Here is a 114,447-nt window from a genome sequence, read left to right as displayed (position 1 = left end):
GTCCGACGGTGGGCGGGCGCGCCGGCACCCGCCGCGCCGGACGGCGCCGGGGCGCCCGCGGGGGTCGCGACCGTCGGCGCCATGCCGGCCACCGGCCACACCGGGGAAGCGGTTGAGGCGAGGATCGGCGCGGCCGCCACCCCCGCGGCGACCGGCGCGGCCAGCGCCGGAGACGCCGCGGCCGCTATCGCCAGCGCCGGTTGCAGCGTCACCGGAAGGATGAGCCCGAGAAAAGGACTCAGCAACAGCGACGGGTAGGTGATCGAGGCGCCGACCCAGGAGAAAGCCTGGTAGGCGATCGCGAACAACAACGGACCGTAAAGCACCAGCGCCTCGGACGGATTCGTCATGAAGGCCTCGACGATCTTCACCGAGTTCCCGATCGGATCCTGGAAGAACGTGGCGAGCTCCTGGAACATGTTTCCGTAGAAGTTGGTGTAGGTCTGCAGCAGCTGAGAGATCAACGACCCGGGGTCGACGGCGGTCGGGGCGGCGCTCGCCGCGCTGTTCGCCTCGCCGCCACCGGGATTGACGATGTTGGGCGCCGGGGCCGTGCGTGGCGCGGAGGCCAGCGCCGCGCCCGAGGCCGCCTGGTAGGCGCCCATCGTGGTGGCCGCCTGGATCCACATCCGCACGTAGTCGGCCTCGTTCAGGGTGATCGGAATCGTGTTGATGCCAAAGAAATTCGTCGCCACCAGCACGCCGTGGACGATGTGGTTGGCGGCCAGCTCCACCAGCGTCGGCATCGCCGCCAGGGCGGTGGTGTATGCCGTCGCCGCGGCCTCGTGCTGGGCGGCCACCCCGGCGCTGTCGGCGCTGGCCCGCTGCAACCACGCCAGGTACGGCGCGTGGGCCGCGACGTACTGCTCGGCGCTCGGGCCCTGCCACGCCCCCGCCTGTACCGCCCCCAGCAGCCCACCGAGTTCGGCCGCCGCCGAAGCGTATTCGGCGCTGAGCGACGACCAAGCCCCGGCGGCCGCCAGCAGCGACCCCGGTCCCGGACCGGCGCTCAGCATCGCCGAATGCACTTCCGGCGGTGCGGCCATCCAGATGGGCGCCGACACTGCTAGCTGCCCGCCATCCCGTAGCTGGCGGCCGCCGCGGCGTCACCGGCGAGATAGCCCGCGCCGGCCTGGCCGACTCCGACGCCGGCGCGGCCCAGCTGCTCCACGCCCTGGGCGGCGACGGCGGTGTGCTCCTGGCCCTGGGCGCTGAACCCGGCGGCCGTCTGCAGCGACACCGGGTCCGCGGCCGGCGGCACCACCGCGGTGATGGCCGGGGCGGCCGCCGCGTGCGCGGCCGCCAGCCGCGCCGTCAGCGCCTCCACGGCCGCGCTGGTCGCGGCCAGGCCCTCGGGAACCACGCGCAACGTCATGACTAACTCCCCTTCTGTTGCGTATCACCAAACATCGCGGCCTCCCCGACGAGCGGGTTGACCAATTGCACAAAGGTCGGAATGTCGCTGTCGCCCAACAGGATCGCCCTGCCCGCGGGCAACCGGGCGAACCGCTGGCCCCGGATCTTGCCGCTGTCCTGGGGGTTGCCCGAGAGCATCAACGTCCTCGCCTGCAGGTCGTTGAGGCGGCGCAGCAGCGGGCTGGTCATCAGCGAGTGGCCCGATCCGCTGGCGCGCGCGGTGACGATCACCCGCAGCCCCAGGTCGACCGCCTGCGCCAGCAGGCCGATGAGCGGGGTCCAGGGCCGCTGCCCGATGTAGGGGCCGCTCGCCGCCGGGGCGTCCGGGATCTGGTCGACGTCGTCGATGATCAGGTAGTGGGTTTGCCCCCGGTAGGCCCAGCCGGACAGCTCGGCCGCCGACAGGCCCACCGGCGGCCGCCGCGATTCGATCAGGTTGGCCAGCCCCTGCATCGCCGGGATGACCCGGTCGATGTTGGCGGTGTACTCGTTGTCGGAAAACAGCGGCTCGTCGACGAGGTGCAGCCGCCGGTCCAGCACGGTGAACGCCACCTGGTCGGCGCTAAAGTGCTCGCGGACGGTCCGGATGATGTGGCGCAGCAGCGTGGTCTTACCGGACTTGCTGTCGCCGAACACCATCAGCAAGGGGTTCTCGGCGAAGTCCAGGACGACCGGGGCGAGGTCCTCCTCGCGCTGCCCGATGACGACCCTTTCCCCGCCGCGATGCAGCGGGCCCACCGCGTCGGGCGCGAGGTTGGTGGGCAGCAGCCGGACCGGCGGCGCCGACATCCCCGGGTAGCGGGCGTTGATCGCGGGGATCTGGTCCAGTTCGGGGGCCGCGAACAGGAAATGCTCGGCGGCCATGGTCAATCCGCGACCCGGCTGGTCGTGCGGGACGGCCTCGGCCGGGCGGCGCAGCGCGCCGACCACCCGCACGTTGCTGTCGCGCGCGTCGTGCAGCTTGAGCTCGAGGCGTAGCCCGAGGCCGTCGCGCATCGCCAGCGGCACCTCCAGCCAGCTGGGCGTGGTGATGACGACGTGGATGCCGTAGGCCAGGCCGACGTTGACCAGCTCGGTCACCTTGGCCAGCAACGGGTTTCGGGTGTTGAACTGGTCGGTGTTGTCCCGGCCGAACGCGTACAGGTTGTCGATGACCAAAAACACCTCGCCGTAGCCGTCGTCGGGGGCGGCGCCGTGCTTCTCCCGGAACAGCTCCCGCTGCTGGCGGGACAGCAGCAGCTGCTCCAGCTCGCCGAAGGTGCGGCGGATGCGTTCGGGTTCCAGCGGCGACGCGACGCCGCCCACGTGCGCCAAATCCTCGAGCGCCCGCAGCTGGCCGCCGCCGTAGTCCAGGCAGTAGAAGGTCACCTGGCGCGGCGAGTGCAGGCTGGCCGCCGACATGATGAACGTCTGCAGGGCCGTCGATTTCCCGGACTTCGCGCCGCCGTGGATGACCAGGTTCGCGGCCGACGACGTCGCGTCGAACACCAGCGGGTCGCGGCGCATCTCGAAGGGCTTGTCGACCTCGCCGAGCGGCCAGCGCCATTGCCCCTGCGGCACCCCGGCGCGGGCCAGCACCTCCGGCAACGGGATCGGCTCGTCCAGCGGCGGCAGCCACAGCTGCGGCGCGCGCGGCCCGTAGCGCGCCAGCTGCTCGCCGATGGTGGCGATCAGCTTGCGCGGCGGGCCGGCCGCTTCCTCCTCCTCGCCGCCGCTGATCACGGTGCCCGGGTCGGGCTCCACCCGGTCGGCCGTGAACAGCTTGGGCTCCGAATTGGCATGCACCACAAGCGCTTTGGCGGTCTGCGGCGGCTCATAGATGCCGTCGACGTAGGTGCTGCGGAACTTGATCGGGGTCGCGCCCGGGGCGGGCACCAAAAAGCCGACGCCCTTGTGCTCCTTGCCCGATTCGATGTGGTAGGCGTCCTCCACGCCGATGATCTGGCGGGAAACGCTGGGGCTGGCCACCTTCAGCCCGATGCGGTAGGAGGTGTTCTTGTCGATGTCCTTGATCTTGCCCACGTCCAGCGTCTGCGACGCGAACAGGATGTGGATGCGGAACGAGCGGCCCTTGCGCGCGACGTAGTCGAACAGCTCGGCGTATTCCGGGTGATCGGCCAGCATCAGGGTGAACTCGTCGGCGACCACGAAAAGGGTTGGCAGCGGCGGCAGATCGGCGGCGGCCGGCGCCCCGGATTCCCGAGCGTTCTCGTATTCGGTCACCGAGTTGAACGCGCTGCCCTGGACGCGGCGGCCGGCCTCGCGCAGCAGCGTCTCGCGGCGGGCGACCTCGCCGCGCAGCGTGTCGGCGAACCGGTCGGCCAGCGACTTCTTTTCGGCCATGTTCGAGATCACGGCGACGACCTGCGGGAAATTGCGGAAGCTGTCGGCGCCCGCCTCGCCCTTGAAGTCGGCGTAGATCACGATCAGCCGGTCCGCCGAGTGGGTTGTCAACAGCGCCAACAGGATCGACATCAGCGTCTGCGACTTGCCCGAACCGGTCATCCCGATCATCAGGCCGTGCGGACCCATCCCGCCCTCGGCCTCGTCCTTGAGGTCGAAGATCAGCGGCTCGCCGGTCGCCGTGACACCGATCGGGACGCGCAGCTCCTCGTCGCGCGGCCGCGGCGCCCACAGCGCGGGCACGTCGAGCTGCGACGCGTCCGGAATGCCCAGCAGCGTGGTGAAAGTCGCGCCGCGGGTGGCCGCCGAGCGCAGCCCGGCGTGGGTCGGGTTGGAGTCCCACCGCGACAGCTGGCGGGCCAGGTGGGCGGCCTCGGCGGCGCCGAGCCGGTCGGCGTGGTCGATGTAGGGCTGCCAGCCGCCCGTCTGCCAGCGCTCGAGGGCGCCGTGCGCGACGCGCAGGATCGGCTTTTCCGGATCCGAATACTGCTCGCGGTGCGGCGGTGTGGCGCTGCGGTGCACGACGGTGACCCCCGCACGGCCCACGGCCAGCGCCGAGGCGTTCAGGTCGAGGTGGGGGTCGTCGACGACGATGAGCAGGTGCCGCAGCGCGTCGGCGGGCTGCCCGGTGAACGCGGGGCGGTCGGCCAGCGCGGGCCCGAGCATCGCGGCGAGCTCGTCGGCGCTGGTGCACAGGAACCGGGCGGGTCCCACACCGTCCAGCTCGCCGGGAATGTCGACGTGCGGCAACCACTTCAGCCACGACCAGTCCGGGTCCTCCAGGTCGCGGGCGACCAGGGCCACCCCGAGCACCGTCGGGTCGTGCCACGTCACCGCCTGGGCGATCCAGGCGCGCATCGCCGCCCGCGCGTCCGCCGCCTCACCGAGCACGGTGATCCGCGAGACCTTGGTCAGGTCTATTCCGGTCGGGACGTCGCGCACGATGCGCTGGGTGTCCAGCAGGCTGCGTAATGCGCTGTGGCACACCGGCTCCAGGTCGATCTCGTCGGCGGCGTCGTTGACCCGCAGCGGGGTCGCCAGCGGCACCTCGTGCCGGCCGGCCCGCAGCACCAAAAAGTCGGCGTCGTGCGGGTCGCGCTCCCACTGGCGCCGCGACCCCGGCACCGTCGAGAGCGTCGCCGGGTCGGGGTGCGACCACAGCGCGGCCGCGCGCTGCTGGGCGGCCTGGGTGCGGATGTTGTCGCGGACCACCGACAGGTAGCGCAGGTAGTCGGCGCGTTCGGCGTCGACCTCCTCGGTGCGCATCTTGTTGTCGTTGCCCCGATACAGCGCCGTCGCCGCCAGCAACAGCACGAACGGGAAGAACAGCGTCTGCGGCGAGATCACCCGCATCCCGGTGGCCACCAGCGCGACCACCATGCCGACGATCAGGATCACGATCAGGTACGGCATCGCGCGCCGCAGCAGCGACGGCGGAATCACCCGGGGCAGCTCGGGCGGCGCCTCGATGGTGATGGTGCCCTTGCGGGTGGTTGGCGGGGGCAGCCGCCGGCGGGCTTCGAAGATCAGTCGGCTCATCGGGGTCCTCCTTCGGCCGACACGGGCCGGCCCGGCCGGGCGTCGGGTGCCAGCCCGTCGTGGGCCAGCAGCGCGTCGGCGCGCGATAGCGTGGGGCCGGGCGCGAACAGCGTCAGCGCCGACCAGGGGATGGGGACCGGCGGTGCGCTCAGGCCAAGGGCCTCAACGGTTTTCCCCTGCCCGGCGCCGCCGGTCTCGGTGTCGATGCCGTAGCGCACGCCGGTGTCGGAGACCCAGAACATCGATCCGGCGGCCGGCGCGTCCGCCCCGCCGCCGACGGTCTGGGCGAAAAAACCCGTGCCCGGCGCCAGCGCGACGCGGGTGGCCACGCCCGGCGAGCCCCCGACCAGGTCGACGGTGCGTATGCCGTCGGGCACCGGCAGCGCCGAGCCGGACAGGATGGTCAGCGAGCTGGTGGCGGCCCCGGCCGGCTTGCTCCAGTACGCACAGGTGACGGGGTTCTTGGCCGCGTCGACGATGCCGAGCTGCTGGTCGGGGTAGCGGGTGGTGTCCAGCATCCGCGACACCGGCAGCCTGGCCACCTCGTCCGCGGCCAGCCGCGGCGGTTGGTCCAGGCCATAGGAATTGGTGTTGCGCAGGATCGCGGCGAGCACCGGCGACACCGGCTGCAGGCCGTCCGGCAGCACCGCGTAGTAGCGCGACGAATTCTGCTCCAGGCCGTAGGAGACCACCACCGCGCCGATCGGGGCCGGCACCGAAAAGCCCGCGGGCGCACCGGCGTTGGGGATCGGCGGCGCCGCCAGCGGCGGGGACTCGGGGATCGCGTTGAACAACCCCTGCGCGATCGGCCGCGGCGCGGGCACGTCGGAATTGTTCACGCCCAGCCCGAGCGCGCTGGTCACCGCGTGGTTGGCCAGGTCGATCCGGCTGCGCTTGCCGTCCCACAGCAGCCAGGTGCCCTCACCCCTGTCGCTGGGGAAGTCGACCAGGATCGCCTGGTTGGCGCGCATCGCGACCGCCCGCGCGCCGGTGCCGTCGGGCCGGCCGGCGATCACCGTCACCCCGGTGCTGTGGGCGCCGCGCGTGGGGCCCCCGCGAAGCTGGGGAGTGCCGCTGACCGAGTCACACACCGTCCAGTTCGCGTCGCGCGAGGCGTTTTGCACCATGCGTTCGGGTGCGCCCGGGATGCCGATCAGGTTCCCGCGCGGAAACTTGTCCAGCTCAGAGCTTTTCACCGTGGTGGGGTCGACCGGCCGCCCCACGATCAGCCGCGCCGAGGTCAGGTTGAGCACCGGGTGCAGGTTGTCGCCGACGCGCACGTACAGCGCGGAGGTGGACCGGTCGGCGAGCACCGGGTTGTTGCCGGCCGAGCCGGCGGGCCGGATGAGCGAGAACACGAAACAGCCCGCCAGGCCGGTGATCAGGATCAGCGCACCCATCAGCACCGCGCGCGACTGGGTGCGCAGCGGGTCGACGAGCATCCGGGTGTCGTGCAGGGCGATGCCCGAGGCGATGCGGCGCATCACGAAGCGCCAGCCGCTCACCTGATGCCGGGTCACGAAGCCGCGGCGGTAGACCACCTTGTCGGGGTTGTCGTTGACCGGGGTCCGGGAGGTGAACGAGCGCCGATCCTCCTGGGGCTCATGGCCGTTGGTGTTGCTCATGCCGGCACCGACAGCCCGAGACCGCGCAGCAACGGCTCCACCGAATTCGCCACGTCCTGGTCGGTGATCGTCATCAGCTCCTCGTCGGTGAATTCGCCGCTTCCGGCGTGTTCGGAATGGTCGAGCCGGAATTCGCGCTCCTCTTCGGAACGTTCGACGATGTTGCGGACGAACCGGCCGTTGCCGGCGATGTCGAGGCTGCGCCGCGAGATCCCGTTGGAGTCGGGGGTCGACTCGGCGGCCAGTTTCGAGAACAGGGCCTCCATGTGTTGCAGCGCGGCGGGTTCGAAGACGCTGTCGCGTTGCTCGGCCATCTTGTGCGCGATCTCGACCAGCTCGGTCGGCGTGTAGGACGGGAAGTCGATGTTGCGGGTGAACCGCGACCGCAACCCTTCGTTGGTGTCGAGGAACTTGTCCAGGTCCGCCCGGTATCCGGCGATGATGACGACCAGCCGGTCGCGGTCGTTTTCCATCCGGGCCAGCAGGGTGTCGATGGCCACCAGGCCGAAGTCGTTCTTGGCGCCGGTGGCCACCAGGGCGTAGGCCTCGTCGAGGAACAGCACCCCGTCCAGCGCGCTGTCGATGATCGCGTTCGTCTTGGCCTCGGTCTCGCCGATGTGCTGACCGATCAGGTCGGCGCGGTGCACCTCCCTGATGTTTTCCCGCTTCAAAAGCCCCAGCCCGCAATAGATTTTGGCGACGACGCGGGCGATGGTGGTCTTACCGGTGCCGGGCGGCCCGGCGAAGACGAGGTGGTGGGTGCGCTGGGCCACCGCGAGCCCGCGCTGCTTGCGCACCAGCTCCATGGCCACCGAGCTCTTCAGCCGCGACACCTGGTTCTTGACCTCTTCCAGCCCGATGAACTCGGCGAGCTGGCGTTCGGCCTCGGCCAGCAGCGAGGCCTTGCGCTCGTGGGCGGCGGGGTCGACAAAGTCCTCGGCGCTGGGTTCGGTTGCGGGGTCCCACGGATCGGTGCGGGCCTCGATGCGTGCCGCCGTGGTGGTCACGATCCCAAAGCTGGTGTCGGACAAGGCGTGTTCGACCTGTTCGTTCTCCGGGTGGGCCGCGTACAGGTCCTGCAGCACCTCGCTCGCCGATTCCTCGTCGACGTGCGCGCGCAGCACGAGCGCCTTGGCCAGCGCGCCGTCGACGGCCGCCACCGGGACCGGGCCGTCGGGCTCCTCCAAGTAGGACAGCGACGGGGCGAACATGCCCAGCCGGGCCAGCGCGGTGCCCAGGGCGATCTTGGCCGCGTGGGCGAAGGTGTCGTCGAGGTCCGCATCGGTGACGACCGGGGTGAGCAGCTTGACCACGTCCGACCAGCGTTCGGCGCGGTAGTTGACGACGACGGCGACCCAGCGCGCCTCGCGCCAGCCCGGGCGGCGTTCGAGGAGGCCGGAAACGATGTCGTGGGCTTCGGCAAACCGGCCCGCGGTTGCCAGCGCCGCGGCATAGGCGAGGTGGAAGTCGTCGGGGCCGGTGGCGCGGAACTGCAAGTACAGGCCGGTGTCGTAGCGGAAGCCCAACGCGCCGGGCGCCAGTTCGACCTGGCGCTGCAGCGTGCCCGCCGTGGCGGCCGTCCGCGAAACGGCCTCGAGCACCCGCGGGGAGACCTCGCCGGCGGCGGCCAGCCCGGTCCAGGCGTCGCACTGGTCGTGGGCGACGCGGGTGAGCGCGGTGAAACCCGAACGGGCGGCGGCCAGGTCGGCCGGGCGCTGCCGCTCGTAGACCGCGATGCCGAGCGCGCGGCAGCAGGTGGCGAACCGGCTGACGACGTCGTCGTCCACCCTGCCGCCGGAGCCAGAATTCACAGGGCGCGCCGCGAGCACGCCGGCGTCACCGCGTTCCAAGGCTGCTTCTTCTCATCTATGTAGCCTCCCCTTACCTAATCGCCTGAAGTTAGCATTGCCTAAGCTTGTTGTCGAGGCGTGCCCGGCCACCCGCGACGGGCGCATCAGCTCGCTTTGAGCACCGCATTTGCGGGAACTACGACCCATCATTGGCCGCACTTTCGGGTTTGCGTCCCCCATCCGATCAATTGACAGCGCCCTCTCAGCTTCGGCGCAAGGGAGCTTACTGAAAATCATTTTCATTATCAAACGGCGGGCGCGCGCACGTGCCCGGCAGCATCGGCATCGCGGGGCCGCCGCCGAAATCGTCGCCGGGCAGCGTCGCCAGCCCGGCCGCCGGGGCGGCCTCCCGCGGCGCCGTGCCCGCGAAACCGACGACCCCCGCGCCGCGCCCGGACGCGGTCGTCGCCGCCGCGTCGAGGCTCGGCTCCGCGCCCGCGTCCCACTCCGGGTCCACGAACTCGTAGCGATAACCGCGGTGGTGGTCGTGCATCGCGGCCCGCCGGCGCCGGCGCGCCCGTTCCTCCTGGCGCGCGGCCACCGCCGCCGCCGGGGCCGCGGCGCCCTCGGGTTCGGGGGCCTTGCGCCTCGCGCCGCTGCCGATTCCCATGCTGGATCCCGCGGTCGGGCCGCCCACCAGATACGGGAAGGGGCCCGCTGCGGTGCCTCCGGGCGGCGGGGGCGGGGCTCCGGCCGCGGGCGCGACGGAAGCCGCGGTGCCGGGGGCGGTCGCCGGCGCCGAGGACGGGGCCGGGCCGGGGGCGGCCGCGGTCGCGACGGTCGGGCCCATGGATACCGGCGCGGCCGGCGGCGCGGGCGGCGCGGCCGCGGCGGGGACCGGCGGCGGCTGGATGCCGGCCAGCCCGGCCAGGCCGGCCATCCCGGCGAAGCCGCCCGCGCCGGCGGAGGCGGCCGCCGAGGCGATCGCGAGCGGCACCAGCGTCTGCAGCTGCGGGAAGGTGCTGAGGACTTCGCCGGCGTGGCCGACCTCGTCGGCGACCAGCAACGGGACGTCGGTCTCGACCTCCGATATCGACCCGGCGGGGTTCTCGGGGAACTCCTCGATGTCCCGGCCCAGGGTCTGGGTGATCTCGGTGACCCGGTTCACCCACCAACTCCACTGCGTCGGGTCGCCGCCGTCGTTATCGATGATGTCGCCGCTGTCGTCGTCGCCGCCGCTGTCGTCGTCGGCGGCGTGCAGGATCTGCGGCGCGGGATCGGTCTGCGGCGCCGAGGCCACCGCGGTGCCGGAGACGGTCTGGTAGGTGGCCATCGTGGTGGCCGCCTGGATCCACATCCGCGCGTAGTCGGCCTCGTTCAACGCGATCGGGATGGTGTTGATCCCGAAGAAGTTCGTCGCCAGCAGGACCGCGTGGATCGCGTGGTTGGCGGCCAGCTCGAACAGCGTCGGCATCGCCGCCAGCGCCGCGGTGTAGGCGGCGGCGGCGGTCTGGTGGCTGGCGGCGGCCGCCGCGCTGTCGGCGCTGGCCCTCGTCAGCCACGCCAAATAGGGACCATGCGCGGCGACGTACTGCTCGGCGCTGGGCCCTTCCCACGCGCCGGCCTGCACGGCGGCCAGGATCGCGGTGAGTTCGTCGGCGGTCTCGGCGTAGGCGGCGCTGAGGGAATCCCACCCGGCGGCGGCGGCCAACAGGCCCCCCGGCCCGGGGCCGCTGCTCAGCTGAGCCGAATGGACCTCGGGGGGCGACGCCATCCACACCGGCGCGGTCATAGCTGCGACTCCTTACCCGAGCGCGCCGCACCTGGCGTCCGCCGGGGCTGTCGGGCGGCGTCGCGAGCGCGCAGGGTAGTAGTCGGCGGCCGGGCTTAGAAAGTTCCCGCGTTTGGGTTTTCGGCGCCCCCGACCGGGCCGCCGATCAGGCCCTGACCGCGCTGACCAGCGTGTTGCGGGCGATCATCGGCCCGGCCTCGGTGTCGGGGCCCGGCACGGGGCGGCCGACCTGCCGCAGGTAGTCGGCGAGGGGGGTGCCGCCGGCCGTCCAGCCGCGCCGGCCGAACCACTCGGTGGCCGGGGCGCACTGCTCGTTGTATACGAGCTGGAAGAACGGGCGCTCTTCGGCGCCGGCGGCCATCGCGGCGCGTTCCTCTTCGAGCTTGGCCTCGAACTCGTCCGCCGGCAGCGGCGCGCCGTCTTCGATCGCGGCGTGGCTGCCGCGGCCGGCCAGGCCGTCGATGCCGGTGAACAGCTGCTCCTGGGCGGCGGCGGGCAGGTAGATCAGCCGGCCCTCGGCGATCCACGCGGACGGCTCGGCCGGTTGGAACCCGTTGTCGCGCAGAGCTTGTGGCCAGTCGTCGCGAAGGTCGACGGCGATCTCGCGACGCTCGGCGCGCGGCCGGGCGCCGTGGCCCGCGAGCACCTCGCGCTTGAAGTCGAGCACCTGCGGGCGGTCCAGCTCGAAGATCGTCGTGCCGGCGGGCCAGTCCAGGCGGTAGGCGCGGGAGTCCAGGCCGGCGGCCAGGACGACCACCTGCCGCACGCCGGCGCCGGCGGCCCGGCGGAAGTATTCGTCGAAGTACTTGGTGCGAGCGCCCTGAAAGTTGACGAAGTGCTCGCCGAAGTCGTCGGTCTTGAGGGGATGGTCGGGGGCCTTGCCGTCGAGGACGTAGGCGGCGGGCCCGCCCACCGCGCGGCAGAACAGCTCCGCGTACGGATCGACCGCCAGCGGGTCGGGCTTTTGCGCCTCCAGCGCCCGCGCGGTCGCTACGAAGAGGGCGGTCGATCCGACACTCGTTGTGATGTCCCAGGTATCACCTTCAGCGCGCACACAGACGACAGTACCGGCGGCCCGCGCGCGGATGATCACCCCGGGTCCGCCGCGTCCCAGGTGCCCGGCAGCATCGGCGCCGTTGGGCCGCCGCCGAATTCGTCCCCGGCCAGCGTGGCCAATCCGGCCGCCTGGGCCGCGGTCTGTTTGCGTGCGGTGCCGGCGAATCCCAGATTTTCCGCACCCCGATCCGAGGCCAGGGCGTCGTCCGCCGGTGTAGCCCAATCGGGATCGACGTCGACGTTCATGTCCAGGTATTCGTCGCCGTGGCCGCGCCGCGCTTGGCGCCGGCGCTGGCGCCGCCGCGCCCGGGCCGCCTCGCGTGCGCTCGCCGCGGCCGCCGCGGCGGCGCCATCCGGTTCCGGCGCCTTGCGTTTTGCGCTAGAGCTCGCGCTGGCAGGCATTCCAGAGCCGAACCCGATGCCCGGAGGCCCCGCCACGTACGGGGGGACAAACGCCGTCGAAGCCCCGGCGGCGGGCGGCGGTGCCGGCGCCGGACCCGCGGGGGCCGCCGGGCCGGCAGGCGCCGGCGCCGGGGGCGACGCCGAGGCGACCGTCGCGGCCGGCGCCGCAGTGGTCGGAGCGATAGCGGCGACCGGCGGCAGCGACGGCACCGCGGCGGGGGCAGGCGCCGGTGCGACGACGGGTTGGGGCAGCGCGGCCAGTCCCGCCAGTCCCCCTAACCCGCCGAGCGCACCCACGGGGGCGACCGCGGGGGCCGCGAGCGCGACCGCGGCCGGCTGCGTGGCAGCGTAGGCGGCGACTTCTTCGATGTGCAGGGGCCAGTCGAACAGCTCCAGGCTGACCAGGTATTGAAAGGCCTGCACCGGGTTCTGCGTCAGATACACGCCGAACTGTTCGATGTCCTCGAGGACTTCCAGGGACCGGACCACATAGAAGATCGATTGGCTCGGGTCCGCGTAGGCGTCGTATTCGAGCCCGTTGACGGTGCCCTCGGCCGGGTCCCACGTCACGCCGAACCTCTGCAGGATCTGCGCGATGAGCTGGTTGAGCGGGTTGTCGACCAAGGGGTCGTGCGCGAGTTGGACGTTCCCGATGCCCAGGTCGTTCTGCAGGAAGTCGACGAGCCACTGCGGGAGGTTCAGTGGGTTGTCGCCCTGCGACAGCGCTTCGAGGTCCTGCGAGATCTGCTGCCGGAGCCCCAGCAGGGGATTGGGCGCCGCCGACGACCGGGCGGGCGCGTCGGACTTCAGGATCTGCGGCGCCGGGCCGGTCTGCGGCGTCGACGCCACCGTGGCGCTCGATACCGCTTGATAGGTGGCCATCGTGGTGGCGGCCTGGACCCACATCCGCGCGTAGTCGGCCTCGTTGAGCGCGATCGGGACGGTGTTGACGCCGAAGAAGTTGGTCGCGACCAGCACCCCGTGGACGACGTGGTTGGCGGCCAGTTCGGCCAGCGTCGGCATCGCCGCCAGGGCCGCGGCGTAGGCCGCCGCCATGGCCTCGTGGGCGGCGGCGGCGGCCGCGCTGTCGGCGCTGGCCCGGGCCAACCATGCCACGAAGGGGGCGTGCGCGGCCACATACGACTCGGCGCTCGGGCCCTCCCACGCGCCGGCCCGCACCGCGGCGAGCACGGCGACGAGTTCGTCCGCCGCCGAGGCGTATTCGGCGCTCAGCGAGTTCCAGGCGCCCGCCGCGCTCAACAGGGACCCCGGCCCCGGACCGCCGCTGAGGAGGGCCGAGTGCACCTCCGGTGGCGACGCCATCCAGACGGGCGCGGTCATGCTTCGCCGCCGCCAGCACTAATGAACATGGTTTTCATTATCGCTAGGGCGCGCCGGTTTGCAACTCGTTGCCGGAGTGGCTGGAAGGGTTGTCAGCCCCGCCTCGGCGGCGCGGTTCAGGCGTCGGAGGCGGTATCGCGGCCGCGCGGCACCATCGGCATCCGCGGGCCCGCGCCGAAGGCGTCGCCGGGCATCGTGGTCAGCCCCGCCGGCCGCAGCCCCGCCGCGGGCAGCGTGCCGGCAAACCCCAGCGCTCCGGCACCCCGTTGCGAGGCCGCACGCCCGTACGGCTCCGGGGCGCAGGCGCCGTCGTCAGCGTCGGCGTCGAGGTATTCGTAGCGGTAGCCGCGGTCGATCACCGCCGAGCGCCGACGGTGCTGCCGGCCCTCTTCCCGCCCTGCGGCTACCGCCGGCGCCGTTGCCTCGCTGGCCTCCCGCGCCGGCGCCGCGAGCGTGGCGCCGGCATAGACCGAGGGCCCGAGGTCGGGACCGGGGCCCACCAGGTAGCCGAAACCCTCGGCGCCACTCACCGGTTGCGGCGCGGTGACCGTAGCGGCCGGCGACGCGGGGGCGGGCGCCGCGGGCGCCGCCACCGGCGCCGCGGGCGCGGCGATCACCGGCGCGATCGCGGGCAGAAGCCAGGGTTGTGGCCCGCCCCCCGCGGGGATCGGCGCCGGCGCGCCGGCGGTCACCGGCAGCGGCACGCCGGCCAAACCGGCCAGGCCCGCCAGCCCCGCCACCGAGCCCAGGCTGGTGATGGCCATGTTGAGACCCACCGACAGCAGCAACGGCGACGTCTGGATCAAAAACCGCAGCGTCCGCAGCGTCCAGTTGACCGCCCGGAAGGTCTGCCACGCGACGAAGTAGCCGGCCAGGGCGGAGAGCTGGGCCGGGTTGTTGAGGGCATTCGGGAGGTTGGTTTGCAGGTAGGCGATGGCCTGCTGGTTGCCCTGGATGAAGTTGGACACGTTCTGCAGGTATTGCAGGGCGTCCCAGTTGGGCTGGCCCTGGCCGGGGATCCGCTCACCGTCGGGGCCGAACAGCATCTGCCAGATCTCCTCGGGCGTCGGCAGCTGAAACGAGCCGTTCCCGCCGCCGCCACCACCGCCTCCGCCGCCTTTCCCGCCGCCTTTCCCGCCGCCTTTCCCGCCGGTGCCCGTGCCCGTGCCGCCGCCGCTTCCCCCGCCGGCTTTGCCGGTGTTCGCGGCCGCCGTCAGCTGGTAGGTGTTCATGGTGGTCGCGGCCTGGGTCCACATCCGTGCATAGTCGGCTTCGTTCGCCGCGATCGGAATGGTGTTGACGCCAAAGAAGTTCGTGGCCACCAACGCCGCGTGGGTCGCGTGGTTGAGCGCCAGCTCGGCCAGCGTGGGCATCTCGGCCAGCGCCGCGCTGTAGGCCGCCGCCACCGCCTGGTGTTGCGCGGCGGCTTGCGCGCTGAGCGTGCTGGCCAGCATCAGCCACGCCAGGTACGGCCCGTGGGCGGCGACGTAGGTTTCGGCGGTGGGGCCGTCCCACACCGACTGGGCGCCCGCCAGTGCGGCGGTCAATTCCGTTGCGGCCGAATCGTATTCGGCGCTCAGTCCGATCCATGTTTGGGCCGCCGCCAGCAGCGGCCCCGGCCCGGGCCCCGTGCTGAGCAGCGCGGAGTGCACCTCGGGCGGGAACGCCATCCACACCGGCCAGACCATCGTTAGCCCACTGTGGGCAGATACGCCGCCGCGGCCGCCGCGTCCCCGGTGGCGTAGTTGGTTGCGGCCGCACCGACCCCGATGCCGGCGCGACCCAACACCTCGACGCCTTTGGCAACCGCTTCGGTGTGCTGCGCACCCTGCTCGCTGAACTCCGCGGCCGCCTGCAGCGACACCGGGTCGATCGCCGGGGGCACCACCGCCGCGATCGCCGGGGCCGCCGCCGCATGCGCGGCCCCCAGCCGGGCGGCGATCGCCTCCACGGCGGCGCTGGTCGCCATGAGCCCCTCGGGAAGAACACGCAAGACCACGGCGCCGACCCCCTTTCCGGACCTGTCCGCCAGGCCAGCGGGCGAGCCAAATCCCGCTATGCGACGACATAGACGATATTAGTTCGCATCTGCGGAATAAAGAGCCGATTATTTCCGAATGCTGCGGAAGTCAATGCCGTTTGACGACCGCCCGGGGGGCGGTTCGCCAGCGCCGGCGCCCGTCCGGTTGCCGGCGGGGTGCCTCGAGGAGCAAAACGGCGCGACCGCCCAAGAGCACCGGCCGCACCCAGTCACCCAGCTCGATCGGCTCTGCGGGGTGGGGCCGGCGATTTCGGCCATCGCGCGCGTCGTCGATGGGGACAAGCGCGCGCAAACTCTCGAGCGTGGCCACATGGGGAAGCGCCTCGAGGCCGGGCAGGGTGATGAAGAGCCCGTCGTCGCCGGAAAGGTGCAGCCCGACGGCGGCCAACGCCCCGATGACGCCGCCTTCCGTCCCGCCGTGCCCGGACAGGTGGATACCGGCGGCGGCGGCGCATTGACGAGCTTGCTTGGCGCACAGCACTTCTCGTTTGGCCCGGCGACCGAAATCCATCAACACCGCGTCCGCGATCTCGCCCGGGGTGGCCACGGCCAGGCCGGGGTCGGCATCGGGCGGACAGACCCGTTCGAGAAATCTTGCCGCCAGTTCGATGACGCGATGGCGCACGGCGCCGGGATCTTTCCGCGGGCTGCGCAGCGCCAGGCAGGCACTGGAATTGTGCGACGTATAAGGGATCCGATCGTCGACCAGCAGCTGGTGGCGCGTCGCCGCGGCGGCCGCCCCGAGCCCCGCGGCTTCTAACTCGCGCAGCAGCGCCCTGGCGCGTCGACCCGTGCCCGGGCTGGAAAGGTCATCGGTGTCGTCGATGCCGATCAGCAGATCGACGCCCGCCAACGCGGTCACGGGTTGACGACCAGGGCGGTGACGTCGCGCACCCAGCGGTCGACGGGCAGCTGCGGCCCGGCGAGCTTGAGCGTCTCGCGTTTGGTGATGTCCAGGATCACGCGTTGTCCGATCTCGGCGGCGATCAGCGTCTGGGCCGGGTCGCGCCCCTCGACGCGCACCCGTTCGACAGCGGTGGCGCCCCCCGCCTCGAGAACGGACCGCACCGACGGTCCCCGCTGGACCTGCGCCCCGCGCGACTGCGGCGTCGCGATCTCGAGCTGCGGCAGGTCCCTCAACCGCGGCAGCGCGAAGGTGGCGAGGACGGCGCCGTTCTCGCGGACGGCGACGAGGGCGGCGCTGGCCTCACGGCCCGCGCAACCGCCCAGGGCGGCCGCGGACAGCTGCGCCGCCAGCACCGCCACGCGAACGCGCGCACCGATCGACCGCATCAGCGGTCCTTATGGGCCGCATCGGTACGCATTCAAGGAGGATATCCGCCCCCCGCTTCCGCAACCGAGCTTGTCGGCACGCGCGCCGCGGCTCTACCGTGAAGCGGTGACCGTGCCGCTACCACGGGCGCGCCGCGCGGCGGCCGGCTGGCCGGTTGCGCGCGACGTCGTCTTCCCCGCGCTCGCCGTCGCCGGAATCGTCGCCGCGGCCGACCTGCGCATGCCGATGGGACTGCCCGGCCATCGCGGCCTGGTATGGCTGAGCCTGCTGGTGGCCGTCGTCCTGACCGCCCGCACGCGCGCGGCGGTCCTTGCGGTCGGGGCGGCCGCGACGTGGACGACACTGGGGTGGCACCTGGTGCCCGGACCGTGGGACGGTTCGCGGTACCTGGCCGCGGCCGTCCTGCTGTATGCGGTATCGGCGGCGGCGGGCCGGCGGCGATGGCCCGTGGTGGTTGCGGCCGCCCCGACCCACCTGGTCGCGCTGGCCGGCCCGGCCGCCGCGGCGATCGGCGGCCGGTACTGGTCGGCGTCCGTGACGGTCGGGATGACCGAAAAGGCGCTGTTTCATCTGGGCTTCGGGCTGGCGGCCGGGCTTCTCGGCTGGGCCGTGGCCTGTGGCGCCGACCGCGCACTGCCGCGGCGGCGGTAACGGGCTAAACCAGGGGACGCCCCGTCCTGATGCGGCGGTCGACGTCGGCGAGCAGGACGTTGAACGGGAACCGCCGGACGAACCGCGGCATCGCGCGGTTGGCGACGCGCAGGACGGCGATCAGCCGGTCGAAGCGCCGCTGCCGTGCGTCGTCCCACGGCAACCGCATCTCGTCCCGGAATCGCTGCGGCAGAAAGCCCGTGGTGATCAGCAAGCCGAAGTCGTCCAGCAGGCGCTGCAGGCGCCCGGGCAGCCGCAGCCCCGGAATGCGGCCCGCCGCAATCGGATACAGGTATTCGCGGACGGCGTCGTCGATGTGCACCTTCGCCAGCGACTCCTGCCAGTAGCGGTCGAAGGCGGCCCGGTCGGCCGGCCAGCGCTCGGCCGGCACCTGCAGGGTGGTGCCCAGCGCCATGCCCTCGCGGTAATGGCGGTCGGCGTCCTCGCCGTCGAGCTCGCCGACGAACATCCGGTAGACGTCGACCCCGCCCTTGTACAGGCAGGCGCCCACCCGCAGCTGCAGGTCCACGTCGAAGGCGTTGTAGGACACCGGGCTTTCCGGGGTGGAATACACCTGCGCGTGGGCCCGGTTCACCGCCCGGCGGAAGGCCTCCTTCTGCGCCTCGCTGCCCGCGGTGGCCACGGCGAGGTAGGTGAAGGTGGTGCGCGCCCGCTTGATCGGATGCAGGTCCACCCGACCGCTTTCGACGCGGCTCTCCAGCACCCCGTAACCGACACCGGGCCGCGCCAGCTGCATGATCACGTTCGCCGGGCCGGCCAGCAGCGCCACGCCCATCAAGCCCTCGTCGATGCCCAGCCCGCGCCGCCGGGTGCGACGCGGGCGCGGTGGGTCGGCGACGGCACGCTCCACATGCCGGATCGGCTCGTGAATTGCCATAATGCGTCCTTCCTGACCGCCGACCCGCCAAATGTGCGAACGTCCGTTTCCTGATGTTGTCGCGCGACGTGGCCGGTGTCAAGATGGTCGTCATGCCGGAAGCCTCCAGCGCGCGGCCCTACCGGGGCATCAAGGCCGCCGAGCGCCTTGCCGGGCGTCGGCGCCGGCTGCTGGCCGCGGGGCTGGACCTGCTGGGCGCCGAGCGGCCGGACCCTTCCGACTTGACCGTCCGCGGCATCTGCGGCCGCGCCGGGCTCGCGGCCCGCTACTTCTACGAAAGCTTCACCGACAAGGACGAATTCGTCGGCGGCGTGTTCGACTGGGTGGTGGCGGAGCTGGCCGCCACCACCCAGGCGGCGGTGGCCGCGGTGCCGGCGCACGAGCAGAGCCGCGCGGGGATCGCGAACATCGTGCGGACCGTCGCCGAGGATGCCCGGATCGGGCGGCTGCTGTTCAGCACGCAACTGGCCAACGCCGTGGTGGTGCGCAAGCGCGCCGAATCGAGCGCGCTGTTCGCCATGCTGTCGGGCCAGTACGCCGGGGAGGCGCTGCGCGTGCCGGCAAACGACCGCATCAAGGCCGGCGCCCACTTCGCCGTCGGCGGCGTGGCACAGACCCTCAGCGCCTGGCTGGCCGGCGACGTCCGGCTCGAGCCCGGCCAGCTCGTCGACCAGCTGGCCACGCTGCTCGACAAGCTGACCGACCCAAACCTCTACGGGCTCAAGGGAACAGCGGCACCTGCCACAACCGCATCCCGGGATCCATAAGCCACAGACGCATCATCGTGAGCCGCATGATGCGCTGCGCGCCGATGATCATGAACGTCGCCAGCGGCACCTCGATGCCCAGCGCTGTGATCATCGACAGCCAGACGTCGCGGGGCCCGGCGGTCATCAGGTCGAACCAGGCGTCGCAGATCAACAGGATTCCCGAAGTGAAGGCCGCAGGCACCAGCAGCTGGCGGCGCAGGTATCCCAGCACGGCCGTCGCCAGCATGAACACGACCAGCAGCATGTCGAAGCCCACCCAGGTGGCCCGCCAGTTGTGGGCGAGGTAGCGCTCGGGCAGCGTCAGGGACAGATACCCGATCCAGGGGATCAGGGCGATCGCACCGCCAACCATCAAACCCAGTCGGATGCGCCGGATCCGGTGCAAAAACACCGGGTCGATCAAGTCGCCGAGGGGTTGCTCGAGCCGCTGCACCAGCTCCCGCCGCTGCGCGGGCGTCAGCGCCTCGATCTGCGCGTCGGTCAACACATCATCGGTCATCATGGGCGTCCCCCTCGAGCCCCGGTTATGCGTTCAGCGTACGGCGTGCTCCCGGGGGCGCCGCTCGGCGGCGGTCTTGGGGATGGCTTGGGCGTCATTGGGGCCGAATTCTTTAACCCAGCAAGCGAATTCGAGCGTAATCCCGTCGGGGTCGTGAAAGTAGAACGACCGCACGTAGACGCCGGGATGCACCGTGGCCGAGACCTGCATCTCGCTCTCGTCGTGGTTGAGCACCGGACCCACCCGCACGCCCTTTTCCTTGAGCCGCTGCCGGTAGGCGTCGAACTTGTCGGCCGGCACGTGGAAGGCCAGGTGGTTCATGGTGCTCACCGCGCTGGTGATGTCCCCGATGCCCGGGATGGCGCCCGGCGACGAGAGGCCCGGCACCCGGTCGGGGGCGTCGGCGAACCAGAAAAACGCCACGCAATCGCCGTTGCCGGCGTCGAAGAAGAAATGCTGCCCCGCGCCGCCGGGCAGGTCGAGCGACTTGATCAGCGGCATGCCCAGGATGCCCGAATAGAAGTCCACGGTGCGCGCCATGTCCGAGCACACCAGCGCGACGTGATTGATGCCGCCGAGCTCGAATTCGGTGTTGGTGTTGTGCGGCTTGATCATCGTGTGGCCCCTCTCGGTCGCCGGCGCCAATGCTGGCCAAGGACTGGATCTGAATCTAACATCAGGTTCAGTTTCGATCCAGGGAGGTACGCGCAGGTGTCGACGGCGGCAGCACAGGACGGCCGGGCCATGGTGTACCCGACCCATCGCGGCCGCCGGACGCGGGCCGCGATCGACCAGGCCGCGCGAACGGTCATCGCCCGCAAGGGAATCCTGAACACCACGATCGCCGACATCGCCGCCGAGGCGGGGCGCTCGGCGGCGTCGTTCTACAACTACTACGACTCCAAAGAGGCGATGGTCCGCCAATGGGCGTTGCGGTTCCGCGACGAGGCCAACGAGCGCGCGCGCTCGGTGACCGGGCACGGCCTGTCCCACCGGGAGCGCGCGCGCCGGGCCGCCGCCGCCCATTGGCACACCTACCGCAATCGGCTCGCCGAGGTGATCAGCGTTTCGCAGCTGGCGATGGTCAACGAAGACTTCGCACGATACTGGGCCGAAATCTGCTCAGTCCCAACATCGTTCATCGCCGAAATGGTCCGGCGCGCGCAGGCCGAGGGCTTTTGCCCCGACGACGACCCACAGCTGATCGCCGAGGCGATCGTGGCCATGTTCAACCAGTTCTGCTACGTCCAGCTCACCGGGCAACGTCAGCCCGACGACGAGGCCTGCATCCGGACGCTGGCCAACATCTACTACCGAGCCATCTACGCGTGCGGAGGGGAGACGAATTGAGTCGCCACGGGGGCGGCGCGGAGGTGGTCCGCGAATTCGTCGGCCTGCCGTCGCCCACCGCCGGGCGCGCCGGGGCCGGCGGGCATCCCTGCCAGGGCCTGTATCACCGGGCCGCGGGGCGCAAGCCGAAGGTGGCGATGATCGCCGCGCATTACCAGATCGACTTCTCCGAGCACTATCTCGCCGACTACATGGCCGCCCGCGGCATCGGCTTTTTGGGCTGGAACACCCGGTTCCGCGGCTTCGAAAGCCGCTTTTTGCTCGACCACGCCCTGGTCGACATCGGCGTCGGGTTGCGCTGGCTGCGCGAGGTTCAGGGCGTGGAAACGATTGTGCTGCTGGGCAATTCGGGAGGCGGTTCGCTGATGGCCGCTTACCAGTCGCAGGCGGTCGACCCGAACGTGACGCCGCTGGAGGGCATGCGGCCCGCGGCCGGGCTCACCGAGCTGATCCCCGGCGACGGCTACGTCGCCACCGCCGCCCATCCCGGCCGCCCGGACGTGCTCACGGCGTGGATGGACGCCGCCGTCATCGACGAAACCGACCCGGTGGCCACCGACGACGGCCTGGACCTGTTCAACGAGCGCAACGGCCCGCCGTACTCGCCGGAGTTCCTCGCCCGCTACCGGCGCGCGCAGACCGCGCGCAACCACGCCATCACCGACTGGGCCGAACGCGAGCTGAAACGCGTTCGCTCCGCGGGCTTTTCCGATCGACCGTTCACCGTGATGCGAACCTGGGCCGATCCGCGCATGGTCGACCCGAGCATCGAGCCCACCAAGCGCCGGCCGAACCAGTGCTATGCGGGCGTGCCGGTCAAGGCGAACCGCTCCGCGCGGGGCATCGCCGCGGCCTGCACGCTGCGCAACTGGCTGGGCATGTGGAGCCTGCGGACCGCGCAGACCCGGGCCGAGCCGCACCTGGCCCGCATCACCTGCCCGGCGCTGGTGATCAACGCCGAGGCCGACACCGGCGTCTTCCCCTCCGACGCCCGCCGCATCTACGAGGCCCTGGCCGGCACCGACAAGGCCCAGGTCGTTATCGACAGCGACCACTACTTCACCACCCCGGGCGCCCGCGACCGGCAGGCCGATACCATCGCCGGGTGGATCACCAGGCGGTGGCGGTAAGGGTTCTCGCTCACTTCGTTCCGGGCGCCAAGGTGCTCGATTTGGTTGCCCGCGAATCGGATTGGCTCGATGTCCGATGGTGCGCCGAGGACGACGACGAAAGCTTTTACGCCGAGCTTCCGGACGCCGAGGTGATCTGGCACGTGCTTCGGCCGCTGTCGGGCGCCGACCTGCGGCGCGGTGACCGGCTGCGGCTGGTGCACAAGCTCGGGGCCGGCGTGAACACCATCGACGTCGCGACCGCGACGGAATGCGGCGTCGCGGTGGCCAACATGCCCGGCGCGAACGCGCCGTCGGTCGCCGAGGGCACGGTGCTGCTGATGCTGGCCGCCCTGCGGCGGCTGCCGGAGCTGGATCGCGCGGTGCGCGGGGGCCGCGGCTGGCCGGCCGACCCCGAGCTGGGCGAGACCGTGCGCGACGTCGGCGGCTGCACCGTCGGGCTGGTCGGCTACGGCAACATCGCCAAGCGGGTGAGCGCGATCGTCGAGGCGATGGGCGCGACCGTCCTGCACACCAGCACCCGCGACGACGGGCGGCCCGGCTGGCGGCCGCTGGCCGAGTTGCTGGCCGCCAGCGACATCGTCTCGCTGCACCTGCCGCTGACGGCACAAACCCACCATTTACTCGACCGCCACGCGCTGGCCCGGATGAAACCGGCCGCGGTGCTGGTCAACACGTCGCGTGGCGCCGTCGTCGACGAGGACGCGCTGGTCGACGCGCTGCGCGCCGGGCGGCTGGCCGCGGCGGGGCTCGACGTGTTCGAGGTGGAGCCGGTGACGCCGGACAACCGGCTGCTGGGCCTGGGCAACGTCGTGCTGACGCCGCACGTCACGTGGTACACCGCCGACACCATGCGGCGGTATCTGGCCGAGGCGGTCGCCAATTGCCGCCGGCTGCGCGACGGGCAGCCGCTGGCCCACGTCGTGAACCCGGTAGTCAACCAACCGACCGGTTGTTAGCTTGGAAGTGCTTCGCCGACGCGGAGCACGAAAGCCATGGGAAGGCGGCCAATGCCTATCGCGATCAATCCTGAGCATCAAGACCTCGCCGATTCCGTGCGATCCCTGGTGGCGCGGGTGGCGCCCTCGGAGATGCTGCACGCCGCGATGGAAACCCCGATCGAAAACCCGCCGCCGTACTGGCAGGCGGCCGCCGAGCAGGGGCTGCAGGGCGTCCATTTGGCCGAGTCCGTCGGCGGCCAGGGCTTCGGCATCCTCGAGTTGGCGATCGTGCTGGCCGAATTCGGCTACGGCGCGGTGCCCGGGCCGTTTGTGCCGTCGACCATCGCCAGCGCGCTGATCGCCGCGCACGACCCGGAGGCCAAGGTGCTCTCCGAACTGGCGACCGGCGCGGCCATCGCCGCCTACGCGCGCGACTCCGGCCTCACCGCGACCCGGCACGGACCCGACAACGAGGCGCTGGTGATTCGCGGCGAGGCGCGCGCGGTTCCCGCCGCCGCGCAGGCGTCCGTGCTGGTGCTGCCCGTCGCGATCGACAGCGGCGAGGAGTGGGTGGTGCTGCGCGCCGAACAGCTCGAGATCGAGCCGGTCAAAAGCCTCGACCCGTTGCGCCCGATCGCCCACGTGCGGGCCAACGCCGTCGAGGTCGGCGCCGACGCGGCGCTGAGCAACCTGACCATGGCGACCGCGCACGCGCTGATGTCCACCCTGCTTTCGGCCGAGGCCGTCGGGGTCGCGCGGTGGGCGACCGACACGGCGTCGAACTACGCCAAGGTCCGCGAGCAGTTCGGCCGGCCGATCGGGCAGTTCCAGGCCATCAAGCACAAGTGCGCGGAGATGATCGCCGACACCGAGCGGGCCACCGCGGCGGTGTGGGACGCCGCCCGCGCGCTCGACGAGGCGAGGCACGGGGACGCCGAAAAAGGCTGGGACATCGCGGCCGCCGGCGTCGAGTTCGCCGCGGCCGTGGCGGCGACGCTGGCACCGGCCGCGGCGCAGCGGTGCGCGCAGGACTGCATCCAGGTGCACGGCGGGATCGGCTTCACCTGGGAACACGACGCGGGCGTGTACTACCGCCGGGCGCTGATGCTGGCCGCGTCCTTCGGCCGCGCCTCGGAATACCCGCAGAAGGTGGTGGACACCGCGACCACCACCGGGATGCGCGCGGTGACCATCGACCTGGATCCCGACACCGAAAAGCTGCGCGCCGAGATCCGCGCGGAGGTCGCGGCGCTCAAGGCGATGGAGCGCGAGCCGCGCCGGGTCGCGATCGCCGAGGCCGGCTGGGTGCTGCCGTACCTGCCCAAGCCGTGGGGCCGGGCCGCCAGCCCCGTGGAGCAGGTCATCATCGCCCAGGAGTTCAGCGCCGGGCGCGTCAAGCGGCCGCAGGTCGGCATCGCGGCGTGGATCATCCCGTCGATCGTCGCGTTCGGCACCGAGGAGCAAAAGCAACGGTTCCTGCCGCCGACCTTCCGCGGCGACATGATCTGGTGCCAGCTGTTCTCCGAACCGGGCGCCGGGTCCGACCTGGCGGGGCTGACCACCAAGGCCACCCGCGCCGACGGCGGCTGGCGCATCACCGGGCAGAAGATCTGGACCACCGCCGCGCAGTTTTCGCACTGGGGCGCGCTGCTGGCCCGCACCGACCCGAACGCCCCGAAGCACAACGGGATCACCTACTTCTTGCTGGACATGAAGAGCGACGGCGTCACGGTCAAGCCGCTGCGCGAGCTGACCGGCAACGCCATGTTCAACACGGTCTACATCGACGACGTCTTCGTGCCAGACGACTGCGTGCTCGGCGAGGTCAACCGGGGCTGGGAGGTCAGCCGCAACACCCTGACGGCCGAGCGGGTGTCGATCGGCAGCAGCGACGCCAACTTCCTGGCGACGCTTCCCGAGTTCGTCGAGTTCGTCCGCGACGGGCAGCTTGACCAGGTCGCCCAGCACCGGGCCGGGCAGTTGATCGCCGAGGGCCACGCGGCCAAGGTGCTGAACCTGCGCTCGACGCTGTTGACGCTGGCCGGCGGCGACTCCATGCCGTCGGCGGCGATCTCCAAGCTGCTGTCGATGCGCACCGGCCAGGGCTACGCCGAGTTTGCGGTCTCGTCGTTCGGCACCGACGCCGCCATCGGCGACACCGACGAGCTACCGGGCAAGTGGGGCGAGTACCTGCTCGCCAGCCGGGCCACGACGATCTACGGCGGCACTTCCGAAGTGCAGCTCAACATCATCGCCGAACGGCTGCTGGGCCTCCCGAGGGACCCCTAGACAAACCGTGCCGACCCGGGGGCCGGTCCCAGGTCGGCACGGCTCTTGCGCCACCTAGCCGGCGACGCTAGCCGTTAGGCGGCCCGCTGGCTCACCACCACCAGTTCCACCATGGCCGACCCCAGCCGGGGTGGCCCCAACCCCAACCGGGGTGACCCCAACCCCTACCGGGGTGGCCCCAACCCCAACCGCCCGGGTGGCCACCCCAGCCGCCGTGGCCGGCCCAGCCGCCATGGCCGCCCCAGCCGTGGCCGCCGCCACCCCAGCCATGGCCTCCGCCGCCCGGCCTGAGCGGCAGGTCGGGGGCGCCGTGCGGGCCGGACGCCTCGAAGGTGGTGCCGGGCGCGGCCGGCGGGGCGGCGTGCGCGGCCGGGGCGCCGCCGAACAGCAGCGCTCCGGCCAGCAGGCCGGCGCCCGCCACGCCGACGCCAGCCCGTCGCAGGGAAGCCAGTGCAGTCATCATCGGTGAGCTCCTTTGGTTTAAGGACGTCTCGGGTGTCACAAGAAACGGTATCCATATTTACGAGTTATCTGCAACTCTAGCTACCCATTATGGTCGAGAGATAAACGTCACCATCGAGCAACTATTTTATTGCCGCGCGCCTTCCCAGGATTTCCGCGTTTACTGAGATCAGTACCTCAGGCAAGATCATATTCGCAGCTTAGAAGCGATCTACTGAGATACGCGTTCCCGCAAGTGAGTATCCGCATAAGTAAGTAGAACCTGCTTTCATTAAATTCGCGACGCCTGACAACAGATTTTTTATCCACCGTTGCCAGCAAACAGTAAAAGCGCCGGGAATTCAACGGCCTGCGGCGCCGCGGGCGGCGGCGCCGCCGCGGGCGGCCGCCGCGCGAACACGGCGCGGCGGCGGCGCGCCACGGGCGCCCGGCGGTGATTGAATAGGAGGGTGCTCGACGACGCGCATACTGACACGCGGATCTACTGATCGCACCCAGAGAGGGTCGCCGCGATGAGTATCAACTCTGGCCGGAGCGATTCCGGTTCCAACCGGTTCTCCCGCTACACCGCGGGCGCCACGCCGCCCCGGCCCGGGCAGACCGGGCCGACCCAGCGCCTCACCCAGCTGGGTCCGGTGCCCACCCCTCCGGCGCGAGACCGCCGCACCCGGCGGACCGTCGACCTGCCGTTGGCCACGCACCGCGCGCTCGACGTCTGGCAGCGCGAGGCCGCCGACCGGATCGGGGTCGCGCGAGTGACCGGGCAGGAGGTTTTGACCGCGCTGATCGACCAGCTGCTGACCGACCCCAAGCTCTCGGCCCAGATCACGCGCGCCATTCAGGCGCGCAGGTGACCCACCGGGGTTAGTCGACCTCCATCTCGCGCAGCTCGCGCTTGAGGATCTTGCCGGTGGGATTGCGGGGCAACTCGTCGAGGAAGATCACTTCCCGCGGCACCTTGTATTTGGCCAGTTGGTCCCGGACGTGCTTCTTGAGGGTGTCCTCGTCGACGTCGGAGCCCTCCTTCTTGACCACGAAGGCGCGCAGGCGCTGGCCCCACTCCTTGTCCTCGACGCCGATCGCGGTGGCCTCCACCACCTCGGGGTGCCCGCTGAGGCAGTCCTCGACTTCGGCGGGGAAGACGTTCTCGCCGCCGGAAACGATCATCTCGTCGTCGCGGCCGCTGATGTAGAGCAGGCCCTTTTCGTCGAAGTAGCCGACATCGCCGGAGGACAACAGGCCGTCGATGATTTGTTTGTTGCCGCCGCCGGTGTAGCCCTCGAAGGGGAAGGCGTTGCCGACGAAGATCCGACCGACCTCGCCCTGGGGCAACTCCTTGCCGTTTTCGTCGAAGATCTTGACCTTGACGCCCTTGACGACCGGCCCGGCCGTGTTCGGGTTGTATTGCAGGTGTTTGGGCTCGGCGATGGTCGCGAACGCGATCTCGGTGGAGCCGTACATGTTGTAGATGACGGGCCCGAGCTCTTTCAGACCCCGTTCGGCCACGTCGGCGTTCAACGCGGAACCGGAGACGAACACGATCCGCAGGCACGACAGGTCGGGCTTTTCGTCCATCTTGTCCAGGGCGTCCAGCATCCGCGACAACATCACGGGGACGACGACGATCGCGGTCGTCCGGTACTTCGCGATGTCGTTCAACACCACGTCGGGTTTGAACTTGCGGTGCAGCACCAGCGTCGAGCCCAAAAACGCTCCGATGGTGGCGTGCAAGAACCCGAGGGCGTGGAACATCGGGGCCGGGAGCGCCGTCACCTCGCCGGCCTTGAACGGGACATGCGACAAGATGCCCCCGATCGGCGCGAGCGTCGGTGGGGTGCTGCGGTTGGCGCCCTTGGGGGTGCCGGTGGTGCCGCTGGTCAGGATGATGATCGACGAGTGCTTGCTCGCCTTGGGGGCCGGGCTGCCGCTGCTGCGCCCGATCAAATCGGCCAGCGTTTCGTCTTTGCTGCCCGACTTCTTGTCGGAGTCGGGGTTGGTGCCCAGCGCCCGCAGCTTGCCCAGCGGCGGATCGGCCTTGCTGACGTCCTCGCAGTACTCGTCGTCGTAGATGATCAGTTTGGCGTCCTCGCGCTCGGACACCTCCTTGATCTGCGGGCCGGAAAACGAGCTGTTGAGCAGGATGATGCGGGCGCCGACGCGCGCGCACCCGAACTCGGCGACGGAAAACCAGCGGCTGTTGCGCGCCAGGATCGCGACCCCGTCCCCACCCTTGACGCCCTTCTCGAGCAACCCGTGGGCGACGGCGTTGGCGGCGTCGTCGAGTTCCTTCCACGTCATCTCGCCGTCGTCGTCGATGATGGCCACCTTGTCGGGGCTGCGCCGGGCGTGCAGCGCGGGAAGCATGCCTATCTCGCCCCACTTGCGGATGTCGTTGACCATCGCGGCGAGGTGTTGCGGCGGCTCCAGCGGAAAACCGCCGGCCTCGAAGATCTTGCGGACGTAGTGCAGCTCGGCCGTGCCGCGGTCGAGGTACTGCTGAACCTTCGCAACAGCCTGCCCCGGCAGGCCAAGGAGATCTGGCATGGCACCCACCATATGTGACGTCGGTCGCATTACAACCGGTTTGTACCCGGCGACTTACGATGATGAACATGGCCGGTCCGGTGGCGCTGCAGGTGGCCGGGCACGAGGTGACGATCACCCATCCAGACAAGGTGGTGTTCTCCCGACACGGCGGCGCGGGCCCCTACACAAAGCTCGATTTGGTCCGCTATTACCTGTCCGTCGCCGACGGGGCGCTGCGCGGCGTGGCGGGCCGACCGATGATCCTCAAGCGCTTCGTCAAGGGCATCGCCGAAGAGGCGGTGTTTCAGAAGCGGGCTCCGGCCAACCGGCCCGAGTGGGTCGACGTGGCCGAATTGCGTTACGCGCGAGGTACTTCCGCGGCCGAAGCCGTCATCCATGACGCGGCCGGGCTGGCGTGGGCGATCAACCTGGGGTGCGTCGACCTCAACCCGCACCCGGTGCTGGCCGGCGACCTCGATCACCCCGACGAGCTGCGCGTCGACCTGGACCCGATGCCCGGCGTGACGTGGCGTCGCATCGTCGACGTCGCGCTGGTGGCCCGCGAGGTGCTGGAGGACTACGGGTTGGTGGCGTGGCCGAAGACGTCGGGGTCGCGGGGCTTTCACATCTACGCACGGATCGCGCCGCGCTGGGGTTTTCGCCAGGTGCGGCTGGCCGCCCAGACCGTGGCCCGCGAGGTGGAGCGGCGGTTGCCCGACGCGGCGACCAGCCGGTGGTGGAAGGAAGAGCGCGAAGGCGTGTTCGTCGACTTCAACCAGAACGCCAAGGACCGCACCGTCGCCTCGGCCTACTCGGTGCGCGCCACCCCGGACGCCCGGGTGTCCACGCCCCTGCATTGGGACGAGGTGCCCGGCTGCAAACCCGAGGCGTTCACGATCGAAACCGTGCCCGCCCGCTTCGCCGAACTCGGCGACCCGTGGGCGGAAATGGACGACGCGGTGGGCGAACTCGACCGGCTGCTGATCCTGGCCGAGGAGATGGGACCGCCGGAGAAGGCCCCGGCGGGCGCCACCAAGCGCGCCGCGGGCCGGCGCGCCTCGTCGAAGCCGCTCATCGAGATCGCCCGCACCAAAACCAGAAACGAGGCGCTGGCGGCCCTGGACACCTGGCGGGACCGCTACCCCGCCGCGGCCGCCCTGCTGCGGCCGGCCGACGTCCTGGTCGACGGCATGCGCGGGCCGAGCTCGATCTGGTACCGCATCCGGATCAACCTGCAGCACGTGCCCGCCGACCGGCGCCCACCCCAGGAGGGGCTCATCGCCGACTACAGCCCGTGGGACAAATACCGACCCAAACGGCAGGAGCGCTAGACGCCCAGCCGCCCCATCCGCGTGTTTTTGCGCAGGTACGCGGCCCAGGTGACGACGAGCAACGCGAGGAAGAACCCGACGTAGAACCGCAGCGCCGGCTCGATGCCGCCGAAGTGCGACTTCGACCACGCGTAGGCCAGCGGCACCACGAAGCCGCCGAAGGCGCCGACCGACGAGATGACCCCCAGCGCCCCGGCGGCCTGGCGGCGCATGTGCACCATCGTGGCGGGGTCGCCGCCGGCGAGCTCGCCCTTGACCTTGAAGATCCGCGAGATCATCCGGTAGGTCGAGCCGTTGCCGATGCCGGTGGCCACGAACAAAAACATGAAGCTGGCGAAGAACACCGGCAGGTTCTTGGCATCGACCGACCACAGCGCCGCCGCGGCGCCCACGGCCAGCATGACGAAGCTGGCGGCGGTGATCCGGGCGCCGCCGACCCGGTCGGCGAGCTTGCCGCCCAGCGGCCGGATGATCGATCCGATGCCCGCGCCGAGGAAGGCCCACGCCAACGCGATGTCACCGCGCCCGAAGACGGTCTTGAGCAGGGTCGGAAACGCCGCGGAGTACCCGATGAACGACCCGAACGTGCCGATGTACAGCAGCGACATGATCCACGTGTCGGCGTGCCGCAGCGACTGCACGACCGGCTTCACGTCGGCGACGCCCCCTGCTTTGGACGCCTCCGAGAGGTTGTCCATGAACAGCGCCGCGCACACCGCGGCGACCACGGCCAGCGGCACGTAGAACAGCCCGGCCCGTGACAGGCCCACCCCGCCGCCGGCGACCACGATCGGCGGGATGATCTTCTGCACGACGGCCACGCCGAGGTTGCCGCCGGCCGCGTTGAGGCCCAGCGCCCAGCCCTTGTCCTTCTCGGGGTAGAAGAACGAGATGTTGGCCATCGACGACGCGAAGTTGCCGCCGCCGAAGCCCGCGGTCGCCGCGATAACCACCAGCGCCGCGAACGGGGTGTGCGGATGGCTCACCACCCAGGCCAGCAGCAGGCACGGGACCAGCAGCAGCAACGCCGAGACGATGGTCCAGTTGCGGCCGCCGAAGATTGGCACCGCGAAGGTGTAGGGCAGCCGCAGGAAGGCGCCGACGCCGCTGGGCACCGCGACCAGGCACAAGGCCTGGCTGGCGGTCAGCGCCCAGCCCGAGGCGGCGGGGTGCCCGTGCGGGCCGGCCATCATCTGGACGACGACGATGCTCCACAGCATCCACACCGAAAACCCGATGTGCTCGGCGAAGATGGAGAAGATCAGGTTGCGACGGGCGATGGGCTTGCCGGTCGTCTCCCAGAAGGCGGGGTCCTCGGGCCGCCAGTCGTCGATCCAATGCCGTTTGCGGTGGCGCTCGGGCGCGGGCGCCGGCGCCAGGACAGGAGTGATGGCCGGGCTGGTGTCCGGGCTGGTGTCCGAGCTGGTGGTAGTCACGCACCGACGGTAGGGACGCCCTGTTACCGGCCTCTTCGTGCGCAGTTACGCCCGGGCTACGCAATGATGGCAACGGCGCGTGGCCCGCTGTCAGAACTTTTTCGCGATAATCTCACGCGATGCGGCAGGGATGGAGTCGTCGCGGATTCTTGCAGTTCGCAGGGGTCACCGCGATCGCCGGGACCTCGGCAGCAGCGGTGGGCTGCTCGTCACGCAAGTCGGCGGCCGGCGCCGCCGCGGGTTCGGTGACGATCACCCACCTTTTCGGTCAGACCGTCATCAAGGAGCCGCCCAAGCGCGTGGTCAGCGCCGGCTACACCGAGCAGGACGACCTGCTGGCGGTGGGCGTGGTCCCCGTCGCGGTGACCAACTGGTTCGGCGACCAGCCGTTCGCGGTGTGGCCGTGGGCCCAGCCCAAGCTCGGCGGGGCCCAGCCGGTGGTGCTGAACCTGGACAACGGGATTCCGATCGAGCAGATCGCCGGGCTCAAGCCGGACCTGATCGTCGCCATCAATGCCGGTGTGGACGCCGACACTTATCAAAAGCTGTCGGAGATCGCCCCGACCGTCCCGCAGTCCGGCGGCGACGCGTTCTTCGAGCCGTGGAAGGACCAGGCCACCGCGGTCGGGCAGGCGGTGTTCCAGGCGGATCGGATGAAATCGCTGATCGCCGCCGTGGACCAGCGGTTCACCGACGTCGGCCAGAAGAATCCCCGGTGGAAGGGCAAGAAGGCGTTGCTGATGCAGGGCACGTTCTTCCAGGGCACCGTGGTGGCGACCCTGGCCGGCTGGCGCACCGACTTCCTCAACCAGATGGGCCTGGTAATCGCCGACAGCATCAAGCCGTTCGGCGGCGACAACCGCGCCGTCATCCCCCGCGATCAGATCAAGGGGGTGCTCGATTCCGCCGACGTGGTGATCTGGACGACCGAGAGCCCCGACGAGCAGAAGGCGCTGCTGGCCGACCCCGAGATCGCCGGATCGGCCGCCACCGCGCAGAACCGCCACATCTTCACCACCAAGGACCAGGCCGGCGCGATCGCCTTCGCGTCGCCGCTGAGCTACCCGGTGATCGCCGACCAGCTGCCCCCGCTGATCGGCAAGATCCTGGGCTAGCGCCGGTTGATTGAGCGTTCGCTAAGGCACCTCTGGCAGTGCTCGAAAATCCGTCGAAACTCCCTCCGCCAGCCCCGACCGCGGGGTTACCGTCGAGTAATGAGCGTGACGGACCTATCGCAGGAGCTGTCGACCGAGCTGGTCGGCAACACCGTTTTCGACTACGGCAACCGGGCCCTGATGCTGCAATGTGGAAGCACCGCGGAGGTGTTGGCGTGGGTGGACGCGCTGCGTGAGGCGGCGCTGCCCGGGGTGCTCGACATCGTCCCGGCGGCCCGCACGGTGCTGGTAAAGCTGGACAGCCCCCGCCTGCAGGGGGTCATCCGACACCGGCTGCGCAAGATGCGGGTCACCGCCGGGGGCGAGGCCCCGCCGGGCCGGGGCGCCGACGTGGTGATCGACGTGGTCTACGACGGCCCGGACCTCGCCGAGGTGGCCGACCGCACGGGGCTGACCGCGGCGGAGGTGATCGAGGCGCACGCCGGTCGCCTGTGGCGCGTCGGATTCAGCGGCTTCGCACCGGGTTTCGCGTATCTGGTCGACGGCGACCCGCGGCTGCGGGTGCCGCGCCGGTCCGAGCCGCGCACCTCGGTGCCGGCCGGGTCGGTCGCGCTGGCCGGGGAGTTCAGCGCGATCTACCCGCGGCAATCGCCCGGCGGCTGGCAGCTCATCGGCCACACCGACGCGGTCCTGTGGGATCTCGACCGGCCGAATCCGGCGCTGTTAACGCAGGGCATGTGGGTCCGGTTCCGGGCCGTGTGAGCGAGGAGAGGGTTATGGGCATCAGCCTGGAAATCCTGCGCACCGGGCCGCTCGCGGTGGTCGAGGACCTCGGCCGGCCGGGCCTGGCCCACCTCGGCGTCGGGCGCTCGGGGGCGGCCGACCGCCGCGCGCACACGCTGGCCAACCGGCTCGTCGCCAACCCCGACGACCGCGCCACCATCGAGGTGACGTTCGGCGGCCTGGCGGCGCGGGTGCGCGGCGGCGACGTCGACATCGCGGTGACGGGCGCCGACACCGACCCCACCGTCAACGGAATCAAGTTCGGCACCAACAGCGTTCACCACGTGCGCGACGGCCAGGTGATCTCGCTGGGCGCCCCGCGCGCCGGGCTGCGGACGTACCTGGCGGTGCGCGGCGGCATCTGCGTCGACCCCGTGCTGGGCTCGCGCAGCTACGACGTGATGTCGGCGATCGGACCGGCGCCGCTGCGCGGCGGAGACCGGTTACCGATCGGCAAGCACACCGACGACTACCCCCAGCTCGACCAGGCCCCGGTCGCCGCCATCACCGCCGACGTGGTGGAGCTGTCGGTGGTGCCCGGCCCGCGCGACGACTGGTTCGTCGATCCCGACGCCCTGGTGCACAGCGAGTGGCTGGTCTCCGACCGCAGCGACCGGGTGGGCATGCGGCTGGTCGGGCGCCCGTTGCAATACCGCTACCCCGACCGCCAGCTGCCCAGCGAGGGCACCACCCGCGGCGCAATCCAGGTGCCGCCCAACGGTTTACCGGTGATCCTGGGTCCCGATCACCCGGTCACCGGCGGCTATCCGGTGGTCGGCGTGGTGGTCGACGAGGACGTCGACAAGATCGCCCAGGTGCGGCCCGGCCAGCGGGTCCGCCTGCATTGGTCCCGGCCCCGCGCCGCGTCGGGAACACGGCCGCTGTCGGGCGCGGCGGGCTGGCCGTTCTCCTAGTGCCGGCCGCTGGACACGGCTGGTAAACAGGGACTGTGCACACCCAGGTCCACACCGCCCGCCTGGTCCACACCTCCGATCTCGACGGCGAGACGCGGCAGCGCGTCTGCCAGATGGTCGGCGCCGCGTTCGCCGGGAACTTCAGCGACGACGACTGGGAGCACGCGCTGGGCGGCATGCACGCCGTGATCTGGCGGCACGGCGCGATCATCGCCCACGCCGCCGTGGTCCAGCGGCGGCTGCTCTACCGCGGCAGCGCCCTGCGGTGCGGCTACATCGAGGCCGTCGCCGTGCGCGAGGACTGGCGCGGCCAGGGGCTGGTGCACGCCCTGCTCGACGGCTGCGAGCAGGTGATCCGCGGCGCCTATCAAATTGGCGCCGTCAGTTCGTCGGCCCAGGCGCGCCGGGTGTGGTCGGCGCGCGGCTGGCTGCCGTGGCGCGGCCCGACGTCCGTGCTGGCGCCCACCGGCCCCACCCGCACCCCCGAGGACGACGACGCCGTGTTCGTGCTGCCCGTCGGGATCACGCTGGACACCTCGGCGGGGCTGATGTGCGACTGGCGCGGCGGGAACGTGTGGTGATTCGCGTAAGCCATTGGCCGACATACCAATTGGATAACAAGATCGCATGCCACGAAATGTATTGCAGCTCACAGTAAATTCCACAGCCGCCAAAATCACTTCGCGGGGGCCGGCCATTTTGCCTGGGCGCGTTGCCCTTCAGGGATTTGCCAGATAACTGGGATTCAACTTACAGGCGATATCGCGCGAATCGAGTTGACTGACTTCGGTTCTTGATGTGAGCATCGAATCCGGACGGGCCGGGCATGTCGCCGCCGGCGCGCCCGCGACCGGCGCCAGTTCGCCGCCTTAACGCGCTCAACCGATTTCGCCACTCGCATCCCCCGAAAGGTGTCGACCGCATGCGCCGCAACCACCGAATCGCCGACTGGGATCCGGAAGACGCGGCGGCCTGGGACGCCGGTAACAAGCGCATCGCGCGCCGCAACCTGCTGTGCACGGTGGCGGGCGACCACGTCGCCTTTTCGATCTGGTCGCTGTGGTCGGTGATGGCGCTGTTCATGCCCGCATCCGTCTACGGCTTCTCCGCCGGCGACAAGCTGCTCCTCGGCGCGGTCGCCACCCTCGTCGGTGGCTGCGCGCGCATCCCCTACACCCTCGGCATCGCGCGCTTCGGCGGCCGCAACTGGACGGCGTTTTCGGCATTCGTTTTGCTGGTCCCGACCGCCGGCACCATCGCGCTGCTCGCCAACCCCGGCCTGCCGCTGTGGCCGTACGTGCTGTGCGCGGCGCTCACCGGGCTGGGCGGCGGCAACTACGCGGCATCGCTGGCCAACGTCAACGCCTTTTACCCGCAACGGCTCAAGGGCGCGGCGCTGGCCGTCAACGCCGGCGTCGGCAACCTCGGCGTGGCGGTCATCCAGCTGGTCGGCCTGCTGGTGCTGTCGACGGCGGGACACGAGGCGCCGTACTGGGTCTGCGCCGTCTACCTGCTGCTGCTGGCCCTCGTCGGCATCGCGGCGGTGTTGTGCATGGACAACCTCGACCACGGGGTCGAGGTGAACACCATGCGCTCGGTGCTCCGCGAGGGCGACACCTATGCGATCTCGCTCCTCTACATCTGCACCTTCGGCTCCTGGATCGGGTTCGCCTTCGCCTTCGGCCAGGTGCTGGCGGTCCACTTCGCCGCCGGCGGCGAGTCGGCGCGGCACGCCTCGCTGCACGCGGCCCAAATCGCTTTCGTGGGACCGCTATTGGGTTCGTTGGCCCGCATCTACGGCGGGCGGCTGGCCGATCGCGTCGGCGGCAGCCGCGTCACCCTGGGCGTTTTGGGCGGCATGGTTTTGGGCGCCGGGTCGCTGGTGGCCGTCGGCAGCCTCGACGACCGCGACGTCGGCGGCCCGGCCGCGCTGATCGGCTACGTCGCCGGCTTCGTCGCCCTGTTCGTGCTTTCCGGAATGGGCAACGGGTCGGTGTTCAAAATGATCCCGTCGATCTTCGAGGCGCGCAGCCGCCGCCTGGATGCCGATGAGGCGCGGCGCCGCGCCTGGTCCCTGGCGATGTCGGGATCGCTGATCGGGCTCTGCTCGGCGGTCGGCGCGCTCGGCGGCGTGGGCATCGACCTGGCCCTGCGCGAGTCCTACCTGCACAGCGGCAGCGAGACGCCGGCGTATTGGATCTTTCTGGCCTGCTACGTGGCGGCCGCGGCGATGACGTGGGCCTGGTACGTGCGCCCGCGGCCACCGGTCCCGAGCGCCCCCGAACCCGTCCCCGCCGCCGAGCCCGCGCGGGTGTGATGGCCGTCGCAACATGGGCAATGCGTCAGCAATTGCGCGGTAACGCCGCCGAAACGTCACAGGCATACACAGGTCATATGGCCCAACCCAAATCGGCGCCGCTGACCGGCTACCGGGTTGCGGTCACCTCCGCGCGGCGCGCCGAAGAGCTGTGCGCCCTGCTGAGCCGGCAGGGCGCCGAGGTGTGCAGCGCCCCGGCCATCAACATGATCGCGCTGCCCGACGACGACGAATTGCACTGCAACACAGAGGCTTTGATCGCCGAGCCGCCCGACATTCTGGTCGTTCACACCGGCATCGGCTTCCGCGGCTGGCTGGCGGCGGCCGAGGGGTGGGGGCTGGCCGGCCAGCTGGTGGCGGCGCTGTCGAAGGCGCGGATCGTCTCGCGCGGACCGAAGGGCACCGGCGCCGTGCGCGCCGCCGGGCTACACGAGGAGTGGTCCCCTGAGTCCGAATCCTCACAAGAGGTCCTGGAGTACCTGCTCGATTCCGGCGTGTCCGGCAAGCGCGTCGCGATCCAGCTGCATGGCGCCGCCGACGCCTGGGACCCGTTCCCCGAGTTCATCGGCGGCCTGCGTTTCGCCGGCGCCGAAGTGGTGCCGATCCGGGTGTATCGGTGGAAGCCGACCCCGCTGGGTGGCGATTTCGACCAGGTGATCACCGGCATCGCCCGGCGCCAATTCGACGCGGTGACCTTCACGTCCGCCCCCGCCGCGGCGGCGGTGCTGGAGCGCAGCCGCGAGCTCGGCATCGAGGGCCAGGTGCTCGAGGCGCTGCGCACCGACGTGCACGCGATGTGCGTGGGCCCGGTGACCTCTAAACCGTTGATCCGCAAGGGCGTTCCGACGTCGTCACCGGAACGAATGCGGTTGGGCGCGTTGGCCCGACACGTCGCCGAGGAGCTGCCGCTACTCGGGTCGCGCATGGTGCGCGCGGCCGGCCACACGGTCGACATCCGCGGCACCTGCGTGCTGGTGGACGGGGGGATCAAGCTGGTGTCGCCGTCCGGCATGGCGATGCTGCGCGCGCTGGCGCAGCGGCCCGGCGACGTGGTGGCGCGCAACGACCTGTTGCGGGTGCTGCCCGGCAACAGCAACGATCCGCACGCCGTCGACACCGCCGTGCTGCGGCTGCGAACCGCCCTGGGCGACAAGAACATCATCGCGACCGTGGTCAAGCGCGGTTACCGGCTGGCCGTCGACGACCGGGCGGGTGGCCGATGGACCTGATCCTGGCCGCGCACGGCACCCGCAGGCCGGGCGGCGTCGCGATGATCGGAGACCTCGCGCAGCGGGTGGGGGCGCTGCTCGGCCGGCGGGTGCAGGTCGCGTTCGTCGACGTGCTGGGGCCGACGCCGAGCGAAGTGCTGTCGCGGGCGGCGGGCGGCGGTCGGCCCGCGATCGTGGTGCCGGCGTTCCTGTCGCGCGGCTACCACGTCCGCAGCGACCTGCCCGCCCACATCGCGGCCAGCGGGCACCCCCGTGTCGTCGCCACCCCCGCGCTGGGACCCAGCGGTGAGATCTCGCGCATCGTCGCCGACCAGTTGACGAAATGCGGCTGGCGCCTGGGCGATTCGGTCGTTCTGGCCGCCGCGGGAACCACCGACCCGCACGCCCGCGCCGACCTGCACGTTACCGCGACGACGCTGTCCGCGCTGGTCGGATCGCGGGTGCGGCTGGCCTTCGCAGCCACCGGCGAGCCCCACGTCGACGACGCGGTCGCGGCCGCCCGCCGCGACGGCGCGCGCCGTGTCGTGGTCGCCTCGTACCTGCTGGCCGACGGCCTGTTTCAGGAGCGCCTGCAGGCCAGCGCCGCCGACCTAATCACCCGGCCGCTGGGCACCCATCCCGGGCTGGCGCGGCTCGTCGCGAACCGCTTTCGCCGGGCCGCGGCCGGCTTGGTGCCGGTTTCGACACGGCTCGCGTCGAGCCGGCCCAGATCGCTTCGGGCGCACGGACATCACACGCCGACGCCCGCGACGCTTGATCTTTGATCCCATTGCGGCAATCCTGGCAGGATGCCGCGTCGCCAAGAGCCCTCGCGCGGGCTGCTCGATCCGGTGGCCAAGATGCTGCGGTTGCCCTTTGGCACACCGGAGTTCATCGACCGGATCGTCACCGGGGGCGCCAACCAGGTGGGCCGCCGGACGCTGCACATGCTGATCACCACGTGGGACGCGGCCGGCGGCGGCCCGTTCGCGGCCAGCGCGGTGGCGTCCACGGGGATGGCCAAGACCGCCGAGATCGTCGAGGGCATGTTCATCGGCCCGGTCTTCGGGCCGATTTTGAAGGTGCTGGGCGCCGACAAGGTCGCGGTGCGGGCGTCGCTGTGCGCATCTCAGCTGGTGGGGCTGGGCATCATGCGCTACGGGATACGCTCCGAGCCGCTGCATTCCATGTCGGTGGACGCGATCGTCGACGCAATCGGCCCGACGCTGCAGCGCTATCTGGTCGGTGACATCACGCGCTGATCGCCAGCGGCGCCGCGATCCGCCCGATCTCGACGTCGCCCTCCCGGGTGACCCGCACCTGGTAGACCGGCACCGCGTACCGCGGGTCGTCCAGGCACGAGCCGTCGTCGAGCGCGAAAGCCTGCTTCAGGATTGGGGATTGGACAACGACCCGCCCGCGCCGGTCCCCGACGATGCCGCGCGAGAGCACGGCCGCCCCCGAGAAGGGATCGACGTTCCCGATGGCGTGCACCGACCCGTCGTCCAGCCGGAACAGCGCGGCCTGGGTGCCGTCGTCCAGCAGCACCCCCACGCCGCGGCCCGGGATCAGGCGGTCGTACGCGCAGGCCGTCGTCCACACCTGGATGTCGTTGACAATTGTCACGCTTACCTCCCAATTCCTTCGGGGTCGTTATCACGGACCCGCGGCATGCCAATGGGCACAGGCACTTTGCGCCCGGCGCGTTCGGTGAAGGCCACCGTGGAGTCGATCGCGTCCGGGGCGTTGACGAACGAGACGAACCGCGACAGCTTGTCGGGATCGTCCAGCACGCCCTTCCATTCGCACTTGTAGTTGCGCACGTGCCGCTCCATCGCGGCCTCGAATTCCGCGGCCAGGCCCAGCGAGTCTTCGCACACCACCTCGCGCACGTGATCCAGCCCGCCGTCTAGCGATTCGACCCACGGCGCGGTGCGCTGCAGCCGGTCGGCGGTGCGGATGTAGTACATCAGGAACCGGTCGACGTAGCGGATTAGCGTCTCGGTGTCCAGGTCGCCGGCCAGCAGCTGGGCATGCCTGGGCGTCATGCCGCCGTTGCCGCCGACGTAGAGGTTCCAACCCTTTTCGGTGGCGATGACGCCGACGTCCTTGCTGCGCGCCTCGGCGCACTCGCGGGCGCAGCCCGAGACGCCCAGCTTGATCTTGTGCGGCGCGCGCAGTCCGCGGTACCGCAGCTCCAAATCGATCGCCAACTGCACCGAGTCCTGCCGGCCGTAGCGGCACCAGTCGCTGCCCACGCAGCTCTTCACGGTGCGCAACGCCTTGCCGTAGGCGTGGCCGGATTCCATCCCGCCGTCGATCAGCCGCTTCCAAATCGCGGGCAGCTGGTCCACCCGGGCGCCGAACATGTCGATCCGCTGACCGCCGGTGATCTTGGTGTAAAGCCCGAAGTCCTGGGCGATCTGGCCGATCAGGATCAGGTGCTCCGGCTTGATGTCACCGCCGGGGACCCGCGGAACCACCGAATAGCTGCCGTTGCGTTGGATGTTGGCCAAAAAGTGGTCGTTGGAATCCTGCAGCGAGGCCTGCTCGCCGTCGAGGATGTGGTCGGAGCCGGTGGACGCGAGGATGGAGGCGACCACGGGTTTGCAGATGTCGCAACCCTTTCCGCGTCCGAACCGGGCCAGCAGGCCGGAAAAGGTGCGGATCTCGGTGGCCGTGATGATCTCGAACAGCTCCGCCCGCGACTGGCTGAAGTGCTCGCACAGCGCCTTGGACTGCGCCACGCCCTCGGCTTCCAGCAGCTGCTTGAGCAGCGGAACGCAGGAACCGCACGAGGTGCCGGCCGCCGTGCACGACTTGAGCGCCGGCACGTCGGCGCAGCCGCCGGCGATCGCGCCCTTGAGGTCGCCCTTGGTGACGTTGTTGCACGAGCAGATCTGCGCCGAATCCGGCAGCGCCCCAATGCCCAGGGCCGAACCGCCGCCGGAGGGCGCCGGCGCGATCAGCGCGAGCGGATCGCCCGGCAGCTCGCTGCCGACCATCGGCCGCAACACCCCGTACGACGACGCGTCGCCCACCAGCACCCCGCCCAGCAGGGTCTTGGCGTCGTCGGACAGCACCAGCTTGGCGTAGGTCCGGTTGACCGCGTCGTTGATGGCGACCTCGAGGCAGTTCTCGGTGGTGCCCATCGCGTCGCCGAAGCTCGCGACGTCGACTCCCAACAGCTTGAGCTTGGTCGACAGGTCCGCCTCGGGGAACTCCGCGGCGCCGTCCAGCAGCCGATCGGCCACCACCTCGGCGGAGGTGTAGCCCGGTCCGACCAGGCCGTAGCACCGCCCCTCGATCGCCGCCACCTCGCCGACGGCGTAGATGTCGGGATCGCTTGTCCGGCAGGACAGGTCGGTCAGCACGCCGCCGCGCTCGGCGCGGGCCAACCCGGCGGCCGCGGCGAGCTCGTCACGCGGCCGGATGCCGGCCGCGAAGATCACCAGGCCGGCGTCGATGACGTCCCCGTTGGTCAGGCGCACGCGCACCGACGTCGAGCCGTCGGCATGCCCGACGGGTTCGATCGCTTCGGTGCCCGTCCCGACGTGCACCGCGATGCCCAGGTCGCCGATCATCCTGGCCAGCAGCGCGCCGCCGGCCTCGTCGATCTGCTGGGCCATCAGCCGCGGCATCATCTCGACGACGTGCGTGTGTAACCCGAACTGGCGCAACGCATTAGCCGCCTCCAGGCCGAGCAGGCCGCCGCCGATCACCACCGCTTGGGTGGCGTGGCCGGCGGCCACCGCGTGCGAGGCGTCGGCGCGGATGGCGTCGAGGTCGTCGAGGGTGCGGTAGACGTGGCACTGCGGCAGGTCGTGGCCCGGGACCGGCGGGACGAAGGCGTAGGAACCGGTGGCCAGCACCAGGGCGTCGTAACCGTGCCGCTGGCCGTCGGCGGTCACCACCGACTTTGTCGCGCGGTCGATTTCGGTGACCCGCGTGTTGAGCATCAGCCGGACCCGGTCGTCGCCGGCGTAGTCGTTGCCGGGCAGCGCCAGCAGCGTCCGGTCCCAGCTCTCGGTGTAGGACGTCAGCCCCACGCGGTCATAGGCGGCGTCGGCCTCCTCGGCCAAAACCGTGATGCACCAAACCCCTTCGGTGTCACGGGCACGCAGCGCCTCGACCAGTCGGTGGCCGACCATGCCGTGCCCGACCACGACGAGGTGGCGGGCGGCACAGTGCGCGCGCGCAATTCCGGCTGGAGCCATGCCACGAGGGTAGGGGCCCGAAATTACCGTGGAATCGCGGAATGTGACGCCCACATGACGGCGGCCTCACACCTCACAGCGGCCACCGTGAAGGTGACGTCAAAGCGTTTCGCTCGGGGCGAACAGCCAGGTGGAACTTTAGCGTGGTCGACTCATGTTTGTAGGAGTAGCGGGCCGGCAAGCCGTCGGTCACAGCAAACTCACAAGGAAGCGTAAGGAGATATCCATGAGCAACCTCGCATTGTGGTCGCGACCGGCCTGGGACACCGAACGGTGGTTGCGCGACTTCTTCGGCCCCGCCGCCGCGACCGACTGGTTCAAGCCGGTGAGCAGCGGTTTCAGCCCGGCCGCCGAGATCGTCAAGGACGGCGACGACGCGGTGGTCCGCCTGGAGCTGCCCGGCGTCGACGTGGAGAAGGACGTGAACGTCGAGATCGAGAACGGTCGGCTGGTCGTCCACGGCGAACACCGCGACGAGCACGCCGAGGAGCAGAACGGCCGCACCCTGCGCGAGATCCGGTACGGAGCGTTCCGCCGGTCGTTCCAGCTGCCCACGCACGTCACCGCCGACGCGATCACGGCCAGCTATGACGCCGGCGTATTGACGGTGCGCGTCGCCGGCGCGTACGCCGGGAGCCAGCCGCAGCGCATCGCGATCACGAAGTAATTCGCGCCGCGACGAATCCGGCGGGGCCACCGGCCCCGCCGGATCGCTGGCGTCCAAACGCTGTGACGCCCAGCACATCTAGCCCCAGCGGGCCAGCAGCTCTCTGGCCCGCGCCGCCAGGGTGGACTGCAAAAACGGCCCGAAGCTGATCCGCGCGACGCCCAGCGGGCCGAACGACGCGGGGTCGTCCTGGTCCGGCAGCGCTATCGCGTTGACCGGCAGCGGCAGCTCGGTTGCCAAGCGCCGCAACGTTTCCGGGTCGTGGCGCCCAACCGGATACAGGACGTCGGCCCCGGCCGCGGCGGCCTCGGTGAGGCGCGCGACGGCCCGCTGGACCCGATCGGACTCGTCGCCGTCCTCCCGCAGGAAAAGGTCGGTCCGCGCATTGATCACCACGTGCACCCCGGCCGCGTCGGCGGCCGAGCGCAGCGCGCCGACCAGCTCGGCGTGCTCGGCCGCCGACCGCAGCCGCTTGCCCTCCGAATGCACGGTGTCCTCGATGTTGAGCCCGACCGCGCCCGCGCCCAGCAGGCCGTCGATCAGGCGCGCCGCCGGCTGCCCATACCCCGATTCGATGTCCACCGACACCGGGACCTCGACCGCGGCGGTGATCTGCGCGACGCGGGCCAGCGCGTCGTCGAACGACATGCCCTCGCCGTCGGGTTTGCCCACCGAATCCGCCATCGGGTGGCTGCCGACGGTGAGCCCGGCGAATCCGGCGTCCGCCGCGAGCCGGGCCGACCACGCGTCCCACACGGTCGGCAGGATCACGGGGTCGCCCGGGCGGTGCAGCGCGAGCAGCGCCGCGGCGCGTTCGGCGAGGGATTGACCGGCCATGAGGTGTTTGCTCCGTAAGTCGCGGGTGTGACGTGCCCGACATCGGGCCCGTGCGGCCGATAGTATCGGGGGCGTACTGTGATCCGTAACACCGTGAGCCCTAGGAGATCCGTTGTCGAGCCCGACTGGCACCACTGAAATCGCCGAGCTGCACGACCTCATCGGCGGCCTGCGGCGGTGCGTGAACTCCTTGCGGGCCCGCTACGGCGACAGCCCGGCGATGCGCCGCATCGTCATCGACGCCGACCGGATCCTGTCCGACGTCGAATTGCTCGACACCGACGTCTCCGAACTGGACCTGGCCCGCGCCACCGTGCAGCAGTCCGGCGAGAAGATCGCCATTCCCGACACCCCGTACGACAGCGACTTCTGGCGTGATGTCGACGACGAAGGTGTCGGGGGTCACAACCGGTACTGACAATCGAGACCCCCACAAAAGGGGGGTCCCTACTCTGTGTACCCTTCGAGCTGACAGCCCGTTCGAAGAGGAACACTAGATGAGCGCACCCACGGCGAACCGTCCTGCGTCCGGCGTTTTCTCGGCCACCCGCGCGCAAATACCCGAACGGACACTCCGCACGGACCGCTGGTGGGTACCGCCGCTGGTGACCAACCTCGGCCTGTTGGCGTTCATCGTCTACGCCACCACCCGCGCGTTCTGGGGCAGCAGCTACTGGGTTGACAAATACCACTACCTGACGCCGTTCTATTCGCCGTGCGTCAGCGCCTCGTGCGAGCCGGGCGCCAGCCACCTGGGCGTGTGGTTCGGGCACTTCCCGTGGTGGATTCCGTTGGGAATGCTGGTGTTACCCTTCCTGCTTGGTTTCCGGATCACCTGTTACTACTACCGCAAGGCCTACTACCGCTCGGTGTGGCAATCGCCGACCGGCTGCGCGGTCCCCGAACCGCGCGAGCACTACACCGGTGAGACCCGGCTCCCGCTGATCATCCAAAACAGCCACCGCTACTTCTTCTACATCGCGGTAGTCGTCTCGCTCATCAACACCTACGACGCGATCATGGCGTTCCATTCGCCGTCGGGCTTCGGATTCGGTTTGGGCAACGTCATTTTGGTCGCCAACGTGCTGCTGCTGTGGGCCTACACCGTCTCGTGCCATTCGTGCCGGCACGTCACCGGCGGGCGCCTCAAGCACTTTTCCAAACACCCTGTGCGCTATTGGATCTGGACACAGGTCAGCAAGCTGAACACCCGGCACATGATGTTCGCCTGGATCACGTTGGGGACCCTGGCGCTCACCGACTTCTACATCATGCTGGTGGCCAGCGGAACCATTCCCGACTTGAGATTCATTGGCTGACAAGGCCTTTAACGCCAATCATCGAGAAATAGCGAGGATTCATGGTCGAGGTCGAACGGCACTCCTACGACGTGGTCGTGATTGGTGCCGGCGGCGCGGGGTTGCGTGCGGTCATCGAGGCGCGCGAGCGTGGCCTGCGGGTCGCGGTGGTGTGCAAATCCCTGTTCGGCAAGGCACATACGGTGATGGCCGAGGGCGGCTGCGCGGCGTCGATGGGCAACACCAACCCGAAGGACAACTGGAAGACCCACTTCGGCGACACCATGCGCGGCGGGAAGTTCCTGAACAACTGGCGGATGGCCGAGCTGCACGCCAAGGAGGCCCCGGACCGGGTCTGGGAGCTCGAGACCTACGGCGCGCTGTTCGACCGCCTCAAGGACGGCAAGATCAGCCAGCGCAACTTCGGTGGGCACACCTACCCGCGGCTGGCGCACGTCGGCGACCGCACCGGCCTGGAGCTGATCCGCACCATGCAGCAGAAGATCGTGTCGCTGCAGCAGGAGGACCACGCCGAGCTCGGCGACTACGAGGCGCGGATCAGGGTGTTCGCCGAATGCACGATCACCGAGCTGCTCAAGGACGGTGACGCGATCGCCGGGGCGTTCGGCTATTGGCGTCAAAGCGGCCGGTTCGTCGTCTTCGAGGCGCCCGCGGTGGTGTTGGCCACCGGCGGCATCGGCAAGTCGTTCAAGGTGACCTCCAACTCCTGGGAGTACACCGGCGACGGGCACGCGCTGGCGCTGCGCGCGGGGGCGTCGCTGATCAACATGGAGTTCGTCCAGTTCCACCCGACGGGCATGGTGTGGCCGCCGAGCGTGAAGGGGATCCTGGTCACCGAGGGTGTCCGCGGCGACGGCGGCGTGCTGAAGAACTCCGACGGCAAGCGGTTCATGTTCGACTACATCCCCGCGGTGTTCAAGGGCCAGTACGCCGAGACCGCCGACGAGGCCGACCAGTGGCTCAAGGACAACGACTCGGCCCGCCGCACGCCGGACCTGCTGCCCCGTGACGAGGTCGCGCGCGCGATCAACTCGGAGGTCAAGGCCGGTCGCGGCAGCCCGCACGGCGGCGTCTTCCTCGACATCGCGTCGCGGTTGACGCCCGAGGAGATCAAGCGCCGGCTGCCGTCGATGTATCACCAGTTCAAGGAGCTGGCGGGGGTCGACATCACCAAGGAGCCGATGGAAGTCGGGCCCACCTGCCACTACGTGATGGGCGGGGTGGAGGTCGACGCAGACACCGGCGCGGCCATCGTCCCCGGCCTGTTCGCCGCCGGGGAGTGCTCGGGCGGCATGCACGGGTCCAACCGGCTCGGCGGCAACTCGCTGTCGGACCTGCTGGTGTTCGGCCGGCGCGCCGGCCTGGGCGCCGCCGACTACGTGCGGGCGCTGAGCAGCCGCCCGTCGGTCACCTCAAACGCGATCGACACGGCGGCCAGGCGGGCGCTCGCCCCCTTCGAGGGGCCGACCGACGGGTCCGCCGCCGAGAACCCCTACACCCTGCAGCTCGAGCTGCAGGACTCGATGAACGAGCTGGTCGGCATCATCCGCAAGGCGGATGAAATCACCGAGGCACTTGGCCGGCTGGAGAAGCTTCGCCAGCGGTTCAAGAACATTCACGTCGAGGGGGATCGCCAGTACAACCCGGGCTGGAACCTGGCCATCGACCTGCGCAACATGCTGATGGTCAGCGAGTGCGTGGCCAAGGCCGCGCTGGAGCGCACCGAGAGCCGCGGCGGGCACACCCGCGACGACCACCCGGCGATGGACTCGTCGTGGCGCAAGCAGTTGCTGGTCTGCCAGGCCGCCGGCGGCGACGACGTGATCCCGGACATCTCGATCACCCGCAAGGAGCAGGTGCCGATGCGGCCCGACCTGCTGGAGCTCTTCGACATCTCCGAGCTGGAGAAGTATTACACCGACGAGGAACTCGCCGGCCACCCCGGACGGACCCCGAGGACGGAGAAGTAAATGGCCTACAACGCGACCATGCGGGTGTGGCGCGGCGACGAAGCCGGTGGCGCGCTGCAGGACTTCACGGTCGAGGTCAACGAGGGCGAGGTGGTGCTCGACGTCATCCACCGCCTGCAGCAGACCCAGACGCCCGACCTCGCCGTGCGGTGGAACTGCAAGGCGGGCAAGTGCGGGTCGTGCTCGGCGGAGATCAACGGCTACCCGCGGCTGATGTGCATGACGCGGATGTCGACGTTCGCCGAGGACGAGGTCGTGACCGTGACGCCGCTGCGGACGTTCCCGGTGATCCGCGACCTGGTCACCGACGTCTCGTTCAACTACGAAAAGGCCCGCGAGATACCGTCGTTCGCGCCGCCCAAGGAGCTGCAGCCGGGCGAGTACCGGATGGCGCAGGTCGACGTGCAGCGCTCGCAGGAGTTCCGCAAGTGCATCGAGTGCTTCCTGTGCCAGAACGTCTGCCACGTGGTGCGCGACCACGAGGAGAACAAGAAGGCGTTCGCCGGGCCGCGCTACCTGATGCGGATCGCCGAACTGGAGATGCACCCCCTGGACACCCTGGACCGGCGCAACCAGGCACAGCAGGAACACGGCCTGGGCTACTGCAACATCACCAAGTGCTGCACCGAGGTCTGCCCGGAGAACATCAAGATCACCGACAACGCGCTGATCCCGATGAAAGAGCGGGTCGTCGACCGCAAGTACGACCCCGTGGTGTGGCTGGGCAACAAGCTGTTCCGCCGCTGAAACTCATTCCCCGTTAAAACCCGGGTAGGCCGAACAGCAGGCCACTGGCGCCGCCGATACCGGCGAGGCCGTTGAGGTTGTTGCCGTTCACCCCGGGAACACCGCCGTTGCCGCCGGTGCCGCCGGCACCTCCGGAGCCGAACAGCCCGAGTGCTCGCGGTGCTCGCCGCCCACCACGGCCGGCACGATAACGGTTGACCCGGCCGGCGGACCCCCATCAGGCTCTATTCGACGAAAACCGCTGCGGTGCAAACCAATCGGCAAGGCGTCAGGGGTGCGCGGCCCGTCCCGCGAAGGCCGAATAGGGGCGAATCGCCGATCGCGAAATGGGCCCCGTGGTGCGGCTGCGCAACAAGATGTTCCACCGTTAACCGCCGGCGGCTTCGGGTACCCGGTCCCCATGCGAGGAATCACCAGCGTCAACGAGATTCGCACCGCGATCCGCGAGTTGTCGGTGCGTGCCGAGCTTGCGCACAAGGAGGGCCGGCACGAGGACGCCGCCGAGATCGAGCGGCGCGTCGCCGGCTATCGCGAAGAGCTCAGCCACCGCCCCTAGGGGCGGCCCGCCGCGTTCGCCGCACCGGGTCCAGCTAGGCGCCCAGGCGGCGGAACGTGCTGCGGTGAAACACGATGGGCGCCACCTCGGCGTCCACGGTCACCTCGTTGACCCGCAAGACCACGATGGTGTGATCGCCCGCGGGAATCAACTGCTCGATCGCGCTCTCCAGCCACAGCCCGGTGCCCTTGATGAAGACCGCGCCGCTGTCGCGCGATACCGTCTCGAGGCCCGCGAACCGGTCGCCGGTCTTGGCCGCCAGCGTGCGCGCGGCCTCGTCGTGGGCCTCGCCGAGCACGCTGATCCCCAGCATCGGAACGCGCTTGAGTTTGGGCCACGTCGTCGAGGTGTTCTGCACGCAGAACGACACCAGCGGCGGCTCCAGCGAAACGGGGACGAACGTGCTGGCCGCCAGACCCTCCCGGACACCCCCGACCTCTGCGGCGATGGCCACCACGCCGGACGGAAAATGGCCGAAGGCCTCACGAAGCGTGGACGGTGTCAGGTTTTTGTTCGAGTTCACCGCGGTCATTCGCCCCTCGCGCCGAGAACGGAATTCTCGTCCCCGACCCTACCTGCCGAATACCCGTGAGCTGAAGCCACATCGGGGTGGGCCCGCAGCCTGCTCTTCCAGGCGTTGCGGCCGTAGACCGAGAAGATCGGGTCCGACGGGTCATGCCTCGGGGACGCCCGCGCCCGCAACGACTCGGGCAGCGACAGCACCGGGATCTGGCCGTCCAGGCGGGGATTGAAGAAGTACGGCACCGAAATGCGTTCCGGACCGTCCAGGTTGACCCGGTGCTCGGTGGCCCGCAGGTAGCCGCCGGTCGCCACCTCGAGCAGCTCGCCGATATTGACGATGAACGCGCCGTCGAGCGGCGGCACGTCGACCCAGCCGTCCGCCGGTCCGCCGGTGGCCCGCCGCACCTGCAGTCCGCGGCTACCCGGCTCGGCCAGCAGCAACGTGAGCACGCCCGCGTCGCGGTGGGCTCCCACGCCCTGCGGGCTGGCCGCGCGGGCCGGGTAGCGGATGATCTTGATCAACGTGGCCGGGGTCCCGGCGAAGGCCGGTTCGAAGATGTCAGGCGGGCTGCCGAGTGAGGCCGCCCAGTGCCGAAGCAGGGTCCGGGCTACCGACGACAGCGCGGCGTCCCACGCCTCGACGATGCCCGGCAGTTCGGGCAGGGCCGCCGGCCACTGGTTGGGGCCCTGCAGCCACAGGTAGTCCGGCCGGCCCGGGCCGCCGATCGGGGGGCGTTCGGGGCCGATGTCGATCTGCTCGCGCCAGTCCACCCGACCCTGCGTCAGCTCGCCGCCCAGCCGGGTGTAGCCGCGGAAGTGCGGGCTGCGCACCATTGCGACGGCGTCCTTGTCGGCCTGCGGCAGCGCGAACAGCCGGCGGGCCGCCTCGAGCACCCGGCCGGCGAGCTCGGCCGGCACGCCGTGGCCCGTCAGGTAGAAGAAGCCGGCCTCGTGCGCGGCCTCCCGCAGGCCCTCCCGCAGTTGCTCCGGGTGTGACCGAAGGTCCACCACGGGCAGGGCGGTGACGCTCCCCACGTCGTTCATGACGCATCATCTTCGCAGGTAAACGGCCGATTGGCGAACTTACCGGCGCCTTCCCAACCGGTTGGTTAATTAGATGGTGAAATCTAGCTCACACTCGCTTGCGTGCGGCTAGGCCACGGATATATTTTAGGGTAGTTACTGGTGGGTAACTTAGACCTAGTACCCAACCACGAGTGGCATTCTCAACGAGGAGGAAACTCAGTGAGCCACTACAAGAGCAACGTCCGTGACCAGGTATTCAACCTGTTCGAGGTCTTCGGCGTTGACAAGGCGTTAGGCCAGGGCGAGTACGCCGACCTCGACGTCGACACCGCCCAGGAGATGCTTTCCGAGATCAGCCGGCTGGCCGAGGGGCCGGTCGCGGAGTCTTTCGTCGAAGGTGACCGCAACCCGCCGGTTTTCGACCCCGAGACCCACTCGGTGACGCTGCCGGACAGCTTCAAGAAGTCGGTCCAGGCGGTCCAGGAGGCCGGCTGGGACAAGGTAGGCATCGACGAGGCCCTCGGCGGCGTGCCGATGCCCAAGGCGCTGGTGTGGGCCCTGCACGAGCACATCCTCGGCGCCAACCCCGCCGTGTGGATGTACGGCGGCGGCGCCGGATTCGCCAACATCCTCTACCACCTCGGCACCGAGGAACAAAAGAAGTGGGCCGTCATCGCCGCCGAGCGCGGCTGGGGCTCGACCATGGTGCTGACCGAGCCGGACGCCGGTTCGGACGTCGGCGCCGGCCGGACCAAGGCGGTTCGGCAGGAGGACGGATCCTGGCACATCGACGGCGTCAAGCGGTTCATCACCTCCGGTGACTCCGGCGACCTGTTCGAAAACATCTTCCACCTGGTGCTGGCCCGCCCCGAGGGCGCCGGCCCGGGCACCAAGGGGCTGTCGCTGTTCTTCGTGCCGAAGTTTCTCTTCGACTTCTCCACCGGCGAGCTGGGCGAGCGCAACGGAGTGTTCGTCACCAACGTCGAGCACAAGATGGGCCTGAAGGTCTCCGCGACCTGCGAGCTGTCGTTCGGGCAGCACGGCGTGCCCGCCAAGGGCTGGCTGGTCGGCGAGGTGCACAACGGCATCGCGCAGATGTTCGAGGTCATCGAGCAGGCCCGCATGATGGTCGGCACCAAGGCGATCGCGACGCTGTCCACCGGCTACCTCAACGCCCTGGCCTACGCCAAGGAGCGCGTGCAGGGCGCCGACATGACCCAGATGACCGACAAGACCGCCCCGCGGGTGACCATCACACACCACCCCGACGTGCGCCGCTCGCTGATGACCCAGAAGGCCTACGCCGAGGGTCTGCGCGCGTTGTACCTCTACACGTCGACGTACCAGGACGCCGCGGTGGCCGAGGCGGTCCACGGCGTGGACGCCAACCTGGCCGTCAAGGTCAACGACCTGCTGTTGCCGGTGGTCAAGGGCGTCGGCTCCGAGCAGGCCTACGCCAAGCTGACCGAGAGCCTGCAGACGTTTGGCGGTTCGGGCTTCCTGCAGGACTACCCGATCGAGCAGTACATCCGTGACGCCAAGATCGACTCGCTCTACGAGGGCACCACGGCCATCCAGGCGCAGGACTTCTTCTTCCGCAAGATCGTCCGCGACAAGGGTGTGGCCCTGGCCCACGTGTCCGAGCAGATCCAGGAGTTCGTCAACAGCGAGTCCGGCAACGGCCGCCTCAAGACCGAGCGCGAGCTGCTGGGCAAGGCGCTGGCGGACGTCCAGGCGATGGCCGCCACGCTGACCGGCTACCTGATGGCCGCCCAGGAGGACGTCACCAGCCTCTACAAGGTCGGCCTGGGCTCGGTGCGGTTCCTGATGAGCGTCGGTGACCTGGTCATCGGCTGGTTGCTGCAGCGTCAGGCCGCGGTCGCCGTGGCCGCGCTGGACGCCGGCGCCAGCGGCTCCGAGCGGTCGTTCTACGAGGGCAAGGTCGCGGTGGCGTCGTTCTTCGCGAAGAACTTTTTGCCGCTGCTGGCCGGCACCCGTGAGGTGATCGAGACCCTGGACAACGACATCATGGAGCTCGACGAGGCCGCCTTCTAACCTCGCGAGTCAGACACCAAGGTCCCCCGCTTCCACGTTAAAGCGGGGGACCTTGTGTCTGTGGGGGCGGCAGAGAGCAAAAACGGGGGGAGATACCAAAAAGGCCGCCGCTGGATCCCCTCACTCCAGCGGCGGCCCTTTTCGTACGCCCGGCGTGGTCTTCCGCCGACGGGCGGTCGATTTGGGGATGCCCCGTATTGCCGTCGGGGTCGGGTCAGACCGCAACACGGGGCTATCCGGACGAGGGATACCCAACCGGTCGGGTTAGTAACCCATTGTGACGCATTCATCGGCCGGGGCGCGTCACGCCTCCAGGATCGCCGCCACGCCCTGCCCGCCGGCGGCGCAGATGGAGATCAGCGCGCGGACCGTTCCGCCGCCGCTCGCCTTCTTCTCGGCCAGCTGCTTGGCCGCCTGCGCCAGGATGCGCCCGCCGGTGGCGGCGAAGGGGTGGCCCGCGGCCAGCGACGACCCGTTGACGTTGAGCTTGGACCGGTCGATCGAGCCGAGCGCGGCATCCAGGCCCAGCCGCTCCTTGCAGTACTCCTCGGACTCAAACGCTTGCAGGTGCGCGAGCACCACCGACGCGAACGCCTCGTGGATCTCGTAGAAATCGAAGTCCTGCAAGCTCAGCCCGTTGCGGGCCAGCAGCCGGGGCACCGCGTAGGTGGGCGCCATCAGCAGGCCGTCGCGCCCGTTGACGTAGTCGACGGCGGCCGTTTCGGCGTCCACCAGGTAGGCCAGCGGGGTCAGCGAGTGGGCGGCCGCCCAGTCCTCGCTGGCCAGCAGCGCGACGGACGCGCCGTCGGTCAGCGGCGTGGAGTTGCCGGCCGTCATCGTCGCGTCGCCGTTCTTCACCCCGAAGACCGGCCGCAGCGTCGCCAGCTTCTCGGCGCTGGCGTTGGGCCGCAGGTTGTCGTCGCGGTACAGGCCGAGGAACGGCGTCACCAGGTCGTCGAAGAAGCCGCGGTCGTAGGCGGCGGCCATGTTGCGGTGGCTGGCGACTGCCAGCTCGTCCTGGTCGACGCGCTTGATGCCCATCTGCTTGGTGGTGATGGCGGCGTGCTCGCCCATCGACAGCCCGGTGCGCGGTTCGCTGTTGGCCGGGATCTCGATGCCCAGGGTGGCCGGCAGCGTGCCCACCAGCTTCAGCCGTTGCAGGTTGGATTTGGACCGGCGCAGCTTGAGCAGCTGGCGGCGCAGGTTGTCGCCGAGGCCGATCGGCGGGTCGGAAGTGGTGTCGACGCCTCCGGCGGCGGCCACCTCGTAGCGACCGGATGCGATGCCGTCGGCCGCGGCGATCGCCGCCTGCAGCCCCGTGCCGCAGGCCTGCTGGATGTCGAAGGCCGGCGTGTACGACGACAGCTCCGAGCCCAGCACGCATTCCCGGGTCAGGTTGAAGTCGCGGCTGTGCTTGAGCACCGCGCCGCCGACCACCGCGCCGAGGCGCTCGCCGGCCAGCCCGAAGCGGTCCACCAGCCCGTCGAGGGCCGCGGTGAGCATGTCTTGGTTGGACGCCTCGGCGTAAGCGCCGTCCGACCGGGCGAACGGGATGCGGTTGCCGCCCAGTACGGCGACGGGGCGCCTCGTCTTCGAATCGGCAGAAGCCACGATGTTCTCCGGGGGTGTCGGTTTCGGATGGGCCGGTACCAGCCATACTACTCACTGTTCTTACTCTGAAGTAAGTTTGGTCCCGATACGGTTGCCATATAACGGGCACTCCACCACCCGAACACACCCGAACACAATGGAAGGCAGCTCAGTGGCTCCCAAAGGCTCGTCCGATCTGTTCTCGCAGGTGGTCAACTCCGGCCCCGGATCGTTTCTGGCAAAGCAACTCGGCATCCCGCAGCCCCCGGCACTGCGCCGCTACCGGCCCGGCGATCCGCCCCTGGCCGGGTCCCTGCTGATCGGCGGTGACGGCAGGGTCGTCGAACCGCTGCGCGCGGCGCTGAACTCCGACTACGACGTGGTCGGCGCCAACCTGGGCGGCCGCTGGGCCGACCAGTTCGGGGGCCTGGTGTTCGACGCCACCGGCATCACGACGCCGGCCGGGCTCAAGGCGTTGCACGAGTTCTTCACACCGGTCCTGCGCAACCTGGGCCACAGCGGGCGCGTCGTGGTCGTCGGCACCACCCCCGACGCCGCCGGCAGCACCGACGAGCGAGTCGCGCAGCGCGCGCTGGAGGGGTTCACCCGCTCGCTGGGCAAGGAACTGCGCAACGGCTCCACCGTGGCGCTGGTGTACCTGTCGCCGGCCGCCAAGCCCGCGGCCACCGGGTTGGAATCCACGATGCGGTTCATCCTGTCGGGGAAGTCGGCCTACGTCGACGGCCAGGTGTTCTACGTCGGGGAGGCCGACTCCACGCCGCCGGCCGACTGGGACCGGCCGCTGGACGGCAAGGTGGCGATCGTGACCGGCGCGGCCCGGGGGATCGGCGCGACGATCGCCGAGGTGTTCGCTCGCGACGGCGCCCGCGTGGTGGCGATCGACGTGGAGTCCGCCGCCGAGGGCCTGGCCGAAACCGCCAGCAGGGTGGGCGGCACCGCGCTGTGGCTCGACGTCACCGCCGAGGACGCCGTCGACAAGATCACCGAGCACCTGCGCGACCATTACGCCGGGCGCGCCGACATCTTGGTCAACAACGCCGGCATCACCCGCGACAAGCTGTTGGTCAACATGGACGACGCGCGCTGGGACGCCGTGCTGGCCGTCAATCTGCTTGCGCCGCAACGCCTTACCGAGGGTCTGATCGGCAACGGCACCATCGGCGAGGGGGGCCGGGTGATCGGACTTTCGTCGATGGCCGGCATCGCGGGCAACCGCGGGCAGACCAACTACGCCACCACAAAGGCCGGGATGATCGGCCTGACCCAGGCGCTGGCCCCGCAGCTGTACGACAAGGGCATCACGATCAACGCCGTCGCACCGGGGTTCATCGAGACCCAGATGACCGCCGCCATCCCGCTGGCCACCCGCGAGGTCGGCCGCCGGATGAACTCGCTGCTGCAGGGCGGGCAGCCCGTCGACGTCGCCGAGACCATCGCCTACTTCGCCAGCCCGGCGTCAAACGCGGTGACCGGCAACGTGATTCGGGTCTGCGGCCAGGCCATGCTGGGCGCCTAGGTTTCGGGAGAACGTGATGAATCAGCCAAGCGGCCTGAAGAACATGCTGCGCGCGGCGGCCGGGGCGCTGCCGCTGGTGCCCCGCGGCGACCGGCTGCCCAGCCGCACCGTGACGGTCGAGGAGCTGCCCATCGACCCGGCCAACGTGGCCGACTACGCGGGGGTCACCGGGCTGCGCTTCGGCAACCACGTGCCGCTCACCTACCCTTTCGCCCTGACCTTTCCGTCGATGATGTCGCTGGTGACCGGATTCGACTTCCCTTTCGCGGCAATGGGTTCGGTGCACACCGAGAACAAGATCATTCAGTACCGCCCGATCGCGGTCACCGACACGGTCGCGGTGCGGGTGCACGCCGAGAACCTGCGCGAGCACCGCAAGGGCCTGCTGGTGGACCTGGTGACCGACGTCAGCGTCGGCAACGATCTGGCCTGGCATCAGGTGACGACCTTCTTGCACCAGCAGCGCACCAGCCTGTCCGACGAGCCCAAGCCGCCGCCGCAGAAGCAGCCCAAGCTGCCGCCGCCCAGCACGGTGCTGCGCGTCACGCCCGGGCAGATCCGCCGTTACGCCGTCGTGGGCGGCGACCACAACCCGATCCACACCAACCCGATCGCGGCCAAGCTGTTCGGCTTCCCCACGGTGATCGCGCACGGAATGTTCAGCGCCGCGGCCGTATTGGCCAACATCGAGGGCCGGCTGCCGGACGCGGTGGAGTACGACGTGCGGTTCGGCAAGCCGTTGGTTTTGCCGGGCACCGCGGGGCTCTACGTCGACGGGGGCGATGACGGTGGCTGGGACATTTCGCTGCGCAACGTCTCCAAGGGATACCCCTACCTGACGGGGCGCGTCCGGGCCCTCTAGCCCTTGCGCCCCGCCGCCGGCCACGGCGCACAAGAACTCGAGGTTGTCGCGGCGGGGCGGTTCGGCCGCCTTGACGAAGGTAGGTCTGGCCGGCTTATCCGGCTTGTGAGGCGGCTTCCCGGTCCTCCGGGGTGCCGCGGAGGCCGTGCCAGAACAACTCGATCATCAGCTCGGCCGCATCGTCGACGTCGACGTCGCCCGTGGACAGCCGGTTGGCGATCGCCTCGCCCGCACCCACCAGCGCCACCGCCATCATCTGCTGCTCGGCGTCGGGCCGCGGATGGCGGCTGCCGGTGCGCACCAGCCCGGCCACCAGCTCGATGATCTGCTCGCGGCCCTCGCGCACGGTGTGCGCGAACGCCTGCGAGCTGATGGCCTGGGTGTACATCACGATCCACGACGCGCGGTTGGCGTCGATGTAGCGCAGAAATGACCCGATCGCGTTGCGCAGCAAGTCCTTTGGGCTCTGCGAAAAGTTGATGTCGGCGCGCACCGCGTCGATGAACCGGCCCAACTCCCGGTTCAGGCAGGCCCCGAACAGGTCCTCCTTGGAGCCGTAGTACAGGTAGAGCATCGGCTTGGAGATCTGCGCCGCGGCGGCGATGGCATCCATCGAGGTCTCGTGGTAGCCGTTGACCGAAAACATCTGCACCGCGGCGTCCAGCATCTGCTGTTCGCGGACGGCGCGGGGTAGCCGCTTGGTACCACCGGCCATCGCTTCGCCCTTTCAAGCCCTGTCGGGCACCGTTATCCGACTCCAGCGTAACGAGGAGGCGGCGCCTTAGTGTCCACAAGCGGCGTTCCGGCCCTTCATCGCGGCCACCCGTGCCAGCGATTCGTCGACCCGCTGTGTCGTCAATTCGCCGGATGCCACCGCTTTTTGCAACCGGTCCAGGACGGCGGGCACCTCTTCGGTGCTGACCCACAGCGCGACGTCGGTACCCGCCTGCAGGGTGCGCAGTACGGCGTCGGACACGCCGTAACGATCGGAGATCGCGGCCATGCTGGACAGATCGTCGCTGAACACCGGGCCGCTGAAGGGCGGGGCGCCGTAACCGGTGCCGTCGCGCAGCAATTGCACGGCCTCGCGGCTCAGGCTGGCCGGTAAGTCGTCGGGGGTCAAGCCCGGAACCTGCAGGTGACCGACCATGACGGCGACCGGGAGCTGGGTCAGTAGTGTCCGGTAAGGCACCAGGTCGTCGGTCTGCAGCTGGCTTAGCGGCGGCGTGACGACCCCGCCCTTGTGCGAGTCGCCTGAGCCGTGCCCGTGGCCGGGGAAGTGCTTGAGCACCGGCAGCAGGCCGGCGTCGCGCAGGCCCTGCGCGTAGGCTCCGGCGTAGGCGGTGACCGTGTTGGGATCGGCGCTGAACGAGCGGTCACCGATGACGCCGTCCGGGGCATCGGTGACGTCGACCACCGGGGCGAAGTCGATGGTGATGCCCAGCTCGCGCATCTTCTTGCCGCGGTCGGCCTCCAAGTCGTGGACCTGCTGGGGCGTCTGGGTCTGTGCCAGCTCCCGAGCCGACGGGGCCGTCCCGATCAGCGACTTCAACCGGGACACGCGGCCGCCCTCCTCGTCGACCCCGACCGCCAGCGGGAGCGGCCCCGCGCTGCGGGCGACATCGGTCAGCGGGCCCTTGAAGATCGACAGGTCCGTCCAGCCGCCGATGATGATCCCGCCGACGTGGTGGTCGTTGACGACGGCCCGGGCCTCGTCCCCGTTCCTCACACCCACCATCAGCAGCTGCGCCAGTTTGTCGCGCGGCGGCAGCGTGGTCGGGTCGCCGCACATCGGCGCCGGAACAGCGGCGGGCTTGTTCGACGACGACGCGGCCGGGTGTGCGGCATGGTGGCCGCAGCCGGCCAGCAACGCGGTTGCGGCGGCGAGCACGGCCAGGGTGCGGGGCAATGTCATCCGGTCATGTTGTCATGGCGGGCGTTTCGTCCCGGGCCGCAGGGGGCGTCGGCGGTACCGTGCCAGTGAGGGGGCCAGCAAGGGGCCGGGGCACCCCTTTGCCTGGCAGGGAGGAGCCAGCCATGACCGGGTTTACCCTGGCCGCGGCCAGCATCGCGGCGGGTTTGTCGATCGGCGCCGCGGCGACCGTCGGGATCACGCTGGCCTGCCAAGACCACGTCGTGGCGCCGGCGCCGGCGACCGCACCCCCGCCGGGGCCGCGCCTGGTGGGCTACGGCGACCGCTGCTTTCACGGGCACTGTTTGCATCTCTGAGCCGTCCGGGCCCGCGACGGCGCTTCTGCTAGGTTGACGCTAGGTTGGAAGTCGCGACCGCACAGCCCGAATAGCCCGCAAGGAGCCACGTTGAACCGGATCATTGCGCCCGCCGCCGCGAGCGTGGTGGTTGGCCTATTGCTGGGGGCGGCCGCGATCTTCGGGATCACCTTGATGGTGCAACAGGACACGAAGCCGCCACTCCCCGGGGGCGATCCGCAGTCGTCAGTGCTCAACCGGGTGGAGTACGGAAACCGTAGCTAGCGGCGATCGCAAGCGCGGCGAAGCCGGGCGCAGCGGGTCGCCGCCGTCGACTCCCGGCGATCGCAAGCGCGGCGAAGCCGGGCGCAGCGGGTCGCCGCCGTCGACTCCCGGCGTGGCGGGGCCCGGGCGGCTAGAGCCCGCGGCGACGTCCCTGACACCGCCGGCCGCGTCGCGCCGGTGGCTGGTGTTGGTCGGCGCGCTGGCGCTGCTGCTGACGTTCGCGCAGTCGCCCGGGCGGGTCTCCCCCGACACCAAGCTCGACCTCACCGCCAACCCCCTGCGCTTCCTGGCCCGCGCGACCAACCTGTGGAACAGCGAGCTGCCGTTCGGGCAGGCGCAGAACCAGGCCTACGGCTACCTGTTCCCGCACGGCACCTTCTTTCTGGTCGGCCACCTGCTGGGCGTGCCCGGGTGGGTCACCCAGCGGCTGTGGTGGGCGCTGCTGCTGACGGTGGGCTTTTGGGGGGTGCTGCGCGTCGCCGAGGCGCTGGGCATCGGCAGCCCGGCGTCGCGTGTGATCGGCGCGGCGGCGTTCGCCCTGGCGCCGCGGGTGCTGACCACGCTGGGGTCGATTTCGTCGGAAACGCTGCCGATGATGCTGGCGCCGTGGGTGTTGCTGCCGACGATCCTGGCCCTGCGCGGCGCCGGCACCCGGTCGGTGCGGGCGCTGGCGGCCCAGGCCGGGGTGGCCGTGGCCCTGATGGGCGCGGTGAACGCCATCGCGACGCTGGCCGGGTGCCTGCCCGCGGTGATCTGGTGGGCCTGCCACCGGCCGAACCGGTTGTGGTGGCGCTACACGGCGTGGTGGGCGCTGTCGCTGACGCTGGCGGTGCTGTGGTGGGTGGTGGCGCTGGCCCTGCTGCGCGGCGTCAGCCCCCCATTTTTGGACTTCATCGAATCCTCCGGTGTGACGACCCAGTGGTCGTCGCTCACCGAGATCCTGCGCGGCACCGACGCCTGGACGCCGTTCGTCGCGCCGACGGCGACCGCCGGCGCGCCGCTGGTGACCGGCTCGGCGGCCGTGCTGGCCACCTGCCTGGTCGCGGCCGCCGGGCTGGCCGGACTGGCCGGCCCCGGGATGCCGGCGCGGGGCCGGCTGGTCACGATGCTGTTGGTCGGGATCGTGTTGATGGCGGCCGGCTACAGCGGCGGCCTGGGCTCGCCCTTCGCCCACGAGGTGCAGGCGTTCCTGGATGCCGCCGGCGCGCCGCTGCGCAACGTGCACAAGCTCGGGTCGGTGATCCGGCTCCCGCTGGTGTTGGGCGTCGCGCAGCTGCTGGGCCGGATCCCCCTTCCCTCTTGGGGGCCGGGCAGCGCGCCGCCGCCGGTGTGGCTGCGGGCGTTCGCCCACCCCGAGCGTGACAAGCGGGTGGCGGTGGCGGTGGTGGTGCTGACGGCGCTGCTGGTCAGCACCTCGCTGGCCTGGACGGGCCGGCTCGCCCCGCCGGGCACGTTCGCGGCGATCCCTTGGTACTGGCACCAGGCCGCCGACTGGCTCAGCGAGCACAACAAGGGCACCCCGGTACCCGGCCGGGTCCTGGTGGTGCCCGGCGCGCCGTTCGCCACCCAGGTCTGGGGGACCAGCCACGACGAGCCGCTGCAGGTGCTCGGCGACAGCCCGTGGGGGGTGCGCGACTCCATCCCGTTGACCCCCCCGCAGACCATCCGGGCGCTGGATTCGGTGCAGCGCCTGCTCGCCGCGGGGCGCCCGTCGGCTGGCCTGGCCGATACCCTTGCCCGCCAAGGGATTTCGTACGTGGTGCTGCGCAACGACCTGGACCCGGAGAACTCGCGATCGGCGCGGCCCATCCTGGTGCACCGCGCCGTCGACGGCTCGCCGGGGCTGCAGAAGGTGGCGCAGTTCGGCGCGCCGGTGGGCCCCGGGACGCTGGCGGGCTTCGTCGCCGACAGCGGGCTGCGCCCGCGCTACCCCGCAGTGGAGATCTATCGCGTCGCCGCGCCGGGCGATCCGGGCGATCCGGGCGCGCCCTATCTCGTCGACGCCGACCGGCTGGCCCGCGTCGACGGCGGCCCGGAGGCGCTGCTGCGCCTTGACGAGCGGCGCCGGCTGCTGGGCCAGCCGCCGCTTGGACCGGTGCTGCTGACCCAGGACGCGCGCGCGGCGGGCCTGCCCCTGGACTCCGGGGTGACCGTCACCGACACCCCGGCGGCGCGGGAGACCGACTACGGCCGGGTCGACCAGCACTCGTCGGCGGTCCGGGCGCCCGACGACGCCCGGCACACCTACAACCGGGTGCCCGACTATCCGGTCCCCGGCGCCGACCCCGTGTTCGGCGCCTGGACCGGCGGGCGGATCACCGCGTCGAGTTCGTCGTCGGATTCCACGGCGATGCCCGACGTGGCGCCGGCGACGAACCCCGCCGCCGCCATCGACGGCGACTCGGCCACCGCCTGGGTGTCCAACGCGTTGCAGGCCGCCGTGGGCCAATGGCTGCGGATCGATTTCGACCATCCCGTGGCCAACGGCGCCATCACGCTGACCCCCAGCGCGACCGCCGTCGGCGCCCAGGTCCGCCGCATCCTGATCGAGACCGCCACCGGAAGCACCACGCTGCGGTTCGACGAACCGGGCAAGCCGCTCACCGCCGCGCTGCCGTACGGCGAAACCCCCTGGGTGCGCGTCACCGCCGCCGGCACCGACGACGGGTCGGCCGGTGTGCAGTTCGGCATCACCGACCTGTCGATCACCCAGTACGACGCGTCCGGGTTCGCCCACCCGGTGACCCTTCGGCACACCGTGCGGGTGCCCGGGCCGCCGCCGGGCGCGGCGATCGCGGGCTGGGACCTCGGCTCCGAACTGCTCGGGAGGCCCGGCTGCGCCCAGGGCCCCGACGGCGTGCGCTGCGCGGCGTCGATGGCGCTCGCGCCCGAGGAGCCGGTGAACTTCAGCCGCACGCTGACCGTCGCGGCCCCGGTGTCGGTGACCCCGATGCTGTGGGTGCGCCCGCGCCAGGGCCCGAAGCTGGCCGACCTGATCGCCGCCCCCAATACCGCCCGGGCCCAAGGGGATTCGGACGTGGTGGACGTTCTCGGCTCGGCCTATGCGGCCACCGACGGCGACCCGGCCACCGCGTGGACGGCCCCGCAGCGGGTGGTGCAACACAAGTCGCCGCCCACGCTGACCGTGACCCTGCCGCGCCCCGCCGAGGTGGCCGGGCTGCGCCTGGTGCCCAGCCGCTCGGAGCTGCCGGCGCAGCCGACCATGGTGGCCGTCGACCTGGGCGACGGCCCTCAGGTCCGGGAGCTCAAGCCCGGCCAACCGCAGACCCTGTCGCTGCACCCCCGGGTGACCGACACCGTCAGCATCAGCTTGCTCGACTGGGAAGACGTCATCGACCGCACCGCCCTGGGGTTCGACCAGCTCAAGCCGCCCGGGCTGGCCGAGGTGGCGGTGCTGGGCGGCGACGGCGGCCCGATCGCCCCCGCGGACGCCGCCGGCAACCGGTCCCGCGAGGTCACCGTCGGCTGCGGCCAGGGGCCGGTCATCGCCGTCGCGGGGCGGTTCGTGCACACCTCGATCCACACCACCGCGGGCGCCCTGCTCGACGGCGGACCGGTGGCCGCCCTTCCCTGCGAGCGCGACCCGATCGCGCTGCCCGCCGGCCAGCAGGAGCTGCTGATCAGCCCCGGCGCCCAGTTCGTCGTGGACGGCGCCCAGCTGTGGACCGCCGGCGCCGCCGGATCCCCCGGCGCCCGGCCGGTTCCCGCCGACGCCGGGGCCTGGGGCCCGAGCCGGCGCGAGGTGCGGGCCCCCGCCTCCGCCACGCCGCGGCTGCTGGTCATCCCGGAAAGCATCAACCCGGGCTGGGTGGCGCGCACCGGCGACGGGACCCGGCTGACGCCGGTGGCCGTCAACGGCTGGCAGCAGGGCTGGGTGGTGCCGGCGGGCGACCCCGGCACCATCACGCTGACTTTCTCCTCGAATTCGCTGTACCGCGCGGGCCTGGCCGTCGGGCTGGCGCTGCTGCCGCTGCTGGCGCTGCTGGCGTTCTGGCGCACCCGGCGCCGCCGCGCCGACGACCCGCCCGCGCAGCCGTGGCCCTCCGGGGCCTGGGCGGCGGTCGCGGCGCTGGCGGCCGCGGTGGTGATCGCGGGCCCGGTGGGGCTGGCCGTCGTCGGCGCCGCGCTGGGCCTGCGCTACTCGTTGCGCCATCGGCCTTGGCGCGACGGCGCGACCGTCGCGCTGAGCGCGGGCGGGCTGATCCTGGCCGGCGCGGCGCTGTCCCGGCATCCGTGGCGGTCGGTCGACGGTTACGCCGGCCACTCGGCGAATGTGCAACTGCTGGCGCTGATTTCGCTCGCGGCGCTGGCCGCGTCGGTCGTAATCGTGCCCGGCGGCAGACGCCCGCCCTCCGCCGAATGACTTTTAAGGTGTTGGCTACCGGTTTTCCGGCTGCTTGACTTGGATACACGGCTCGGTGTCTTCGCCCCGCCCGAGGAGTTACGGCCATGGCATGGTTTTCGGCACCCGGATACTGGCTGGGCAGGCTGGTGATGGAGCGCGGCGTCGCGGCCATCTATGCGATCGCGTTCGCGGCCGCCGCTTTGCAGTTCCGGGCGCTCATCGGCGAGCACGGAATGCTGCCGGTGCCACGGTTTTTGGCCAGGCAGTCGTTTTGGCGGACGCCGAGCCTGTTTCATCTTCGCTATTCCGACCGCCTGTTCGCGGGCGTCGCCTGGCTGGGCGCGGCGGTGTCGGCGGCCCTCGTCGCCGGCGCCGCCGACCTGGTGCCGCTGTGGGCCGCCATGCTGATGTGGCTGACGCTGTGGGCGCTCTACCTTTCGATCGTCAACGTCGGGCAGGTCTGGTACGGGTTCGGCTGGGAGTCGCTGCTGCTGGAGGCCGGTTTCCTGATGATCTTCCTCGGCAACGACACGGTGGCGCCGCCGCTGCTGACGCTGTGGATGGCGCGGCTGCTGCTGTTCCGCGTCGAGTTCGGCGCCGGGCTGATCAAGATGCGCGGCGACCCCTGCTGGCGCGATTTGACCTGCCTGTACTACCACCACGAGACCCAGCCGATGCCGGGCCCGCTGAGCTGGTTCTTCCATCATCTGCCCCGGCCGCTGCACCGCGTCGAGGTCGCGGGCAATCATTTCGCCCAGCTGGTGGTGCCGTTCGGGTTGTTCGCGCCGCAGCCGATCGCGAGCGCCGCCGCCGGCGTCGTCGTGGTGACCCAGCTGTGGCTGGTGGCCTCGGGCAACTTCGCCTGGCTGAACTGGGTGACGATCGTCCTGGCGTTCAGCGCCGTCGACGACGCGTCGATCGCGACGCTGACCGGGCTTTCGGGGCAGCCGGCGTGGCCGGCGCCGCCGCCGTGGTTCGCCGGGCTGGTGATCGCGTTCGCCGCGGCGGTGCTGTTCATGAGCTACTGGCCGGTGCGCAACATGCTGTCGTCGCGCCAGCGAATGAACATGTCCTTCAACCCATTCCACCTCGTGAACACCTACGGTGCGTTCGGAAGCATCGGCCGCGTGCGCCAGGAGGTGGTGATCGAGGGCACCGACGAAAAGCGACTCACCCCGCAGACGGCGTGGCAGGAATACGGATTCAAGGGCAAGCCCGGCGACGTGCGCCGGCTGCCGCGGCAATGGGCGCCGTATCACCTGCGGCTGGACTGGCTGATGTGGTTCGCCGCCATCTCGCCGGGCTACGCGCAGGCGTGGCTGACCCCGCTGCTGCGGCGGCTGCTGCGCAACGACCCGCCCACGCTGCGCCTGTTGCGGCACAACCCTTTTCCGGATTCCCCGCCCCGGTATGTGCGCGCGCAGCTGTATGAGTACCGGTTCACCACCTGGGCCGAGCTGCGACGCGAGCGGGCCTGGTGGCACCGCACCCTCATCGGCGGCTACGTCCGGCCCCTGTCGTTGCCGCCGGCGGAAAATTTCGAATCGCCGCGAACGTGAACCTGTGATAGACCATCACCACTGAACCTCGTGGAAAGGAACGAGAGCATGGCCATCGCACGGGGCTTCGCCGCAACCGCCGTGGTCGCCGGCCTGGCCGTGGCCACTTCCGGCACGGCGCGTGCGGACGCTACGACGATGAACGGCAGTTACGTCGAGACCGCGACAACCCCCGCCGGCGCGACGTTCACCACCAACTGGACCGTCAGTCCCTGCGGTGATGGATGCATCTACATCAAAGCCGGCGCCGGGGGCGGCCAGGCGCGGCTGGTCGACGGCCAATGGGTGATGGACACGCTGAGCAACGTCAATTGCGCGGACGGCTCCTACATTCAATACGCCAGCAACACCCATCTGACGTGGGACCCGAATTCCCTTGCCGGCACGGCTCAACACACCTACATCATTCCGGCGTGCGGGCACCCGGCCGGATACGCCCAAACCGACCAGATACAGATCAAAGAGGCACCCTCGTCCTGACGGGCACGACCGCGACTTACAGCGTCTCGTCCAGTTCGCCGAGCCGGTCGGTCAACCGCAAATTCTCCGAGTAATCCACCGGGCAGCAGATCAGCGAGACGCCGTCGTCGTCGAGCGCGGCCCGCAGCGTCGGCAGCAGCTCGTCGGCGCTGTTGATGCGATATCCCTTGGCGCCGAAGCTTTGCGCGTAGCCGACGATGTCGGGGTTGGAAAACTTGACGTAGTGGTGCTCGCCGAGCTCGAGGTCCATCTTCCACTCGATCAGGCCGTAGCCGCCGTCCTCCCAGATCAGCACGACCAGCGGTATCCGTTCCCGCACGGCCGTCTCGATCTCCTGCGAGTTCATCATGAACGCGCCGTCGCCGACGACGGCCAGCACCTTGCGCTCCGGCAGCGCCAGCTTGACGCCGAGCGCGCCCGGCAGCGCAAAACCCATGGTGGACAAGCCGTTCGAGATCAGGCAGGTGTTGCGCTCGTAGGTGGGGTACAGCCGCGCCATCCACATCTTGGTGGCCCCGGTGTCGACCAGCACCACGTCGCTGCGGCCCAGCGCGGCTCGGGTGTCGGCCACCACCCGCGCGGGCGCCAATGGGTAGCGCGAATCCTGTTGTCCGCGTTCGAATTCCTCGGCGAGCAGGCCGAAGCCCGGGACGTCGGGGTCGGCCTCGTAGGAGTGGCCCTCCAGCGCGTCGGTGAGCGCGTCGAGCGAGTCGCTGATGTCACCGATGATGCCGACGTCGACCGGGTAATGCGCGTCGACCTCGGCCGGGAAGCGGTGGATGTGGATGATTTTCTTGTCGGCCTGCGGGTTGATCCGGACCGGGTCGAACTCCTGCAGCTCGTAGCCGATGGCGAGCACCACGTCGGCGTTGTCGAAGCCGAAGTTGACGTAGTCGTGCCGCATGAACCCCAGGGTGCCGATGCTGTTGGGGTGGTCGTCGGGCATGACGCCCTTGCCGTGGAAGGTGTTGGCCACCGGGATGCCGGTCTCCTCGGAGAAGCGGACCAGGGCCTTGGTCGCGTCCGCGCGGGCGGCGCCGTGCCCGGCGAGCGCGACCGGCCGCGTCGCCCGGCGCAGGATGTCGACGGCGCGTTCCACCTGGCGCGGCGCCGGCGCGTCGGGACGAACGACGTTGCGCGGCAACGGCTTCAGGTCGTAGTCGGCGTCGTCTGCATCGATGTGCTCGGGCACCGCGAGGTAGACGGCGGCCGGGCGCTCGGCCTCGGCGACCTTGAACGCCTTGCGGATCATCTCGGGGATGGCCTGCGCGGTGGGGATGCCGGCCGCCCACCGGGTGATCGGGGCGTACATCGACACCAGGTCGACGTACTGGTGCGACTCCTTGAACTGCCGGTTCTGCCCGACCTGCGCGGAGATGGCGACCATCGGGGTGCTGTTGGTGGTGGCGTCGGCGACGCCGAGCTGCATGTTGATCGCGCCGGGGCCCAGGGTGCTCGACACCACCGCCGCCCGGCCCGTGACCCGGCCGTACATCTCGGCCATGAACGCCGCGGCCTGCTCGTGGCGGGTCAGCACGTAGCGGATGTCCGAGGACGCCAGCGCCTGCACGAACCGGATGTTCTCCTCCCCCGGTAGCCCGAACACCACCGCGACGCCCTCGTTCTCCAGGCACTTGACCATCAGCTCGGCGGCTTTGCTCATCGGGCACCTCCCTGCGGGCCACGATAGTGGCGACCCCGCGGCCTCGGTGGCGGTGTGGCCCCGTCGGGAGCAGCGCGCCCGCCTTCGAACTCGTGCGGTGGGTGGGGACTGTTCACGTCGAAGTGGCAGGCTGGTAGCAGACGCCCCACCCACCCACCAGACGAAGGATGCCAGCGTGCCCATCGCCACGATCAACCCGGCCACGGGAGAAACAGTCCAGACCTTCACCCCGGCAACCGACGACGAAATCGAGGCGGCCATCGCCCGCGCCTACCAGCGCTTCGGCGACTACCGGCGCTCCACCACCTTCGCCCAGCGCGCGCAGTGGGCGAACGCCACCGCCGACCTGCTCGAGGCCGAGGCCGACGACACCGCCGCCATGATGACCCTGGAAATGGGCAAGACGCTGGCCTCCGCCAAGGCCGAGGTGATCAAGTGCGCCAAGGGTTTTCGCTACTACGCCGCGAACGCCGAGCAGCTGCTGGCCGACGAGCCGGCCGACGCCGGCAAGGTCGGCGCCAAACAGGCCTACACGCGCTACCAGCCGCTGGGCGTGGTGCTGGCCGTCATGCCGTGGAACTTCCCGCTGTGGCAGGCGGTCCGGTTCGCCGCGCCGGCGCTGATGGCCGGCAACGTCGGGATCCTCAAGCACGCGTCGAACGTGCCGCAGACCGCCCTGTATTTGGCCGACGTCATCGCGCGCGGCGGCTTCCCGGAGGGGTGCTTCCAGACGCTGCTGGTGCCCTCCAGCGCCGTGGAGAAGATCCTGCGCGACCCCCGGGTGGCGGCGGCCACCCTCACCGGCAGCGAGCCGGCCGGCCAGTCGGTCGGGGCGATCGCCGGCGAGGAGATCAAGCCCTCGGTGCTCGAGCTCGGCGGCAGCGACCCGTTCATCGTGATGCCCTCGGCCGACATCGACGAGGCGGTCAAGACCGCGGTCACCGCGCGGGTGCAGAACAACGGCCAGTCCTGCATCGCCGCCAAACGTTTCATCGCCCACGCCGACATCTACGACGAGTTCGTCGACAAGTTCGTCGAGCGGATGCAGGCGTTGCGGGTGGGCGACCCGACCGACCCTGAGACCGACGTCGGTCCGCTGGCCACCGAGTCGGGACGCGACGAGGTCGCCAAGCAGGTCGACGACGCGGCCGCGGCCGGCGCCACGATCCGCTGCGGCGGCAAGCCGCTGGACCGGCCGGGCTGGTTCTACCCGCCGACGGTGGTCACCGACATCACCAAGGACATGGCGCTCTACACCGAAGAGGTGTTCGGCCCGGTGGCCTCGGTGTACCGCGCGGCCGACATCGACGAGGCCATCGAGATCGCCAACGCCACCACCTTCGGCCTGGGCTCCAACGCGTGGACCCGCGACGAGGCCGAGCAGCGGCGCTTCATCGACGACATCGAGGCCGGCCAGGTCTTCATCAACGGGATGACCGTGTCCTACCCCGAGCTGCCGTTCGGCGGCATCAAGCGGTCCGGCTACGGGCGCGAGCTCGCGGGCCTGGGCATCCGCGAGTTCGTCAACGCCAAGACCGTCTGGGTGGGGTCGGCCGAGTCGGGCGCTTCCGGCGGCGGCAAGAAGGTCGAGTGACAGCCGGCGCCCTCAGTGGGCGCCGGCCAGCACCTTCTGATCCTCGTCGGCGAAGGTGTCCTCGAGCTGCAGCGGCGAGTAGTCGAGGTCGATCTCGCCGACCGGACGCCCGCGGGCGCTGGCGATGGTGCCGAAGCGCCGCATCCCCTTGTCGGTGGCGTACTGCATGAACTCGTCCTGCGACAGCCCGAACGGCATCGGATCGTAGAGCGCGAAGCCCTCCTCGATGAGGCGCAGCCCCAGCGGCATCAGCTCGTTCATGCGTGTCTCGAACACCGCCCAGTTGGCGTCGTCGGCGGCGACGTGGCGCCGGCAGGTGAAGGTGCCCCACGCCATGTGGCGCCGCTCGTCGTCGCCGATGCGCCGCACCAGCTCCTGCATGCCGGGCAGGATGTTGCGCTCCACGCAGATCTTGTGCCAGCCGAAATACCCGGTCAGCGCGAGCATGCCTTCGACCATGTGGTTGTAGGTCACCGACGCCCGGACCTGGGCGGCCGGGGACGGGTCGACCGACAGCGCGTTCAGGCAGTCGGGCAGCTCCTCGTAGAAGATGGTGCGGTAGGTGGGGATGTCGTCGAGGTAGGCGTGCAGGTCGTCGGTGACGCCGACGGCGTCGAGCCACATCCGGAACACCTGGACGTGCTTGGCTTCCTCGAACGCGAACTGCGTCAAATACATCTCGTCGCCCAGCCGGCCCTCGACCCGCATCGCCGACATGAACGGCTGGATGTCTTCGGTGACCGCCTCCTCGCCGGCGATGAACTCCGCGCACAGCCGGGTGGCGTAGCTGCGTTCGTCGTCGGTCAACGTTTCCCAGTCGGCGCGGTCACGGGAGAAGTCGATGTCGGCCGGATCCCAGAACTTGGCGTTCCCGCCGGCGAACAGCCGCAGCGGCAGGCTGTCCCAGTTGAGGCCGCCCGAGACCATCGAGCCCGAACGTGTGCGTGTCATGTGACCTCCTCGGATCTTTTGGGGGCTGAGTGCACCGCGGAGTCCGCCGAGAAGGCGGCGGCCAGGGCGGCGACGAGGCGGCGCACGGCCAGCGCCGGCTGCTCGGGGGAGGGCTCGTCGAGGCCGAGGACGGGGTCCAGGCCGCGCATGTAGGGGGCGAGCGCGAGGTGCGGGAAGATCAGCAGCAGCAGCGACAGCAGGACGTCGGTGTCGGCGTCGGGGCGCAGGTCGCCGCGGGCCTGGGCGGCGTGCACCAGCGGCCGCAGCACCTCCAGGTAGTGACGGTGGATGACGTTGCGCACGCTGACGCGGGCCTCGGTGTCGACCTCCAGCGTCGCCGCCGCGTGCAGCGCCCGCTCGTGGGGATGCTCGGCGTAGTAGGCGACCCAGCCGTCGAGCAGCTCGGTGAGGAATTCGAAGAAGGGCCGGCCCGGGTCGAGCCCGCGGATCAGGTCCTCCATGTAGGCGCGCACCCGCTGGCTGGCGATGTCGGCGATGAACGCGTAGAGGTCCCGCTTGTCGGCGAAGTACTGGAACAGGCTGCCCTTGGCGACCCCGGCCCGGCGGGCGATGACGTTCAGGCTGCCGCGGGAGAACCCGTGCGCGCCGAACTCGGCTTCGGCCGCCTCGATCACGGCCGCGCGGCGCGCCGGATCGACGCGCGCCCAAGTCACCGTCGGCATTGAGGCCTCCTAGTCGTCGATGACCACTGGTCATTCTACGGTGAGCTAGCTCACAGTCAAGGGCCGGTGTGCGCCCGGCCGCAAAAGTCGAACGCCCCGTCAGGGTCGCATCTGGTACGCGCCGTTGAGCGGCTGCAGGTGTTCCTTCCAGACCTGGTCGTAGCGCGCCGAGTCGTGCACCGGCCGGCGGATCATCCGCAGCGCGAATCGGGCCTGGGCGTCGGTCGTCGCGGGCTTGTCGGCGAGATCGACCGCGTAGGCGTTGAAGTCTTTGACGAGCACGGCGAAGATCTCGTCGAGCAGCGCGCCGTCCGCGGCCTGCTCCGGCGCGGACAGGCCGGCTTCCTCGAGGATCAGCTGCGCGTAGGGCACCGTCGCGAACAGCTGGCCGACGGCGAAGGCGAAGTCGAGGTCTTTCTGCTGCGCCGCGTCGGGGGCGGCGCTGGCGAGCATTTCGGCGAGCACCTCGATCTGCTGGCGCAGCAGGGCGACGTTGGGCAGGTGCGCGAAGGCCTCGAACGGCGCGCGCCAGTCGTGGAAGCGGACCTTGCCCAGGCCCCCCGTCGGCCCCTGGGCGAACAGGAAGGTGTCGTCGGCCGCGTCGTCGCGGCGGCCGATCGCCGGCAGCTCGCTGCTGGGGGCGAACAGGAAATTGGGCATGAACTTGGCGAGCAGCCCGACGTTGATGTGCACGGTGCCCTCCAAGCGCGGCAACAGCCCGATCTCGCGGGTCATCGCCTCGAAGATGGTGTCCTTCTCGACGCCCTTGGCGGCGATGACGTCCCACAGCGCGGTGATGACCCGCTCGCCCTCGCTGGTGATCTTCGCCTTGGTGAGCGGGCTGTAGAGCAGGTAGCGGCGGTCGGATTGCGAGGCGCTGCGCATGTAGTCGCAGGCGCGGGTGGCGACCAGCTTCATGGCGGCCAGGCGCACGTAGGCGTCGACGAGCAGCCGCCGCACGTGGGAAAAGTCGGTGACGACGGTCCCGTACAGAATGCGGTTGGAGGCGTGGGTGACCGCCTCGTACATGGCGTGGGTGCACATCCCGACGGCGCCCCAGCCCAGGTTGTACTTGCAGACGTTGACGGTGTTGAGCGCGGCGTGGAAGGCGTCCGGGCCCCGGTGCAACAGGTCGGCCTCGGTCACCGGGTAGTCGCGCAGCGCGTAGTTGGCCACGAAGTTCTGCGAGTTCACGACGTTCTTGATCAGCTCGTAGCGCCGGTGCCGGGAGTCGGCGGCGAAGAAGACATAATCGTCGGTTCCGGCGATCTTGCCGAACGTCGAGACCATCCGCGCGACGTTGGCGTTGCCGATGTAGTACTTCTCGCCGTTGGCGACCCAGCCCCCGTCGCAAGGCGTGAGGACCATGTCGGTCTGGTACACGTCGGCGCCGTGGGTCTGCTCGGACAGCCCGAAGGCGAACACCTCGCCGGCCTCGAGCTGGGCGGCGGCCTTGCGCTTGGCCTCGGTGTTGGCGCTCATCCAGATCGGGCCCAGGCCCAGGGCGGTGACCTGGAACGGGTACCAGTAGCTCAGCCCGTAGAAGCCCACGATCTCGGCGAACTCGCTGATCCGGTAGGTGTCCCAGCGGCAGTCGTCCGCACCGTACGCCGACGGCGTCAGCAGCGAGGCGAAGATGCGCTCGCGGCCGATGTGGTCCAAAAAGTCGGAGTACCAAACGCGGTCGTGGTCGTCGGCCTTCAGCCGCGCCTTGCCCCGCGACTCGAAGAAGTCGACCGTCGCGGCCATGATCTCCCCCGAGCGGCGGTCCGGGTAGCGGCGTTGCAAGTGGTTGGGGTTGAGCAGCATGGGGGCAACGTACTCCCGAACGGCCCTGTCGGTGAACCGCTCATCCGACCTAGAGTCAGTGCCGTGTCAGAACTCAATACCGCCCGCGGCCCCGTCGATACCGCCGACCTCGGCGTGACGCTCATGCACGAGCACGTGTTCATCATGACCACCGAGGTCGCCCTGAACTATCCGGAGGCCTGGGGCGACGAGGACCGGCGGGTGTCCGACGCCATCGACCGGCTCAACGAGCTGAAGGCCCGCGGGGTGGACACGATCGTCGACCTCACCGTGATCGGGCTGGGCCGCTACATCCCGCGGATCGCGCGCGTCGCGGCCGCGACGGAGCTGAATATCGTTGTGGCGACCGGGCTTTACACGTACAACGACGTCCCGTTCCGCTTCCACTACCTGGGCCCGGGAACCCCGATGGACGGCCCGGAGATCATGACCGACATGTTCGTCCGCGACATCGAGGAGGGCATTGCCGACACCGGCATCAAGGCCGGCATCCTCAAGTGCGCCACCGACGAGCCCGGTGTGACGCCGGGGGTGGAGCGGGTGCTGCGCGCCGTCGCCCAGGCGCACCGGCGCACCGGGGTGCCGATCTCCACCCACACCCACGCCGGGACGCGGCGCGGGCTCGAGCAGCAGCGCATCTTCGCCGAGGAGGGCGTCGACCTCAGCCGGGTGGTGATCGGCCACTCCGGCGACACCACCGATCTGGACTACCTCGAGGAGCTGATCGCCAACGGCTCCTACATCGGGATGGACCGCTTCGGCATCGACGTGTATCTGCCGTTCGAGGACCGGGTGAACACCGTGGCGCAGATGTGCGAGCGCGGCCACGCCGACAAGATGGTGCTCTCGCACGACGCCAACTGCTACTTCGACGCGCTGCCCGAGGACCTGCTCGCGGTGGCCGCACCCAACTGGCACTACCTGCACATCCACAACGACGTGATCCCCGCGCTCAAGGAGCGCGGCGTCACCGACGAGCAGCTGCGCACCATGCTGGTCGACAACCCGCGCCGCATCTTCGAGCGTCAGGGCGCCTATGAGTGAGCCGGTCCCGCCGATCGGTTCGCAGATTTCGGCGCTGGCCGCGCTCGCCCCCGACGAGCCCGCGGTCACCTGCGACGGGCGGACCATCACCCGCGCCGAACTCGACCGGTCGACCAACCGGCTGGCCCGCGCCTACGCCGAGCGGGGCGTCGGCGTCGGTGACTACGTGACCATCCTGCTGCCCAACTCCATCGGGTGGATCCAGGCGACGGTGGCGTGCTGGAAGCTGGGCGCGGTGCCCCAGCCGCTGTCGGCGCGGTTGCCGGACGCCGAGCTAGCCGGCCTGCTCGCGTTGCGTCCGCCCGCGTTGCTGGTCGGCCGCGACAGTTCCGAAATGCCAAGCGTGCCAGCGGGTTTCACGCCCGACCCCGCGCTGTCGGACGCCGCCTTGCCCGAGGCGGTGTCGCCGGTGTGGAAGGCGATGGGCTCGGGCGGCAGCACCGGCCGCCCCAAGCTGATCGAATCGGGCGGCGACAGCCGGATACCGGCGGCCATCGGCTATCCCCTCGGCGCGCAAGAAGGCGACACCACCCTGGTGCCGATCCCCCTGTCCCACAACACCGGGTTCACCACCGCCACGATCGCATTGGTGATGCGCCATCACCTGGTCCTGATGAGCCGGTTCGACCCGCACCGGTTCCTTTCGCTGATCGCCGAGCACCGCGTCACGTTCCTGACGACCGTCCCGACGATCATGCAGCGGGCGCTGCCGGTGTATTACGCGTCACCGGGGTCCTACGATCTGTCCTCGCTGCGGCGATTCTGGCACATGGGCGCGCCGTGCCCGCCGGCCGTCAAGGAGGCGTGGATCGAGCTTCTCGGTCCCGAAAAGGTGTGGGAGCTCTACGGCGGCACCGAATTACAGGCGCTGACCTTCATCTCCGGCGACCAGTGGCTGACCCACCCCGGCTCGGTCGGCGTCGTGGTCGCCGGGGAGATGAGGGTGCTCGACGACGACGGGAACCCCTGCCCGCCCGGGGTGGTCGGCGAGATCTACATGCGACCGAGCCCGGGCAGCGCGCCGACCTACCGCTACGTCGGGGTGGAGGCCAAGTCGCGCGACGGCTGGGACTCGCTGGGCGACCTCGGCTACTTCGACTCCGACGGGTTCTTGTACCTGTCGGACCGCCGCGTCGACATGTTCACCGTGGGCGGCCGCAACGTCTACCCCGCCGAGATCGAGAACGCGCTCTCGGCGCACCCGGACGTGTTGTCGTGCCTCGTGGTCGGCGTTCCGCACGCCGACCTGGGTCAGGTGCCCTACGCCCTGGTGCACACCGCCGACGGATCCGCGTTGGACGCCGACGGCGTGAAACACTTTCTGTCCGAACGGATCTCGTCGTACAAGGTGCCGCCCGGCGCGGACTTCATCGAGTTCGTCGACGCCCCGCTGCGGGACGACGCCGGAAAGGCGCGCCGGTCCGCGGTGCGCGACGAGGTCATCGCGCGTCGTCGGTTTTCGACAACGGGCGACGTCCGACCGGACGCCCCAAAATGACCTTTGCGGTGATGGCGCCCAGCCTCAGCATGCCCAGGTAGGTCGACGGGTTGAACAGCGTCGGCCAGACCGTGCGCGTCTTGTTTTTGTCGAGCGGGCGTCCGGTGAACCGGTCGTTCAGCCACCGCAGGGTCATCGGCGCCGACAGCGGGTGCAGCAGCAAATGACCGCAGAACCGGTCGCGGTGGTAGGTGACGGCTACCCCGTTGGCCGCGTAGGTCTCGACGAGCCGGTCGATGTCGGTGACGCCGATGATCCGGTCGTGCACGGCTTGCACCACCAGCACGGGCGGCTTGGGTGGGGTCTTGCCGAGCTTGGTCTCGGCGAAGATGTGGCGCACGTCGGGCAGTTCCCACAGCTCGTCGGTGGACACGTCGACGTACGAGCCGATGTCGGTATGACGCAGCCGCCACACCGCCCGCGCCGTCGTCATCGTGCGCAGTTCGTCCAGCAGCGCCGCGCCCTCCTCGGTGGCGTGCTCGTCGACCACCCGTCGCGCCTCGGGGAACACGTCGTTGAGCGCCGAGATCATCAGCGCGGCCAGCCCGGAGAAGAACGAGCGGTTGAGGCGGCGGGCGACGCTCCCGGGGTCGCCGACGGGCGAGCCCAGCACCGCGCCGGCGATGTCGAGCTCGGGCGCGTACTCCGAGCAGAGCTCGGCCGCCCAGGCGGAAGCCAAACCGCCGCCCGAATAACCCCACAAACCCATCGGGGCCGACGGCGACAACCCCAGCCGGGTGCAATTCACGGCGGCGCGCAGCCCGTCGAGGATGCGGTAGCCCGGCTCGCGCGGGGCCCCCCACATGCCGTGGCAGCCCTCGTGGTCGGGCACCGAGACCGCCCACCCTTCGGCCAGCGCCGCCGCCACCAGGAGGAACTCCGCCTGCGTGAACGCGCCGACGACTCCGGCCCCCCGCCGCATCGCGTAGGAGGGGAAGCACCGGGAGGCCACCGCGTCGATGGCGCACTGATACGACAGCACCGGGCATCGGGCCTGCGCGGCAGGCCGCTCGGGCACCAGCACGGTCGTCACCGCCACCTCGGCGTCGCCGTGCAGGTTCGTGCTGCGGTACAGCAGCTGCGTGGCCGTGAAGCTTTGCGGCAGGACCCCGAGGAACCCCAGCTCCACGTTGCGCGAGCGCAGGACGGTGCCGGGCGTGGACTCTTCGTAGCCCGGCGGCGGCTCGTAGAACGGGTCGTCGCCGGGGACACGCGGGCGCTCCCCCCGGCGCAGCTCCTGGTGCGGCGCATCCGAGAGCGACTGCGCAGCGGTGATGTGGTCGGTCATTGGAAGGCCTCCCTGGCTCGATCACACGGGGAATTACCCGGAATCGGCGTTTTGATACCTGCGGTACCGCCTAAACGCCACGGGCGAGGCCGGCGGCACGGATGGCGCCCCGCGCGCGACGTCAGGGGGCGATCGCGTCCGCCTCGGCGTCCACGGGTTGGGTGGCTGGGGCGGCCTCGCGGGCCTTGGCGCGGTTCTCCCAACGGCGCAGCGCCTCCCGGCACGGCGACTCCACCAGGCCGTAGCTGACCGCCGCGATCGCCCAGCCGAAGACCAGCGTCAACGCCAGCACCGCCGGCATCCGCCCGGTGAACGGGAACGTCCCCAGCACCGGAAACACCATCGCCAGCGCGGCCAGATGCCAGATGAACAGGCCGTAGGACCAGCGCCCCAAAGTCACCATGGCGGTGCTGCCCAGCAGCCGGTGTGGCGTGTCGGGCCGGTCCAGCACCAGCGGCGCCACCAGCGCGAACGCCACCACGGCGCCCGCCGCCGTCTTGACCGCGAACTGGGCGGCCGTCCCGGGAACCAGGCCCTCCGGACCGGCCAGCGGCGACGCCGCAACCAGGTACGCCAGCACCGCGACGGCGGCCATCGGCACCCGGCGGCGCGCCAACCGGTGCGCCAACCCGATCGGGCGGTAGGCCCACTCCGCCAGCAGCATCCCGGCGGCAAACCAGGAGAAAAACGCCGGCGGCCAGTTCAGTGGGTTGACGCCGGGGCCGAAATGCCCCAACAAAAGAGGCGCCCAGCCCCAGCTCCAGCTGAGCGCGGCGAGCGCGGCGATCGCCGGCACCCGCGCCGCGACCGGCAGCCGGCGCGCCAGCAATGCCAGGACCGGCAGCGCCAGATAGAAGCTGACCTCGACCGACAGGCTCCACATCTGGGTCAGGCCGCCGGTCAGGGTGAGCGGGACATAGATCTGGGTGAGGGTCAGGTTGGCAAGCCACACCGTCGGGCTGGCGTGGTCGGCGTCCGGCAGCAGGGTCAGGATCACGACGACCGCAACCAAATAGGCCGGCATGATGCGGACCGCCCGGGACCGCAAATAGTGACCAGTGCGGGGCCGCGGGGTCAGCTCGCGCGCCGCCGCGGCGTGCCCCCGCCACAACAGGAACCCCGACAACGCGAAGAACACCGCGACGGCCAGATCGAAGCGGCCGAACAACCGGCCGGTGGTGCCGCTGGAGTGCCCGGTCTGGAAGGCGACGTGCGTGACGACCACGCCCATGGCGGCGCAGGCGCGCATGCCCTCCACGGCGGGCAGGAAGCTGCGCGTTCCCCCCACCCGCTGGCCCTCGGTCACGCCCAACAGTGTGCCCTCGCCGGTGCGCGCCGCGCTTCGGGTTGCGCGGGCTGCTAAGCCGGGGCCTTAAATTCTGCTGTTAGGGTCGAACGGGTTTGCCTCGCCGCTTGGTCAAATCGGAGGGGGTCGCGCCCGACGCGGGCGGCGCTCATGAACCGCGCCGGCGATGCAAAGCGAAGCGATGAGGAGGAGCGGCGCAAATGAACCGCGCCGGCGACGATGCAAAGCGAAGCGATGAGGAGGAGCGGCGCAAATGAACCGAGCGGTCATGTTGCGTTTCGCCGCGTGCGCAGTGATTGGGCTCGGAGCCGCCCTGCTGATCGCCGCGCTGTTGCTGTCGACGTACACCAGCAGCCGGATCACCAAAATTCCGCTGAACCTCGACGCCACGCTGGTCAGCGAGGGGTCCGGGACCGCCCTGGATGCCGCGTCGCTGTCGACCGACCACCTGGTCGTCAACCAGAACGTGCCGCTGGTGTCGCAGCAGCAGGTCAGCGTCGAATCGCCCGCCAACGCCGACGTCGTCACGCTGCAGGTCGGCACCTCGGTGCGGCGCACCGACAAGCAGAAGGACAGCGGGCTGCTTTTGGCGATCGTCGACACCGTCACCCTGAACCGCAAGACGGCGATGTCGGTCTCCGACGACACCCACACCGGCGGGTCGGTGCAGAAGCCGCGCGCGTTCAACGACGAGAACCCGCCCACCGCGATCCCGCTGCGCCACGAGGGGCTGGCCTACCGGTTCCCGTTCCACACCGAGAAGAAGACGTACCCCTACTTCGACCCGGTCGCGCAGAAGCCTTTTGACGTCAACTACGACACCCAAGAGGACGTCAACGGCTTGACCACCTATCGCTTCACCCAGAACGTCGGCTACAACGCCGACGGCAGGCTGGTGGCCCCGGTCGTGTACCCGTCGCTGCTGGCCGGCCAGGAGGACGCCAAACAGACCACGTCCGCGGCGATGTGGGGCGTGCAGGGCGGCGATCCGAACGAGCAGATCACCATGACCCGCTACTACGCGGCGCAGCGGACCTTCTGGGTGGACCCGGTGTCGGGAACCATCGTCAAGCAGACCGAGCACGCCAACCACTACTTTGCCCGCGACCCGCTCAAGCCCGAGATGACGCTGGCCGACTACAAGGTCACCTCCACCGAGGACACCGTCGAATCCCAGGTCAACGCCGCCCGCGATGAGCGCGACCGGCTGGCGCTGTGGTCGCGCGTGCTGCCCATCACCTTCACCGCCGTCGGCCTGATCGCGCTGATCGGCGGCGGCGTCCTGGCCTCCTTCAGCCTGCGGACGGAGAGCGCGCTGACCGACCCCGGCCTGGACCGCAGCGACCAGGAGTTCTTCGGCCGCAGCGGGCTGGAGGAACCGGTGCCCGGCGCCGAGGCCGAAACCGAGAAGCTTCCGACGCAGCGCCCGGTGCTGGGCGAGGACCCGCCGGGCCCGGAGCCGCCCACCGCCGCCCCGGAGGAACCGACCAAGCCCGCCCCCGAGGCCGGGCCGCCGGAACCCCCGGGAGCTCCCCCGGGCCCACCCGAACGGGCCTAGCTCCCCGAGTGCGCTGGACCCGGCCGGCGTACGCGCTGTTGCTGGCGCTGCTGGTGGCGGGGCCGCTGCCGGCCCCCGGCTACCTGTTGTTGCGCGACGCGGTGTCGACGCCGCGGTCGTACCTTTCCGACGCCGCGCTGGGGCTGACGTCGGCGCCGCGGGCGACACCGCAGGATTTCGCCGTGGCGCTGGCGTCGCACCTGGTCGACGGCGGCGTCGCGGTCAAGGCGCTGCTGGTGGCCGGGTTGTGGCTCGCGGGCTGGGGCGCGGCCCGGCTGGTCCGCACGGCGCTGCCGGGGGTAGGTGCCGGGGGCGAGTTCGTCGCCGTCACCCTGGCGGTCTGGAATCCCTATGTGGCCGAACGCCTCCTGCAGGGGCATTGGAGCCTGCTGGTCGGCTACGGAAGCCTGCCCTGGGTGGCCGCGGCGATGCTGTCGCTGCGGGCGGGGGGCGGAACCGGGTGGTTCCCGGTGGCGTTCTGGGTGGCGCTGGCCGGGCTGACCCCGACCGGCCTGTTGCTGGCCGCGACGGTGGCACTGGTCGGCGCGGCCACCCCCATCGAGGACCCCGCGGGGGGCCGGCCGCGGTGGGTGTGCGCCGCCGCCGCGTTGGGTGTGTCGCTGGTCGCGGCGCTGCCGTGGCTGGTCGCATCGGTGCTGGGCTCGTCGCTGCGGGCGCACGCGGCGGGGATCGCGCTGGGGGTGACCGCGTTCGCGCCGCGCGCCGAACCCGGCCTCGGCACGCTGGGCAGCCTGGCAAGCCTCGGCGGCATCTGGAACGGGGAGGCCGTACCCTCTTCGCGGACAACGCTTTTCGCGGTGTCGTCGGCGGTTGTGCTGCTGGGGGTGGTGGCGGCCGGGTTGCCGGCGGTGCTGCGGCGCAGGCCGGCGGTGCCGCTGCTGGTGCTGGCGGCGGTCGCGGTGCTGGGGCCGGCCGCGCTGGCGACCGGCCCGGGTTTGCACGCGCTGCGCGCGTTGGTGCAGGCCGCGCCCGCCTTCGGGGTGCTGCGCGACGGGCAGAAGTGGGTCGCGCTGGCGCTGCCGGGTTACGCGCTCGCGGGGGCGGGCGCGGTGGTGACGCTGCGACGCTGGTTTCGGCCCGCGATCGCGGCCGGGGTGTGCTGCCTCGCGCTGATCCTGGCGCTGCCCGACCTGGCGTGGGGCGTGTGGGGCAGGGTCGCGCCGGTGCGCTACCCGCCCGGCTGGGCCGCGGTCGCGGCGGCGATCAACGCGGATCCGCGGACGGTGGCGGTGGTGCCCGCCGGCACGATGCGGCGGTTCTTCTGGTCGGGGCCCGCGCCGGTGCTCGACCCGCTGCCGCGCTGGCTGCGCGCCGACGTGCTGACCACCGGCGACCTGGCCATCTCGGGGGTCGTGATCCCCGGGGAGGGCGACCGCGCGCGGGCGGTGCAGGACCTGCTGCTGGCCGGGCCGGATCCCGCCGCGCTGGGAGCGGCCAGCGTGGGGTGGGTGGTGGTCGAGTCGGACACCGCCGGTGACATGGGGGCGTCCGCGCGCACCCTGGGCGCGCTGCGGCCGGTGTACCACGACCGGGAGCTAGCGCTGTTTCGGATCGGCGGCGACAGCCCCGGGGTGTCATCGGGCCGCCGCGCCGCCGCGGTGGTCGCGCACCTGGCGTGGCTGGCGCTGCTGCTGGTGGGCGCGGCGGGGCTGGCGGCGGGCCGGGCGCGCCGGCCTAGACGACCCCGCTGACGTACTCGCCGGCCCGCACCGCCTCCAGCACACCGCGCATCGCCTCGGCGCTTTGCGCCCAGGAAAATTCGCCGCTGCGCGTCTGCGCCTTGGCGCCGAGCTGGTCGCGCAGCACCGGATCGCGGAGCAGCCGTTCCAGGCTGTCGACAAGCTCGGCGCGGCCGTCCACCAGGATCCCGGTCACCCCGTCGACGATCGAGTCGCACAGCCCGCCCGACGAGCGGTAGCCGATGGTGGGCACCTTGTGCTGCGCGGCCTCGACGACGGCGAGGCCCCAGCCCTCCTTGCGGGAGGGCAGCACGTGCACCCAGGCGCTTTGCAGCACATGGTGTTTGGTGACGTCGTCGACATGGCCGTGGAACGTGACCGCGTCGGCGATGCCCAGCCGGCGCGCGTGGTCGACGAGCCGCTGGCGCCACCAGCCGCCGCCGACGATGTCGAGGTGCACACCCGGCATGTGCGGGCGCAGCGCGGCGACCGCTTCCAGCGCGTCTTCGATCTGCTTGTGCGGCACCAGCCGGGACAGCACGACGACCCGCGGTGCGGCCGAACGCGGGCCGGTCAACGATTGGGCCGGCGCCTCGTCGAGGCCGTTGCGCACGACCGCGATCTGCCCGTTTGCGACGCCCAGCCCGACCAGGTCGCGGGCCGACGGGATCGACACCGTCACGTACTGGCTGCGCCGGTTCACCCGCGGCGACACCGTCGACTCCACGAACCAGCCGATCCGCCCCAGCACCGGCCCGGCCACCGGCCACTGCTCGCGGTGGCAGTGGTGCACCAACACCACGACGCGCCGCCCGTACACCAGGCGCGCCAGAAACGGCAGGCCGTTCTGGGTATCGACGACCACGTCGGGCCGCACCCGCCGCAGCGGGCCCAGCCCAAGCCGGGCGAGCGCCATGGCCAGCAGCGCCCAGACGTACACCGTGTACCGGCCGCCGGCGCGGTTGACGTCGACACCGTCGATCACCTCGCGCCGCGGCGCGCCCGGGTAGCGGGCGGTGCGCAGCGTGACGGCAACCCCGGACGCGGCGAGCTGCGCGCCGACGCGCTGCAGGTAGGCTTCGCTGCCGCCGCCCTGTGGGTGGCCGGTGTCGCGCCAGCACAGCAGCAGGACGGAACGGACGGTAGGCATCGGTCGCCAGCCTAATGGCACGGCCCACACGTACCCCGCACCGGCGTTCCAGCAAAACCGAAAAGCCCGGTGCGGCCTGCCCGGCAGCGCGATCGTTTCTCCATGAACCCAAATGAGTCGGCCGCCTCGCGCCGGTTTGTGGCGGATCCCCCGTTCTGGGGCTCGAAACGGGCCGCCGTGACGGGACCCGCGTGGCAACGAAACGCCGCGAGGACTTCCCTGTTCCTGGTCGTCGGGATCTTCGCTTTTTGCGCCGTCCTCGGCGGGCTGTACCTGGCCGCGCAGGCCCATGCCGCGCGCGCGTCTGGGCGGCTCGCAAGCGGTCGCCGAGATGGGACACGACTGGAAGCGCCCGACGCCCGACACGGCCTGCCGATCGACGTGGATGCCTGGGTGGGGGCCGAAGGCTTCGGCCGAATTCCCACCCTCGCCGGTCACCGAAGTGACCAGCTCGGGCCGGACTCGCCCGCGCCGCCGCCGGGACCGACCCGCTGTTTCCCAGCCCCCCGGTGCTGGGCGTAGGCATTCCTGGGATGCAGCCGCTGAGCATCGGGTGTCGCGACACGGTAGGGGGCTTCGACCGCCGGTTCTTTTGGCCCGACGACGTGCGCCAGCGGGTCAACGAACCGCGGACTTCGCGGTATCGGGGGCGGATTGGCTGGCGCTCGTCGAGAAGCTGGGCGTGGCGCCCTACCTGATGCGGCACGACCGGTAGGTGCGGCCGCCGCCGTAGGGTTGCCCGGTGGCCGTCACTGACGTTTTCGCGCGGCGGGCGACGCTATCCCGGTCGCTGCGGCTGCTGTCGGAGTTTCGCCACGAGCGGTCCGACCCGGGCCGCTTCTACGGCGCCCTGGCCGCCGACACGGCGGCGATGATCGGTGACCTGTGGCTGGGCATCCACGGCGAGCCCCCGACCCGTCGCACGCTGCTCGACATCGGCGGCGGGCCGGGATATTTCGCGGCGGCGTTCGCCGGCGCCGGCGTGCGCTACATCGGTGTCGAACCGGACCCGGCCGAGATGCACGCGGCCGGTCCGGCCGTGGCGGGCGCCGGAAAAGCGGGCGCGGCGTTCGTCCGGGCCTCGGGCATGGCGCTGCCGTTCGCCGACGACAGCGTGGACATCTCCCTGTCCTCCAACGTCGCCGAGCACGTGCCGGCGCCCTGGCGGCTCGGCGCGGAGATGTTGCGGGTGACCAAGCCGGGCGGGCTGGTCGTGCTGTCCTACACCGTGTGGCTGGGCCCGTTCGGGGGTCACGAAATGGGCCTGACGCATTACCTGGGCGGCGCCCGCGCCGCCGCCCGCTATGCCCGCAAACACGGCCATCCGGCCAAAAACAACTACGGGTCGTCGTTATTCGCCGTGTCGGCCGCCGACGGCCTGGACTGGGCGGCCGGCACGGGGGCGCTCGTCGCCGCATTTCCCCGCTACCACCCGCGATGGGCCTGGCGGCTGACCTCGGTGCCGGTGCTGCGCGAGTTCCTGGTCAGCAATCTGGTGCTGGTGCTCGCACCCCGATAATGAACGTGTTCTCGTTTTGCTTTCGCTTGGGTAGGGTGGCGCCATGCGCGCCGGCGACGATGCAGCGCGGAGCAATGAGGAGGAGCGGCGCAGATGACCGACGTGAAGACCGAATACGACCAGCTTTTCATCGGCGGCAGGTGGACGGAGCCGTCGACCACGGACGTGATCGAGGTGCGCTGTCCGGCCACCGGCGAGTACGTGGGTAAGGCCCCGCTGGCGGCGGCGGCCGACGTGGACGCCGCGGTGGCCGCGGCCCGGGCGGCGTTCGACAACGGCCCCTGGCCCACGACGCCGCCGAAGGAGCGCGCCGCGGTCATCGCCAACGCGCTCAAGCTGATGGAGGAGCGCAAGGACCACTTCACCGCGATCCTCGCGGGCGAGACCGGCCAGCCGCCGACCGGCATCGAAACGATGCACTGGATGAGCACGCTCGGCGCGTTGAACTTCTTCGCCGGCCCCGCGGTCGACCAGGTCAAGTGGCGGGAGATCCGCAACGGCGGTTACGGGCAGAGCATCGTCTACCGCGAGCCGATCGGCGTGGTGGGCGCGATCGTGGCCTGGAACGTGCCGCTGTTCTTGGCCGTCAACAAGCTGGGCCCCGCGCTGCTGGCCGGGTGCACGGTGGTGCTCAAGCCGGCCGCCGAAACACCCTTGAGCGCGAACGCTTTGGCCGAGGTGTTCGCCCAGGCCGGCCTGCCCGAGGGCGTGCTGTCGGTGGTGCCCGGCGGGGCCGAGACCGGGCAGGCGCTGACCTCCAATCCCGGGGTCGACCTGTTCTCCTTCACCGGCAGCTCCGCCGTCGGCAAGGAAATCGGCCGGCGCGCCGCCGAGATGCTCAAGCCCTGCACGCTAGAGCTCGGCGGCAAGTCGGCGGCCATCGTCCTCGACGACGTGGACCTGGCCAGCGCCATTCCGATGCTGGTGTTCTCCGGGATCATGAACACCGGGCAGGCCTGCGTGGCGCAGACCCGCATCCTGGCACCGCGGTCGCGTTACGACGAAATCGTCGACGCCGTCGCCGGTTTCGTGCAGGCGCTGCCGGTGGGGACGCCATCGGACGCCGCCGCCCAGATCGGGTCGCTGATCTCGGAGAAGCAGCGCGCCCGCGTCGAGGGCTACATCGCCAAGGGCATCGAGGAAGGCGCGCGGCTGGTCTGCGGCGGCGGGCGTCCCGAGGGCCTGGACGGCGGGTTCTTCGTGCAGCCCACCGTGTTCGCCGACGTCGACAACAAGATGACGATCGCCCAGGAGGAGATTTTCGGCCCGGTGCTCAGCATCATCCCCTACGACAGCGAGGAGGACGCGATCAAGATCGCCAACGACTCGGCGTACGGGCTGGCCGGCAGCGTGTGGACCGCCGACGTGCCGCACGGCATCGAGATCGCGGAGAAGATCCGCACCGGGACGTACGCGATCAACTGGTACGCCTTCGACCCGTGCTGCCCGTTCGGCGGCTACAAGAACTCCGGCATCGGCCGCGAGAACGGGCCCGAAGGCGTCGAGCACTTCACGCAGCAAAAGAGCGTGCTGATGCCGATGGGTTACACCGTCGACGCCTAGCGGCCCAACAAGCGGGCCTCGCGGCGCCAGCGGTCCCGGCCGTCGTCGGGTACCACCGACTCCCCCGCGTGGGCGAACAGCATTCCCAGCGATTATGCAATAGGGCATATATGAAGCGAACTCTGTCGACCTAAACGTCCCGGTCAATGACCTGCGTCACACCGTCTGACGAGTTCATAGCGTTGCATAGGGAATAGAAGTTGCTTACTTGACCGATGTCGTATATGGTACGCAACATAATCATGGGCCGCCGGCCCCGGCGCATGAGGCAGCGATTGGTCGGGAGAAAGTCATGTGGATCATCGAGCTCAACGTCGCCGGCTATCAGTTCACCCGCGAGATGCCCGACTCCAGGCGCCGGCGCTTCCGCTTGACCCCACGTAATAGGCACTGGCCGGCACCACGGCATTCGCACGCCGCATAACGCTCGCCACGGGAGGTACGACAGTGCCTACGACCACCACAGCCAGGGCGGACGCCGCTCCGACCAAGCGCTGCGATACGCGCAAGAAGATGCTGATGGCCGCCGCGCAGGTGATGCGCGAGCGCGGGGCGGCCGGCGTCACCATCGACGAGGTGCTGGCCCGCAGCGGCGCCCCCCGCGGCTCCGTCTACTACCACTTCCCCGACGGGCGCAATCAGATCCTGACCGAGGCGCTGCGGTACTCCGGCGAATCCATCACCGCGATGATCGACGACGCGGCCGGCTGGGGGGCGCGCGCCCTGCTGCGCGAATTCGTCGAGTTCTGGGAGCGGGTGCTGACCGAGGGCGACTTCGCCGGCGGTTGCCCCGTGGTGGCGGCGGCCATCGGCTCGGACTGCGGCGACCCCAACCTGTCCGGGGAGGCCGGCGCCATCCTGGGCCGCTGGTGCTCCGCGCTCACCCGGGCGTTCGGCAACGACGGCTTCGGCGACGACGATGCCGCCGCGCTTGCGGTGACGTCGATCGCCGCCCTGGAAGGCGCCGTCGTGCTGGCCCGCTCGACCCACAGCGTCGACCCGCTCCGCAAGGTGGGCGAGCAGCTCGAGTTCCTGATCAAGGCCAGGGAATTCGTCATTCGCAACAAGATCGGCCAGTAGTGCCCGCGATACCGGCGACGCGCTAGTCGCTGGCGGGCAGCGGCTTGACCTCTTTGAGGTGCAGCGGGGTCTGGCCCACGCTCAGGCTCCCGGCGCCGGGCTTGGTCACCAGCACCTCGGCGCCCGTCTCGTCGACATAGCGCTTCCCCATCACCGTGCCCTCGGCGAACGCCGGGTCGAGCTCGCCGGACCGCTCGGCGCCGATCGGCACCATCGGCGCGCCGCCGCAGCGCAGGTCGTCGAGGCTGTCGGCGCTGCGGACCACGATGACCTGGGTGTCACACACCTGGCTTTCGAGGCGGGTTCCGTTTTTGATCATGCACCTAATCCTTCAGCGTCCTTGTAGCTGTTCGACTAGCTCGCGGCGAAGTACCTTGCCCGTGGGTGTGGCCGGCAGCTCGTCGCGAAACACTACTCGGTCGGGCGTCCGTGACCCCCGCAAACTCTTGCGGACATGCTCGCGCAGTTCCTCCGGGTCGGGATCGGTGCCCGCGGCGGGCACCACCACCGCGACGATCGCCTGGCCCCACTGTGGATCCTCGACGCCGACCACGGCCACGTCGCGCACGTGGGAGTGCTCGATGAGCACCTCTTCCAGCTCGGCGGGCGCGATGTTCTCCCCGCCGCGGATGATGGTGTCGTCGCTGCGCCCGCCGATGAACAGGTAGCCGTCCTCGTCGAGCAGGGCGATGTCGCGGGTGGGGAACCAGCCGTCCTCGTCCAGCACCGAGCCGATCCCGGTGTAGCGACCCGACACCTGCTCCCCGCGCACGAACAGCTCGCCCGTTTCGCCGGGCCCGAGCACCCTGCCGCGCTCGTCGCGGATCTGCAGCTCGATGCCGGGCACCGGCCGCCCCACGGAGGCCAACCGCTTGGCGACCCGGGGCTCTGATGCCGACTGCGCCGCGCGGTGGTCGTCGGGGGTGAGCACCGCGATGGTCGAGCTGGTCTCGGTGAGCCCGTAGGCGTTGACGAAACCGACGTGCGGCAACAGTTCCAGGGCCCGGCGGACCAGCGGCAACCCCACCTTGGAACCGCCGTAGGCCAGGTTGCGCAGCGACGGCAGCGTGTGGCCGCCCGTCTCCAGCACGCTGACGATGCGGTCCAGCATGGTGGGCACCACCGTCGCGGTGGTCACCTGCTCGGCGTTGATCAGCCGCACCCATTCCTCGGCGTCGAAGTTGGGCAGATACACCATCTTTCGGCCGGCGTAGAGGTTCGACAGCGCGGCGCCGACCCCGGCGATGTGATAGGGCGGCACACAGATCAGCGCGGCGTCGCTGGGGGCGGCCGACTCGAACTCGACGGTCCCGGTCACATAACTGGTCAGGTTGTTGTGCGTCAGCTCGACGGCCTTGGGTTGCGACGTGGTGCCCGACGTGAACAACACGATCGCGACGGATTCGGGATCGGGAAACTCGGCGGCCGGCTCGCCGTCGCGCGCGGCCGCAAGGAAATCGTCGGACAGCATCACCCGGTCGGCGCGCGCACCGACCACGTCCCGGTACCGGGCGTCGACGACGACCAGCGGGTCGGGCAGCCGCCCGATCAGCGCCTGGATGCCCTCGGCGGACAGCCGGTAGTTGAGCGGGGTGAAGGCGAGCCCGGCGCGGGCGGCCGCAAAGATCAGCACCGGCAGCATCGCGCCGCCGGTGCCGACGTAGGCCACGTGCCGGGCCCGCGACGCCGCGACCACCCCCGCGCCGCCGTCGGCCAGATCGCTGAGCTGCTGCGTCGTCAGCCGGACGTCGCCGGAGATCACGGCCGTCCGATCGGGGTTGCTGGACGCGGCCATCTCCAGCAGCAACGAAATGCTCATCCGATCCTTCGGGGTGCCAGACGCTTTACAAATCTAGGCGACAGTGTAAGTCATCTAGGCATCGCCGCGGGCGGCCGGGGTTGGGTCCAGGGCAGTGATCGGCCCGGCTACGGCCCGGCGTGCCCGTTGGGTCCCGGCAGCCCGAGCAGCAGCCCGCCGTCGCCGCCCAGCCCGATGGTGGCGCCGACGCCGACGCTGCCGCCGCCCGCCCCGCCGTTGCCGACCAGTTGGGCGTTTCCGCCGTCGCCGCCGTTGCCCTTGTTCAAGCTCGCCCCGCCGTTGCCGCCGTTGCCGCCGCTGCCGACCACGGCGGCGTTGCCACCGTGACCGCCCTGACCACCGTTGCCGGCGGCGCCGGCGCTCCCGCCGCCATTGCCGCCGTCCCCACCGTTGCCGAACAACCCGATGGCGTTGCCGCCTGCCCCGCCGGCCCCGCCGGTTCCGTTCGTGGATTGCCCGCCGTCGCCGCCGTGGCCGCCGTTACCCCACAGCGCGCCGCCGAGGCCGCCGGCGCCGCCGGGACCACCGTTGAGCCCGCCGGTTCCACCGGCGCCGCCGTCGCCGATGAGGCCGGCGTTTCCGCCGCGGCCGGCGGCGATTTGGCCGTAGCTGTTGCCGCCGTTGCCGCCGTTGCCGCTGAGCATGCCGCCGGCGCCGCCGTCACCGCCCACGGCGGGGAAGGCGCCCTGGGTGCCGGCGTTGCCGCCGGCACCGCCGTTGCCGTTCAGCAGGCCGCCGTGACCGCCGTGGCCCCCAGCACCGGCGCCGGTCGTCAAGACCCCGGGAGCGCCGAGACCGCCCGCGCCGCCGGCGCCGCCGTTGCCGAACAACCCGATCGCGTCGCCGCCGGCGCCCCCGGCGCCGGCAGAGCCGACCAGGACGGTGTTGCCATAGCCACCGCCGGTGCCGCCGGGACCGCCGTTGCCCCACAGCAGCCCGCCGGCGCCGCCGGCGCCGCCCTTGCCGCCGTTGACGGCGCCCGTAATGCTCGGGCCGCCGGCCCCGCCGGCGCCGCCGTTGCCCAACAGCCCGGCCGCGCCGCCATTGCCGCCGTTCTGGCCCGCCGCGCCGGATCCGCCGTTGCCGCCGTTGCCCCACAGGATTCCGCCGGCGCCGCCGTCCTGGCCGGTGCCCGGAATCCCGTTGGCGCCGTTGCCGATCAGCGGGCGGCCCAGCAGCAGCTCGGTGGGTGTGTTGATCGCGTTGAGGGCGTCTTGCTGCACAACCTGCCACGGGTTGGCGGTGGCTGCGGCGTTGGCCGCCTCGGCGCCGGCGTAGGCGCCCGCGCCCGCGTTGAGGGCCTCGACGAACCGTTGCTGAAACGCGGCCGCTTGGGCGATCGCGGCCTGATAGTCCACGGCGTGAGCCCCGAAGAACGAGGCCACCGCCGCCGAAACCTCGTCGGCGCCCGCGGCCAGCAATGCCGTGGTCCGGGACGCCGCCGCGGAGTTGGCCTGGCTCAGCGCCGAACCGAGAGCTGCCAAATCCGTGGCGGCCGTTGAAACCACGTCCGGCATGGCGATCAAAAACGACATTGCGCACCTTCCACTTCGAGCTAGCTCTCGACAGTGTGGAAGGTCGGCGGCGGCCGACACATCGGGAATCTTCCCTATTTCGGTCGCACCGCCGCGGCCCGACCGGGCAGCGCCACCTGACGGGTTAGGTTCCCGTCCAGCGCGGGGGCCGCTTCTCGGCGAACGCGACCGCGCCCTCCCTGGCGTCGTTGGACGAAAACACCGGCGCCAGGATCTTGATCTGCTCGGCGAACATGGTGTCGCGGCTCCAGCCGCGCGATTCGACGATGATCCGCTTGGTGGCGGCCACCGCCAGCGGCCCGTTGGCGGTGATCTTCTCGGCCAGCGCGATCGCCGCCTCCAGCGCCTTGCCCGGCTCGGCCAGCACGTTGACCAGCCCGAGGTCGTGGGCGCGCTCGGCCGGCAGGTTGTCGCCGGTGAGGGCCAGCTCCATGGCGATCGCGTAGGGGATGCGCTCGGGCAGCCGCAGCAGTCCCCCGCCGCCGGCCACCAGCCCGCGCTTGACCTCGGGGATGCCGAACGCCGAGTCGCGCGACGCCACGATCAGGTCGGTGGCCAGCGCCAGCTCGCAGCCGCCGGCCAGGCAGAATCCCTCCACCGCGGCGATCAGCGGCTTGGCCGGGGGGCGCTCGGTGAACCCCATGCCGCGGCCTTCGACGACGACGTTCTCGCCGCGAGCGAACGCCTTGAGGTCCATGCCGGCCGAAAAGGAGCCGCCCGCGCCGGTCAGGATGCCCACCGACAGGCCGCTGTCGCCGTCGAGGCGGTCCATGGCGTCGGCCAGGCCCCGGCTGACCGCGGCGTTGACCGCGTTCTTGGCCTTGGGCCGGTTGATGGTGATGATCAGGATCCGGTCGCGCTGTTCGACCAAAATCTCGGGTTCGGTGCTGCCGGGTTCGTCGCTACCAGTCACGGTGCGATGGTAACGACCGGCGGGAACGCCATTGGCGGCAGGCGAGAGTCGGGTTACCGGGATCGCGACGCACGGCCGATCCGGTGTTCGATCAGGCGGGCGCCATCGCCGTGTCGACGACGGTCAGGTCCTCGGAAAGCCCCGCGGCCCTGCGTATTTCGACGAAGTCGTAAACCATGGCCTCGGTCACCTCGTGCGGGTCCTTGAGGGTGGCGCCGTCGGTGAGCACCGAGATGTTGAGCTGGTCGACATAGCTCCAGACGGTGATGTTGAGCCCGCTGCCGGCGGTCAACGGGCCCACCGAATAGATCTCGGTGACCAGCGCCCCGCCGACCCGCCCGCGTTCACGGGGACCGGGGACGTTCGAGATGTTCAGGTTGAGCACCTTGTTGTGCCCGTCGCGGCCGGACGCCCACCTGAAAAACGCCCGGGTCGGGCCGGGGGGCATGTAGGCCGCCCAGCGGCTGACCAGCTCCGGGCCCATCAGCTGGTTGCTTTCCTTCGCGGCGATCGCGTTCTCGTGGCTGCACCGCACCCGCTCCAGCGGGTCGTCGGAGTCGGTCGGCAGGCCCACCAGCACGCCGGTGAAGCGATTGCCGGAGATGCGCTCCGGCGAGAAGTCGAAGCTCATCGGCACCGACGCCAGCAGCGGCTCGGCCTTGCCGTCGTAGCGCAGCAGCAGGGTGCGCAGCGCGCCGCTGGCCATGGCCAGCACCATGTCGTTGATCGTGGCCCCGAGCCGCCTGCCGGTCTGCTTGACGTCGGCCAGCGCCAGCGTCGCGGTCGCGAACCGGCGCTCCGGGGTGATCTTGTGGTTGATGAAGGTCGGCGGCGGCTCGAACGGGCGCGTCAGTTCCGGGGAGAAGTTGCGCGAGCTGCGCCGGACCCGGGCCACTCCCTGCGCGGTGTAGCGGACGGTGGCGGGCAGCCGCCCGACGTGGCGCGCGTGGTCGGCGAACGCCGACGTGATCAGTTGCCGCGCGGTGGGCGGCGGGTCCGCCACGTACGGCCGGCGCTCCGGCACCGGCTGCAGGTCCATGCCGCGCGCCAGCAGGTTGGCCGAGGCGACGCCGTCGGCGAGCGCGTGGTGGATCTTGCCCACGACGGCGATGCGGTGGTCGGCCAGGCCCTCGACGAAATACATCTCCCACAGCGGGCGCGACCGGTCCAGCGGGGTGCCGGCGATCTGCCCGATCGCCTCGTCCAGCTCGCGACGACCGCCCGGCGCGGGCAGCCGCCAGGGCCGGATGTGGTAGTCGAGGTCGACCTCACACTGTTCGCGCCACATCGGATGGTGCAGCCGGTAGGGGATCTCGACGAGCTGATAGCAGAACGGCTCGAGCTTGGTCAGCCGGCCGGCGATGACCTGGCGGAAGGCGTCGACGTCGAAGTCGCGCCGGTCGGGATCGAGCTCGATCACGGCGGCCTTGATGGTGTGCATGTGCACGTTCGGCGTCTCGCTGTAGAGCAGGACCGCGTCCCAGCCGCTCAGCCGTTTCACCGCTGCCCCTCACCCATAGAGGGACAATACCCAGCGGCGAGAGCTCAGATAACCTCTTTGGCGCCGATCTGCATCTTGGTGCGGTGGACCTGGTTCAGGAACAGCGAAGCGGCGTGCGCGGCCGCGCCGGCCCGCTCCCCGTCGATGAGGTCGTAGCCGTGACCCGCTCCCGGTAGCTCCAAATAGCCGACCGTCGAGTGCGAGACCGCCCGCAGCCTTTCGACGAAGCTGCGCGCCTGCTCGACCGGGATGACGCTGTCCTTGCTGCCGTGAATCACCAAGAACGGCGGCGCATTTCGGTGCACGCGGGCGATCGGTGAGGCGTCGCGGAACACCTCGGGGTGGCGCGCGATCGACTTCTTGACCACCACCCGCTCGAGGAAGTCGACGAACCGGACCCGCTCCGGCGTGGACCGGTCCTCCCAGTCGTAGCGCCCGTAAATCCCGACCACAGCGTCCACCGAGCTGTCGGCGCCCTCGGGCAGCTCGCGCCGGTGCGCGGGGTCGCCGGGGGTCAGGCCGGCCAGCGCGGACAGGTGGCCGCCCGCCGAACAGCCCGCTATGGCAACGAAATTGCGGTCGCCGCCGAACTTGTCGACGTTGGCGCGCGCCCAGGCGATGGCGGTCTTGACGTCGGTGATGTGGCGCGGCCAGCGATGGTGCGGCGAGACCCGGTAGTCGATTGCCAGGCACACCCAGCCCTGCTCGGCCAGCCGGGACATCAGCGCGGAACCCTGCCCCATGCACCTGCCGTGGACCCAGGCGCCGCCGGGCACGAAGATCAGGACGGGGGCCGGTTGGGCCGGCAGGTCCTTGCGCCGCCAGACGTCGAGCACCTGCGCCGGGTGGTCCCCGTAGTGGACGCCGCGGCGGTAGGAGTAGCGGCGCCGGCGCAGCGCGTCCCAGATCGGCGGCGTCCGGTCCGCGGCCGGCCATTCGGTTTCGAGGTCCGCGGCGGAGACGACGCCGCGCAGCGCGGCGAGGGAAACCTGCGGGATGCTCTCGCGGTCCCGGCGCCGCGTCTCGTGGATGCCCGGGGTCATCCAATCCCTGGTCATCGCCGAAAACGCCGACGGGGCCTGCTGGGCACCCCACAGGCCCACGGCGGTCAGCGCACCCAGCGGCTCGAGGCCCTTACCGACGACCGGCAGCGAAGCTCCCGCCGCGCTCAAGGCCAGCAGGTAGTCGGCAGGACCGGCCCGCAGCAACCATTTCACGCAGGGTGTCATGCGGGCTCCCCTCGCGGTCATTTTCGGAGCCTACCCCCGCGCCGACACCGGAAACTGACGTTTCCGTCAGGGGCTCGCCGGCGCGCCGCTACCAGCCGCGCGGCGTAGCTGAGCGCGCTGAGGCCGAACATCGCCGCCGTCAGCAGCAGCCACCTGCCCAGAAACGGCTGCTGGGTTTGTCCGGTCGCGGCCTGATAGGTCGGCGCCCCCTGCTCGATGATGCCGGGCAAAAAGATCAGCAGCGTCAGCCCGGCGCCCAGGGTGGGCACCCGAATGTGGTTGCGGGCGCTGACGTTGCGCGGCGCCGGCCGCCTCCCGGCGAAGATCACCCGGTCGGCCAGCGCGCAGAGCGGGAAGAGCAGCAGGTCGTAGGCGATGACGGCGACCGCGAACCACGCGGCGATCGAGTGCCACCAGGTGTCCGGATCCCACAGGGCCGCCGGCGTGAACGTGGCCAGGATGTAGCCCAAGAGGGCGAACCCGGACGCCATCGTCACCAGGTGCAGCGGGCCGGCCCCGTAGCTCACCCCGAAACGGATTGGCAGGCGCGGCATCTCAGCTCGGCTCGAACTCGATGGACGCGACCCACTTGGTGTTGTGCACGCCCGGCAGCGCGGGAACGATGACGCGCGCCGGATACCCGTGATCCAGGGGCAGGTCGGCGCCGTTGACCCGGAGCGCCAGCAGGGCGTCGGGATCGCGAATCTGGTTGGCCTGCAACGCCGCCGCACCGAACGCCCCGCCGCGCTGCAGCGACGCCACGCGCGCCGCGCGCGGTGCGGGCACCCCGGCCAGCCGCGCCAGCTCGGCGAGCCGCACCCCGCTCCAGGTCTGCACGGTCGACCAGCCCTCGACGCAGGCGATCGGCAGCCGCGCGGTGTGCTGCGGCATCCCGGCCAGCGCCGCCCGGTCGAGCACCACCTCCGACGGGCCGCCGCGCAGCGTCAAACGCCAACCGGCGCCCACGCTTTCGGGGACGATCCCGGCGGCGAGGGCCGTCTTGTTGACCGGGAAGTCGCCCCGGAAAGCACCGGGACCTCGGGGCCCGCGCCCGCGGGGCAGCAGCAGGGCCGCGCCGCGGGCGGCACCTCCGAGGGTCTGGCCCGCGGTCAGCGCGCCGACGAGCAGCACCCCGGCGCCGACGAGCGCCAGGGCACCGCGCCTGCTCATGGTCGGCTCGGCGGGCGCCGTCGACACCAACCCGTCCGGATCGGGCGGCTCCGGGCGGGTGTCGATGCGATTGGTGCGCAACACTTCTCGTAGCGGCAGCGACCGCAGCCCGGTGACCATCCGGGGGATCTTGAGGGTGATGTGCATCAAGAATCCGGCGCTGAACACCCAGGCACCGAAGTAGTGGCCGGTGTAGAAGCTGAACCCGAAGACGTAGTCGTACTGGATGTTGAGCACACCGGTGACGATCTCGAACAGCACGCCGCCCACCAGCATCAGCAATGACAGCCGCTCCAGCGCCTGGGCGATCGAGCGGGCCGGCGGCCACACGAACAGCCGCGGAATCACCGACCACAGCTTGGCCAGCACCACCGGAATGATCACCAGCCCCAGGCCGACGTGCAGTCCCTGGGTCAGCCGGTACAGCCACGACGGCCGGGTCGGCCAGGCGAAGGCGGGCGGCCGCAGCCAGCCCACGTCCCCGGGGATGGCCTGGCCGAGCTGGGGCGCGTAGGCGGCGTAGGACAGCAGCCCGGTGACGATGACGACCGGCAGCGCGACCAACAGCGCCAGACCGAACACCGAGGTCAGCCAGGGGCCTCGCAGCGGGCTGCGAAACCTGTTCACGAGGCGGCCAGGGTCGCGATCACCCGGCCGCCGATCGGGCGGACGCCGGTCAGCCTCAGGCCCGCCTGCTCGGCCAGCGCGGCGGCGCTGTCCACGCCCACCGACGCCCACCGGAACCAGGGTCCCACCTCGGCGCCGGACTCCAGCCGCACCCATCGCGAACATACGCCCGCGACCTCGGCGTCGAACTCCGCGACGCAGCGCCCGCCGCGCCCCAGCAGCTCGGCGGCGCGCCGCAGAATTCGCCGCGGGTCGCCGCCCAGGCCGACGTTGCCGTCGACCAGCAGGACCGTCCGCCACTGACCCGTTCCGGGCAGCGGGCCGAACACGTCGCCCAGCAGCGCCGGCGCCCCGCCGCGGCACGCCAGGCGGATCGCCGCCGCGGAGCGATCGATGCCCAGCGCCGGTATGCCCCGCCGGATCAGCCTGGCGACCAACCGCCCGGGCCCGCACCCCAGCTCGATCGCCGGGCCCGCGCACATCCGCGTGACGGCATCGTCAAAGACCTCGTCGACGGCGTCGGCGGGCGGGTCGCCGGGACATCGCGCGCCCAACCAGCGGTGCGCGGGCAGCGGCCGTATCTCGCCGTCCTCGTGCCGGATCCAGCACCGTTGGCCGCCGAGCGCCCGGTCGTAGAGGTGGCCCAGCATGTCTCGCCTCTCGCATCTAGCACGACCAGGCGGCCCGGACGCGCACCACACGCCGGTATCCACGGGATACACCAGCATTTGGATCACCGGGACCGATACCCCGAGCCCGGGCCCGCTAACCACGCCGCCCGGAGCCGGGCCACCGACGGGTTTCACGGCGGTGCTTCGGTGCCGATGCGCGCGCGGATGGATACTTGTCCGGTGCCGAACAACGACGTTCACCCCGACCTGCGCCGCGCCGCCCGTATCACCCCGCGACACATCATCGGTCCGCGCACCCTGCCGATCGTGCGGACGCTGACCGCGGTGACGGGGCGACTCCGCCGGCCCGACACCTCCGGCGTCGAGGTGATCGAGCTGGGCTCCGGGGCCGGCGTCCGATTGTTCCGACCGGTCGCCACCGAGCCCACCGCCGCGCTGCTGTGGATACACGGCGGCGGTTACGTCATCGGCACCGCCCAGCAGGACGACCGGCTGTGCCGCCGGTTCTGCAAGCGGCTCGGCATCACCGTGGCGTCGGTGGAATACCGCCTGGCACCCGAACACCCGTACCCCGGCCCGCTCGAGGACTGCTACGCGGCGCTGACCTGGCTGGCCGGACAAGCCACGGTGGACGAGACCCGGCTGGCGATCGGCGGCGCCAGCGCCGGCGGCGGCCTCGCGGCCGCGCTGGCCCTGCTGGCCCGCGACCGCGGCGAAATCGCCCCGGTGTTTCAGCTGTTGGTCTACCCGATGCTGGACGACCGGAGTTCGGCGTCTGCAGCCGACCCGAACTACCGGCTGTGGAGCGTGCGCAGCAACCGCTTCGGCTGGAAGGCCTACCTGGGCGACGCCGACCCGCGGGTCGCCGTCCCGGCGCGGCGCGAGGACCTGGGCGGGCTGGCGCCGGCGTGGATCGGCGTCGGCACCCACGACCTGTTCCACGACGAGGACCTGGCCTACGCTGAACGGCTGCGCGCGGCCGGGGTGCCGTGCCACGTCGAGATCGTTCCGGGCGCATTCCACGGCTTCGACGCGGTGGCGCCCAAGGCCCAAGTGGCGCAGCGGTTTTTCGCCAGCCAGTGTGACGGCCTGCGCGACGCGCTCGCGCCGGCGGCCTGATCACCGGTCACATCGCGAAGTACACCAGCTCGCCGCCGATCACGGTGGCCGCCACCATGCCGGCGTCCAGTTCGGCCAGCACCGTCGCCGGTGGCTCGCTCAGCACGCAGAGGTCTCCGGGCTGGCCGGGTTCGACGGCCCGCGCCCGGCCCGGCCGGTCCGACCGCCCCAGGAACATCGCCAAGGCCTGTCGCGCCGAGACGCGTTCGTTCGCGTTGAGCACCGCGCCGCTGGGCGTGGTGCGATACACCGCGGCGCGCATCGCGGTCCACGGATCGCCGTGACCGAACGGCATGTCGGTGGACAGGGCCACGGGCACCCCGGCTTTCCGCAGCGACGCGACCCGCCACAGCTGGTCGTGTTCGGCGGCGGGGACGTCGGCGAGGTACTGATCGCCGCGCTCGGCCACGAAGTTGGGCTGGGTCACCACCGTGATGCCGAGCCCGGCGAGGTCGGGCAGGTTGTCTTCCGGCACCACGGCGGCGTGCTCGATGCGATCCAGCGGATGACTGCCGGCGGCGCGCAGGGCGGCGATGGTCACCACGAGCTGCGCCGCGGTCACGCAGTGCACGGCGACCGGTCGCTCGGCGCGGTGCTGGTCGGCGATCCACTCGGCCAGCCCGTCGAGGTCGAGACGGTCGTCGTGCAAGATCTTCTTACCCGGGGACAAAAAGCTTGTGCGGGGCCGGAATTCGCCGAGCCGGTGGGCGGCCAGCAGCGAGACCATGTCGTCGGCGGCAAGGTCCGGGGTGGCGTCGGTGACGCCGGTGACGCCGTAGGCGGTGATGCGGCGGCTGAGCTCGGCAAGGTCGGATTCGCGGCGCGCCACGGCGTCCGACCAGCCGCCCTCGGCGCTGCGCAGGCGCCCGTCGGGGTGTTCGGCCAGGCCGACCCGGCTCAGGGCCTCGGAGTTGAGCATCCACAGCGCACCGCTGCGGTGCTGGATGCGCACCGGAACCCTGCGCACCACGGCGTCGATGGCGGACCGGTCCAGCTCGCCGGCGACCGACTCGTGGTAGCCGACGGCGCGGATCCACCCGTCGGGGCCGGGCGTGGCGTTCGACAGCAGTTGTGCCAGTTGGGCTTTGGTGGTGACGCCGGGCGGCCCGACGAAGAAGGAGTCCAACGCCGACGCCGCCGACCGCACGTGCACGTGGTGGTCGTGCAGGCCCGGCACAACCGCTCCGCCGCCGGCGTAGAGCACGCCCTCGCCCGGCGCGGCCACCAAATCGTCGCCCAGCTCGTCGATCCGCTCCCCGACCCGGATGTCGGTGATCGTGCCGTCCAGCAACGCGGCCCGCTTGATCAACATGGGGCGCAGCGTCTTTCGCTTACCAGGCGCCGCACGGCGTCGTTGTCGGCGCCCAGCGCGGGCGCGGGCGTCGAGGGCGCCGGCGGCCGCGGCGGCGGGGCCGGGTGCGGTGCCTGCGACGCCTCGGTCGGCAGCGCCGCGTAGGTCGCCGCCACCGCCGCCATCGACGCGTGGATCAGTTCGCCGCCGCCGCGGCCGAGCGATTGCGCCACTTCCAGCGCGGCCTCCAGCCCGGTCAGCGGGTCGGCGATGGCGTCGCCGCAGAACACCGGCCCTTCGGCGGCGGTGCCGACCAAGCCGCCGGCCACCGCGGCGTCATCGCCGAAGGCCGGGCGGTGATCGTCGAATCCGCTGATGCGCAACCAGATTCGTCCCGGCCGCGCCGGGACGTGGTCCGGGCCGAGGCGTCGCCGCGCGAGCGCCGCGGGCCGCGTGCCCTCGATGACGATGTCGGCCGCGGCGAGCAGCTCGCGCAGTTCGCCCGCCTGGCCGTCGAAATCGATGCTGTAGGAGAGCTTTTCGCCGTTCACCCAATCGAAGAAGGCCGGGTTGCCGGCGCGGGTGCCGTCCGGGCGCCGGGGGCTTTCGACCTTGACGACCGTCGCCCCCGCGCGCGCCAGCAGCGCGCCGCACAGCGGGCCCGCCCACATCGACGACAGGTCGGCCACCAGCAGGCCGGCCGCTGCCCGGGGAGACGCGCGGCCGCCCGTCGGGCGTATCGACGGCGGTCGGGCCGCGGCCTCGCCGAGGCCGGCCGCCGGGATGTCGAGCAGGGCCGCCCGGTCGACGATCGCGGTCACCGATCGCGTTGCGGCCCAACGCTGCAGCGCTAACCATGTGTCGGCGGGTGCCTCGCTGGCCTGGATCAGCGCCGGGACCGCGGCGACGTCGTCGGGGCGCGACAGCGTGACCGCCCACCAGCCGTCCGCGGCCTTCAGCAATCGGGTGGCGCCGCCGGCCGACATGCGGCCGGCGCGGCTCAACCCGAGCAGCGCGGCCCGACCGGTCAGCAGCGTGGCCGCGTCTACGCCGATGCACAGTCGATCACCGAGGGCCGCCGCCACGCGCTCGGCGCGGGCCAGCACGTTCGCGCGGGAGAAGTCGGCCGGCCCGTCGGGTCGGCCCGTCAGGTAGGCCAGCCCGCTGCTCCCCCACTTGAACGACGCCGAGCTCACGCCACCATTGTGCCCGTCGCACAGACTTAGAACTGCAGCGCGCGGTAGCGCCAGTCCAGGACCTGCCGATCCGCCTCGCCGTCGGAGCGGCCGGCCGCGTAGACCAGCGATCGCAGCGCGAGCACGCCGCCGCGCTCGGTGGGCTCGGCGGATTCGACGTGCAGCTCGCTGTAGAGGGTGTCGCCCTCGTACACCGGGCCGGTGTGATCGCAGGACTGCCACCCGAGCACCGTCGCCAGGTTGGGCAGCAGCCGGGTTGCCTGCGCCAGGGCGAGCCCGATGGTGTGCCCGCCGTACACCAGCCGGCGCCCGCCGACCCGCGAATCGTGGTGTGTCGCGGCGATATTCAGGGTGAGTCGCGCGAGTTCCGGTGCGCTGCTTACCACGTCGCCGGTGCTGCCCAACACCGCTCCGGCCAGGCCAGGGTCGAAATGCGGGCCGGGCACCTTGTCGCGGAAGGCCTCGCCGTCCCACCGTGCGGTCGGGTCGGACGCGGGGCCGGGCACGTCGGCGCCGATCGTGGACAGGTCGTCGCCGGCGGCGTCGCCGGGGTGCCAGCCCGGGCTCGCCGGCAGCATCGCACACCGGTAGAAGTCGAGGATTAACCGGTCGGCCTGGTCGATGGTGGTCATCCGCAGCGCCGCCATCCCCGTCGGCGGCCGGCCCGGTTTGGGCGAATTCGCCCGCAGCCCAACCACTTCGGTGCGGGTGTAGAGGGAGTCGCCGATGACCGGGAACCGGTGGAACGTCAGCCCGCGGTAGAACAGGTTGGCCTTGACCCGCTGGGTGGCCAGGGTGCTCTGCCCGATCGCGACGTCGCATACCAGGCCCGGGTGCGCCAACGGCCCGGGCGCGCCGGTCACCGCGGCGCACAGGTCGGCGTCCAGCGCCAGCCGCAGCCGATCGCCCAGGATCGCCTGATGCGCCGCGGCCATACCCGTCGAGAGCGTCACCGCCGGAGCCCAGTCGAAGACCTGACCTCTCGTCAGCTCGTCGAAGTAGGGGCCGCCCTGGCGTGAATGCAGATAAGTCACGGGGCCAATATGGCACAGGTGAGCAGTGAGCTGAACGACGAAGAGGAGATGCTGGTCGCGACGGTGCGGGAGTTCATCGACCGCGACGTCAAGCCGAGCGTCCGCGAGGTCGAGCACGCCAACACCTATCCCGAGGCGTGGATCGAGCAGATGAAGCGGATCGGCATCTACGGCTTGGCGATTCCGGAGGAATACGGCGGCTCGCCGGTGTCGATGCCGTGCTACGTCCGGGTCACCGAGCAGCTGGCGCGGGGCTGGATGAGCCTGGCCGGCGCGATGGGCGGGCACACCGTGGTGGCCAAGCTGTTGACGCTGTTTGGCACCGACGATCAAAAGCGCGCCTACCTGCCGGCGATGGCCACCGGCGAGCTGCGCGCCACCATGGCGCTGACGGAACCCGGCGGCGGCTCGGACCTGCAGAACATGACGACCACCGCGCTGCCCGCCGGCGACGGCAACCTTCTGATCAACGGTTCCAAGACGTGGATCAGCAACGCGCGCCGTTCCGGCCTCATCGCGCTGCTGTGCAAGACCGATCCGGGCGCCACGCCGCGGCACAAGGGCATTTCGATCGTGCTCGTCGAGCCGGGCCCGGGACTGACGGTGTCGCGCGACCTGCCCAAGCTGGGCTACAAGGGCGTCGAGTCGTGCGAGCTGTCGTTCGACGGCTTTTCCGCCCCGGCGTCGGCGGTGCTGGGCGGCCGGATGGGCGAGGGCTTTGCGCAGATGATGAAGGGCCTCGAAACGGGCCGCATCCAGGTAGCCGCCCGCGCGCTGGGCGTGGCGACGGCGGCCCTCGAGGACGCGCTGGCCTACGCCCGGCAGCGGGAGAGCTTCGGCCGGCCGATCTGGAAGCACCAGGCGATCGGCAACTACCTGGCCGACATGGCCACCAAGCTCACCGCCGCCCGCCAGCTGACCCGTTACGCCGCCGAGCGCTACGACGGCGGCGAACGCTGCGACATGGAGGCCGGGATGGCCAAGCTGTTCGCCTCCGAGGCGGCGATGGAGATCGCGCTGAACGCGGTGCGCATCCACGGCGGCTACGGCTACTCCACCGAATACGACGTGGAACGGTACTTCCGCGACGCGCCGCTGATGATCGTCGGCGAGGGCACCAACGAGATCCAGCGCAACGTGATCGCCGGGCAGCTCGTCGCCCGGGGCGGGGTCTGACGGCGATCCGCCGGTTCGGCCTTGGCGTGTGCTGTATATTTGCCGGACCAAAGGGACCGTGTGGAAGGGCGTTAGCCATGAGTTATCCCCCTGGGCCCTACCAAGGTCCCCCCGAGTGGCACGGTCAGCCGCCGCCGGGTTACCCGGCCCCGCACCCCGGTTGGCCGCCGCCACGCGAGCCGGACAACTACCTCGTCTGGGCGGTCCTGGTCACGGTGCTTTGCTGCGTCCCGTTCGGGATCGTGTCGCTGGTGTACTCCAGCAGGGTCTCCGGGCAGTGGGCCCAGGGGCGGTATGCCGAGGCGCAGGCGTCGGCCGACAACGCCAAAAAATGGGCCATCATCGGCGCGGTCGCGAGCGGCGTCTTCTGGGTGGCGATGGCGATGTTGTGGGTCTTTTTCTTCGCCGTAGGAGTGTCCGTTTCGCATCTGCCTTCTACGACAACCACAACGTATTCCTTCTAATCGGCCGCCGGGACGCCGGCGCACGACGCGTCCACCAGCCCCCAGGCGCGCGCGGTGTCGGCGCCGATCGTGCGCCCGGACAGCACCAGGTATGCCGTGCGCCAGCGGCCGATCCGGCGGGTGACGCTGACGGTGCCGCCCGCGCCGGGGATGAGTCCCAGGCCCAGCTCGGGCAGGCCGAATACCGAATCTTCGTGCGCCTCAACCAATCCGCAGAAGGCGGCCATCTCCAATCCGCTGCCCAGCACCCGTCCGTGAACCCGGGCGCGGCAGGACCGGCCGAGCCTGGCCGTCAGCGCGTCGAGCGCCAGGGCGGGGCTGTGCCGGGTGCGGGCCAAATGCGCGCTCGCCGGGTCGGCGAAGGTGCCGAACTCGGCCAGATCCCCGCCGCTGCAGAACGACGGCCCGTTGCCGCTCAACTCGATCCCGGTCACCGACGGGTCGAGCAGCGCGACGGTCAGCGCCTCCAGCAGCGCGGCGCGCGCGTCGGTGGAGAACGCGTTGTGGCGCTGCGGCCGGTTGAAGGCGATGCGCACGACGTCCCCGTCGCGTCGTGCCAGCACCGGATCGGCGATGTCGGGCATCTCGGCCGGCCCGCGTTCGGCTAGCCACCGCGCGAACTCCGGCCCGGCCTGCAGGGTCGAATACGCCAACGACTCGGTCACCACCCCGGCCAGCGCCGGGCCGTGGGGATCGACCGCGCGCAGCACGTCGTCGCACACGCTGCTCGCCTGCGGCCAGCGGTCGCAGCGCCGGGTCAGCTCGTCCAGCGCCTCGGGCACCGAATCGACGGTGACCACCCGGCGGTCGGCGCAGGGATCCTCGGTGAGGGTGAAAGTCGCTGCGTCAAGCCAATATTGGGCGGCCGCGATGTCGGCGGCCGAGCCGGCGGCGACGACCGCCCCGGGCGGTGCCGGGACGCCGGAATCGGGCGGCCGCGATAGGTCGATCACCCGGAGCATCGCTCACACCGAGTACTTGTCGGTCAGCCCGTTCTTGTAGAGCTTTCCGGTGTCGGTGCGCGGCAGCTGCGCCTCGAAGGCGATCGTGCGCGGGCATTTGTAGTGCGCCAGGCGATCCCGCAGCCACCCCGTCAGCTCGTCGGCGAACTCGTCGGTGGCGTCGGCGGGATCCACCGTCTGCACGGCCGCCATTACGCGCTGGCCCATCTCGTCGTCGGGCACGCCGAACACGGCGGCGTCCAACACCTTCGGGTGGGTGACCAGAAGGTTCTCGGCCTCCTGCGGGTAGATGTTCACGCCGCCGCTGATGATCATGTGGTGGCGGCGGTCGGTGAGGTACAGGTAGCCCTCGTCGTCGAGGTAGCCGATGTCGCCGACGGTGGCCCAGCCGTGCTTGTCGCGCGAGGCGGCGGTCTTCGCCGGGTCGTTGAGGTATTCGAAGGCGAACCCGCCCTCGAAGTAGATCTCGCCGGCCTGCCCCGGGGGCAGCTCGGTGCCGTCCTCGCCGAGGATGTGGATCTGGCAGTTCATCGGCCTGCCGACCGAACCCGGATGGGCCAACCACTCCTCGGCACTGATCAGCGTGGACCCGATCGCCTCGGAGGACGCGTAGTACTCGTCGATGATCGGACCCCACCAGTCGATCATCTGCTTCTTGATCTCGACCGGGCACGGCGCGGCGGCGTGCATCACCCGCTTGAGGCTGGACAGGTCGTACGAATCACGCACGGCCGCAGGGAGTTTCAGCATGCGTGTGAACATGGCGGGCACGAACTGGCCGTGGGTCACCCGGTAGCGCTGGATGGCGTCCAGCGTTCCCTCGGGGTCGAACTTCTCCATGACGACGGTGGTGATGCCGCCGGCCTGTGTGGTCATCGACCACACCGACGGGGCGGTGTGGTACAGCGGGGCCGGGCTCAGGTAGACCGCGTCGGGGGTCATCCAGAACTCGACGAGGGCCGACATAATGCCGGGCGCCTCGGCCGGGGAGACATGCGGCAGTTCGCGTTTGATGCCTTTGGGCCGGCCGGTGGTGCCCGACGAGTACTGCAGCAGGTCGCCCTCGAGCTCGTCATCGATCGGCGTATCCGGTTGGTGGGCAACGCATTCCGGGTAGCGCTCCCAGCCGGGCAGATCGGCCTCTCCCGTTTTGCAGGCGATGATCAACAACTCCGGCAACCCGTTAGGCAGGTTGTCGCGCAGTTCGGCGCACGTGTCGCGCAGCGCCGCCGAGCCGATGATCGCCTTGGCGCTGCTGTTGTCGATGATGTAGGCCGCCTCGGCGGCGGTCAGGTGGGTGTTGATCGGCACGTAGTACAGGCCGCTGCGGCGGGCCGCCCACATCACCGCGTGGATGTGCTCGTTGTTCTCCATCAGGATCGCGACGGTGTCGCCCTCGCGCAGCCCGGCCTGGCGGAAGCGGTGGGCCAGCCGATTGGCCCGGGCCTCCAGGTCGTCGAAGGTGATGACGGTCCCCGACGGGTAGAGGATGATGGCCGGTTTGCCGGTCCCGACGAAGGGGCGAATCTGCATGCGCCGACTGTACCGCCGGCGATGTTGACAGGTGTCAAGCGGGCACACGGCCGGCCAATCCATGCCTTGCGGCGGCAGGCGATTGGCCGCCAGCGCGGGTTAGTCGGCGTCGGCCAGCCGCTGCTTGAGCGCCTCGAACTCGTCCTTGACGCCGGTGGGCAGCTTGTCGCCCACAAACTCGAACCACTCCTCGATCAGCGGCAGTTCCTGACGCCACTCGTCGGCGTTGACCGCCAGCGCCTTGGCGACGTCGTCGCTTTTGACGTCCAGGCCGTCCAGGTCCAGGTCCGCGGCGGTGGGCACGATGCCGATCGGGGTGTCCTGGCCGCCGGCCCGGTGCTCGATGCGGTCGACGATCCACTTCAGCACGCGGCTGTTCTCACCGAACCCGGGCCAGAGGAACTCGCCCTTCTCGCCCCGGCGGAACCAGTTGACGAAGAACACCTTCGGCAGCTTGGACTCGTCGGAGTTCTTGCCCAGGTCGAGCCAGTGCTGGAAGTAGTCGGCGACGTGGTAGCCCAGGAACGGCAGCATGGCCATCGGGTCGCGGCGCACCGTGCCGACCTTGCCCTCGGCGGCGGCGGTCTGCTCGCTGCCCATGGTGGCGCCCATGAACACGCCGTGCTGCCAGTCGCGCGCCTGGGTCACCAGCGGCACCGTGGTCTTGCGGCGGGCGCCGAACAGGATGCCGGAGATCGGCACGCCCTGCGGGTCGTCCCACTCCGGCGCCAGGATCGGGCACTGCGACATCGGTGTGCAGTAACGCGAATTCGGGTGGGCCGCTTTGGTTTCCGTCTCGCGGATGTACCAATCGTCGCCTCTCCAGTCGATCAGGTGGTCCGGCTCGCCCTCCAGGCCTTCCCACCACACCTCGTCGTCGTCGGTCAGCGCGACGTTGGTGAAGACGGTGTTGCCCGCGGAGATCGTGCGCATGGCGTTGGGGTTGGACTTCCAGTTGGTGCCGGGCGCGACCCCGAAGAAGCCGAACTCCGGGTTGACCGCGTACAGCCGGCCGTCCTTGCCGAAACGCATCCAGGCGATGTCGTCACCGAGGGTCTCGGCGCGCCAGCCCGGGATGGTCGGCTGCAGCATGGCGAGGTTGGTCTTGCCGCACGCCGACGGGAACGCCGCGGCGAAGTAGTAGGCCTTGTTCTCCGGGGAGATCAGTTTGAGGATCAACATGTGCTCGGCGAGCCAGCCCTCGTCGTGGGCCATCGCCGAGGCGATGCGCAGCGAGTAGCACTTCTTGCCCAGCAGCGCGTTGCCGCCGTAGCCGGAGCCGTAGCTCCAGATCTCGCGGGTCTCCGGGAAGTGGGTGATGTACTTGGTGTCGTTGCACGGCCACGGGACGTCCTTTTGGCCCGGCTCCAGGGGGGCGCCGACGGAGTGCAGCGCCTTGACGAAGAACCCGTCGTCGCCCATCTTCTCCAGCGCGGCCTTGCCCATCCGGGTCATCACCTTCATGGACACCACGACGTATTCGGAGTCGGTGATCTCCACGCCCAGCTTCGGGTCCTCGGCGCCGAGCGGGCCCATGCAGAACGGGACCACCCACATGGTGCGGCCGCGCATGCAGCCCCGGTACAGCTCGGTCATCGTGGACCGCATCTCGGCGGGGTCCATCCAGTTGTTGGTGGGGCCGGCGTCCTCCTGCCGCTCCGAACAGATGAAGGTCCGGGATTCCACCCGCGCCACGTCGGACGGATCCGACAGCGCCAAAAACGAGTTCGGGTACTTCTTCGGGTTCAGCCGCTTGAACGTGCCCGCCTCGACGAGCTCGTCGGTGAGCCGCTTCCACTCCTCGTCGGAGCCGTCAGCGAATACCACCCGGTCCGGCTGGGTGAGCTCGGCGACCTCCGCTACCCATGCAAGCAGGCCCTGGTGATCGGTAGGGGCGCTGTCCAGACCGGGAATGGTCGCTGAAGTCATCGAACTCTCCTGTGGGTTCTACTGCCTGGCTACGGGCAGCTCTTCGCTTCGGGTATGCATTCGCCCACACAACTGTTTACATGGTGGCGTTAACTACAGGTTATCGTGGCCGACTTGTCGGGGAGGTCTCGGGCGGGTATAAGCCTCCTCACAACAACGATTCAGAAGCCTCACCGAACGTCACGAATCGTCGTCATTCGCGCTCCTTGAAGCCGTTTCCTCGGTGTCGTCCCCGCCCGCGTCCGGGCCGGGGCTTTCGGCCGGGGGTACACCCGGTTCCCCCAGCTCCGCTCGCACGGCGTTTAGCGCGGCCTTAACCGTGGGCATCTCCCGGTCCCGCACCGCCGCCGCCCGGGCCGCCGCGATCGCGTGCTCGCGCAGTTCGCTGTCGATCGCGCTGACCCGCTCGCCCAGCTGCGCGTTTTCGGCCTCGTCCCGGGCGATCAGCGCGGTGCTCAGCATCGACTCGGCGGCCAGCACGCGGGTGGCGACCAGCTCCTCGACCACCGCCTGCAGGGATGCCGTCGCCTCGCCGACCCATCTGTCCAGCAACGCCCGGTCGCGCAGCAGGCCCCGGATGTGGATCACCACGAAGGTGACCGCCAGCCCGATCGCCACGCACGCCGCGGCGCCGGCGATCGCCAGCGCGGGGCTCAGCCGCGCGGCCAGGCCGCCCACCAGCCGGCTCAGCGTCAGCGCCACGCCCAGCCCGAACCCGGCGCCGAGAAGCATCATCAGCCAGGTCTCCTGCCGCCGCGACTTCAGCGGCGGGGGCGGGAGGTCGACCGTCGGCAGCTGCTCAGCGCCCTCGGTCGGCTGCGGGGCCACCGGGACGCCCAACACCTGCGCGACATCCGCGAGCTGGGTGGTGGTGCCCTCGCTCACCTCGGCGACCACCTCGTCGACCCGGCCGCGGGTGTAGGCCTCAAAACCCGCCATCTTGCGCCGGGACAGGCCCGCCGCGTCCTCCTGCAGCTCGGTGCGCACCGAGCTGCAGCGGTTGCGCGCGAAGTAGGACAGCTGCACCCGGGCCTGCTGAATCTGGCCGCGCAGGGTGATGGTGCGCTCGGTCTTGGCCTGGCGGCGCTGGCGCAGGGCGGTGCTGCGCTCCTCGCGCAACGCGTCGACCCGCGCCCGCCGGCCGACGCCCTCGGCGTCGCGGTCGATCCGCCGGACGACCGTCTGCAGGCGGGACTCCCACGCCCGCAGCCTGTTTCGCCGGGCGAGGTCGGGGTCGGCCAGCCGCGCCGCGACGGTGCCCACCAGGTCGTCGACGATCGGCTCACCGAGGTCGGGCAGGGCCGCCGCGCCGACCCACGGCACCTGCCCGTAGCGCGGGGCGTGCGCGGCCAGGGCGTCGCGGTTGGCGGCCAGCACGTCGGGCCAGTTGCGGTGCACGTCGATCTTGGACACCACGCCCACCACCGCATCGGTGTGCTCGGCCGCGGCGTCCAGCAGGGCGCAGTCGGAGGCGGTCAGCGCGGCCGCCGCGGACACGACGAACACCACGGCGGTCGGCGCCTCGCCGGGCCCCAGGTCCGCCGACTCGACGAACTTGTGCTGGGGCAGCCGCTCGCGCAGCGCCGCCACCACCGCGGTCACCCCCGCCAGCCAGGGCCCGGTCACCAACACCACGTCGCGGCGGGTGACGGCGGGCGCGTCGAGCCGGGGCCCGATGCCCGCCACCAGCGCGTCCACCTGGGCGGTCGGGTCGTCGCTCATCGGGACCCCCCGGGCAGCGGCCCGCCGGCCCGCGACCACAGCCGCAGCGACCCGCGGGCGATGTCGGCGCCGCAGGCGCGATGCAGGTCGCTCACCGGGCCGCGGCTGTAGCGCTGCCAGCGCACGGCCCGCGGCAGGTGGGCGGCCGCGTCGGTGGCGGGGTCGACGCGCAGCCCGGCCGCCTCGGCCACGGCGACGGCGGCGGCCATGCGGGCGACCACGGCGTCGTCGCCGGCCAGGAACCCGGCGATGGCTTGGGAAGTCTCGTCTGCGGTGACGGCCAGCGCCTGCAGTTCCGCGACGGCCGCAAGCACGCGCCGGTAGCGCGCCTCGGCCCCGGCGACCGAGATCTGGCCCAGGACGGCGTCCACCCCGCTGATCCGGCGCAGCAGCGCCCGGACCTGCGCCGGCGCCGCACCCCGACGCAGCGCCGCGATGCTCACCGCCGTGCCGAACAGGTCCAGGGTTGCCAGCAACCGCGACCGCAGCTCGGCCGGCACGGCGTTGTTCGCTGCCATGAAGCCAGCAAACGACCCGTCGAGGGCGCCGGCGCCCTCCGGGTCGGCGGCCAGCTCCCGCAGCGCCGCCCACAGGGCGGCGTCCAGGCCGTCCAGGGCGGTCACGGCGAGCAGGCCGATCATCGGCTCCACGGGCGCGCGAACCAGCTCCGCGAGCCGGGCGCAGCGGCCCCGGGCCGCCCCGATCGGCCCGTCACCGGCCCGCCCGGAAAGCGAGCCGGTCAGGTCGGCCTTGTTCAGCACGGCCAGCACCGGGAGCCCGGCGGTGGCGATCGCGTCGACATCTTCGGGCTTGAGCACCTCCGCGGTGACATAGACGACGACGTCGGCGGGCGTCTTTCCGCTCGCCACCCGGATGCCGCGGGCCTTTCCGGCCACGTCCAGGGCCCGCGCCACCGTGCGGCGCCCCACGGTCGGGCGCCCGCGGACGGCGACGCGCAGCGGCGCGCCGGCCCGCTCCGCGATCGCACTCACGCGCGGGTCCGCGCGCCCGGCGGCGAAGCGCGCCAGCTCGTCGGCGAAGGTTCGGTGCCCTAGTCCCGTCATGTCCTGCCCATTAGATCCGATCGACCCGCCGGCGTTGTTCCCCGCATGGTGGCATTTGCATCGGCGAGATGCGAGCCACCGGCCCCCCGTTACCAGCCGAAGGCAACTGTTGGGTATCAATCTGGACCAGGGGCGGCAACCCCGGCGGTTCATAGGCCACCATGGACAAATGCATGCGCAACCCGGGGTCAGGACGTGTCCCGACGCGCCGGCGGAGGTGGAAACAGGCCTGGGTACCGACGAACGCCGTCCCCTTCCCACCACGAGTTTCCGCTCGCGGCGGTCCACCCTTTCGGGCGGCCAACGCGAAACCTGGGAGCGGCTCTGGCCGAGGCTGGGCCTCTCGCTGGGCAGCCACGCCGGGGATCGCGAACCGCTGGACACCGGCGCCTGGTTCGGCCGTCGGGCGCCCGTAGTTCTCGAAATCGGTTGCGGCAGCGGCACATCCACGCTGGCGATGGCCGCCGACGAGCCCGGCGTCGACGTGATCGCGGTCGAGGTCTACCGACGGGGCCTGGCGCAGCTGCTCTCGGCGATCGACCGCGAAGGCGTTCGCAACATCCGGCTGATCCACGGAAACGCGGTCGACGTGCTGGCCCACCTCATCGCGCCCGCCTCGCTGACCGGCGTGCGGGTCTTCTTCCCCGACCCGTGGCCCAAGGCCCGCCACCACAAGCGCCGGTTCCTGCAAACCGGCACGATTGGCCTGATCGCCGACCGGCTACTCCCTGGCGGTGTCCTGCACGCCGCCACGGACCACCCCGGCTACGCCGAGCACATCGGCGACGTCGGTGACGCCGAACCGCGGCTGCGACGCGCCGAGCCGGGCGACCGCCTGCCGATCTCGGTCGCCCGGCCCACCACCAAGTACGAGACGAAGGCCCAAGAAGCGGGCAGCGCCGTGACCGAATTCATTTGGCTTCGACATTCAGACCATGAGTAGGCGATGAGCATGAGCCTGACGGAAGAAACCGCACCGGAATCCCTGGAATCGCCGGCCGTCCTGTCGGCCGAGGGCCTGAACAGCTTCCCCACCCCCGGCGGTCGCGTCCTTTTGGTGTGGGACGCGCCCAACCTCGACATGGGCCTGGGTTCCATCCTCGGTCGCCGGCCGACCGCCCTGGAACGGCCGCGGTTCGACGCCCTCGGCCGGTGGCTGCTGGCGCGCACGGCCGAGGTCAGCGCGGCCCGCCCGGGCGTCGTGATCGAACCCGAGGCCACCGTCTTCACCAACATCGCGCCCGGCAGCGCCGAGGTGGTCCGGCCCTGGGTGGACGCGCTGCGCAACGTCGGCTTCGCCGTGTTCGCCAAGCCGAAGATCGACGAGGACAGCGACGTCGACCGCGACATGCTCGCGCACATCGAACGGCGGCGTTCCGAGGGGCTGGCGGCGCTGGTCGTGGCCTCCGCGGACGGGCAGGCGTTCCGCCAGCCGCTGCAGGAGATCGCACGCACCGGCATCGGCGTTCAGGTGATCGGATTTCGCGAACACGCGAGTTGGGCGCTAGCGTCGGATACCTTGGACTTCGTCGACCTGGAAGACATCGCGGGTGTGTTCCGGGAACCGTTGCCGCGAATCGGGCTAGATTCGCTGCCTGACCAGGGGGCGTGGCTGCAGCCGTTCCGGCCGCTGTCCGCACTGTTGACCACGCGTGTGTGAGACTGGCGGCGGAACTCCAATGACACAGCGCGGGTCACATTCGATCCAGTAAGGAGCTCACGTGTTCGCCTGGTGGGGTCGAACTGTGTACCGCTACCGGTACATCGTAATCGGGGTCATGGTGGCTCTGTGCCTCGGCGGCGGCGTCTTCGGGCTGAGCCTGGGAAAGCACGTTACCCAGAGCGGTTTCTACGACGACGGCAGCCAGTCGGTCAAGGCCTCGGTGCTGGGCGACCAGACCTACGGCCGCGACCGCACCAGCCACATCGTCGCCACCTTCACCGCTCCCGACGGCAAGACCGTCGACGACCCGGCATGGAAGCAGAAGATCGTCGACGAGCTCAACAAGTTCAAGAACGACCACCCCAACCAGGTCGTCGGGTGGGCGGGCTGGCTGGCGGTGGCCGACCCGGCCGACGCGCCCCCGCTGATCAAGGGGATGGCGACCGAAGACAAGAAGCACACCTTCGTGTCCATCCCACTGAAGGGCGACGACGACGACACGATCCTCAACAACTACAAGACGATCGCGCCCGACCTGCAGAAGCTCGACGGCGGCAAGGTTCAGCTGGCCGGCCTCGAGCCGATCGCCAACGCCCTGACCGGGACCATCGCCACCGACCAGCGCCGCATGGAGGTGCTCGCGCTGCCGGCGGTGACGGTCGTGTTGTTCTTGGTGTTCGGCGGCGCGATCGCCGCCGGCCTGCCGGTGATGGTGGGCGGGCTGAGCATCGCCGGCGCGCTGGGCATCCTGCGGTTCGTCGCGATTTTCGGCCCGGTGCACTACTTCGCCCAGCCGGTGGTGTCGCTGATCGGCCTCGGCATCGCCATCGACTACGGGCTGTTCGTGGTCAGCCGGTTCCGGGAGGAGATCGCCGAGGGCTACGACACCGAGGCGGCGGTGCGGCGCACGGTGATGACGGCCGGCCGCACCGTCACCTTCTCGGCGGTGCTGATCATCGCCTCGAGCGCCAGCCTGCTGGCGTTGCCGCAGGGATTTGTGCATTCGCTGACCTACGCGATCTTCGCGGCGGTCGGGCTGGCCGCGCTGCTATCGATCACGCTGCTGCCGGCGTGCCTGGGCATCCTCGGGCGCCACGTGGACGCGCTGGGCGTGCGGACCGCGTTGCGGGTGCCGTTTTTGCGGAACTGGAAGGTGTCGCGCGTCTACCTCGAGTGGCTCGCGGAGCGGCTGCAGAAGACCAAGACGCGCGAGGAGGTCGAGGCCGGCTTCTGGGGCAAGCTCGTCAACTTCGTGATGAAGCGTCCGCTTGCGTTCGCCATCCCGATCGCCGTCGGCATGATCCTGCTGGTCATTCCGCTGGGCAACCTGTCGTTCGGGGGCATGAGCGAGAAGTACCTGCCGCCGAACAACTCCGTGCGCCTGGCGCAGGAGCACTTCGACAAGTTGTTCCCCGGGTACCGCACCGAACAGCTGACCGTCGTGATCAAGAGCGACAACGGCAGCAAGGTCACCGATCAGCAGGTCGCCGACATCCGCAACAGGATCGCGCCGATCACCGGGTTCACCGACAAGACGTGGCAGGAGCGGCCCTGCCCGACCATCGCCGGCAATCCCTGCGTCAACGGGCCGAACGGGACGTCGCAGCCCAAGGACGACTCGGTGCGGGTGATCCAGAACGGGTTGTCCAACCGCAATGACGCGGCCAAGAAGATCAGCGAACTGCGCGCGGTATCGGCGCCGAAAGGCCTCAGCCTGCTGGTCGGCGGCACGCCGGCGCTCGAGCAGGACAGCATCCACAGCCTGTTCGACAAGGCCCCGCTGATGCTGGTGTTGCTGCTCGGCGCGACGACGGTGCTGATGTTCCTGGCGTTCGGATCGTTCGTGCTGCCGATCAAGGCGGTGGTGATGAGCGCGCTGACGCTGGGATCCACCCTGGGGATCCTGACGTGGATCTTCGTCGACGGGCACTTCTCGACGTGGCTGAACTTCACGCCGACGCCGCTGATGGTGGTGCTGATCGCGCTGGTCGTCGCCGTGGGCTTCGGCCTGGCCACCGACTACGAGGTGTTTTTGGTGTCCCGGATGGTCGAGGCCCGCGAGCGCGGCATGTCCACCGCCGAGGCCATCCGGATCGGCACGGCGACCACCGGGCGGCTGATCACGGCCGCCGCGCTGGTGCTCGCCGTGGTCGCCGCGTCGTTCGTGTTCAGCGACCTGGTGCTGATGAAGTACCTGGCCTTCGGGCTGATGGCCGCCTTGCTGCTGGACGCGACCGTGGTCCGGATGTTCCTGGTGCCCTCGGTGATGAAGCTGCTCGGCGACGATTGCTGGTGGGCCCCGCGCTGGGCCCGCCGGCTGCAGAACCGGCTCGGGCTGGGCGAGATCGACCTGCCCGACGAGCGCAAGCGGCCCACCCTCAACGGGCGGACCGCGCGGCCTCCGGTCGCCGCGGCCAGCCTGGTCGCCGCGACGCCGCGCGCGCCGCACGACCCCACCCATCCCGGCGCGCTGGAGCCGTCGCGCCCGGCGCGGCCCCCGGCCGGCCCGCCGGAGCCGCGGCCGGCCCAGCCGCCGGCGCCCGCCGCCGCGAACACCGCGCGGTTGCAGGCCCCGCCGAGCCAGCCGACGCAAGCGCCGACGACGCGCCTCACGGTCCCGCCAGCCGGGCCGCGTCCCGCCACGCCGCCGCAGCCGGCGCCCCCGCCGCCGCCGTCGGGCGGTCAGACGCGGGCCATGCCGCTCCCGACCAACCGTTCCGGCGACAGCGCCGACCCGGCCGAGCCGACCACCGCCCTGCCGGTCATGCGCTCCGACGGCGACGACTCGGGCACGGCCACCGAGCAGCTCAACTCGCGCGGGCAAGGCGAGAACGGCGACAACCCGCGGCAGCGGCGCCGCGGCGGCGGCGCGGGGGGCGCGCCGGTCAGCGCCCAGGACCTGCTGCGCCGCGAGGGGCGCCTCTAGGCGCTCGGCGGATCAGTCGGGCCGGTCCGGTTCCGCCTGGACGATCGCCGACTCGTCGGCCTCCTCGGCCTGCTTTTCTGCTTCGGCGGCGGGATCCGGGGCCAGCAGCACCTGCATCGCGTTGTTGACGAACGCGACCGTCGGGACGGCCAGCAGGGCGCCGACGATCCCGGCGAGCACCCCGCCGGTCGAGATCGCCAGCACCACCGCGAGCGGATGGATCGACACCGCGCGCCCCATCACCAGCGGCTGCAGCAAATGCGCCTCGAGCTGGTTCACCGCGATTAGCAAACCCAGTGTGATCAGCGCGTAGACGACTCCCTTGGCCAGCAGCGCCACCACCACGGCCAAGAAGCCCGCGACCACCGCGCCGACGAGCGGGACGAACGCGCCCAGAAACACCAGCGAGGCCAGCGGCAGCGCCAGCGGGATGCCCATGATCGCCAGCCCGGTGCCCACACCCGCGGCGTCGGTCAGGGCGACCAGGAACGTCGCCCGCACGTAGCCGATCAGCGACACGTATCCCGCGTGGCCCGCCTCGCGCACCCGGTCGCGGACGCCGACTGGGAAGATCTTCGTGACCTATTGCCAGATGTTGCGCCCGCCGTAGAGCATGAATATCAAAGTGAACAAAGCCAATACGGCCGCGATGACCACCTCGGTGATGGTGGCGGCCGTCGCCAGCGCGCCGCTGGTGAGCTTGGACTGGTTGTTGTGCAGCGCCTGGATCGCGGCGTTGCCCGCGTTGGAGATTTGTTCGCCGCGCAAATGCAGCGGCCCCTCGATCAGCCAGCGCCGGGTGGAGTCGATGCTTCGGCTCACCTCTTCGGTCAGGTCCGGCAGCCCGTAGACGAACTGGATGATGACGAAAGCCAGGATGCCGCCCAAGACGGCGAAGCCGCCGAACAACACCAGCGCCACCGCCGCACCGCGCGGCAGGCCCCGCTGGTCCAGCCAGTCGACCGCCTGCACGAGCAACGCGCTGACAATCAAGGCCAGCAACACCGGGACGACGACCACCTCCAGCTTCTTCACGACCCACAGCAGGGCGAGCACCGCGGCGAGGATGACGAGCAACCGCCACGACCAGGCGGCGGCCTTGCGGACGAGCGGTTCGACTGACCCAGCCTCTACGGCGTCGTCGGGGTTTGCCGGCATCAGGTCAGCCTATCTGGCGGCGCTTTGCTCCGACCGCCCAGCGCGGCCGCCACGATCCGGTTACGACCCCGGTACGACCCCGACACAGTCGGCGCTTCGCCGCGCTGGCCGCGCCACCTGCGCGGTTACCCTAAACCACGTGCCGCACCACGCACCGCCCCGCAAGCTCGACCTGGCGCGCGAACCGACCCCGCGCGGCAAGTACTGGTGGGTGCGCTGGGTGGTGCTGGGAATCGTCGCCGTCGTGCTTGCTGTGGAGGTCTCGCTCGGCTGGGACCAGCTGGCCAAGGCCTGGATGAGCCTGTACGAGGCGAACTGGTGGTGGCTGATCGCGTCGGTGCTGGCCGCGGCCGCGTCGATGCACAGCTTCGCCCAGATCCAGCGCACCCTGCTGAGGTCGGCCGGTGTGCACGTCAAGCAGCTGCGGTCGGAGGCCGCGTTCTACGCCGCCAACTCGCTGAGCACCACGCTGCCCGGCGGGCCGGTGCTGTCGGCCACCTTCCTGTTCCGCCAGCAGCGGATCTGGGGCGCCTCGGCGGTGGTGGCCTCGTGGCAGCTGGTGATGTCGGGCGTGCTGCAGGCCGTGGGGCTGGCGCTGCTGGGGCTGGGCGGCGCGTTCTTCCTGGGCGCCAAGAACAACCCGTTCTCATTGCTGTTCACGCTCGGCGGTTTCGTCGCGCTGTTGCTGCTGGCCCAGGCGGTGGCGTCGCGCCCCGAGCTGATCGAGGGCATCGGCGGCCGGGTGCTGGCCTGGTTCAACTCCGTGCGCGGCAAGCCGGCGGACACCGGTTTGGACAAGTGGCGCGAGACGCTCAGCCAGCTGGAATCGGTGAGCCTGGGCCGCCGCGACCTGGGCGTGGCGTTCAGCTGGTCGATGTTCAACTGGATCGCCGACGTGGCCTGCCTGGGCTTCGCCGCCTACGCCGCCGGCGACCACGCCTCGGTCGCCGGGCTGACGGTGGCCTACGCCGCCGCCCGCGCGGTCGGCACCATACCGCTGATGCCCGGCGGCTTGTTGGTGGTCGAGGCGGTGCTGGTGCCCGGCCTGGTGTCCAGCGGGATGTCCCTGCCCAGCGCGATCTCGGCCATGCTGCTGTACCGGCTGATCAGCTGGCTATTCATCGCCGCCGTCGGCTGGGTGGTGTTCTTCTTCGTGTTCCGCACCGAGAACGTCACCGACTCCGACGACGACCCGATCACCGGGCCGCTGCCGGTGGTGCGCCACCGCGACGACCCCGCCGCCGACCCGGCCGGCG

General features: G+C 70.7%; 95 protein-coding genes and 1 pseudogene (1 of these 96 cut by a window edge). 45 read left to right on the top strand and 51 right to left on the bottom strand.

Annotated elements, in window-relative coordinates:
• From AWC19_RS12290 to AWC19_RS12235, 12 genes are all read right to left on the bottom strand, one after another.
• Nucleotides 1-1,046 (bottom strand): PPE family protein (locus AWC19_RS12290; RefSeq protein ID WP_085078354.1); only part of this gene is annotated, 1,046 nt, incomplete at its 3' end.
• 20 nt (nt 1,047-1,066) lie between these two features.
• On the bottom strand, nt 1,067-1,375 hold the full coding sequence (locus tag AWC19_RS12285) for a PE family protein (protein WP_085078340.1): 309 nt from the start codon (nt 1,373-1,375) through the stop codon (nt 1,067-1,069).
• Between the two features lie 2 nt (nt 1,376-1,377).
• Nucleotides 1,378-5,358, bottom strand: a complete 3,981-nt coding sequence (gene eccCa, locus AWC19_RS12280) for a type VII secretion protein EccCa (protein WP_085078339.1) — start codon at nt 5,356-5,358, stop codon at nt 1,378-1,380.
• Complete coding sequence (gene eccB, locus AWC19_RS12275) at nt 5,355-6,983, bottom strand: type VII secretion protein EccB (RefSeq protein WP_085078338.1); 1,629 nt, start codon at nt 6,981-6,983, stop codon at nt 5,355-5,357. The genes eccCa and eccB overlap by 4 nt, the downstream gene beginning before the upstream one ends.
• Nucleotides 6,980-8,833 carry a type VII secretion AAA-ATPase EccA gene (gene eccA / locus AWC19_RS12270; protein ID WP_085078337.1) on the bottom strand — a complete coding sequence of 618 codons (1,854 nt, stop codon included), beginning with the start codon at nt 8,831-8,833 and terminating at the stop codon, nt 6,980-6,982. The genes eccB and eccA overlap by 4 nt, the downstream gene beginning before the upstream one ends.
• Nucleotides 8,834-9,056: 223 nt before the next feature.
• Nucleotides 9,057-10,565, bottom strand: coding sequence for a PPE family protein (locus tag AWC19_RS12265; protein WP_085078336.1), 1,509 nt, complete (start codon nt 10,563-10,565; stop codon nt 9,057-9,059).
• 145 nt (nt 10,566-10,710) lie between these two features.
• Entirely contained in the window at nt 10,711-11,619 is a 909-nt protein-coding gene (locus AWC19_RS12260; protein ID WP_085078353.1) for a class I SAM-dependent methyltransferase, read from the bottom strand.
• A 35-nt stretch (nt 11,620-11,654) separates the two neighbouring features.
• A complete protein-coding gene (locus AWC19_RS12255) occupies nt 11,655-13,364 on the bottom strand; it encodes a PPE family protein (protein ID WP_085078335.1) in 1,710 nt (569 codons plus the stop codon).
• 116 nt (nt 13,365-13,480) lie between these two features.
• Nucleotides 13,481-15,052: a PPE family protein gene (locus AWC19_RS12250; RefSeq protein ID WP_211284905.1), complete on the bottom strand. Its 1,572-nt coding sequence runs from the start codon at nt 15,050-15,052 to the stop codon at nt 13,481-13,483.
• A gap of 2 nt (nt 15,053-15,054) precedes the next feature.
• A complete protein-coding gene (locus tag AWC19_RS12245) occupies nt 15,055-15,363 on the bottom strand; it encodes a PE family protein (protein ID WP_085078334.1) in 309 nt (102 codons plus the stop codon).
• A gap of 130 nt (nt 15,364-15,493) precedes the next feature.
• Nucleotides 15,494-16,267, bottom strand: coding sequence for a hypothetical protein (locus AWC19_RS12240; protein WP_085078333.1), 774 nt, complete (start codon nt 16,265-16,267; stop codon nt 15,494-15,496).
• Nucleotides 16,264-16,698, bottom strand: a complete 435-nt coding sequence (locus tag AWC19_RS12235; protein ID WP_085078332.1) for a hypothetical protein — start codon at nt 16,696-16,698, stop codon at nt 16,264-16,266. The genes AWC19_RS12240 and AWC19_RS12235 overlap by 4 nt, the downstream gene beginning before the upstream one ends.
• A gap of 106 nt (nt 16,699-16,804) precedes the next feature.
• Here AWC19_RS12235 and AWC19_RS12230 point away from each other — a divergent pair, with 106 nt between their 5' ends.
• Nucleotides 16,805-17,350 (top strand): hypothetical protein, encoded by a 546-nt coding sequence (locus AWC19_RS12230; protein WP_245848913.1) that lies wholly within the window; start codon nt 16,805-16,807, stop codon nt 17,348-17,350.
• A 4-nt stretch (nt 17,351-17,354) separates the two neighbouring features.
• Here the strand turns inward: AWC19_RS12230 and AWC19_RS12225 are convergent, their stop codons facing one another.
• Nucleotides 17,355-18,248, bottom strand: coding sequence for an oxygenase MpaB family protein (locus tag AWC19_RS12225; protein WP_085078331.1), 894 nt, complete (start codon nt 18,246-18,248; stop codon nt 17,355-17,357).
• A gap of 83 nt (nt 18,249-18,331) precedes the next feature.
• On the opposite strand from AWC19_RS12225, the gene AWC19_RS12220 reads away from it, so the two are divergent.
• Nucleotides 18,332-19,015: a TetR/AcrR family transcriptional regulator gene (locus AWC19_RS12220; RefSeq protein WP_085078349.1), complete on the top strand. Its 684-nt coding sequence runs from the start codon at nt 18,332-18,334 to the stop codon at nt 19,013-19,015.
• On the opposite strand, the gene AWC19_RS12215 is transcribed toward AWC19_RS12220, so the two are convergent.
• Together AWC19_RS12215 and AWC19_RS12210 are read right to left on the bottom strand one after the other, a co-directional pair.
• Nucleotides 18,969-19,517 (bottom strand): hypothetical protein, encoded by a 549-nt coding sequence (locus AWC19_RS12215; protein WP_085078350.1) that lies wholly within the window; start codon nt 19,515-19,517, stop codon nt 18,969-18,971. The two genes, AWC19_RS12220 and AWC19_RS12215, sit on opposite strands and share 47 nt — an antisense overlap.
• A 33-nt stretch (nt 19,518-19,550) precedes the next feature.
• Nucleotides 19,551-20,132, bottom strand: a complete 582-nt coding sequence (locus AWC19_RS12210; protein ID WP_085078330.1) for a VOC family protein — start codon at nt 20,130-20,132, stop codon at nt 19,551-19,553.
• A gap of 129 nt (nt 20,133-20,261) precedes the next feature.
• Here AWC19_RS12210 and AWC19_RS12205 point away from each other — a divergent pair, with 129 nt between their 5' ends.
• The 4 genes from AWC19_RS12205 to AWC19_RS12190 are packed head-to-tail and all read left to right on the top strand — an operon-like array spanning nt 20,262 to nt 25,227.
• Nucleotides 20,262-20,867 carry a TetR/AcrR family transcriptional regulator gene (locus tag AWC19_RS12205; RefSeq protein WP_142281129.1) on the top strand — a complete coding sequence of 202 codons (606 nt, stop codon included), beginning with the start codon at nt 20,262-20,264 and terminating at the stop codon, nt 20,865-20,867.
• Complete coding sequence (locus tag AWC19_RS12200; protein WP_142281126.1) at nt 20,864-21,997, top strand: alpha/beta hydrolase; 1,134 nt, start codon at nt 20,864-20,866, stop codon at nt 21,995-21,997. The genes AWC19_RS12205 and AWC19_RS12200 overlap by 4 nt, the downstream gene beginning before the upstream one ends.
• Nucleotides 21,973-22,956, top strand: a complete 984-nt coding sequence (locus AWC19_RS12195; protein WP_245848912.1) for an NAD(P)-dependent oxidoreductase — start codon at nt 21,973-21,975, stop codon at nt 22,954-22,956. The genes AWC19_RS12200 and AWC19_RS12195 overlap by 25 nt, the downstream gene beginning before the upstream one ends.
• Nucleotides 22,957-23,007: 51 nt before the next feature.
• Nucleotides 23,008-25,227: an acyl-CoA dehydrogenase family protein gene (locus tag AWC19_RS12190; RefSeq protein ID WP_085078327.1), complete on the top strand. Its 2,220-nt coding sequence runs from the start codon at nt 23,008-23,010 to the stop codon at nt 25,225-25,227.
• A gap of 91 nt (nt 25,228-25,318) precedes the next feature.
• Here AWC19_RS12190 and AWC19_RS30055 read toward each other — a convergent pair whose 3' ends face one another.
• On the bottom strand, nt 25,319-25,690 hold the full coding sequence (locus AWC19_RS30055) for a hypothetical protein (protein WP_211284904.1): 372 nt from the start codon (nt 25,688-25,690) through the stop codon (nt 25,319-25,321).
• 511 nt (nt 25,691-26,201) lie between these two features.
• Here AWC19_RS30055 and AWC19_RS12180 point away from each other — a divergent pair.
• Nucleotides 26,202-26,543 carry an ATPase gene (locus tag AWC19_RS12180; RefSeq protein WP_085078326.1) on the top strand — a complete coding sequence of 114 codons (342 nt, stop codon included), beginning with the start codon at nt 26,202-26,204 and terminating at the stop codon, nt 26,541-26,543.
• A 10-nt stretch (nt 26,544-26,553) separates the two neighbouring features.
• Here AWC19_RS12180 and fadD2 read toward each other — a convergent pair whose 3' ends face one another.
• A complete protein-coding gene (gene fadD2 / locus AWC19_RS12175; RefSeq protein ID WP_169718110.1) occupies nt 26,554-28,233 on the bottom strand; it encodes a long-chain-fatty-acid--CoA ligase FadD2 in 1,680 nt (559 codons plus the stop codon).
• A gap of 59 nt (nt 28,234-28,292) precedes the next feature.
• On the opposite strand from fadD2, the gene AWC19_RS12170 reads away from it, so the two are divergent.
• Complete coding sequence (locus tag AWC19_RS12170) at nt 28,293-29,546, top strand: DNA polymerase domain-containing protein (protein WP_085078324.1); 1,254 nt, start codon at nt 28,293-28,295, stop codon at nt 29,544-29,546.
• On the opposite strand, the gene AWC19_RS12165 is transcribed toward AWC19_RS12170, so the two are convergent.
• Nucleotides 29,543-30,982 (bottom strand): MFS transporter, encoded by a 1,440-nt coding sequence (locus AWC19_RS12165; RefSeq protein ID WP_372508636.1) that lies wholly within the window; start codon nt 30,980-30,982, stop codon nt 29,543-29,545. The genes AWC19_RS12170 and AWC19_RS12165 overlap by 4 nt on opposite strands.
• A 119-nt stretch (nt 30,983-31,101) precedes the next feature.
• Here AWC19_RS12165 and AWC19_RS12160 point away from each other — a divergent pair, with 119 nt between their 5' ends.
• From AWC19_RS12160 to AWC19_RS12125, 8 genes are all read left to right on the top strand, one after another.
• Nucleotides 31,102-32,097 (top strand): ABC transporter substrate-binding protein, encoded by a 996-nt coding sequence (locus AWC19_RS12160; RefSeq protein WP_085078323.1) that lies wholly within the window; start codon nt 31,102-31,104, stop codon nt 32,095-32,097.
• A gap of 99 nt (nt 32,098-32,196) precedes the next feature.
• Nucleotides 32,197-32,859, top strand: a complete 663-nt coding sequence (locus AWC19_RS12155) for a 5-oxoprolinase subunit B family protein (RefSeq protein WP_085078322.1) — start codon at nt 32,197-32,199, stop codon at nt 32,857-32,859.
• Nucleotides 32,860-32,873: 14 nt separating this feature from the next.
• Nucleotides 32,874-33,794, top strand: a complete 921-nt coding sequence (locus AWC19_RS12150) for a 5-oxoprolinase/urea amidolyase family protein (protein ID WP_085078321.1) — start codon at nt 32,874-32,876, stop codon at nt 33,792-33,794.
• Between the two features lie 35 nt (nt 33,795-33,829).
• Complete coding sequence (locus AWC19_RS12145) at nt 33,830-34,375, top strand: GNAT family N-acetyltransferase (protein WP_085078320.1); 546 nt, start codon at nt 33,830-33,832, stop codon at nt 34,373-34,375.
• Between the two features lie 341 nt (nt 34,376-34,716).
• On the top strand, nt 34,717-36,111 hold the full coding sequence (locus AWC19_RS12140) for a nitrate/nitrite transporter (protein WP_085078319.1): 1,395 nt from the start codon (nt 34,717-34,719) through the stop codon (nt 36,109-36,111).
• Nucleotides 36,112-36,188: 77 nt separating this feature from the next.
• Nucleotides 36,189-37,340, top strand: coding sequence for a uroporphyrinogen-III synthase (locus AWC19_RS12135; RefSeq protein WP_085078318.1), 1,152 nt, complete (start codon nt 36,189-36,191; stop codon nt 37,338-37,340).
• A complete protein-coding gene (locus tag AWC19_RS12130) occupies nt 37,331-38,104 on the top strand; it encodes a sirohydrochlorin chelatase (RefSeq protein ID WP_085078317.1) in 774 nt (257 codons plus the stop codon). The genes AWC19_RS12135 and AWC19_RS12130 overlap by 10 nt, the downstream gene beginning before the upstream one ends.
• 24 nt (nt 38,105-38,128) lie before the next feature.
• Entirely contained in the window at nt 38,129-38,581 is a 453-nt protein-coding gene (locus AWC19_RS12125) for a TetR/AcrR family transcriptional regulator (RefSeq protein ID WP_085078316.1), read from the top strand.
• Here AWC19_RS12125 and nirD read toward each other — a convergent pair.
• Nucleotides 38,571-38,945, bottom strand: a complete 375-nt coding sequence (gene nirD, locus AWC19_RS12120) for a nitrite reductase small subunit NirD (protein WP_085078315.1) — start codon at nt 38,943-38,945, stop codon at nt 38,571-38,573. The two genes, AWC19_RS12125 and nirD, sit on opposite strands and share 11 nt — an antisense overlap.
• 2 nt (nt 38,946-38,947) lie before the next feature.
• Nucleotides 38,948-41,536, bottom strand: coding sequence for a nitrite reductase large subunit NirB (gene nirB, locus AWC19_RS12115; RefSeq protein ID WP_085078314.1), 2,589 nt, complete (start codon nt 41,534-41,536; stop codon nt 38,948-38,950).
• 226 nt (nt 41,537-41,762) lie between these two features.
• Between nirB and AWC19_RS12110 the strand changes: the two genes are divergently transcribed.
• Nucleotides 41,763-42,203: an Hsp20/alpha crystallin family protein gene (locus AWC19_RS12110; RefSeq protein WP_085078313.1), complete on the top strand. Its 441-nt coding sequence runs from the start codon at nt 41,763-41,765 to the stop codon at nt 42,201-42,203.
• A 78-nt stretch (nt 42,204-42,281) separates the two neighbouring features.
• On the opposite strand, the gene AWC19_RS12105 is transcribed toward AWC19_RS12110, so the two are convergent.
• Nucleotides 42,282-43,040: an isocitrate lyase/PEP mutase family protein gene (locus AWC19_RS12105; RefSeq protein WP_085078312.1), complete on the bottom strand. Its 759-nt coding sequence runs from the start codon at nt 43,038-43,040 to the stop codon at nt 42,282-42,284.
• Between the two features lie 112 nt (nt 43,041-43,152).
• Here AWC19_RS12105 and AWC19_RS12100 point away from each other — a divergent pair, with 112 nt between their 5' ends.
• The 5 genes from AWC19_RS12100 (at nt 43,153) to AWC19_RS29885 (ending at nt 47,632) form a co-directional block, all read left to right on the top strand.
• Complete coding sequence (locus AWC19_RS12100) at nt 43,153-43,458, top strand: hypothetical protein (protein WP_085078311.1); 306 nt, start codon at nt 43,153-43,155, stop codon at nt 43,456-43,458.
• Between the two features lie 79 nt (nt 43,459-43,537).
• Complete coding sequence (locus AWC19_RS12095; protein ID WP_085078310.1) at nt 43,538-44,359, top strand: hypothetical protein; 822 nt, start codon at nt 43,538-43,540, stop codon at nt 44,357-44,359.
• Between the two features lie 41 nt (nt 44,360-44,400).
• Nucleotides 44,401-46,329: a fumarate reductase/succinate dehydrogenase flavoprotein subunit gene (locus AWC19_RS12090; RefSeq protein ID WP_085078309.1), complete on the top strand. Its 1,929-nt coding sequence runs from the start codon at nt 44,401-44,403 to the stop codon at nt 46,327-46,329.
• Nucleotides 46,330-47,076 carry a succinate dehydrogenase/fumarate reductase iron-sulfur subunit gene (locus tag AWC19_RS12085; protein ID WP_085078308.1) on the top strand — a complete coding sequence of 249 codons (747 nt, stop codon included), beginning with the start codon at nt 46,330-46,332 and terminating at the stop codon, nt 47,074-47,076.
• Between the two features lie 400 nt (nt 47,077-47,476).
• Complete coding sequence (locus tag AWC19_RS29885) at nt 47,477-47,632, top strand: hypothetical protein (protein WP_169718109.1); 156 nt, start codon at nt 47,477-47,479, stop codon at nt 47,630-47,632.
• A gap of 34 nt (nt 47,633-47,666) precedes the next feature.
• Here AWC19_RS29885 and AWC19_RS12080 read toward each other — a convergent pair whose 3' ends face one another.
• Together AWC19_RS12080 and AWC19_RS12075 are read right to left on the bottom strand one after the other, a co-directional pair.
• The gene (locus AWC19_RS12080; protein WP_085078345.1) at nt 47,667-48,155 is read right to left on the bottom strand and encodes a flavin reductase family protein; all 489 of its coding nucleotides are present in this window, start codon (nt 48,153-48,155) and stop codon (nt 47,667-47,669) included.
• Nucleotides 48,156-48,160: 5 nt separating this feature from the next.
• Nucleotides 48,161-49,198, bottom strand: a complete 1,038-nt coding sequence (locus AWC19_RS12075) for an isopenicillin N synthase family dioxygenase (RefSeq protein ID WP_085078307.1) — start codon at nt 49,196-49,198, stop codon at nt 48,161-48,163.
• A 201-nt stretch (nt 49,199-49,399) separates the two neighbouring features.
• On the opposite strand from AWC19_RS12075, the gene AWC19_RS12070 reads away from it, so the two are divergent.
• Nucleotides 49,400-51,235, top strand: coding sequence for an acyl-CoA dehydrogenase (locus AWC19_RS12070; protein WP_085078306.1), 1,836 nt, complete (start codon nt 49,400-49,402; stop codon nt 51,233-51,235).
• 303 nt (nt 51,236-51,538) lie between these two features.
• Here AWC19_RS12070 and AWC19_RS12065 read toward each other — a convergent pair whose 3' ends face one another.
• Nucleotides 51,539-52,846 carry an acetyl-CoA C-acetyltransferase gene (locus tag AWC19_RS12065; protein ID WP_372508635.1) on the bottom strand — a complete coding sequence of 436 codons (1,308 nt, stop codon included), beginning with the start codon at nt 52,844-52,846 and terminating at the stop codon, nt 51,539-51,541.
• A 151-nt stretch (nt 52,847-52,997) separates the two neighbouring features.
• On the opposite strand from AWC19_RS12065, the gene AWC19_RS12060 reads away from it, so the two are divergent.
• Nucleotides 52,998-54,362 carry a 3-oxoacyl-ACP reductase gene (locus AWC19_RS12060; RefSeq protein ID WP_085078304.1) on the top strand — a complete coding sequence of 455 codons (1,365 nt, stop codon included), beginning with the start codon at nt 52,998-53,000 and terminating at the stop codon, nt 54,360-54,362.
• Nucleotides 54,363-54,378: 16 nt separating this feature from the next.
• The gene (locus AWC19_RS12055) at nt 54,379-55,224 is read left to right on the top strand and encodes a MaoC/PaaZ C-terminal domain-containing protein (protein WP_085078303.1); all 846 of its coding nucleotides are present in this window, start codon (nt 54,379-54,381) and stop codon (nt 55,222-55,224) included.
• Between the two features lie 94 nt (nt 55,225-55,318).
• Here AWC19_RS12055 and AWC19_RS12050 read toward each other — a convergent pair whose 3' ends face one another.
• Nucleotides 55,319-55,939 (bottom strand): TetR/AcrR family transcriptional regulator, encoded by a 621-nt coding sequence (locus AWC19_RS12050; RefSeq protein ID WP_085078302.1) that lies wholly within the window; start codon nt 55,937-55,939, stop codon nt 55,319-55,321.
• A gap of 66 nt (nt 55,940-56,005) precedes the next feature.
• On the bottom strand, nt 56,006-57,139 hold the full coding sequence (locus AWC19_RS12045; protein ID WP_085078301.1) for a glycoside hydrolase family 3 N-terminal domain-containing protein: 1,134 nt from the start codon (nt 57,137-57,139) through the stop codon (nt 56,006-56,008).
• Nucleotides 57,140-57,261: 122 nt separating this feature from the next.
• Between AWC19_RS12045 and AWC19_RS12040 the strand changes: the two genes are divergently transcribed.
• From AWC19_RS12040 to AWC19_RS12020, 5 genes are all read left to right on the top strand, one after another.
• Complete coding sequence (locus AWC19_RS12040) at nt 57,262-57,453, top strand: DUF2613 family protein (RefSeq protein WP_085078300.1); 192 nt, start codon at nt 57,262-57,264, stop codon at nt 57,451-57,453.
• Between the two features lie 90 nt (nt 57,454-57,543).
• Nucleotides 57,544-57,717 carry a DUF2613 domain-containing protein gene (locus tag AWC19_RS12035; protein ID WP_065443914.1) on the top strand — a complete coding sequence of 58 codons (174 nt, stop codon included), beginning with the start codon at nt 57,544-57,546 and terminating at the stop codon, nt 57,715-57,717.
• Nucleotides 57,718-57,868: 151 nt separating this feature from the next.
• A complete protein-coding gene (locus tag AWC19_RS12030) occupies nt 57,869-62,101 on the top strand; it encodes an alpha-(1->3)-arabinofuranosyltransferase (protein WP_142281128.1) in 4,233 nt (1,410 codons plus the stop codon).
• An 86-nt stretch (nt 62,102-62,187) separates the two neighbouring features.
• Nucleotides 62,188-63,642, top strand: coding sequence for a lipase maturation factor family protein (locus AWC19_RS12025; protein WP_085078299.1), 1,455 nt, complete (start codon nt 62,188-62,190; stop codon nt 63,640-63,642).
• Between the two features lie 48 nt (nt 63,643-63,690).
• Nucleotides 63,691-64,122 carry a hypothetical protein gene (locus AWC19_RS12020; protein ID WP_085078298.1) on the top strand — a complete coding sequence of 144 codons (432 nt, stop codon included), beginning with the start codon at nt 63,691-63,693 and terminating at the stop codon, nt 64,120-64,122.
• Nucleotides 64,123-64,138: 16 nt separating this feature from the next.
• On the opposite strand, the gene AWC19_RS12015 is transcribed toward AWC19_RS12020, so the two are convergent.
• On the bottom strand, nt 64,139-65,785 hold the full coding sequence (locus AWC19_RS12015; RefSeq protein ID WP_085078297.1) for an acetolactate synthase large subunit: 1,647 nt from the start codon (nt 65,783-65,785) through the stop codon (nt 64,139-64,141).
• Nucleotides 65,786-65,960: 175 nt separating this feature from the next.
• On the opposite strand from AWC19_RS12015, the gene AWC19_RS12010 reads away from it, so the two are divergent.
• Nucleotides 65,961-67,379, top strand: coding sequence for an NADP-dependent succinic semialdehyde dehydrogenase (locus AWC19_RS12010; protein ID WP_085078296.1), 1,419 nt, complete (start codon nt 65,961-65,963; stop codon nt 67,377-67,379).
• A 12-nt stretch (nt 67,380-67,391) separates the two neighbouring features.
• Here the strand turns inward: AWC19_RS12010 and AWC19_RS12005 are convergent, their stop codons facing one another.
• From AWC19_RS12005 to AWC19_RS11995, 3 genes are all read right to left on the bottom strand, one after another.
• Nucleotides 67,392-68,330: a R2-like ligand-binding oxidase gene (locus AWC19_RS12005; RefSeq protein ID WP_085078295.1), complete on the bottom strand. Its 939-nt coding sequence runs from the start codon at nt 68,328-68,330 to the stop codon at nt 67,392-67,394.
• Nucleotides 68,327-69,013 carry a TetR/AcrR family transcriptional regulator gene (locus AWC19_RS12000; protein ID WP_085078294.1) on the bottom strand — a complete coding sequence of 229 codons (687 nt, stop codon included), beginning with the start codon at nt 69,011-69,013 and terminating at the stop codon, nt 68,327-68,329. Before AWC19_RS12000 ends, AWC19_RS12005 begins: the two co-directional genes overlap by 4 nt.
• A gap of 99 nt (nt 69,014-69,112) precedes the next feature.
• Nucleotides 69,113-70,822, bottom strand: a complete 1,710-nt coding sequence (locus tag AWC19_RS11995) for an acyl-CoA dehydrogenase family protein (protein WP_085078293.1) — start codon at nt 70,820-70,822, stop codon at nt 69,113-69,115.
• Between the two features lie 63 nt (nt 70,823-70,885).
• On the opposite strand from AWC19_RS11995, the gene AWC19_RS11990 reads away from it, so the two are divergent.
• Nucleotides 70,886-71,866 carry a phosphotriesterase family protein gene (locus tag AWC19_RS11990; protein ID WP_085078292.1) on the top strand — a complete coding sequence of 327 codons (981 nt, stop codon included), beginning with the start codon at nt 70,886-70,888 and terminating at the stop codon, nt 71,864-71,866.
• Entirely contained in the window at nt 71,859-73,364 is a 1,506-nt protein-coding gene (locus AWC19_RS11985) for an AMP-binding protein (RefSeq protein WP_085078291.1), read from the top strand. Before AWC19_RS11990 ends, AWC19_RS11985 begins: the two co-directional genes overlap by 8 nt.
• On the opposite strand, the gene AWC19_RS11980 is transcribed toward AWC19_RS11985, so the two are convergent.
• Together AWC19_RS11980 and AWC19_RS11975 are read right to left on the bottom strand one after the other, a co-directional pair.
• Nucleotides 73,306-74,652, bottom strand: a complete 1,347-nt coding sequence (locus AWC19_RS11980; protein WP_085078290.1) for a lipase family protein — start codon at nt 74,650-74,652, stop codon at nt 73,306-73,308. The two genes, AWC19_RS11985 and AWC19_RS11980, sit on opposite strands and share 59 nt — an antisense overlap.
• 121 nt (nt 74,653-74,773) lie before the next feature.
• On the bottom strand, nt 74,774-75,901 hold the full coding sequence (locus AWC19_RS11975) for an acyltransferase family protein (RefSeq protein ID WP_372508615.1): 1,128 nt from the start codon (nt 75,899-75,901) through the stop codon (nt 74,774-74,776).
• A 310-nt stretch (nt 75,902-76,211) separates the two neighbouring features.
• Between AWC19_RS11975 and pgfA the strand changes: the two genes are divergently transcribed.
• Together pgfA and AWC19_RS11965 are read left to right on the top strand one after the other, a co-directional pair.
• Nucleotides 76,212-77,516, top strand: coding sequence for a cell envelope lipid trafficking protein PgfA (gene pgfA / locus AWC19_RS11970; protein ID WP_085078288.1), 1,305 nt, complete (start codon nt 76,212-76,214; stop codon nt 77,514-77,516).
• A gap of 8 nt (nt 77,517-77,524) precedes the next feature.
• Nucleotides 77,525-79,228 (top strand): MmpA family trehalose lipid delivery protein, encoded by a 1,704-nt coding sequence (locus tag AWC19_RS11965; RefSeq protein WP_085078252.1) that lies wholly within the window; start codon nt 77,525-77,527, stop codon nt 79,226-79,228.
• Here AWC19_RS11965 and AWC19_RS11960 read toward each other — a convergent pair.
• Entirely contained in the window at nt 79,212-80,366 is a 1,155-nt protein-coding gene (locus AWC19_RS11960) for a glycosyltransferase family 4 protein (RefSeq protein WP_085078253.1), read from the bottom strand. The two genes, AWC19_RS11965 and AWC19_RS11960, sit on opposite strands and share 17 nt — an antisense overlap.
• Nucleotides 80,367-81,108: 742 nt before the next feature.
• On the opposite strand from AWC19_RS11960, the gene AWC19_RS11955 reads away from it, so the two are divergent.
• The 3 genes from AWC19_RS11955 to AWC19_RS11945 all read left to right on the top strand — a co-directional run bounded on the left by AWC19_RS11955 (nt 81,109) and on the right by AWC19_RS11945 (nt 84,528).
• The gene (locus AWC19_RS11955; protein WP_085078254.1) at nt 81,109-81,885 is read left to right on the top strand and encodes a class I SAM-dependent methyltransferase; all 777 of its coding nucleotides are present in this window, start codon (nt 81,109-81,111) and stop codon (nt 81,883-81,885) included.
• A gap of 93 nt (nt 81,886-81,978) precedes the next feature.
• Nucleotides 81,979-83,448: an aldehyde dehydrogenase gene (locus AWC19_RS11950; RefSeq protein WP_085078255.1), complete on the top strand. Its 1,470-nt coding sequence runs from the start codon at nt 81,979-81,981 to the stop codon at nt 83,446-83,448.
• A 513-nt stretch (nt 83,449-83,961) separates the two neighbouring features.
• Nucleotides 83,962-84,528: a TetR/AcrR family transcriptional regulator gene (locus AWC19_RS11945; protein WP_085078256.1), complete on the top strand. Its 567-nt coding sequence runs from the start codon at nt 83,962-83,964 to the stop codon at nt 84,526-84,528.
• 22 nt (nt 84,529-84,550) lie between these two features.
• Here AWC19_RS11945 and AWC19_RS11940 read toward each other — a convergent pair whose 3' ends face one another.
• The 9 genes from AWC19_RS11940 to AWC19_RS30560 form a co-directional block, all read right to left on the bottom strand.
• Nucleotides 84,551-84,847, bottom strand: coding sequence for a hypothetical protein (locus AWC19_RS11940; RefSeq protein ID WP_085078257.1), 297 nt, complete (start codon nt 84,845-84,847; stop codon nt 84,551-84,553).
• A gap of 12 nt (nt 84,848-84,859) precedes the next feature.
• On the bottom strand, nt 84,860-86,347 hold the full coding sequence (locus tag AWC19_RS11935) for a class I adenylate-forming enzyme family protein (RefSeq protein ID WP_085078258.1): 1,488 nt from the start codon (nt 86,345-86,347) through the stop codon (nt 84,860-84,862).
• 107 nt (nt 86,348-86,454) lie between these two features.
• Nucleotides 86,455-87,882: a PE family protein gene (locus AWC19_RS11930; protein ID WP_085078259.1), complete on the bottom strand. Its 1,428-nt coding sequence runs from the start codon at nt 87,880-87,882 to the stop codon at nt 86,455-86,457.
• A 124-nt stretch (nt 87,883-88,006) separates the two neighbouring features.
• On the bottom strand, nt 88,007-88,795 hold the full coding sequence (locus tag AWC19_RS11925; protein WP_085078260.1) for a crotonase/enoyl-CoA hydratase family protein: 789 nt from the start codon (nt 88,793-88,795) through the stop codon (nt 88,007-88,009).
• 91 nt (nt 88,796-88,886) lie between these two features.
• Entirely contained in the window at nt 88,887-90,296 is a 1,410-nt protein-coding gene (locus AWC19_RS11920; protein ID WP_085078261.1) for a WS/DGAT/MGAT family O-acyltransferase, read from the bottom strand.
• A 44-nt stretch (nt 90,297-90,340) separates the two neighbouring features.
• Nucleotides 90,341-91,546: an alpha/beta hydrolase gene (locus AWC19_RS11915; protein WP_085078262.1), complete on the bottom strand. Its 1,206-nt coding sequence runs from the start codon at nt 91,544-91,546 to the stop codon at nt 90,341-90,343.
• Nucleotides 91,543-92,079: a hypothetical protein gene (locus tag AWC19_RS11910; RefSeq protein ID WP_085078263.1), complete on the bottom strand. Its 537-nt coding sequence runs from the start codon at nt 92,077-92,079 to the stop codon at nt 91,543-91,545. Before AWC19_RS11910 ends, AWC19_RS11915 begins: the two co-directional genes overlap by 4 nt.
• Before the next feature lies 1 nt (nt 92,080).
• Entirely contained in the window at nt 92,081-93,322 is a 1,242-nt protein-coding gene (locus AWC19_RS11905) for a molybdopterin-dependent oxidoreductase (protein ID WP_245848910.1), read from the bottom strand.
• The gene (locus tag AWC19_RS30560) at nt 93,319-93,972 is read right to left on the bottom strand and encodes a class I SAM-dependent methyltransferase (protein ID WP_245848911.1); all 654 of its coding nucleotides are present in this window, start codon (nt 93,970-93,972) and stop codon (nt 93,319-93,321) included. Before AWC19_RS30560 ends, AWC19_RS11905 begins: the two co-directional genes overlap by 4 nt.
• 201 nt (nt 93,973-94,173) lie before the next feature.
• On the opposite strand from AWC19_RS30560, the gene AWC19_RS11900 reads away from it, so the two are divergent.
• Nucleotides 94,174-95,073, top strand: a complete 900-nt coding sequence (locus tag AWC19_RS11900; RefSeq protein WP_085078265.1) for an alpha/beta hydrolase — start codon at nt 94,174-94,176, stop codon at nt 95,071-95,073.
• Nucleotides 95,074-95,080: 7 nt separating this feature from the next.
• Here AWC19_RS11900 and AWC19_RS11895 read toward each other — a convergent pair whose 3' ends face one another.
• The 3 genes from AWC19_RS11895 to AWC19_RS11885 are packed head-to-tail and all read right to left on the bottom strand — an operon-like array spanning nt 95,081 to nt 98,594.
• Entirely contained in the window at nt 95,081-96,385 is a 1,305-nt protein-coding gene (locus AWC19_RS11895; protein WP_085078266.1) for an amidohydrolase family protein, read from the bottom strand.
• The gene (locus AWC19_RS11890; RefSeq protein WP_085078267.1) at nt 96,379-97,560 is read right to left on the bottom strand and encodes a CoA transferase; all 1,182 of its coding nucleotides are present in this window, start codon (nt 97,558-97,560) and stop codon (nt 96,379-96,381) included. The genes AWC19_RS11895 and AWC19_RS11890 overlap by 7 nt, the downstream gene beginning before the upstream one ends.
• Nucleotides 97,561-97,586: 26 nt before the next feature.
• The gene (locus AWC19_RS11885; protein ID WP_142281123.1) at nt 97,587-98,594 is read right to left on the bottom strand and encodes a MaoC family dehydratase; all 1,008 of its coding nucleotides are present in this window, start codon (nt 98,592-98,594) and stop codon (nt 97,587-97,589) included.
• Nucleotides 98,595-98,624: 30 nt separating this feature from the next.
• On the opposite strand from AWC19_RS11885, the gene AWC19_RS11880 reads away from it, so the two are divergent.
• Nucleotides 98,625-99,770: an acyl-CoA dehydrogenase family protein gene (locus AWC19_RS11880; protein ID WP_169718111.1), complete on the top strand. Its 1,146-nt coding sequence runs from the start codon at nt 98,625-98,627 to the stop codon at nt 99,768-99,770.
• 77 nt (nt 99,771-99,847) lie between these two features.
• Nucleotides 99,848-100,234, top strand: coding sequence for a CD225/dispanin family protein (locus tag AWC19_RS11875; protein ID WP_085078269.1), 387 nt, complete (start codon nt 99,848-99,850; stop codon nt 100,232-100,234).
• Here AWC19_RS11875 and AWC19_RS11870 read toward each other — a convergent pair.
• The 5 genes from AWC19_RS11870 to AWC19_RS11850 form a co-directional block, all read right to left on the bottom strand.
• Nucleotides 100,231-101,196 (bottom strand): enoyl-CoA hydratase/isomerase family protein, encoded by a 966-nt coding sequence (locus AWC19_RS11870; RefSeq protein ID WP_085078270.1) that lies wholly within the window; start codon nt 101,194-101,196, stop codon nt 100,231-100,233. The two genes, AWC19_RS11875 and AWC19_RS11870, sit on opposite strands and share 4 nt — an antisense overlap.
• Before the next feature lie 3 nt (nt 101,197-101,199).
• The gene (gene fadD4, locus AWC19_RS11865; RefSeq protein WP_085078271.1) at nt 101,200-102,729 is read right to left on the bottom strand and encodes a fatty-acid--CoA ligase FadD4; all 1,530 of its coding nucleotides are present in this window, start codon (nt 102,727-102,729) and stop codon (nt 101,200-101,202) included.
• A 99-nt stretch (nt 102,730-102,828) separates the two neighbouring features.
• Entirely contained in the window at nt 102,829-104,658 is a 1,830-nt protein-coding gene (locus AWC19_RS11860; protein WP_085078272.1) for a phosphoenolpyruvate carboxykinase (GTP), read from the bottom strand.
• A gap of 180 nt (nt 104,659-104,838) precedes the next feature.
• A complete protein-coding gene (locus AWC19_RS11855; protein ID WP_085078342.1) occupies nt 104,839-106,380 on the bottom strand; it encodes a hypothetical protein in 1,542 nt (513 codons plus the stop codon).
• Nucleotides 106,377-107,444, bottom strand: coding sequence for a hypothetical protein (locus AWC19_RS11850; RefSeq protein WP_085078287.1), 1,068 nt, complete (start codon nt 107,442-107,444; stop codon nt 106,377-106,379). The genes AWC19_RS11855 and AWC19_RS11850 overlap by 4 nt, the downstream gene beginning before the upstream one ends.
• A 151-nt stretch (nt 107,445-107,595) precedes the next feature.
• On the opposite strand from AWC19_RS11850, the gene trmB reads away from it, so the two are divergent.
• The 3 genes from trmB to mmpL3 all read left to right on the top strand — a co-directional run bounded on the left by trmB (nt 107,596) and on the right by mmpL3 (nt 112,033).
• Nucleotides 107,596-108,387 carry a tRNA (guanosine(46)-N7)-methyltransferase TrmB gene (trmB, locus tag AWC19_RS11845; protein ID WP_211284906.1) on the top strand — a complete coding sequence of 264 codons (792 nt, stop codon included), beginning with the start codon at nt 107,596-107,598 and terminating at the stop codon, nt 108,385-108,387.
• A gap of 9 nt (nt 108,388-108,396) precedes the next feature.
• Nucleotides 108,397-109,104, top strand: a complete 708-nt coding sequence (locus AWC19_RS11840; protein WP_085078343.1) for an NYN domain-containing protein — start codon at nt 108,397-108,399, stop codon at nt 109,102-109,104.
• 61 nt (nt 109,105-109,165) lie between these two features.
• Nucleotides 109,166-112,033 carry a trehalose monomycolate exporter MmpL3 gene (gene mmpL3 / locus AWC19_RS11835; protein ID WP_085078275.1) on the top strand — a complete coding sequence of 956 codons (2,868 nt, stop codon included), beginning with the start codon at nt 109,166-109,168 and terminating at the stop codon, nt 112,031-112,033.
• A 12-nt stretch (nt 112,034-112,045) separates the two neighbouring features.
• On the opposite strand, the pseudogene AWC19_RS11830 reads toward mmpL3, so the two are convergent.
• Nucleotides 112,046-113,191, bottom strand: a pseudogene (locus tag AWC19_RS11830) (AI-2E family transporter).
• Between the two features lie 139 nt (nt 113,192-113,330).
• On the opposite strand from AWC19_RS11830, the gene AWC19_RS11825 reads away from it, so the two are divergent.
• Nucleotides 113,331-114,447, top strand: partial view of a lysylphosphatidylglycerol synthase transmembrane domain-containing protein gene (locus tag AWC19_RS11825; protein ID WP_085078277.1) — the 5' portion only. Its footprint extends 65 nt past the window's final position; only the first 1,117 of its 1,182 coding nucleotides appear in the window; its start codon is at nt 113,331-113,333; its stop codon lies beyond the right edge, outside the window.

Source organism: Mycobacterium palustre, assembly GCF_002101785.1.
Classification (GTDB): domain Bacteria; phylum Actinomycetota; class Actinomycetes; order Mycobacteriales; family Mycobacteriaceae; genus Mycobacterium; species Mycobacterium palustre.
The sequence above is the reverse complement of the archived record's forward strand: the minus strand, read 5'-3'. Positions and strand labels throughout refer to the sequence as shown.

Bases quoted from the DNA above. Each gene is read 5' to 3' on its own strand.
- AWC19_RS12285 (WP_085078340.1), bottom strand. From the start codon at position 1,375: ATGACGTTGCGCGTGGTTCCCGAGGGCCTGGCCGCGACCAGCGCGGCC.
- eccCa (WP_085078339.1), bottom strand. From the start codon at position 5,358: ATGAGCCGACTGATCTTCGAAGCCCGCCGGCGGCTGCCCCCGCCAACC.
- eccB (WP_085078338.1), bottom strand. From the start codon at position 6,983: ATGAGCAACACCAACGGCCATGAGCCCCAGGAGGATCGGCGCTCGTTC.
- AWC19_RS12265 (WP_085078336.1), bottom strand. From the start codon at position 10,565: ATGACCGCGCCGGTGTGGATGGCGTCGCCCCCCGAGGTCCATTCGGCT.
- AWC19_RS12255 (WP_085078335.1), bottom strand. From the start codon at position 13,364: ATGACCGCGCCCGTCTGGATGGCGTCGCCACCGGAGGTGCACTCGGCC.
- AWC19_RS12250 (WP_211284905.1), bottom strand. From the start codon at position 15,052: ATGGTCTGGCCGGTGTGGATGGCGTTCCCGCCCGAGGTGCACTCCGCG.
- AWC19_RS12235 (WP_085078332.1), bottom strand. From the start codon at position 16,698: ATGCGGTCGATCGGTGCGCGCGTTCGCGTGGCGGTGCTGGCGGCGCAG.
- AWC19_RS12225 (WP_085078331.1), bottom strand. From the start codon at position 18,248: ATGGCAATTCACGAGCCGATCCGGCATGTGGAGCGTGCCGTCGCCGAC.
- AWC19_RS12220 (WP_085078349.1), top strand. From the start codon at position 18,332: ATGGTCGTCATGCCGGAAGCCTCCAGCGCGCGGCCCTACCGGGGCATC.
- AWC19_RS12215 (WP_085078350.1), bottom strand. From the start codon at position 19,517: ATGACCGATGATGTGTTGACCGACGCGCAGATCGAGGCGCTGACGCCC.
- AWC19_RS12210 (WP_085078330.1), bottom strand. From the start codon at position 20,132: ATGATCAAGCCGCACAACACCAACACCGAATTCGAGCTCGGCGGCATC.
- AWC19_RS12205 (WP_142281129.1), top strand. From the start codon at position 20,262: ATGGTGTACCCGACCCATCGCGGCCGCCGGACGCGGGCCGCGATCGAC.
- AWC19_RS12190 (WP_085078327.1), top strand. From the start codon at position 23,008: ATGCCTATCGCGATCAATCCTGAGCATCAAGACCTCGCCGATTCCGTG.
- AWC19_RS30055 (WP_211284904.1), bottom strand. From the start codon at position 25,690: ATGATGACTGCACTGGCTTCCCTGCGACGGGCTGGCGTCGGCGTGGCG.
- AWC19_RS12180 (WP_085078326.1), top strand. From the start codon at position 26,202: ATGAGTATCAACTCTGGCCGGAGCGATTCCGGTTCCAACCGGTTCTCC.
- fadD2 (WP_169718110.1), bottom strand. From the start codon at position 28,233: ATGCCAGATCTCCTTGGCCTGCCGGGGCAGGCTGTTGCGAAGGTTCAG.
- AWC19_RS12170 (WP_085078324.1), top strand. From the start codon at position 28,293: ATGATGAACATGGCCGGTCCGGTGGCGCTGCAGGTGGCCGGGCACGAG.
- AWC19_RS12160 (WP_085078323.1), top strand. From the start codon at position 31,102: ATGCGGCAGGGATGGAGTCGTCGCGGATTCTTGCAGTTCGCAGGGGTC.
- AWC19_RS12155 (WP_085078322.1), top strand. From the start codon at position 32,197: ATGAGCGTGACGGACCTATCGCAGGAGCTGTCGACCGAGCTGGTCGGC.
- AWC19_RS12150 (WP_085078321.1), top strand. From the start codon at position 32,874: ATGGGCATCAGCCTGGAAATCCTGCGCACCGGGCCGCTCGCGGTGGTC.
- AWC19_RS12140 (WP_085078319.1), top strand. From the start codon at position 34,717: ATGCGCCGCAACCACCGAATCGCCGACTGGGATCCGGAAGACGCGGCG.
- AWC19_RS12135 (WP_085078318.1), top strand. From the start codon at position 36,189: ATGGCCCAACCCAAATCGGCGCCGCTGACCGGCTACCGGGTTGCGGTC.
- AWC19_RS12130 (WP_085078317.1), top strand. From the start codon at position 37,331: ATGGACCTGATCCTGGCCGCGCACGGCACCCGCAGGCCGGGCGGCGTC.
- AWC19_RS12125 (WP_085078316.1), top strand. From the start codon at position 38,129: ATGCCGCGTCGCCAAGAGCCCTCGCGCGGGCTGCTCGATCCGGTGGCC.
- nirB (WP_085078314.1), bottom strand. From the start codon at position 41,536: ATGGCTCCAGCCGGAATTGCGCGCGCGCACTGTGCCGCCCGCCACCTC.
- AWC19_RS12110 (WP_085078313.1), top strand. From the start codon at position 41,763: ATGAGCAACCTCGCATTGTGGTCGCGACCGGCCTGGGACACCGAACGG.
- AWC19_RS12105 (WP_085078312.1), bottom strand. From the start codon at position 43,040: ATGGCCGGTCAATCCCTCGCCGAACGCGCCGCGGCGCTGCTCGCGCTG.
- AWC19_RS12095 (WP_085078310.1), top strand. From the start codon at position 43,538: ATGAGCGCACCCACGGCGAACCGTCCTGCGTCCGGCGTTTTCTCGGCC.
- AWC19_RS12090 (WP_085078309.1), top strand. From the start codon at position 44,401: ATGGTCGAGGTCGAACGGCACTCCTACGACGTGGTCGTGATTGGTGCC.
- AWC19_RS12085 (WP_085078308.1), top strand. From the start codon at position 46,330: ATGGCCTACAACGCGACCATGCGGGTGTGGCGCGGCGACGAAGCCGGT.
- AWC19_RS29885 (WP_169718109.1), top strand. From the start codon at position 47,477: ATGCGAGGAATCACCAGCGTCAACGAGATTCGCACCGCGATCCGCGAG.
- AWC19_RS12075 (WP_085078307.1), bottom strand. From the start codon at position 49,198: ATGAACGACGTGGGGAGCGTCACCGCCCTGCCCGTGGTGGACCTTCGG.
- AWC19_RS12055 (WP_085078303.1), top strand. From the start codon at position 54,379: ATGAATCAGCCAAGCGGCCTGAAGAACATGCTGCGCGCGGCGGCCGGG.
- AWC19_RS12050 (WP_085078302.1), bottom strand. From the start codon at position 55,939: ATGGCCGGTGGTACCAAGCGGCTACCCCGCGCCGTCCGCGAACAGCAG.
- AWC19_RS12045 (WP_085078301.1), bottom strand. From the start codon at position 57,139: ATGACATTGCCCCGCACCCTGGCCGTGCTCGCCGCCGCAACCGCGTTG.
- AWC19_RS12040 (WP_085078300.1), top strand. From the start codon at position 57,262: ATGACCGGGTTTACCCTGGCCGCGGCCAGCATCGCGGCGGGTTTGTCG.
- AWC19_RS12025 (WP_085078299.1), top strand. From the start codon at position 62,188: ATGGCATGGTTTTCGGCACCCGGATACTGGCTGGGCAGGCTGGTGATG.
- AWC19_RS12020 (WP_085078298.1), top strand. From the start codon at position 63,691: ATGGCCATCGCACGGGGCTTCGCCGCAACCGCCGTGGTCGCCGGCCTG.
- AWC19_RS12015 (WP_085078297.1), bottom strand. From the start codon at position 65,785: ATGAGCAAAGCCGCCGAGCTGATGGTCAAGTGCCTGGAGAACGAGGGC.
- AWC19_RS12005 (WP_085078295.1), bottom strand. From the start codon at position 68,330: ATGACACGCACACGTTCGGGCTCGATGGTCTCGGGCGGCCTCAACTGG.
- AWC19_RS12000 (WP_085078294.1), bottom strand. From the start codon at position 69,013: ATGCCGACGGTGACTTGGGCGCGCGTCGATCCGGCGCGCCGCGCGGCC.
- AWC19_RS11995 (WP_085078293.1), bottom strand. From the start codon at position 70,822: ATGCTGCTCAACCCCAACCACTTGCAACGCCGCTACCCGGACCGCCGC.
- AWC19_RS11985 (WP_085078291.1), top strand. From the start codon at position 71,859: ATGAGTGAGCCGGTCCCGCCGATCGGTTCGCAGATTTCGGCGCTGGCC.
- AWC19_RS11980 (WP_085078290.1), bottom strand. From the start codon at position 74,652: ATGACCGACCACATCACCGCTGCGCAGTCGCTCTCGGATGCGCCGCAC.
- AWC19_RS11975 (WP_372508615.1), bottom strand. From the start codon at position 75,901: ATGCGCGCCTGCGCCGCCATGGGCGTGGTCGTCACGCACGTCGCCTTC.
- pgfA (WP_085078288.1), top strand. From the start codon at position 76,212: ATGAACCGAGCGGTCATGTTGCGTTTCGCCGCGTGCGCAGTGATTGGG.
- AWC19_RS11960 (WP_085078253.1), bottom strand. From the start codon at position 80,366: ATGCCTACCGTCCGTTCCGTCCTGCTGCTGTGCTGGCGCGACACCGGC.
- AWC19_RS11950 (WP_085078255.1), top strand. From the start codon at position 81,979: ATGACCGACGTGAAGACCGAATACGACCAGCTTTTCATCGGCGGCAGG.
- AWC19_RS11945 (WP_085078256.1), top strand. From the start codon at position 83,962: ATGCTGATGGCCGCCGCGCAGGTGATGCGCGAGCGCGGGGCGGCCGGC.
- AWC19_RS11940 (WP_085078257.1), bottom strand. From the start codon at position 84,847: ATGATCAAAAACGGAACCCGCCTCGAAAGCCAGGTGTGTGACACCCAG.
- AWC19_RS11935 (WP_085078258.1), bottom strand. From the start codon at position 86,347: ATGAGCATTTCGTTGCTGCTGGAGATGGCCGCGTCCAGCAACCCCGAT.
- AWC19_RS11930 (WP_085078259.1), bottom strand. From the start codon at position 87,882: ATGTCGTTTTTGATCGCCATGCCGGACGTGGTTTCAACGGCCGCCACG.
- AWC19_RS11915 (WP_085078262.1), bottom strand. From the start codon at position 91,546: ATGACCGCGAGGGGAGCCCGCATGACACCCTGCGTGAAATGGTTGCTG.
- AWC19_RS11910 (WP_085078263.1), bottom strand. From the start codon at position 92,079: ATGCCGCGCCTGCCAATCCGTTTCGGGGTGAGCTACGGGGCCGGCCCG.
- AWC19_RS30560 (WP_245848911.1), bottom strand. From the start codon at position 93,972: ATGCTGGGCCACCTCTACGACCGGGCGCTCGGCGGCCAACGGTGCTGG.
- AWC19_RS11895 (WP_085078266.1), bottom strand. From the start codon at position 96,385: ATGTTGATCAAGCGGGCCGCGTTGCTGGACGGCACGATCACCGACATC.
- AWC19_RS11875 (WP_085078269.1), top strand. From the start codon at position 99,848: ATGAGTTATCCCCCTGGGCCCTACCAAGGTCCCCCCGAGTGGCACGGT.
- AWC19_RS11870 (WP_085078270.1), bottom strand. From the start codon at position 101,196: ATGCTCCGGGTGATCGACCTATCGCGGCCGCCCGATTCCGGCGTCCCG.
- fadD4 (WP_085078271.1), bottom strand. From the start codon at position 102,729: ATGCAGATTCGCCCCTTCGTCGGGACCGGCAAACCGGCCATCATCCTC.
- AWC19_RS11860 (WP_085078272.1), bottom strand. From the start codon at position 104,658: ATGACTTCAGCGACCATTCCCGGTCTGGACAGCGCCCCTACCGATCAC.
- AWC19_RS11855 (WP_085078342.1), bottom strand. From the start codon at position 106,380: ATGAGCGACGACCCGACCGCCCAGGTGGACGCGCTGGTGGCGGGCATC.
- AWC19_RS11850 (WP_085078287.1), bottom strand. From the start codon at position 107,444: ATGACGGGACTAGGGCACCGAACCTTCGCCGACGAGCTGGCGCGCTTC.
- AWC19_RS11840 (WP_085078343.1), top strand. From the start codon at position 108,397: ATGAGCCTGACGGAAGAAACCGCACCGGAATCCCTGGAATCGCCGGCC.